Origin of the sequence: Bradyrhizobium symbiodeficiens (assembly GCF_002266465.3) — a bacterium.
GTDB lineage: Bacteria > Pseudomonadota > Alphaproteobacteria > Rhizobiales > Xanthobacteraceae > Bradyrhizobium > Bradyrhizobium symbiodeficiens.
In genome coordinates this window covers 3721587-3836929 of sequence record NZ_CP029427.2, presented here as the reverse complement: position 1 = coordinate 3836929, position 115343 = coordinate 3721587, and the positions used below count along the sequence as shown (strand labels likewise).

Below are 115343 nucleotides of genomic sequence, written 5' to 3'. Positions count from 1 at the left end.
GGCCCCGGCACCGGTATCGCGCCGTTCCGCGCCTTCCTGCTCGACCGTAAGGCGACCGGCGCGCCGGGCAAGAACTGGCTGTTTTTCGGCCACCAGCGCAGCGATTGCGACTTCTTCTACCAGGAAGAGCTCAACGCGATGAAGACCTCGGGGCAGTTGACCCGTTTGTCGCTGGCCTGGTCACGCGACGGCGAAAAGAAGTTCTACGTGCAGGACCGCATGCGCGAGGTGGGCCGCGAATTGTGGACCTGGCTCGCCGAAGGCGCGCATCTCTACATCTGCGGCGATGCCAAGCGCATGGCCAAGGATGTCGAGCGTGCGCTGGTCGACATCGTCGCGCAGTTCGGAGCACGTTCGACGGATGAGGCCGTCAGCTTCGTCGCCGAGCTCAAGAAGACCGGCCGCTTCCAGGCTGACGTGTACTAAAGCTGCTTCACTCGACTGTCATCCGCAGGTTCCAGCTACCTCGGATTTGAACGAATAAGATTCTCGGAACCTGTGTCTGGAGAGAATTTACCGCTGCGAGGCGGCCACTTCTGAGGAGGCGCATTGCTATTTCCTCCGGCATCTTGCCTCCCGCCCTGGTTGATCCCTCATAATCCCGCAAATGGGGCGTTGGAGATCGACCATGCGCGAACTATCGGCGGAAGCCAGGCTGCACTTTTACGCGCGTTCGCTCTCGCGACGGACCGCGGCCAGCATGCACCACGTTGGACTCTACAGCGCCTTTGCGGTCATCGCGGCCATCGTGTTCGGCACGCTGTCGGCGCATCCGTTCTAAGATCTTGCTCGGTCTCGTAGGGTGGGCAAAGCGAAGCGTGCCCACCGCCCGTCTCAATCATGCAGAGATCGTGGGCACGGCGCTATGCGCCTTTGCCCACCCCACGGCACCGGGTGTTTATCAGGCGCCGCGCTTGAACGGCGCGACCTCGATCCCCGCATCCTTCAACGCCTGACGCAAGGTCCGCGCGATCTCGACGGCGCCGTGGGTGTCGCCGTGAATACACACCGTGTCCGTGCGCATCTTGATCACCTTGCCGGTCACCGACACCACCGCGCCGTCCTGCACCATGCGCACCACACGGTCGGCGATCGCCTTGGCATCGTGCAGCACCGCACCTAGCTTCTTGCGCGATACGAGGTTGCCGTCGTCCTCATAGGCGCGGTCGGCGAACACCTCGTGCACCATCGGTAGATTGGCGTCCTCGCCGGCTTTCACCAGCTTCGAATTGGCGAGCACGACGAAGATCAGGCTGGGATCGACCGCCCGGATGCCGGCGGCGATGGCTTTCGCGGTCATATCGTCCTCGCAGGCGACGTTCGAGAGCGCGCCATGCGCCTTCACATGGGTGACCTTGTGGCCGGCCGCGGTCGCGATCGCCTGCAGCGCTCCGATCTGGTAGGCGACGAGGTTCTCGATCTCGGACGCCTTCAGACCGGCGATCGGATGCCGGCCGAAACCGTGAAGGTCGCGATATCCGGGGTGGGCGCCGACCGAGACGCCGCGCGCCTTCGCCAGTTCCACCGTCCGGCGCATGATGTCGGGATCGCCGGCATGGAAGCCGCAGGCAACGTTGACCGAGCTCGCCAGCTCGATCATGGCGGCGTCGTTGCCCATCTCCCACGCGCCAAAACCTTCGCCGAGGTCGCAGTTAAGATCGATCGTCTTCATGGGTTGCTCTCCGGTCGTCGTGTCGTTTATGGCTCCGCCGTCACCTGCCAGGTCCCGGCATCCACGGCGCTGACCGCATAGCCCGCGACGTTGGCATCGCTGAGCGCCTCGATGTTGAGCGCGACGCTGTCGGCGGTGCGCAGGCGATCGGGCAGGTTGCGGATCAGTTGCGCGAACTTCTTGGCCTCGTCCTGCGCCTCGGCCACGCTGACCGCCTTGAAACGGAACGCGGTTCCCGCCGAGGTCTGGGCGAGGCGGCCGACATCGGCGGTGATCACCGTTGCGATCTTGGGATAACCGCCGGAGGTGCCGCGGTCCATCATCAACGCGATCGGCGCGCCGTTGCCGGGCACCTGGATGCTGCCATTGACGGTACCGTCGGAGACGATGTTGTGGCCGTGCAGATGCTTGATGGCAGGGCCCTCGAGCCGATAGCCCATGCGATCGGAGGTCGCCGAGATCTTCCACTCGCTGTCCAGGAACAGCGCCTTGTTGGCGTCGTCGAACTCGTCGTCCTGCGGGCCCAGCAGGACGCGGATCGGGCCGCTCACCGGCTTCGGCAACTCGATCCGAAGCTCCGGCGCACCGCTTGCGGCATCGACGCTGAATTCGTCGCCGGCCTGGAGCGGGCGCGGGTAGGGGCTGCCGAGGCCGGCGCGGGCATTGACGGCAAGACTGCCGAACACCGGCTCTCCCTTGATGGTGCCTTCGATCGCGAGATAGGTGAAGGCGCCGCCGCGGGCAAAGCCCAGCGTCAGCGTCTCGCCGTCCTTCAGCGTCACCGAATTGTCCATCGCGACCGGGCTTCCTGCGACGTCCGCATTGCGCGGCGCGCCTGAAATCGCCACACGCACCGCGCCGTCACGCGCGGTGAAGACGGCGCCGAACGGGCCGATCTCGACAGCGGCTGCGAACGGCGCGTTGCCGACCAGCGTATTCGCCGCGGCCAGCGACAGCCGATCCATGGCGCCGCTGACCGTCAGGCCGTAGCGCTGCGCACCGTGGCGTCCGCCGTCCTGCACGGAGCTGGCCGGGCCGATGCTGGCGACGACGAGGCGGCTCATGCGATCACCTGCTCGGCGACGATCTCGCCGGCTTCCGCAGCGCGATCCAGCTCCTCGAACTCCTTGTGGTGGATGGCGAAAAACGTCACGCGATCACCGGGTTCGGTGAGGAAAGTGGGATTGCGGTGGAGCTGATAGGTTCGGACCGGCGTGCGGCCGAGTAGATGCCAGCCGCTCGGGGCGGCCAGGCACTGGATCCCGGCCTGAACGCCGCCGATCGAGATCGTGCCGGCGGGCGTCAGCAGCCGCGGCGACTGCCGGCGCGACATGTGCAGGGATTTGTCGAGGCCGCTGAGATAGGACCAGCCCGGCGTGAATCCGATCATGGCCACCTTGTAGTCGCCGCCCGCATGTCGGGCGACGATGTCGTCCGGCGTGGTGTCGAGCGCCTTGGCGACATCCTCGAGGTCGATGCCATGCTCGCCGCCATAGGCGACGGGAATGCGCCAGCGGCGCGCCTTGGTCACAGGGGGCGGCGGCTGAATGGCGATCGGCAGCAGCTTCTCGCCAAGCGCATCGAAACCGATCTTGCCGGGATCGTAATGCACCAGCAGCGAGCGATAGGTCGGCACAGTCTCGGTGATGCCATCGATGGGGCTCGCTGCAAGCGCCTTGTCCAACGCCAGCACGCGCTGGTTGGCATCGTCGTCGATGGTGCGGCTGAACTCGACCGTGACGGCGCTGTCGCCACTGGGCAGAAGGCGGGGCGGAGGGAGCGGCACGGCCATGAGCTGTCGAAGTTGGGCCTTGAGGGAATTCGCGGGCTCGATCTTGAGTTCCGCCTCGACCCTGCTTCGCGTAAATGCGCCCGCAAGTCCAATAAATTAATGCAGGGGAAGCCGATAAAGCCTTGTTATCGCGTCGCATAACGGCCCACCGGCCCTGCGTAATTGTTAGCCTCTTGGCCCTTGACGCAAGGGCTGCGGCTCGCAAGATGCGCGCGTTGTTTCCCGCATCTCCGGAGCTCGTCTGTTTCCATGTCGCTGTCCCCCGAAGCCCGCAAAATCCTCGCCGGCATCACCACTGCCACCATCACCACGGTCCTGCTGAAGAAGGGCCTGCGCAATGTGTGGATGCGGGGCGCGCGGCCGCTGTGCCCGGGCCTGCCGCGTCTGGTGGGGCCGGCCTTCACGCTGCGCTTCGTGCCCGCGCGCGAGGATCTGGCGACGCCGGAATCCTGGTCGTCGCCGATCTCGACCCGCACCGCGATCGAGGCGATGCCGGAGGGCTGCATTGCCGTGGTCGATGCCATGGGCATCACCGATGCCGGCATCTTCGGCGACATCCTCTGCGCCCGCATGATGAAGCGCGGCGTCACCGCGCTCGTGACCGATGGCGTCGTGCGTGACGTCGAGGGCGTGCTCGGCACCAATCTCCCGGTGTGGTGCGACGGCTATGCCGCGCCGCCCTCCGTGGCCGGCCTGACCTTCGTCGGCTGGGGCGAGCCGATCGGCTGCGGCGGGGTTGCCGTTTTTTCCGAACGACATCGTGGTCGCCGACCAGGACGGCTGCGTGCTGATCCCGCAGGCGATGCTCGACCACGTGCTCAACGAGGGCGTCGAGCAGGAACGCATGGAAGCCTGGATCGTCAACGAGGTGAACAACGGCGCCGTGCTGCCGGGCCTCTATCCCATGAACGCCGAGACCAAGGCGCGCTACGCCGCCAGCAAGAAGTAACGGAAGCGAGGACACCCCATGGAGATCACTGTTGCAGGCACGCGGCCGACCCGCCGCGCGCCCAAGGAAAACTTCACCGGCACCGTGTGGCAGGACCCCGTGATCATGGCGCCCGCGCCGGCACGGCTGAACTGCTCGCGGGTCGCGTTCGAGCCGGGCGCGCGCACCAATTGGCATCACCATCCGCTCGGGCAGACGCTCTATGTCATCTCCGGCGTCGGCCGCGTCCAGACCAAGGGCGGCCCGGTCAGGGAGATTCGCCCTGGCGACACCGTCTGGATTCCGCCGGGTGAGCTGCACTGGCACGGGGCCTCGCCGACCAACGGCATGTGCCACATCGCCATGCAGGAAGCGCTCGATGGCGTCTACTCGACCTGGCTTGAGCCGGTCACGGACGCGGACTACGGGGCGGCGCTGGGCTGACGCCTCGTGTCCCGGTCAAGACGCATCGCCCCAAGGCGATACGTCGCCGATCCGGGAACCAGAATGTTCCAGCAACCAAGAGGGCTGGGTCCCGGCTCTGCGCAGCAACGCTGCGCGTTGCAGTGCGTCCTGAACACGGCAAACTTACATCCTCTCCGCCGTCCACGTGCCCTTGCACATCGGCCCGCGCCAAGTGCCGGAGCCAGAGGTGCCGCTGAGCCGGCCGAAGCCGACGGCGCGCTTGATGCCGGTGCTCAAGGTGACGTTGATGCTGCCGGCATCCGCCACGCGGCCCGACGCCGACACCGCGGCGTTGCTCGAGGCGATCTGGCCGTTGCTGATGCCGATCGAGACCGTTGCACCGTTGCCGCAAGTCTCGCTCGATGACGAGATGCGGACATTCCATGCACCATCGAAATTGGAGGTTGCCGCGCCTGCCTGTGTCAGCGGGAAGGCGACGGCGACAATGGTGGCGAAGAGAGCCTTGCGAAAGCCGTTCATGACACGCCCCTGTGGTTGATCATGCGGGGATCGTGGCACGCGTGCGGAACCGTCGATGTGAGGGCTGTCACGCGCCGACGGGGCTGTGTGAGGTTGCGCACGTCACGATAATGCCGCGACCAAAAGCAAGGGGGCCCGGATCACGGGCCCCCTTGTCTCGGTCAAGATGTCCGGCTCGAACTCAATTCACGCGCGTCCAGGTCTGGCCGCCGCAGAACATGCCGCCGAAGGCGCAGCCCTGCACGCGCAGGCGGTCGGTGCCCTTCAGCGCGATCGTCGAATCGTAGGTCGAGCCGGAGTTCGGATCGAGGATGCGGCCGGACCATTTCTGGTCCTTGCCGGGCTTCATGTTGATCAGGACCTGCTCGCCGTTCTGGTTCGATTTGCTGTCGACCGAATAGCCGCAAAGGTTGTTGCCGCATTGCTCGATGCGGACCTTCCCTTCCTTCTCCTCGGTGAGCCAGACGCCGAGCGGTGAATTGAGATCACGCGTGGGCGCGGCTGCAGGCGCTGGCGGCGCGACGGCGGCGGCCTGAACGGGGGGACGAGCCGGCGCGGGCGGAGGAGGCGGGGCTACAGCCGGAGGTGCCGCAGCCACGGTCGGGGCCGGCGGAGGTGCGGCGGGTGCTGCCTGCTGCTCGACCGGCGCGGGGGCCGGAGGAGGCGCGGGCGGCGGCAAGACGGCGGTCTCGGCCGGCGGATTGCTGGCGGTCGCTGGCGGGGGAGCCGACGGTGGTGCTGCGGCCGCGGGGGCAGGCGCGGGCACCGGTGCGGCGGCGGCCGGCGCGGTGGTCGTCGGGGCGGGGGCCGGAGGCGCAGCCGGCGTTTGCGGCTCGACCGTGGCTTGCTGCGGTGCCTGCTGGCCCGGGGTCGCCTCGTTCTTCTTGGCTTTCTTCGCCTTGCCCTGGCCGGTGTTGTCGTACACGCCCGGGATCTGCACGGTGCCGCGGTCCGGGTCGATGCGGATGGTACGCCCGCCATATTCGAAGGTGTACTGCGCCTGCGCAGCGGTGCTCGCCAAAAGGAATGCGGCCGTGGCCAACAGCTTCCTCATTTCCATCTCCTGAACAGGTGGTCCCCGCGCCGACGCTTACGCGCCGGCCCGACTGCAAAAAGTGATCTAGATCACTGTCGTCCGTATGAGTCGCCGTCCTGCGGTTTCCGGTTCAATAGACCCGGGGCCGGTCCAAAGTTTGGCGGGGGCAAGCGACACGAGGACGCGGCCTGAAGCGCCGTTCCGGCGTGATCGGAGCCACGTTCCAGCTTCTCATGTCACCGTGTTTTCCTTGGCGCGAACCGGCACCGAATTCGCGCAAAAACGCTCTAGTCGAACCAGGCGGCGTAGATCTTCTTGTAGCTGCCGTCCTCCATGGAAATGTGCAGCCACTGGTCGACGAAGGCCTTCAGCGCCATGTCGCGCTGGAGCCAATAGGCCTTCTCGGAGAAGTCGAACGGCTTTTCGGGATGCACCGCGCACAGTACGCCGGCATGCTGCTTCTGCTGGTAGCGCGTCTCGGAGGCGTCCGTCATCATCAGATCGGCGTTGCCCTTGGCGATCTCGTCGAAGATCACGGTATTGTCGGAGAAGACGGTGATCTCTGCATCCCTGACGTTGGCACGCGCGAAACGCTCGTTGGTGCCGCCGGGATTGACGATCACGCGGGTGCCTTTCTTGTCGATGTCCGCGATGCTCTGGTACTTGCCGACGTCGGCGCAGCGGGCGATCGGCGTCTTGCCCTCGCGCATGATCGGCGTCGTGAAGAAGCCTTTCCTTTGCCGGTCGAGCGTGACCGAGACGCCGCCCATGGCGATGTCGAACTGGTCGGCCTCGAAATCCTTCATCAGCTTCGGCCAAGCCGTGGGCACGAACTCGACCTTGACCCCGAGCGCCTTGCCGAGTGCTTCGGCCATGTCGACGTCGAAACCGCTGAATTTCTGCGTCGCCTTGTCCAGATAGGTGAAGGGCTTGTAGTCGCCGGTCATGCCGACCCGCAAGGTGCCGCGCTTGACGATCTCGTCGAGGCGCGAGGGCGCCTGCTGCGCGTGAGCCGAAAGATCTGCCAGCAACGCCACGGCCAACGCCGCCAGGATCCGAACAGCCAATCGAACGATCATCTCTTCTCCACCCCTACGCGAGCTGTCATTGTGCAGCTCTTGAGAGGTGGATTTAGATCAGATGCCAGGCGCTGGCGAGATGGAATTGAGGGGAATTTCGACGTGACGATCTCGATGTACGAAGCCTCTGTCGGCCTCTTCGTCCCGCATTTGCGTAACCTGTCGGGGCTGCTCGACAAGGGCGTGGCCTATGCGGAGACCCGCAAGTTCAATCCGGCGATTCTGCTCGGTATGCGGCTGGCCCCGAACATGTACGATCTGGCGCAGCAGGTCGGCGAGGCCTGCCGGCATGCGGTGGTCGCCCCGGCCTTGCTGGCGGAGCGCGAGCCGGTGGCGCTGCCGGCGCTGGAGCACGACATGGCCGGACTGCAGGCCCGGATCGCAACCTCGATCGAGTTTATCGAAAGCCTGCCGCGCGCGGAGATTAATGCGGCGGCGGAGCGGAATGTCTTCTTCAGGCTGAAGAACGGGACCGAGCTGCCCTTCACCGGGCGAGCGCTGCTGCTGACCTTCAGTGTCCCGCAGTTCTTCTTTCACGTCACGACCGCCTACGACCTGCTGCGGCACGCAGGTGTCGAGCTCGCGAAGAAGGATTATCTCGGCAGGCGGTAGAGCTTACGCTTCGCCCTTGCGCTCGTAGTCGGCGAGCGAGCTGCGGCCGGCGATCTCGCTGCGCAGTTCTTCGAAGCGACGGTGTGCCTCGTCCTCGTGCTCGTCGACGAAGCGCATGGCGGCCTCGCTCGTCATCGGGCCGCTAATCACGGGAACGGATTGCTCGCCGATGGTCTCGTGGACGTAGAACTGGTCGTCATCGCCGCGATGGACCGTCCATTTGAGCCGGATCGCGACCATCGGTCCAGGCCCGACCTTGCTATAGCCGTCGCCGTCGGTGTGCTCCGGCACCAGCGGCTGCTCTTCGATCACCGGATGCTCTTCGACTGACTGATGCTCGTCGACGACCGGATACTCGTCGACGACCTGCTGTTCGTCGGAGTCCATATGCTCGCGCTCTCCGGTGACCACGATCTCGGTCTCGGTCTTGCGAATGACGAGGACGGGCTCGGGGTACTCCAGAATGCTGGCGATGGTCGCCAGCGCGTGGTCGGTCGGGTCGATCTCTGACAAGGGTACATCCTCCAGCTCGACGCGCCAGCCAGTCTGTCCCACTGCCGCCGCGCTTCCGGCACCATTACGCGCGTTTGATTAAGGCTGAGTTGGGGCTCGATCTGCACCAAAATGGGACGCATTCTGGCCGTCCGAAGGCGGGCATATTATTCGCCCGCCGTCGGCTTGTTCAGCCGAGCACATCCTGGTTGATGATGTTCTGCCGGATCGGATCGCCGTCCAGCACACTCAGGATATTGCGCGCGGTCTGTTCGCTCATGCGGCTCACCGCTTCGACGGTGACGCCGGCGACGTGCGGGGCGATGATGACGTTGGGCAGCGCGAACAGCGCGTTGCTGACCGGCGGCGGCTCCACCTCGAACACGTCGATGCCGGCGCCTGCGACCTTGCCGGAGACCAGGGCGTCGTACAGCGCGGCTTCCTTCACGATGCCGCCGCGCGCGGTGTTGATGAGATAGGATTTCGGCTTCATCCGGCCGATCCTGTCAGCATCGAACAGGCCGATCGTTTCCGGCGTCTTCGGGCAGTGGATGGTGACGAAATCGGCGTGAGGCAGCGCGGCATCGAGGTCGGCGACGGGCTCGCAGCCGGCGGCCTTGATCTCGGCGGCCGGCTTGTAGGGATCGTAGACCTGCACGGTCATTTCCATCGCCAGGCACCGCTTGGCGGTACGGGTGCCGATGCGGCCGAAGCCGATGATCAGCACGGTCTTGCCGTAGAGATCGAACGGCAGCATGCCGAGCCGGTCGGCCCATTTGCCGTCCTTGACGCAGGCGTGCAACTCTTGCGCGCGCTTGGCCAGCGTCAGCATCATGAACAGCGCCTGCTCGGCGACCGAGGGCGAGTTGGCGCTGCCCGCGACCATCAGTGGCACCTTGCGGCGGGACAGAGCGGGCACGTCGACGGCGTCGTAGCCGACACCGATGCGGGTGACGACCTTCATATCTTTCGCTGCTTCGAGTTCGGTCTCGCCGAAGGCGGTCGCGCCGAGCGCGACGCCATGAACCGGCGCATGGCTCTTCAGCATGACCTCAAAGTCTTTCGCCGAGATCAGGTTCGGAAACTCGACGAGTTCGATATCGTCCCGCTGGGTGAGAAGGGCGCGTGCCCCTTGCGACAAAGTTTGTGTAACGAAAATCTTCTTCTTGTTGGTCGCCATCGTCCCCTGCCTGCGCGAGTTTCTTGGACCGGCGTCACAACACGACGCCGGTCGCCTCGTTTAGCAGGTGCATGTTATTGAGGTCCATCGCCAAACGCATGGGTGCCCCGTCCTTGGCGCCGGCATTGGGATCGACGCGGCCACAGACCGGCGTGCCCTCGAGGCCGAAATAGACCAGCGTCTCCATGCCCATCGGCTCGGTGACGTCGAGCACGGTGTCGAAGGTCTCAACGCCCGGTCCGAGATGCGCGTGCGCCTCGGTGAGATGCTCGGGGCGGAGGCCGAGCAGCAGCTTGTCGGTGCGCGGCAGCGAATTGTAACGCGCCGCGCGGGCCGGCGGGAGCGCAAAGGCGATGCGGTCGGTGAGGCGGATCTGAAGCGTGCCGCCGAGATCCTCGAGCCGGCACGGCAGGAAGTTCATCGCAGGCGAGCCGATGAAGCCGGCGACGAAGCGCGTCGCCGGCCTGTGGTAGAGCTCGTTCGGCGTGCCGATCTGCTCGATGCGCCCCTTGTTCATCACCACGACGCGGTCGGCCAGCGTCATCGCCTCGACCTGGTCGTGGGTGACGTAGACCGTGGTGGTGCGGACCTTCTGGTGCACCTTCTTGATCTCGATCCGCATCTGCACGCGCAGCTTGGCGTCGAGATTGGACAGCGGCTCGTCGAACAGAAAGACTTTCGGATTGCGCACGATGGCCCGGCCCATCGCGACGCGCTGGCGCTGGCCACCGGAGAGCTGCTTCGGCTTGCGGTCGATCAGGTCGGTGATGTCGAGCAGGCGGGCGGCTTCCGTCACGCGCGCCTTGATCTCGGCCTTGGGGTAGTGCTTGAGCCGGAGCCCGAACGACATGTTCTCGGCGACCGTCATGTGCGGATAGAGCGCGTAATTCTGGAACACCATCGCGATGTCGCGGTCTTTCGGCGGCACGTCATTGACGACGTCGCCGCCGATCATGATGTCGCCGTCGGTGATGTCCTCGAGGCCTGCGATCATCCGCAGCGTCGTCGACTTGCCGCAGCCGGAGGGACCGACCAGCACGATGAACTCGTGGTCGGCGATATCCAGGTCGATGCCGCGCACGGCTTCGACGTCGTCGTAACGCTTAACCACTTTCCGCAAAGCAACGTCAGCCATCGAACTTCAGCTCCTGGTCATCAACCCTTTGTCGCACCGGCGGTCAGGCCGGCAATGTAATAGTCCATCAGGAAGGCGTAGATGATGAGCGGCGGCGCCGCGCCGAGCAGCGCGCCGGTCATGATCTGTCCCCAGTTGAAGACGTCGCCCTTGATCAGCGTGGTAATGATGCCGACCGGCAGCACGAGTTGATCCGTGGAGGTCGTGAACACGAGCGGATAGAGGAATTGCGCCCAGGACACGGTAAAGGCGAAGATGGTCGCGGCGATCAGTCCCGGCAGCGCCACCGGAATGAAGATCCGGGTCAGCGTCTGGAACCAGGACGCCCCATCGATGATCGCGGCCTCGTCGAGCTCCTTGGGGATCGATGCGAAGTATCCGATCATGATCCAGGTGCAGAACGGGACCGTCAGCGTCGGATAGATGAAGAGCAGCACGTACCAGCGGTTGATGAGCTGGATGCCGGTCCAGTCGCCGAACTGGGCGAACACCTTGAACAGCGGAATGAACAACAGGCTGTCCGGAATCAGGTAGGTCAGGAACACGCCGGTCGCCAGCGTGGCCGACCCCCAGAACCGCATCCGCGCGAGGGCAAATGCCGCGGGCACGCTGATCAGCATCGTGATGGTGACCACGAAAATCGAAACCAGCGCGGAATTCAAGAAGAACCGCAGGAACTGGTTTGACGTCAGCAGGCCGACATAGTTCTCGAGAGTCGGGTGGAAAACCCACCATGGATTGGTCGCCGCCGAGATTTCAGCGCTGCTCTTGAGAGAGGTGATCAGCATGTAAATGGGCGGCAGCAGCGAGAAGATCGCAAACAGCGTCAGAAAGAAGTACGACCATCGCAGCGCCCATTTGCGGTCGCGGCTCATGCTTCCCAACTTGACGCTGCGCCTCGGCGCGGCCTTGTCTATCGTGACTGAGCTCATCAGGCTTCATTCCCGCGCTTGTTGACGTCCCGCAGGATGAATATCGCTGCGACCGCCAGGATCGGCACCATGAACAGGGAGACGCTTGCGCCAAGCGGAATATCGCTTCCTTCGATGCCGATCCGGAAAGCCCAGGTCGCAAAGATATGGGTGTGGTCGAGAGGGCCGCCGGCGGTCAGGATTCTCACGATGTCGAAATTGGCGAAGGTCACGATCAGCGAGAACAGCGTCGTGATCGCTATGATGTTGCGCATCATCGGCAGCGTCACGTACCAGATGCGCTGCCACCAATTGGCTCCGTCGATCGCTGCGGCTTCATAGAGTTGCTCCGGCACCGATTTCAGCGAAGCCAGATACATGATCATGAAGAACGGTGCGCCGTACCAGACATTGACCAGGATCACGGAAAAGCGCGCCCAGTCGGCATCGCCCGTCCACGGGATCGGCCCGATCCCGAAAAACGACAGCGTATAGTTGAACGCGCTGTAGGAGGGATCGAACAGCCACAGCCATGCGAGCGTGCTCATCGCGGGCGGAATGACCCAGGGCACCAGCAGCATGCCGCGCCATTTGCGCTGACCTTTGGCCGGAATGTTATGGACGAAGTGGGCGACGATGAACCCGATCAGCGCTTTGAACAAAACGGCGGTGATGGCGAAGATGCAGGATTGCTTGACGACAAGCCAGAACGTGTCGCGCTTGAACAGGAACTCGAAGTTGCCGAAACCGACGAATCTTTGCATCGACTTGTTGAGGGTCGCCAGATGCAGCGAATAGAACGCAGGATAAAGCACCAGAAGTGCAATGAGGATGATCAGCGGCAACGTCATCAGGAACGCCGCGGTGGATTTGCGTTTGAGTGCCTTTTTCAAACCGGAGCGTTTTCGCACCGGTTGCGCTGCGCCGACCGTGTTCGGCTGCAATGCGACATCCGCCATGATGCATTTTCCTTGCGCGATTTGGTCGATCAACCCGACTCTTGGAAGGTGCGAGAACCGAAGCTGCCGGCTCTCGCCAAGTGAGTGAGACGGAGGACTCGCCGCGGACGGCTTCATGCCGTTGCGGCGAGCCTGTCCGGCTTAGCTCCGCATGAAGCCTTCACACTCGCCTTCGGCCCAGGCGAGCGTCTTTTCCATCGCTTCGCCCTGATGATACCGAAGGCACATCTTGGTGAGCGTGGCTTGCGCGTAGATCTGCTGTGCGATCTTCGGCGGCGCGGGAGAGGCCGCAATCGACAACGTCTGATGCTTGTAGGGATTTGGATAGTGAAAGAGCGTCCCTTTCGGCGGACCCTCTTCCTGCCAAACCTTCAGCGTTGTGAGCTTCTCATAAGCGGGCAAATCGTAGCCTCCGCTGGCGTTGACCATCTTTTCGATGGCTGCCGGCTTCGACAACGCGATGAGCAGACTCTTCGCTGCCTCCTTGTTCTTGGAGAAGTTCCAGATGCTCCAGAAATAGGGCAGGTAGGGTGCAAAGCGCCCCTTCGGCCCTTTCGGGAATCCGTGCGTCCAGCATTGCTCCGCAACCTGCGGCGCGTCGCGTTTGGCGACCGCCCAGGCGCTCGGCGGATTCATGATCATCGCACCTCGGCCGGAGACCAGCCATTTATTGTTGGATGCGTCGTCCCAGGCTGCGACATCGGGCGGCAGGAAGCCGATCAGCTTCTTGTAGAAGTCGAGCGCCTGACGAACCGCATCGGTCTTGACGGTGAGATTGCCCTTGGCGTCCACGAGCTGGGCGCCGAACGAAAGGAAAATCGCGCCCGCCGTATCGACGTTGTCGGTGGTCTCGCCGAGGCCGATACCGAACGGGACGCCGGCCTTGTGACAGGCTTCGGCAGCTTTCAGGAATGTTTCGAGCGTCCAGTCATCCGCTTTCGGTTCAGAGCCGGCCGGATACATCGCCTGCACGTCGATGCCGGCGTGCTTCTTCATCAAATCGATGCGGGAGCAGGGCCCCTTGATTTGACTACCGACGCAGGCCGGGACGCCGAGCCATTTGCTCCCGGACATGCCCAGATATTTGACCGTGCCGTTCACCTCGCCGTTCTCCGCGATGATCGGCCCCATGATGTCGGCAACGTTCTCCAACTGGTCGGCATTGGAATGGGCCCACCACGTCGGCATCGCGAAAATATCATGACCTGACTTTGCCTGCGCTTCCGCGGCGATGGTCAGCAGGTTCTTGTTGCCCTGGCTTGGGATGTAGTCGATGGAGACTTCGACCTTCTCCTTGGCGGCCCATTCATTGACCAGATCGGTCGAGGCCTTGTTGGCGCCTGGCACCCAATGGTCCCAGAAGCCGATCGAGAGCTTGCCGGCGGCGCTAGCGCCCCGGACGTAAGGCGCTGTCACCAGCGCCGCGGAGGACAGTGCAGTGGCAGCCACAAATTGACGTCGCGTCAGTTTCTTGCGTGACATCTCGTTTCCTCGCCTGGGTGTTTGTTGTTGGAGTTTCCTCTGAGACTTCTTTTCAAGTTTCTTGTGGTTGGATTTTCTTATTGACGCCGTCGGCCCAGGTGAACAAGTCACGCAGGCCGCAGCAAATTGGTAGCGCGATCAGATCATGATTGATCGCGTCTGTCGAGAAAGCCGAACGGCTCACGCCTAGAACTTACGTTGTGTGCTGGATCGCGGGAGCGCTGAGCGGCCCGTCAGTTGCGATCGCTTGTTTTTTGCAACGCACACGTTTGCATGAACCGGTCTGGAACGATCGGTGCGCAATTACGCCGCAGTTTCGAATAAGCCTGCATAACCGCTTCGCGCGAAAGCGTTTTCGGGCGTGGACAGCGCTCGGCTGCGTCTGGACCGCGAAGGGACGGAAACGATAGTGTCGCACTTGGCGGGTGACCTCGCCCCAACAGGCCAATCAGATCGACGATGGAGACGAGAATGATCAACCCGGCGCCGTCAGCGCGGCTCCACTTGCGGCGATGGCTCGCGCTGGGGGCCGTGCTTACGCTGCTGCTCGGTGCGGCCGCAGTGGCCCATGCTCAAGGCTTGGTCAAAGGCGTTCAGGACGGCGCTGCGGCCGGAAACAAGGCAGCAGGTCCGGTCGGTGGCGTGCTCGGCGGTGCAATCGGCGGCGTGGTCGGCGTCTTCACCGGCGTGCTCGGCGTCGGCAACAATGGCAATCAGGCCCCGGCCGCCAAGGATGCCGGCAAGGATGCCAAGCAGCAGGGCGCGGCCAAGGACAAGGATGCCAAAGACAAGGATGCAAAGGGCGCCAAAGCGGGCAAGGGCGCCAAGGCGAGCAAGGAGGCCAAGAACGCACCTAATCAAGGCAAGGACAATAAGGACGTCACGGTCCTCACCCAGCCCGGCGCGCCGCAGCAGAGCGCGGAACAGATCGTCGCCAACAGCGATTCCTATATCGAGCGGATCAAGACCCAGCTGAACCTCACGGCTGATCAGGAGAAGCACTGGTACGGCTTCTCCAGCGCAATGCACTACCTGGGACATAATGGTGCGGAGCGGCTCAACTTGCGGGTTGCGCGCGCCAAGCGGGATCCACCCGACGACATCATCGAGCAGATGCGCAACGAGGCGCAGTTCCTGATCGATCGCGCCGCCGATCAGCGCAATGTCGCCGACGCCGCCGAGCCGCTGTTTTCGAGCCTCGATGACAAGCAGAAGCAGGTCTTCATTCAGGAGATGGTGCGGCTGAGCCACGAGCGAGGATTGGATTGATCCAGTTGAATCGGATCGGGCGGGCGCGAATTAACGGGGCCCGCACGAATTCGTGAATCTTCTCCGTAATTGAGTTATGATCAACTCTGGAATCTGACTGCGGGGTTGATATGGCGGACGGACTCTCCGTTTTCCTGGTCGAAGACGAGGCGTTGATCCGGATGATGATGGCCGACATGGTGGTGGAACTCGGCCACCACGTCGTCGCGGAAGCGGACAATGTCCGGGACGCGAGCGCGTTCGCCATGACCGCGCAATACGATATGGCCATCCTCGACATCAATCTGATGGGCGTCTACGTCGATCCCGTCGCCGACCTGATCGAACGGCGTGGAAAGCCGTTCATGTTCGCCACGGGGTACGGTCCGGAATTGTTGCCGTCCTTGCTCCGGCGCAGGCCGATCCTGCGCAAGCCGATCGCAATGGATCAGCTCAAGGCGATGATCGATTCCTTGTTTCCGGGAGCCTCGGTCAAAGCGCCGCACTGAGCGACGGCGAAGACGCCGCACTGGTGACGGCGAAGACACCGCACTCGTGACGGCGAAGACGCCGCACTCGTGACGGCGAAGACGCCGCACTGAGATAGTCCAACGAAAATGGCCGCCCGTCAGGGGCGGCCATTTGGCGACGGAATTTGTCGCGGTCTCACATCAGGCCGGCGCTGAGGTCAATGCCGTACGCCATCAGGCCGAACGAGGCGACCAGGCCCGTGCAGCAGAATAGCAAAATGGTCTTGAAGAACGATTCGGCGAAACGCGTTTCGACGACGGCCGGCATCGCGGCGATCGAAATCATGCTCATGTTCATTGCCCCCTTGTTGACCCTGAATTGCATCAGGTGGGGGAACGCTAGAGCAGGGAGTTTGACAGCGGATTGCGAGGCATCCTTAACGAAATCCGAATTGGATCCCGCGTTCTCGGGCCGGATTGCAAGTCTCAGTTGCGGCCGTTCTTCAGCACGGTGGCGATGGTGTGGGCCGTCATCGCCGCGCGGTCCGAAGCGCGCTGGGCGGCCAGCCGGTCTCGCGCCTTTTCCTCGATCAGAAGGTCGATCAGGGCCAACCGCTTGTCTTCGTCATCCGCCTGGCTCAGCAGGCGGTGATAGCGGTGATAGTCGAAACCAAAATCCTGCTTACGCATGTCACGCCCCCGCAACTACGCCACACACACGGCAGGATTGTTTCTCATCCGGAACACGCAGGCAAGCACGTTCATGCCTGGAACCGCGCGTGCGCCGCAATCAGCTGTGCATGACTGCAGCCGTGAGCGGGAAGGACAACCCCAACTTCAATTCGGGTTGGAGTCGGCGAACATTTTCAGGCCGACGAAGCTCGCATCCGGCTTGATCACGAGCCTGGTCGGGATATTGCGCAGATAATCCTGGAAGCGTCCCTTGGCTTCGAAGCGCGCCCGGAACGCGGAGGCGAGAAGGAACTCGGGAAAGCGCGGCACGATACCGCCGGCGACATAGACACCGCCGCGCGCGCCGAACGTCACCGCGAGATTGCCGGCGACCGAGCCAAGGATGGCGCAAAACATCTCCAGCGCCGCGCGGCTAACGAAACAACTGCCCTCCAGCGCCGCCTTGGTGATGGCGGCAGCCTCGCGATGCGGCACCTGAGCGCCGTCGACTTCGGCCAGGGCTTCGTAGAGGTTTTGCAGTCCTGAACCCGAGAGTGCGCCACGCTCGATGGAGACGTGGCCGAGGCGCCGGCGCAAGCACGCGATCACACGTTCCTCGCGCTCGTCCTCCGCCGGAAGGGTCGCGTGTCCGGCTTCGGTAACGACCGCCAGCCGCGCGCCATGGCGCTCGACCAGGCAGGAGACGCCAAAGCCGGTTCCGGGTCCGACCACCAGGAGCGGCTCTCCGGGCAGGCCATCGCCTCCGCCGAGCGGGATCAGATCGGCGAGCTGCAGGGCGGGCAGGGACCAGGCCACCACCTCGAAATCGTTCAGCACATGGACGCTGTCGAAGCCGAGAGCCGGCTGCAACTCGTTGCCGTCGATGACCCAGGGGCTGTTGGTCATGACGCAGCGGTTGTTGGTGACGGGACCCGCCACGGCCAGCACGGCTCGTTGCGGCGGCTCGCCGCCTGACCGGCGCGCCAGAACGTCGGCGATGGCTTCCCGGACGGTCGGGAAGTCGGCGACCTTGACGTAATCGATCGGCCCGGCCTGATCGACGTTGCTCAGGTCGCCCTGGCCGAATTCGCTTCGGATCAGCGCGAAGCGCGCATTGGTGCCGCCGATATCGGCGAGAAGAATCTGTCCTGTCTTGCCGATATTCATGACCTCGTGGCTGCCGCCGCCTTGTGGCCCGGCAACCCTGTCCTCCACATCTTCGACCCGCTCCGCGCAGTCGCGGACAGTGCGAGAATCCGCCCTTGGGTGCGCCTAGTCAACACGGACGAGGCCAAACCGTTGCATCCTGGCGGCCGTCCGGTGACCAATTCGCGCGGGGCGTTACACGGCGCTGGCGGTTGCGAAGCCGCCCGGGAAGGCCGACACTAAGGAGACCTGTACCGGCGCCGGCGCGCCGGGCACATCGAATGAGCCCGACGATGCAGATTTCCGACCGCGACGTGCTGCTGGTGATCGACGTGCAGAACGATTTCTGCACCGGCGGTGCGCTCGCCGTTCCCGGCGGCGAGAAGGTGGTCCCCGCCGTGAACCGGATCGCCCAAAAATTCGCCAATGTGGTGCTGACCCAGGACTGGCATCCGCGCGACCACGTCTCGTTTGCGCCGAATCATGCGGGCAAGCAGCCGTTCGAGACCATCGATCTCGACTGCGGCACCCAGGTACTCTGGCCGGCGCATTGTGTGCAGGGTAGCTCGGGCGCGGAGTTCCATCGCGATCTCGATGTGGTCAGGGCAAACCTCGTGGTGCGCAAGGGCTTTCGCCGTGGCATCGATTCCTATTCGGCGCTGTTCGAGAACGACAAGCGGACGCCGACCGGCCTGCTTGGATATCTGCGCGAACGCGAGCTGAAGACCGTGTTCGTCGCCGGCCTCGCGCTCGACTTCTGCGTCCGCTTCTCGGCGGAGGACGCCCGCAAGGCAGGATTCGAGGTCGTCGTCATCGAGGACGCCTGCCGTGGCATCGATCTCGATGGCTCGGTCGCCACGACCCATCGGAGTTTTCGGGACCTCGGCATCTCCATCGTGAGCCTGGAGGCGTTCCTGTGACGATCGTGAGATGGCCATGGTGAGCAAACAGAGCGGTGCAAAGGGGTCCGTCCCTGACGACCCGCTGCTGTGGCCGTTTGCAGCCGCGCGCCTCGCCATGGACAGCTGCTTCTGGTGGCTGGAGCGCGGTCCGGCGGAGCAGGACGAGAGCACCTTGTCCTGGACGACCCCGAGCACCGTGGCGCTCGAACTGCCGACGATGCGCTTGCGCGATTGCTCGCAGACGCGGTCCGGCCAGCCGGCGCTGGTCTGTGCGCCCTATGCGCTGCATCGGGCACTGATCGCCGATTTTGCTCCCGGTCACAGCGTGGTGCAGTCACTGCAGACCGGCGGTATCGACCGGGTCTATCTCACCGATTGGCGTTCAGCGACGCCGGATATGCGCTATTTCTCGATCGACAGCTATCTCGCCGATCTCAACGTCGCCATCGACGAGATCGGCGCGCCGGTCGATCTGATCGGCCTGTGCCAGGGTGGCTGGCTGTCGCTGCTTTATGCGGCGCGCTTTCCGGCCAAGGTGCGGCGGCTGGTGCTGGTCGGCGCTCCCGTGGATTTGTCGATCGAGTCCTCGTTGTGCCGGCTCACCCGCAACGCGCCCGAGATGGTCTACGACCAGCTCGTCGCACGCGGCGGCGGCAATGTCCGCGGCGAGGAGATGCTCCACTTCTGGTCCAAGGCGCCGAACCGCGACGACATCATAACGGCATTGCAGAGAGATCTGTCGGACGCGGAGGGGGCGGCGCTGCTCGCGCGTTTCGAGCGCTGGAACGCCGAGACGCTCGATCTGCCGGGCAAGTATTATCTGGAGATCGTCCACCGGATTTTCCGGGAAAACCAGATCGCCGGCAGCAGTTTCGTTGCTCTTGGCCGCACGGTCGATCCGAAGGACGTCAAGGCGCCGGTCTTCCTGCTGGCCGGGCTCGACGACGAGGTCGTGCCGGCTGCGCAGGCGCTCGCCACCGCGGCTCTCCTCGGCACGCCGCCGGCTTTCATCGCGGCGGCGTCCGAGCCGAGCAATCACCTCGGCCTGTTCATGGGTGCGCGCACCCACGCGCACGCCTGGCCGCGGATTGCAGAATGGCTGCGCGGCGATTTGTCCGGCGTGCTGGCCCGCAGCGCCTGAGCCAAAGGCACAGGGCAGACCACCGCGCAAATCCGTTATGCATGACGGCGGATGGCCTGCACGGGACGGGGGCGATGGGCTACATATGGTCCGGAGCTGACGGCTTCGGCAGCGAAGATATCAAGGGTACTGCGCTCGATGACTTTCCACTCGATCTACGCCCACGGATTTGCGCGCGTGGCGGCCTGTGTCACCACGTCCCATGTCGCCGATCCCTCGGCCAACGCGAAGGCTGTGTTGGCGGCGGCCAGTGCCTGCCATGAGCAGTCGGTAGCGGTCGCCGTGTTTCCCGAGCTGTGCCTGTCCGGCTATGCGATCGAGGATCTGGTCAAGCAGGATCCGCTGCTCGATGCGGTCGAGCGCGGCCTCGTAGGCCTCGTCGAGGCCTCCGCGGGATTGATGCCGGTCCTGATCGTCGGCGCTCCGCTGCGCTTTGGCCATCGCATCTACAACTGCGCCGTCGTCATTCATCGCGGCAACATTCTCGGCGTGGTACCGAAGTCTTACCTGCCGACCTACCGCGAGTTCTACGAGGGCCGGCATTTCGCCTCCGGCGCCGGCGTGGCCGGAGAGACGATTACATTCGGCGGGTTGCACGCGCCGTTCGGCGTCGACCTCCTGTTCTCGGCCGAGGATGTTCCGGGTCTCACCATCGGTGTCGAGATCTGCGAGGACATGTGGATCCCGGTGACGCCGTCTGCCGAGCTCGCGCTTGCGGGCGCCAGCGTGCTGGTCAATCTCTCGGGCAGCCCGATTACGATCGGCCGGGCGCGATCGCGTGCGTTGCTGTGCCAATCGACATCGGCGCGTTGCCTTGCGGCGTACGTCTATTCCGCCGCCGGCGCCGGGGAATCGACCACGGATCTCGCCTGGGATGGCCAGACCTCGATCTATGAGAACGGCGTGCTGCTGGCCGAGGGCGAGCGCTTCCGCCAGGGCGGCCAGATCACCACTGCCGACGTCGATCTGGACTTGCTCAGGCAGGAACGTGCCTCGATGGGGACGTTCGACGACAACCGACGCCAGCGCGAGGCGTTTTTTCCGCAAGGTGACATTCGCGCTGAAGCCGCCGGCTGCCGACATCGGCTTCCTGCGCAAGGTCGAGCGCTTTCCGTTCGTGCCGAGCGACGAAAGCCTGCTCGAGCAGGATTGCTACGAGGCCTACAACATCCAGGTCGCCGGCCTCGTGCAACGCATGCGCGCCACCGGCACCAAGCGCGTCGTGATCGGTGTCTCGGGCGGGCTCGATTCAACCCATGCCTTGATCGTCGCTGCCAAGGCGGTCGACCTGCTTGGCCTGCCGCGCGAGAACATCCTGGCCTACACCATGCCGGGCTTCGCCACCGGCAGCGAGAGCAAGACGCATGCATTGGCGCTGATGCAGGCGTTGCAGACGAGCTGGCAGGAGCTCGACATCCGCACCACCGCGACGCAGATGCTGAAGGACATCGGTCATCCCTTCGGCAAAGGCGAGAAGGTTTACGACGTCACCTTCGAGAACGTGCAGGCCGGCCTGCGCACGGATTATCTGTTCCGGCTCGCCAACCATCACGGCGGCATCGTCATCGGCACCGGCGATCTCTCCGAACTCGCGCTCGGCTGGTGCACCTATGGTGTCGGCGACCAGATGGCACATTACAACGTCAATGCCGGCGTGCCGAAGACGCTGATCCAGCATCTGATCCGCTGGGTCATCGCATCGAAGCAGTTCAGCGGCGACGTCAACCGCACGCTTGGCTCGATCCTGGTTGCCGAAATCTCGCCCGAGCTGGTGCCGGTGGAGCCCGGCCAGAAGCCGCAGAGCACGGAAGCATCCGTCGGCCCGTACGAGCTGCAGGATTTCAATCTGTTCTACACGCTGCGTTTCGGCATGCGGCCGTCCAAGATCGCCTTCATGGCGCAGCACGCGTGGAAGGACGTCGCCAAGGGCGAATGGCCGCCGGCATTCCCGAATGACCGGCGCAAGGCCTATGATCTCAAGGATATCCGCCGCTGGCTCGAAGTGTTCCTGCGCCGCTTCTTCGCCTTCAGCCAGTTCAAGCGCTCGGCGATGCCGAACGGGCCAAAAGTCTCGGCGGGCGGCTCGCTGTCGCCCCGCGGCGACTGGCGCGCGCCTTCGGATTCGAGCGCGGTGGCCTGGCTCGAGGATCTCGAGCGGAACGTGCCGAACTGATCGGGGCGGATTGTTGGGGAGATGATCGGATGTCGGCCGGGGATGAGGCGAAAGCGGCGGAGGCCAGGGTCGTCAACGGCCTCTACATCTTCGACATCGAAATGCGCGACGGCAAGCGCGGGCAGGCCAGGGGCGTGGTCGTGCTCTGCGACGGACGCATCATGGGCGGCGACAGCTATTTCTACTACACCGGCACCTACACCTTCCGGAACGGCAAGTGGCGTGGCGACTTGATCGTCAACCAGCACACCGAAGCAGTCGGCCGAACGCTGGCGTTCGGTGGCAGGGAGGTCACCTGCGGTTTCTCGGGTGACTATTCCGCCGGCGGCGCCGAGGTCGAAGGCATGGCGCTGGTCGGCAAGACCAGCGTGACGTTCACGGCAAGACTGACGCTAAAAGATGCAATGTGAGCGGGGCTTCAGGGGCCGCTCTCTTCAAACGACAACGCGCCGCCCGGATGCCCCAACCGGACGGCGCGTTGCTGCGTTCAATCTCAGAAAGCTTCGAGGTCCGGAGTGCCTAGGAGTCCGGACCTCGTCACCTTGCCCCAGCCTTCAATCCCCCGCCCCATGCGGTCCCCCAACCCCATGTAGCGCGATCAGAGGGTGATGCCCTTGGAAGTGGCCGCCGATCGATGCACGCGATGTACGTGACATCGCGATAGGATTCCATTCCGGATCACTACGGACACAGATACCGCTTGCGCTGTGTCCGTTCGGCATCGGCGCCGTGATCGCGACGGCACGAAACGGGAGCGCGCCAGGAGATGTCCACATCTCTTCACACTGCGGAACCCGCATTTCACCGGCCTGTCATTGAACTGGTCTAGCGCTGCTCCCGTCATCGCTGACGATCAAGGAGCAAACCATGTCGAAGCCGGTGCTGGGCGCAGCATTGTCCATCAAATCCATCCCCGCGCATCGCGACTGGCTTCTCGATCGGCAGCGCGATCTCGAGATCCAGGATTTCTTCCGCGCCGATCTTCTCGACGGCGACTGGCGCAGCACTGCCGGCGAGATCAAGCAGATGCTCTCCGGTCATACCGGCCGGCTCGGCATCCACGGTCCGTTCTGGGGCTTCAAGATCGACAGCCACGATCCCATGATCCGCCAGGCCGTGACCAAGCGCCTGATCCAGGGCCTTGATGCCGCCGAATTCCTCGGCGCGACGCAGATGGTGATCCATTCGCCGTTCACGACCTGGGACCACAACAATCTCGATCTCTATCCTGACAATCGCGGCAATATCGTCGAGCGCGTCAAGGCGACGCTCGCAGAGGTGATCGCGCGCGCCGAGACGATCGGCTGCGAAATCGTCATCGAAAACATCGAGGACAAGGATCCGCGTGACCGGGTGCGCCTCGCCAAGGCGCTCGAAAGCGCCAAGGTCCGCGTCTCGCTCGACACCGGACATGCCAACTATGCCCACATCTCCACCGCCGCGCCGCCGGTCGACTATTACGTCGAGACCGCTGGCGACATGCTCACGCATGTGCATCTGCAGGACACCGACGGCTTTGCCGACCGGCACTGGGCGCCCGGCGAAGGCAACATTCCCTGGGTCGCCGTATTCCGTGCTCTCGGGCGGCTGAATTCCAACCCGCGGCTGATCCTCGAACTCCGCAACCACGATGACGTCCGCGCCGGTGCTGCCCATCTCGCAGCGCTCGGTCTCGCCGAATAACCGCATCATCTGAGGCTACCGCCATGAGCAAATTCACCCGTCGCACCATCCTGAAAACCGGCGGCGCTGCCGCAGGCACGCTGCTGCTGCCGCGCTTTGCCGTCGCGCAGGGCGACAACCGTCCGTCAGTGACGATCGCCGTGCAGAAGGTGACGAACGCGAACGTGCTCGACGTGCTGCGCGAGCAGTCCAACGTCGGCGAGCGCGTGTTCTTCTCCTCGATCTGGGAAGGCCTGATCTCCAAGAACTGGCGCGGCAATTTGGAAGCCGTGCCGGGCCTTGCCACCGAATGGCGCCGCATCGACGACCAGACCGTCGAGGTGAAGCTGCGCCAGGGCGTCAAGTTCCACAACGGCGACGAACTGACCGCAGAGGACGTCGTCTTCACCTTCAGCCGAGAGCGCATGTTCGGCGAGACCGAGGCCAAGAGCCGCTCGACCATCCAGGCCTTCGAGAAGATCCCGACGCCGCGGCCGGGCAAGGAATTGCCGCCTGATGTCCCCGCGGTCGCACGCCGGATCTGGCCGGACCTCGTGCGCGTCGATGCCGTCGATAAATACACCGTGCGTTTCTACAACGCGACGCCCGACGTCACCATTGAGGGCCGCCTGTCGCGCTACGGCTCCGACATCATGAACCGCCGCGCCTGGGACGAATCGGCGAGCTATCTCGACTGGGCGCGCAAGCCCGTGACGACCGGGCCCTACAGGGTCGTCGAGCTCAAGCCCGACGTGTCGCTGACGCTTGAAGCGCATGACGAATATTGGGGCGGCCGGCCGCCGCTCAAGCGCATCCGTTTCCTCGAAGTGCCCGAAGTCGCAAGCCGGATCAACGGCCTCTTGTCGGGCGAGTACCAGTTCGCCTGCGACATCCCGCCGGACCAGATCGCCGGCATCGAGAAAAACGCGGCGTTCGAAGTGCAGGGCGGCACTATCCTCAATCACCGCCTGACCGTGTTCGACAAGAACCACGCCCAGCTCGCCAATCCCTTGGTGCGCCGCGCCTTCACCCACGCGATCGACCGCCAGGCCATCGTCGACAGCCTGTGGGCCGGCCGCACCCGCGTGCCGAAGGGCCTTCAATGGGAGTTCTACGGCGACATGTTCAACGCCGACTGGAGCGTGCCGGCCTATGATCCCAAGCTCGCGCAGGATCTGTTGAAGCAGGCCAATTACAAGGGCGATCCGATTCCCTATCGCCTGCTCAACAATTACTACACCAACCAGGTCGCGACCGCGCAGGTGCTGGTCGAGATGTGGAAGTCGGTCGGCCTCAACGTCCAGATCGAGACCAAGGAGAACTGGTCGCAGATCATGGAGCGCGCTCCCACCCGCGCCGTGCGCGACTGGTCGAACTCGGCCGCCTTCAACGATCCCGTCTCCTCGCTGGTCGCCCAGCACGGCCCCAACGGCCAGCAGCAGCAGATCGGCGAATGGACCAATGTCGAGCTGAATAAGCTCTCCGAATTCCTGGAGACTTCGACCGACCGGCCCGCGCGCAAGAAGGCGTTCCGCCGCATGCTGGAGATCGCCGAGCGCGAGGATCCCGCCTACACGGTGCTGCACCAGAACGCGACCTTCACGGCAAAGCCGAAATCGATCAAGTGGAAGGCATCGCCGGCCTTCGCGATGGATTTCCGAGCCGGCAATTTCGAGGCGTGAGCGTGGCACCGCTGGTCAACATCGAGGGCCTCAGCGTCGCCTTCAACGGCGTACCGGTCCTGCGCGGCGTCGATCTCGCTCTCGGCAAGGGCGAGGCGCTCGGCCTCGTCGGCGAGTCCGGATCGGGCAAGTCAGTGACGTGGCTTGCCGCGCTCGGGCTGCTGCCGCGGCACGCCAAGGTCACGGGTTCGGTGCGGCTCGACGGACGCGAGATCCTGGGCGCGCCGGCTTCCGAGCTCGACCAGGTCAGGGGCGGGCGCGTCGCCATGATCTTTCAGGATCCGGCGAGCGCGCTCAACCCGGTGCTGACCATCCGCAAGCAGCTCTGCGAAGCGCTGGCGCTGCATCGGGATCTCCAAGGCAACGCCGTGAAGGCGGAAGCGCGGCGGCTGCTCGATCTCGTCGGCATTCCCGACGCTGGCCGGCGGCTGGAGGCCTATCCGCATGAATTCTCCGGAGGCCAGGTCCAGCGCATCATGATCGCGATGGCGCTCGCCGGAAATCCCGACGTTCTGATCGCGGACGAACCGACTACCGCACTCGACGCCACCATTCAGGCGCAGATTTTGGAGCTGCTGTCGTCGATCCGCCGCGAGTTTGCGATGGCGATGGTGCTGATCAGCCACGATCTCGGCGTCGTCGCTGAAAATTGCGACCGCGTCGCTGTGATGTATGCCGGCCGCATCGTCGAGCAGGCCCCGGCCAATCAGCTGTTCGCCGATCCCGTGCATCCCTATGCGCAGGGCCTGATCGGCGCGCTGCCGCCGCTCGATGGCCCCCGCCGCCGTCTCACTGCCATCCCGGGAACGGTGCCCGATCCCGCGATGATGCCTGATGGCTGCGCCTTCGCGCCGCGTTGCGCGCTGGCATCTGATCCCTGTGGTCTCGGCGCGCCGACCCTGGCACCGATCGCGAGCGATCGTGTCGTCGCCTGCATCCGCGCCGAGGCCTCGCGCCACGCGCTGCTCGGGATCGCCGCCGAATGAGTCCGCCGCTCGTCGAGGTCTCCGAAATCTCCCGCAGTTATTCGATGCGTTCCGGCATGTTCGGCCGAGCTGCGGCCGTGCATGCTGTCGACGGCGTGTCGCTGATCATTCCCAAAGGCCAGACGCTGGGCCTCGTCGGCGAGTCCGGCTCGGGCAAGTCGACAACCGGCCGCATCGTCCTCGGCCTCGAGCCGCCCGACAGCGGCGAGGTGCGGTTCGACGGCAAGCCGATGGCTGTGCCGACAACGGCCGCATGGCGTGCGCAACGCGCGCGCATGCAGATGATCTTCCAGGATCCGCTGGGCGCGCTGGACCGGCGTTTGCCGGTCGCGACGCAGATCCGCGAACCTCTGGACATCCACAATCTTGGCACACCCGCCGATCGCGAGGACCGCGTGCGCGAATTGCTGCGTGCGGTCGAGCTGACGCCGGCGCATGGCGCGCGTTATCCGGGCGCGCTGTCCGGCGGCCAGCGCCAGCGTATCGTGCTGGCGCGGGCGCTCGCCACACGACCGGATTTCCTGGTCTGCGACGAGCCGGTCAGCGCGCTCGACGTCTCGATCCAGGCCCAGGTGGTGAACCTGCTCTGCGATCTCCAGGCGCAGCTGGGGCTGACGCTGCTGTTCATCAGCCACGATCTGCGCGTCGTCAGGCAGATCAGCAATGTCGTCGCGGTGATGTATCTCGGCCGCATCGTCGAGATCGGCAGCGCGGACGATCTGTTCGCGCGGCCCGAACATCCTTATACGCAAGCGCTGGTCTCGGCTTCGCCCGCGCCGGGCCGCCGCAGCGCAGGCCGCATCGTGCTGGCGGGCGATCCGCCGAATCCGGCCGCGCGCCCACAAGGCTGTGCCTTCCATCCGCGCTGCCCGCGCGCCATCGCGCGCTGTGCGCGCGAGGTGCCGGCGTTGTCGACCGTCGGCGGAAACAGGCAGGTCGCCTGTCATCTCGTCACCGGCGCCGAGACGCGGGACGCCGCGTGATGGGACGCTATCTCGCCATTCGCTTCGGCCGCGCCGCGCTCACCATCGTGCTCGTCGTCACCTTCGCCTTCGTCGTGCTTCGACTCTCCGGCGATCCCGCGTTGATGATCTTGGGACCCGAGGCGCCGCCCGAGGTGCTCGCGGCGTTCCGAAAGGCCTGGGGCCTCGATGACCCCATCTGGTTTCAGTATCTGGATTACTTCGGCGCCATCGCCAAGGGCGAGCTCGGCCGCTCCATGCGCGACGGACGGCCCGCGATCGAGCTGGTGCTGGAGCGCATCCCGGCGACCCTGGCGCTGACGCTGCCGGCATTCTTCTTCAAGGTCGTGCTCGGCATCCCCGCCGGCATCTACGCCGCGCTGCATCGCGGATCGGCCATCGACCGCGCCGTGATGATGACCGCGGTCGCCGGCTTCACCGTCCCGAGTTTTGTCCTCGCGCTGCTCCTGGTGCTGGTTTTCGCCGTGCAACTCGGCTGGCTGCCGTCGGGCGGACAGGACAGCTGGCGTCACGCGATCCTGCCCATCGTGACGCTGAGCCTCGGCGGCGCCGCGGTGCTGGCGCGCTTCACCCGCAGCGCGATGCTGGAGGTGCTGGGCCAGCCCTATATCCGCACGGCGTCCGCCAAGGGCGTGCCGTGGCGCAAGGTGGTGACCTCGCACGCGCTGCCGAACGCGGCGATCCCGACCGTCACCATTCTCGGTTTCATGGTGGGCACGCTGATCGCGGGCGCGGTGGTGGTCGAGAGCGTGTTTTCCTGGCCGGGAGTAGGGCGGCTGCTGGTCGTCGCCGTCGCCAACCGCGATCTTGCCGTCGTGCAATGCATCCTGCTGCTGGTCGCAATGACGATGGTCACCTCCAATTTGGTGGTCGATTTCCTCTACGGCTTCCTCGATCCGCGCCTGCGCGCCAAAGGAGCGCACGCATGACCGACGCCACGCTGAAGGACACCATCACCCGCCGCCGCATCAGTCTCCCGGCGATTCCGGTGTCAGTCGCCCTTGCGGTGACCTGGATCGTCGCCATGCTGGTGATCGCAGCCTTCGCCGAGAAGATCGCACCCTATGGCTACACCCAGCTCGACCTGCGCAACCGGCTCTCGACGCCCGGCAATGTCGCGCACTGGCTCGGCACCGACGAACTCGGTCGCGACGTGCTGTCGCGGCTGCTGGTCTCGATCCGCATCTCGCTCCTGATCGCCTTCGGCGCGACCGCGATCTCGGCGATCGTCGGCACCACGCTCGGCTTCCTCGCCGCGCATTTTCGCGGCGCCGTGGAGCAATTCGTGCTGATGCTGACCGACTTCCAGGCCAGCATGCCGTTCCTGATCATGGCGCTCGCCGTGCTCGCCTTCTTCGGCAATTCGCTGCCGCTGCTGATCGGACTGATGGGCATGTTCGGCTGGGAACGCTACGCCCGCATCGCCCGCGGCCTTGCCATCTCCGCCAATGCGCAGGGCTACGCCGCCGCGGTCCGCCAATTAGGGGCGACGCCGCCCCGGATTTACCTGCGCCACATCCTGCCCAACATCGCCTCGACCCTGATCGTCTCGACCACGCTGGTTTTTCCCGAGGTGATCCTGATGGAGTCAGGTCTGTCCTTCCTCGGCCTCGGCGTGCAGCCGCCGATGACCAGCCTCGGCAATATGGTCGGCTACGGCCGCGAGTACCTGACCCGGGCGCCCTGGATCATGCTGGCGCCGGCGGCCACCATCGTCGTGACCACGCTGGCGGTGTCCGTGATCGGCGACTGGCTGCGAGACCGGCTCGATCCGACCCTGCAATAGGCCGAAGTTGAGCTCCCGTAGCCCGGATGGAGCGCAGCGAAATCCGGGGCCGGTCTTGCAGCGGTTCGCGCTTACCCGGATTGCGCTGCGCTCCATCCGGGCTACGAAAAGCTACGAACAGCCCGCGCCGGGAGCAGGGGAGCCCTGTCCGGCCCAAGTTCCCGTTGCGCCGGGGCAGCCCGTGCGCTATCCGGCCACAAAGGCCTGAGGCGGCATCACATTTTCCCGCCCGGCCGGTCAAACCGAGGACGGAAACCGCCATGCCAGCCTATCGCTCCCGCACCACCACCCACGGCCGCAACATGGCCGGTGCCCGCGGCCTCTGGCGCGCGACCGGCATGAAGGACGGCGATTTCGGCAAGCCGATCATCGCGGTCGTCAACTCCTTCACCCAGTTCGTGCCCGGCCACGTCCATCTGAAAGACCTCGGCCAGCTCGTCGCGCGCGAGATCGAGCAGGCGGGGGGCGTCGCCAAGGAATTCAACACCATCGCGGTGGATGACGGTATCGCGATGGGCCATGACGGCATGCTCTACAGCTTGCCTTCGCGCGAGCTGATCGCCGACAGCGTCGAGTACATGGTCAATGCGCATTGCGCCGACGGCATGGTTTGCATCTCCAATTGCGACAAGATCACGCCCGGCATGCTGATGGCGGCACTGCGGCTCAACATTCCCGCCGTGTTCGTCTCGGGCGGTCCGATGGAGGCCGGCAAGGTCACGCTGGCCGGCAAGACCAAGGCGGTCGACCTCATCGACGCCATGGTGGCCGCCGCCGACTCCAAGGTCAGCGACGAAGATGTGAAGGTGATCGAGCGCTCGGCATGCCCGACCTGCGGTTCCTGCTCGGGCATGTTCACCGCCAACTCCATGAACTGCCTGACCGAGGCGCTTGGACTGGCGCTGCCCGGCAACGGCACGGTGGTCGCGACCCATGCCGATCGCAAGCGGCTGTTCGTCGAAGCCGGCCACACCATCGTCGATATTGTGCGCCGCCATTACGAGCAGGACGATGCATCCGTGCTGCCGCGCAACGTCGCCAACTTCAAGGCGTTCGAGAACGCGATGACGCTCGACATCGCCATGGGTGGCTCGACCAACACCGTGTTGCATCTGCTGGCGGCGGCGCATGAAGGCGAGGTCAAGTTCACCATGAAGGACATCGACCGCCTGTCCCGCCGCGTGCCCGTGCTGTGCAAGGTCGCACCATCAGTCGCCGACGTGCATGTCGAGGACGTGCATCGTGCCGGCGGCATCATGGGCATTCTGGGCGAACTCGATCGTGCCGGCCTGATCGACACTTCGGTCTCGACCGTGCATGCGCCGACCATGAAGGACGCCCTCGATCGCTGGGACATCAAGCGCTCCAGGAGCGAGTCCGTGCGCACCTTCTTCCGCGCGTCGCCCGGCGGCATCCCCACGCAAGTCGCGTTCAGCCAGGAGCGCCGTTACAACGAGCTCGACACCGATCGCGAAAAGGGCGTGGTCCGCAATCTCGAGCACGCCTTCAGCAAGGACGGCGGCCTTGCCGTGCTCTACGGCAACCTCGCGCAGGACGGCTGCATCGTGAAGACCGCAGGCGTCGACGCTTCGATCCTGACGTTCTCCGGCCCCGCGCGCGTGTTCGAAAGCCAGGACGCCGCCGTTGAAGGCATCCTCGGCGGCAAGGTCACAGCCGGCGAAATCGTGGTCATCATCTACGAAGGCCCGCGCGGCGGCCCCGGCATGCAGGAGATGCTGTATCCGACCAGCTACCTGAAATCGATGGGCCTCGGCAAAGCCTGTGCGCTCGTCACCGATGGGCGCTTCTCCGGCGGCTCCTCGGGCCTGTCGATCGGCCATCTGTCGCCGGAAGCGGCCGAAGGCGGCAACATCGGCTTGGTGCGGACCGGCGATCGTATCGCGATCGACATCCCGAACCGCAGCATCACGCTCGAGGTCTCCGACGAGGAGCTCGCCAAGCGTCGCGCCGCGGAGGAGGCGAAGGGCGATGCCGCCTGGCAGGCTGTGGGCCGCAAGCGCAACGTCTCGACCGCGCTGCAGGCCTATGCCGCGCTCACCACCAGCGCCGCGCGCGGTGCGGTGCGCGAGGTGAAGCGTCGCTCTAACTGAGCGCTGCATCACTCGCGCCTCGCGCGCATGGTCAACAAGTTCTGAACGGCCGGCGAAAGCCGGCCTTTCGTATTAAGGATGCCTCGACGAACTTCAGCAGCCCAAAATTTTGCGGCGTATGATGCGGCCACCTTCGCAAATCCATTTCGGGCAACTGGGGCGCTGCATAATGTCTCGTACTCTCGCCGTTGTTTTCTCCACCGCCGTCGCCGTGATGTCCATGACAAGCGCGGCCTCCGCCGGCTGCTACAATTGCTACGCACCGCCGCCGTGCCAGACCTGCTACCAGCAGCAATACGTGCAGCCGCAATACCGCACGGTCGACGAGACCGTGATGGTGTCGCCGGGCGCAACCGTCGCGCACCGCACGCCGGCGCAGTACCGCACCGTGATGGTGCCGCAGACCGTGATGGTCGCGCCGCCGTCCGTCCAGTACCAGCGCATCCCGCCGCAATACGCCACCCGCCAGCGCGTCGAGATGGTCTCGCCGGGGTATTCGTATTACGCGCCGGTTCAGATGGGCTGCGCGAGCTGCGGCTACTGAGCGGACATCGTCAGAAACGGATTTGACGCGGCGCCCTCAAGGGGCGCCGCGTTTTGTTTTGCACGACTTACGGAATCGCCACCCTGTTCGACACGACTATGCGGCGCCGCAACCGGTCGATGAGGGTGATGTAAACCGCCCTTGGCCGCTGGGTGACGGGAACCGAGAAAAAGAGCTGCGAGAGATTGGCCGGTTCGGCGAGGTCGCAGAATCCGTAGAGCCTCTGGCCTCTGGCGTTGTAGATGTCGACCCAAGTGCGAGACACAGAGGGAGTGAGCCCACACGGCGGCAGCTTTGGCGAATCTGCGAACAAGGCGGGCGAATAATCGCTCCAGTTGACCACCTTCAGCCCGACGATGAGCGTGGGTCCAAAAACCAACTGCCCGTTAAATTGGAGGACCGGACGCGGAAACGACTGCGCCAGTGCGGGTGTCGCAAATCCAGCCAAAAGCGCAACGGCCAACACAATTCGCTTCAGCCTCATATTGATCCTCCGTCGAAGGCGCCAGCCAACGCTAGCGACGACCGGCGGAAGTCGATTGATCCTGGTCAACCAGTAGGCACGTTCGGTTTGGCGGCGAAGCGACGATCCGATGGGGCGCCAAGGCCAAACTTCGCGTTGCCTTCCAGGACGGCCTGCGTTAAGCGACAGCCATTCTGGGCTTGGAAGGGTGGCCGAGTGGTTTAAGGCACCGGTCTTGAAATTCAGGAACGGCCGTCCCGGCACATACCGCGGGATGCCGTTACGGCCTTAGATCGTAGGGCTTTCCGCAATCACGAGGCGCTTTCGTCTCCGTCTATCCTGCGCCGTCCCAACCAGTTGGGTAGCAAATCCGGTAGCAACGGCCTTCGCCCAGCTAAAATGCGGGAGCGGCTCATGACCGCTATCGATATTGCCGGGTGGCTCCTGTTGGCCATCGTCCTCGTGGCGACGCTGAGCTTTAGTAAAGATCGGGCCGACTAGGTGTTCGTCCACACCCACGACAAGCAGGAACTCGCGCTTCAGGAACGTATGGCGTCAATCGCGTGGGCAATCAGGATTGCAACGCTGAGCGCGATTACGATTACTAGCAGCCAAGTGATCACGTTCGTCTCCAGCCGTGGAGTTGAACGCGTTCAACCGCGCACAGTCAAAAACAACCGGCCGAAAAACCTAATTCGGTGCTGGGCTGAGGATTCGTGGCAACTCTTGCGTCCACAGTCGGCCCTATCGGCGGAAAGCCAGTAGGAGAAGAACACCAACAATGCACGCTGCGAGTGCGAGTAAGACAATACTCACGGCACCCCCCGAATCGTTAGGGACTTGCATGGGAACCTACATCATCCGCGAGCGGGCCCAAGCTCCCTCGGAACAAACCCGAGGCCCAGAAGGCAATTTATCCAGACGATTGCACCCGATCCCGTTCGCATACGTATTCAACCGCGCTAGCCGCGCTTCAAAATGAACTTCGGGACCAAATTGCTGCGCAAAAATGTCGTCTGACGAAAAACACCGAGGTGTGTTGTAATTGATTTCTCAGGGAAAAGCCGCAGCGTGGTTCCAGCCCCACTGCGGCATTCCCGACAACTTGAAATCAGGCGGTCCTTAAATCGCGTCGGTGTTCTCACAGTAGAACACCCTGAATCCGGATAATTACCGGACCAGGGTTTCTACGCATTGTTGCTTTCGGGAAAACAGGCAGCGCTCGCTTTCCAGCCCCCAATGCTCCCGGCAGCCGATCCAATTGCGGATTAGAGCGCCGGGAGTGCTCGGCCCGCCGCCTTAAACCGGCAGCCCATTAACCCCGAAGTAGGAGGCCGAGTTTTCCGCTACACGCTTCACCGATGGGACATACCTTTCCAGCGCACTCGCAATTTGGACCGCGCCTGCGCCTGCGCGCGAAAGGGCGAGTAAGATTTGCACCTTTGCATCGGTCCATTCTTTGGGTTTGTCGTTTCTCTTCATCGCTGCAATGCTTTATTGAATTAATCAGACTGGTCTCGAAAAGGAAGAAAGCCCGCCATGCGCCTTAGCTAGCGGGCTTCCAGCCGAAAAGTCGCAGTGAGTTCACCATTGCGACCGAGGAATATGAATGGAACTAGGTTTACACTTTGTTAGCGGCGGCTGCGTAGCGTGTTTATTGGGACGGGGGACATACGCGGCCTTGTGCTCGGGGTGAGAGCCCGCCAGCTAGCCAGCCCCGGCGGCGCTCTCCCTCAGTACACATGGTTCAGATTAATAACTAATTGCTTTGTAAATTAGATTATATTGCCGTTGCTCAAATGCCCGGTATGGTGCCTCCACCGGGGCTGGCTACATAGTTTACTTAGATTATTTCACCCGGCTTTTTTGACCGCGCTGGGTCGCAGCAGTCCCCTGCTGCGACCTACGCTCGCTGGGAAGCGCCCATGGATTTTTCTAGCAACGATCGCGACACGCTTCGCATCGTGAGTGCTTTCAAAGAGATCAAGAGCCGAGGCACGCGTCGCGCGCTCGTGATGCTCCTTGAGGAGCTGGCTCAAAAGGATGGTGTAGCGTCAAACTCCGACCGGAAAGGCCGCTAGCAGCCATGTGGTGGTGGTTGGCTGCAGTCGTTCTGCTACTCGTTTTAGGCTCGGGCGCACTGATTTACTCGGTGTTCGCTGCTCTGCCCGAGGATGATCGGTTGCTTTCTTTCGACGAGTGAAAGCGTGCCGGAGGCGATTAGCGAGATTGGATCGCGCAGGCAAATCCTGCTGTCGATCGCGTCAAGCACAAATCGATTGAACTCGGGATTTGCACGACGATATCGATAGAACACAGATGGGTGGATCAGTATCAATGTCTGGTCGTAAGGTCTGCCTCCTGGTGCAAGGCCGTGAATGATCTGATTTATCGTCGCTCCGTTTCGCAAGGCGATTGAGGCTCTCTCAATCTGACCGGGCTCAAGAACGCCAGCCTCAGCATTGCTGCGCCGATCGCGAAGCCGACATCTCCTGCACCTGTAGCCATACCTGAAGTAGACATAGGCGCGGTCCATCGAGTGGCCATGCTTGCAAAACTTCCTGTATAGCTTGGGAGATTTTAGGACGTCGGCAGCTTTGGCGGTTGCCGTCGCCAGGCGCATCGCAGTAGCAGCCCACCATGGATGAAGTTCGCAATGCTTCTTGAAGCGCTGTGGGTAACGATTGCGGGGCCGCATCTCTTGTCGCCCGACGTGATCTTTTGCAGCGTGTCCCAGCAGTTAGCCTCCGGATAAATTCGTCAGCAAGCTCTGGCGTCGTGCCCGGAGGCACGTTCATCCACTTCCGTCTGACCGCACGACGCTCCTCATGCGATCGATATGCTTGGACACGGGACATCCTCGCCTCCACAGCGCGCAGATTTGCGCCGCTCGAGGAAGCGCCTGAGTCGCGCCAGCAAAGGGGCAGTGGCGCGACACTCCACAGCTAAATGCGAGAACGTGTGGTGCAGTTTGGCTTGCTCTCCCGCTTCGGTTCCGATTGAATGTCAGGGCCCAGGGGAGCATCATCAGTGGCAGGCGCAATTATCCTAGCCGGCGTCGTTCCAGCGCTAGATTTCCCCTCTCAAGATTATGAGAAAATAGCTCACTTGCTCGTCTCTAGAGCTAGTGACGTTGCCCATTCGCATTTTGTCAGCGCATGGAGTGCGCTTCCTAACCGGCATCTGGCGCTCACTAAATGCGATCACTCATTCACTACATCGCTTGCCACCGATGGAGCCGGACCTGCTTTTCCGAAACGATACGAGCAAGAACGCGATTTGTTCGGATTTGCAAGCAGCGCCTTCTCCGCTTTCGAATGCTTCCACTACGCTATGTTCGCAATTGGCGCGTGCCTGAAGCCGTCCTCGTTTCCGCTAGCGAAACCCAGCGACGAGAGAAACATCAGCTTTGACTCTACTCGCAAAGCCTACAGCAGCGCATTTCCTGGGGATGCAATTCTAAACTGGTTCGCGCGCTACAAAACCAATGCTCACGCGACCGACATCATAGTCTTGCGCAACTTCCTCACTCACCGCGGAATTCCACCTCGGCATCATTGGGTAGGCGACCCTAATCATGGACGGCAGTGATGGGGCGCGTTGGCTTGAAAATCGATGGTATTTTGACATCGTCACTTCGGGTCGGCGTGAGCTCCTTGCTGTCTGATGGTCTCTCGACGTTGCTCGACTTCATCCAGCGCTCTGGCTCAACCGCTAGTACCGACAACAATTGAACCCTGCTGCTCGCCTGTCCTGCTTCTAAAGCTGGCTCCATTTACCCTACCGCTCAAGCTTAATTTCGGACTTCGGTTGCACTGATAGCAACACAGGGTACGGTTGGATTCACCGGACATTGCCCCCGATTACCCCGCCCGGGCCTACCCCAACGAAGCCGGTGAGCCATCATATTCGGCTCGCCGGCTTTGGCTCTTAAAAGCAGAGCAGTGCGCAAGAAGGACGGATCGAGGCAAGCGCCGCGCGGTTGTGTTGCTTGTCGAGGAGACAGCACAGAAAGAGGAAGATCCGGCCGAGCCGCTGAAGAGACTCATCTAACAGCTATCGAGCAGAACCCGACCAACCATTTCAAATTCGCCATAACACACCCGCGCGCGCGGATTGCCAAAATGAGTTTTGACAAGTTGAGCGATGCCAGCCTTCTGCATCTCTACGAGAACATCAGGCAGCAGGTCGAGGCCGACATCAACAACGATAGATACCATTTCCTAGGTGAAGCGGCCAAACAGCGAGCCGAGGAAATCCGCTGCGAGATTGATCGCCGGGATCTCTTTGCGTCGCCAATCAACTGGCCAGGCCGGTCGAAGTAGTCAATTCCGTCAGAGACCGTTTGCGGACCCCAAGTCCAAAATCTAGTTTCCAGGTTCCGCATTTTTTTTCGACCTGAGAGCAACCAAATGAGCCACTCGGCGTCTTTCGAGAGAGAGAGGGCGATTTCATGTGGCTACCCTTTTTTTCAAAGCCCGCGCGACTGTCGGAAGAAGAAATTCGTAAGACTATGGACGAGCTTCGGAACTTGCGCCTTGAGGTCGCGGTGACTGAACTCGAGACTGAACTTCGACGCTCTAACGTGCGAGTGCTACGCCCGAGGGGGATCAACGGGTCCCGACCTTACCCGTCCCGAACCTTCGGCCAAACGCATCGGTAAGTTAGTGACGTCGCTCAACCGACCGGTAATTGGGTTCCCAACGATCACAATGGCGAATGAATTTAAGCCTGGTGAGAGCACGCGAACAGGCGAGGACGGGTTGCGTCACGCGGAGGCGGTGAACATTGAGCAGAGGCGCAGAAACGGTCGCCGCTGGCATGTCCAGATCATTTGGGCCGTCGCAGTCGCCGTAGCAATGCTAGGATGGATCAGCGCGATCGGCTGGGTAGTCTGGAAGATGGTGCAATGGCTCTTTGGATAAAAACAAACGCCGGCTTTAGAACCAAATCTGCGCTAGCTTGACGGCCGCGCAGATGATCATTCCCCATAGCGCAATGTTGATCTGTATCGTTCTGGCCATGAACCACCTGATGGGATCAACTTGGTGAATACGTGTGCTTTGACGATGGCAAGACAATGTCAACGATTCGCTAAAGTTCCACCTCTGGACGCTTGACGATCTTTAAGCTGCCGAAGTCGGGGGAGGGTCCGCGCTTTGAAGGTCGGTGGGATAACAGGCCCGAAGCGCTAGATGTCGACATATTCGATTCGACGGACGAGGAGAGCCAGAAAATTAAAGCTCAGAAAGAGGCGGATACTCAGGTCACCACACCAAACGATTGATAGGAGGGTCGTATGAAATCGATATCGCATTGCCAAGGCTCGGCACAATCTTCCGCGGCACTGCGCATTTCGTGGTTCATCGCGTTCTGCCAGTAGAGGGGGGTGGAACCTGGAAGTTCGGCGGTGGGCCGGTTGACGTGACCAAGCAAGCCGCCATAAACAAGCAAACCGACGACGTTGGGTAGCGAAGCGGTAGCAGAGTCCACAAAACGTTCTCTGCAACGCGACGAAAAGCTAAACAATTTCAAGGCTTGGAAGGGTGGCCGAGTGGTTTAAGGCACCGGTCTTGAAAACCGGCGTGCCCGCAAGGGTACCGTGGGTTCGAATCCCACCCCTTCCGCCAGTATATTGTTCTCCACTGTTCGCAGTCGTTCGAACATTGCAAGGAAACTTATATCATCTGCGAGCAGCAAGTTCCTCGGGGCAAACCCGAGGCCCACAAGGCATTCGTTCATCCTCGCAGCACGAGCCCCAAATCCCGTGCAACACGTCTTACTGACGCTAGATATCTCTCCAGCACACTGGCGATCTCTGCCGGCCGGGCGCCTTGGCTCGTCATTTTAACCAGCAATCGCATTTCGGCTTCTGTCCACTGCCGGGGCTTATCGTTTCTCATTATTGAGCAGCCTCCGATTAATGTCAGTCGTAAAATTAACAGGAAAGCCCGAAAAGGCCGTCGCAGTCATCCATCGCCAGATTTAAATTATATTAATCGGAAACGAGGAAATTGGGCTGGGACGGGCCGTGGGGGACATACGCGGCTCTGCTCAGAGGTGAGGCCCGCCAGCACAGCCAGCCCCGGCGGGCCTCCCTCACACGTTAAATACGATTTCAAAGTGTGACTTAGATTACATTGTGCGTCGGCACGGGTGCGGTATGTTGCCGCTCACCGGGGCTGGCTACATATTTCACTTAGATCGTTTCCACCCGGATATTTTGACAATGAGGCCGCAGCAGGGGAACTGCTGCGGCCTTCGTCGTTTGGCGCCACGGCCAGGCCATCCTTCGAGATTTTCCGATATCAACCACGTACGTTAAGCAGCCGAATTAGTTTTGATCGCTTGCTAAAATAAACAGTTTGCCGGCACGCAAGTTTGCGTTCTAAAAAACGCTGCCGGGGCTGGCTCATAGTTCACTTAGATTTTTCACCCGGATTTTTTCGACAATGAGGCCGCAGCAGTCCCCCTGCTGCGGCTGTCGGTCCGGAGTCGCAAATGACTTTTTCCGAGAATGATCGCGAAGTGATGTGCTTGGTGAATGCCTTTAAAGAGATCAAGAGCCGTGGAAAGCGCCGAGCCCTGTTGATGCTCGTTGAAGAGCTGGCGCAGAACGATAGTCCTCTTTCGCCAAACAAAAATCCCGCCGACCTTACGAGCCGGCGGGAGTTGAGACTTGGAGATTAAGCGACCGGGCTTCGATCGCCGCTGAGAGCCTTGCTACGCAGTTGGGCTTTACCGTGGCAGGCGCTGGGCTCGGATCAGTCCCGCGCTTCACGGCCTCAGTCCTAGTGCTAAAGGCCCGCCAGCGTGAACCGGCGGACCTTGATCGTTAGAAGTGATGGAGCGGGAAGTTCGGCGGCGGGTGATCTCCGAGCCCGCGGATCGTGTGGCCCGCCATTGCGAGGCGTAAGCTTACCCGGAAGCAAAACCGGCCGAGTAGCAGACGGGCCAGCCTCATTCACCGTCGCTCTTGAAGCGAGAGTAATAGAGCTTTTTCAGATCCTCGATCATGTTGTTGGTGTGTATCACGGCGAAAACCAATTCGTCGGGATACTGGCGCTTGTCGGTGCGACAACCTAGCCGATAATGGGCCGTTTACATTCGATCTAAATTCATTTACCTAATTACCCCATTTTAAATTTAGATCCATTTCTTAAATGGAGTGGTCGATGCGTCGCATTTCAGTAGGCATCGTTGATCATCATCCGATTACGTTGGAAGCGATTGTCGGCGTCATTGGCCGCAACACCAATTTGGAGGTGCTGGGCACCGGAGCGGCCGTCTCGGATGTTCTCCAGCTCGCGACTCGTTGCCGGCCGGACGTCTTGATTATTGAAGTCGGTATGCCCGGCAACGCCTTTGAGGCGATCACCAACGTAATCGGCAGCGTGCCTACTGTGAAGGTTGTGGCCTTCACATTTGCGGCCGGGGTTGCAACTGCGATCCGAGCGCTGGACGCAGGCGCCGTTGGATTTGTCTTGAAGGCAGCTCAGTCCAGTGAGCTGATCGAGGCCATCGAAGCTGTCGCACGGGGTGAAAACTACATCACCCGGAGCTTTGCCAGCCAGGTCATCGCGGGATTGCGGGACGAAACGCTTCGGCGCAAGGCTGCAGCCATCATCAACCTTAGCATCCGTGAAGAGCAGATAGTCCGGCTTTTGGTACGCGGCAGTACGAACAAGGAAATTGCGGCGCGCCTTAAGCTGAGCGACAAAACCGTAAAACACTATATGACGATCCTCATGCAGAAGATGAATGCCCGCAATCGGCTTGAGGTTGTTGTCGCCGCCCAGAGGATGCAAGCTTCCAACTTCGGCGGGCACGCGCTGAATTGAGCGCATCGACGTCGACATCGACATCGACGGCGCTGGCGATCAACGTAGGAATGGCCCCAATGATCAAGCAGGAATACGACTCAACAAATCGAATTGGCTCAACGAGAGAGCATTTGTTTTGGGCACGTGAGTTCATCCAGCTCGCCAAAACCCAAGCGCGAAATAAGGGCGTTTCCGACCAGATTCTCGCGCAAGCCATGTTAGTTCATGCATGGATGCTGTTCACGGGGCAGAACGAAGAAGCGTCGAGAAGATCCGTCAGTACCCTCTTTGCGTCGAGCATGGCCAAGAGTTTGGCAGCAGACTCATTGGCCCAGAGCAACTCAAAGCCGATGGACTCTTAGATGGCAGGCGGCGACGCTGCTTGGTAGCAGCTGAAATATTCCCGCGAGCGCGGTTAGGATAACCTGCGCTGTGACCAAGTTCGAAGATCCGACTTCAGGACCTTGTACCGCAAGGTAGCGATGCGCATCGAAGGCGCTCGATCTGACCTTCCCCCCACAGTCTGACTCCGAATTTGCAGGGAATGCTCGTCCTGACATTTGCCCGGGAAAGTATTGCCGCTCCGCGGCACATGCGCACACCTCAACGATATGAGATGAGTTCCCCTGCCAAGGCTTAGTCGCAGGAGCAACTGTGCCGCTGAAGGTTTTCAAACTCTCCTCTAAACAGGCTGTGGCGCCAGCCCCGCCTTTTCGGACCAAAGTCTGAAGATCATTCCGACCTTTGTCTCAAAGACGGTCGGACCTTCCTCCGTTCCGCAAACGGCTTGCAAGCCTCAAAAGGTGCTCCAGAGTTCACGGTTGCGCCTTTAGGACACCTCGTTCCTTTGGGTGGCCTCCGTGCCCAACAACGGGAGCGCGTCATGGTTTCCTATATCAAGAGCGATCTGGAATTCATCCTCGAGCAGATCAAGATCTCTGAGGCGCACGCGAGCGGTCAGCCGCTGTTTGGCGTTGGTGGGCTTGTGCCGGCTTACAACCTCTCTCTAGGTCTTCGTACTGTCGACGGCACCTACAACAATCTGCTGCCCGGGCAGGAGCAGTGGGGCGCGGCTGACATCCCGTTCCCCGAAGGGCTTGGTACGGACTTCCGGCCCGCGAGCGGTACGCCGTTGGACTTCGACGGGCCGGGAGGAATGCCCCCGATTCCGACTCAGTCGACTTACGCGCCCTCCAACGATCCGAATTCCTTTGTCGTCGATGGCAGCATCCGCACGATCTCCAACCTCATCGTCGACCAGACGTTGAACAATCCAGCGGCGATCGTGACCGCGCTTGAGCGCGCCGGTTCGGCAGATCCGTTTGCGGACCTGGTGATTGTCCAGAACGCAGCCGAACTGATCATCACGACAACCGCTGCGGCCACCGCTGCACAGGCTGCCGAGCTTGCCGCCGAAGCAGCTGTCGCCGCGGCAACCGCAAATCAGGTTGCGGCGCAGGCCGCCTATGACGCTGCACTTGCGAACAATGGCGCGGCTGTCGCGGCACTGGCCGCTACGTCCGACGATGCGGCGGCGGCCGCGGATGCTGCGACAGAAGCGGCCGCGATTGCGCTGTTCCTCGGTGGAACCATCAGCGCCGCGGACATCGTCTCGGTCGATGCAGCGGTCGCGGCGGCGCTCGCCGCTTCCAACGCTGCCGCCGCAGTGGTGACTGAGCTATCTGTGGGCCATGTCGAATTCGGCGACGCGCAGGCGGTCCAGACGAACGCGCTGGCATTGCATACGCAGTTGGTCGCGATTAAGGGAGCGTTGGTCGAAGCTCAATCTGCAGGACCGCATTTTGCGGCGATCGCTGCTGCGGCGACGTTGGCGGATGATAATGTAGCGCCTGCCGAGAGTCTCACTGCCGATCTGAATGCGTTGGTTGATCCGGACGCGGTCGCGGAAGCTCTTGCCGCTCTGACCGCCGCCAACGACGCGCTGGCGACGGCAGTCGTGAACGAGGCGACAGCCGAAGACGCCAGCGATGCGGCAGACGCGGCGGCAGCGGCAGCCATCGCGGGATTGGGAACAACCCTGGCTGGTTTCGGTATCGAGTTCGATGGCGAGAACATCAGCCTGCCTAACATTGCGCCGGACGGCGGCCTGTCGGCATCGTTCAACTCGTGGTTCACCCTGTTCGGCCAGTTCTTCGACCACGGTCTCGACCTGGTGGGGAAGGGCGGCAGCGGTACCGTCTACATTCCCCTGCAGCCGGACGATCCGCTCTATGTGCCGGGCAGCCAAACCAACTTCATGGTGCTGACGCGCGCTACCGTTACGCCTGGAGCCGATGGCATCATGGGCACGGCTGACGATGTCAGACCCATCAACACGACGACATCGTTTGTCGACCAGAACCAGACCTACACCTCTCATTCCTCGCACCAGGTGTTCCTGCGGCAATACGTGCTGAACGCGGATGGCGAGCCGGTCGCAACCGGCAGGCTGATCGAAGGCGCCAACGGCGGCATGGCGACCTGGGGTGAACTCAAGGTCCAGGCCCGGGATATGCTGGGAATCATCCTGACCGACTCAGACGTTGGCAATGTGCCCCTGCTGAGAACCGATCAGTACGGCAACTTCATCCCCAGCGCGAACGGCACGCCGCAGATCATCACTGGCATCGGTGCCGACGGGATTCCCAACACGGCGGATGATATCGTCGTTTCTGGAACACCCGCCGCTCCTATTGCGCTCCCTCCGACGACCATTCGCATCGGCCACGCCTTCCTGGCTGACATCGCTCACGATGCCGTGCCGACCGGCCTCGCCGATGGTGACATCGAGATCGGGCTGGGCAATCCAGGCAACGAACCGGCAGATCCCGGTGCATATGACAACGAACTGCTCGACGCGCACTTCATCGCCGGCGACGGCCGCGTCAACGAGAACATCGGCCTGACCGCGGTCCATCATGTTTTCCACGCCGAGCACAACCGGTTGGTCGAGCACACCAAGGCGGTCATTCTGGCCACCGGCGACAACGCGTTCATCCAGGAATGGCTGGTGCCCGGTGCCGTCATCGGCGATGGCGTCAGTGATTTGGAATGGAACGGGGAACGCCTGTTCCAGGCTGCCAAGTTCGGCACCGAGATGCAGTACCAGCATCTCGTGTTCGAGGAATTCGCGCGAAAGATCCAGCCGCAGATCAATCCGTTCGTCGTTCCCGACGGCTACGACGTCACGATCAATCCGTCGATCGTCGCCGAGTTCGCCCACGTGGTCTATCGCTTCGGTCACTCGATGCTGACCGAGACGATCGACCGGTTCGATCCGTCGTTCAACGCCGGGCATATCGGCCTGATCGAGGGCTTTCTCAATCCATTCGAGTTCGACGAGGTCGGCGGTACCGCACACGGCGTCACCGACGAAGTCGCGGCCGGCGCGATCATCCGGGGTATGACCCGGCAGGTCGGTAACGAAATCGACGAGTTCGTAACCAGTGCGCTCCGCAACAATTTGCTCGGCCTGCCGCTCGATCTCGCCACCATCAATCTGGCGCGCGGCCGCGATACCGGCGTGCCGTCGCTCAACGCCGCGCGGCGTGAGTTCTTCGAGGTGACCAATAGCGCGGCCGAGCTCAAGCCCTACGAGAGCTGGGTCGAGTTCGCCGCCAACCTCAAGCACGAAGCGTCGATCATCAACTTCATCGCGGCGTACGGAAACCACGCGCTTATCACCGGTCAGACAACCATCGACGGCAAGCGCGACGCGGCGCTGACCATCATCACCGGGCAATCGGTCGGCGGCCTGTTGGTGCCAGAGGATGCCGAGGACTTCCTCAACGGCGTCGGCGCCTACGGGGCGGGCAACGCCCTGGGCGGCCTGGAGAATGTCGATCTTTGGATCGGCGGCCTGGCCGAGAAGATCCTGCCGTTCGGCGGCATGCTGGGTTCGACCTTCAACTTCGTTTTCGAGGTGTCGCTGGAGCAGCTTCAGAACGGCGACCGCTTCTACTATCTGCAGCGGCTCGATGGCCTGCATCTGTTCGGCGAAATGGAGGCGAATTCCTTCGCCGCCATGATCATGCGCAACACCGACGCCACCCATCTGCCGTCGGACGTGTTCTCGGTCCCCGGCCTGATCCTCGAGATCGACCGCACCAAGCAGTACAATCCGGGATTGGGTGAGACGGCCGGTGCGGATGGCATCCTGGCCGACGATCCGCTGACTGTGGGGATCGATGAGAGCGCCGACAATCTCGGCAACGATCCGGTCGGCGGCGGAATCCTCACCCCGCTGGTCATCCGCAACAACCCGGCCACGCCGGGCGCGGACACCAACTACCTGCGCTACACGGGCGGCGAGCACGTCGTGCTCGGCGGCACTGCCGGGAACGACATCCTGATCGCCAGCGAAGGCGACGACACGCTCCACGGCGATGCCGGTAACGACTTCCTCGAAGGGGGCGCCGGCAACGACGTTCACAATGGCGGCGACGGCGACGACATCATCAAGGATCTCGGCGGCGACGATAACATCAAGGGCGGCGCCGGCAACGACGTCATCAACTCGGGACCGGGGCTGGATCTCGTCCTCGGCGGTGCCGGCAAGGACTTCGTCTTCCTGGGCAACGACGCCGGCGGCGAGGTGTTCGGCGGTGAAGGCGACGACTTCATCTACGGCAATAAGAACGCCGAGCGCCTTCTGGGCAATGAGGGCAATGACTGGATCGAGACCGGCACCTTCGACGGCGCGCCGGGCGACAACTTCGACGAACTCTTCGCGCGCGACGGCGTCGTCGGACACGACGTGTTCCTGGGCGATGGCGGCTTCGACGAGTTCATCGCCGAGGGCGGCGACGACGTCATGGTTGGCAGTCCCGGTCGCGGAAAGCTGGCCGGTATGTCGGGCTGGGACTGGGTGACGTACAAGGACAACGCCTTCGGCGTCGACGCAGACCTGACGCGCGGTATCGTGTTCGATGAGTTCCCGAACCCGCCGGTGAACGGCACGCTCGACGCCTACGAGTCGGTCGAAGGTGTATCGGGCTCGAGGTTCAACGATATCCTGACCGGCGCCGATACCCTGGCCGCGGATCGTCTGCCGTCGGCTCTCGGCGGCTCGGAAGGCTACACCGGCAGCGCCGTCACGGCCGAGAGCCTCGCGCTCATCAACGGCCTGGCCGCCGTCCTCGGCACCGGCGTTACGTCCTACTCCGCGGGCGACATCATTCTCGGCGGCGACGGCAGCGACCGGATCACGGGCCGCGCCGGCGATGACATCATCGACGGCGACAAGTGGCTGAATGTCCGGATCAGTGTCCGTCAGAACTTGGACGGAACCGGCCCTGAAATCGACTCGCACAACAGCATGACGACACTCGCGGCCGCCATGTTTGCCGGCACGTACAATCCGGGTCAGCTCGTGATCGTGCGCGAGATCCTGGCTACGGGCGACGCGGTCGTTGATACCGATACCGCGGTATTCGCTGGCGCTGCCAGCGAATACATCTTCGCCGGCAATGCCGACGGCAGCATACAGGTGACACACACCATCGAGGATGGCGACGGATCCGACAAGCTCCGCGGCATCGAGCGCGTGGAGTTCGCTGGCGGTGAGTCGTTCAATATCATCATGGGAACGCCGGGCAACGATCCGGCGCTGAATGGCACCAATCCCGGCGCCCCGGTGGGCAACGACGGCAACGACCTGATCGTTGGGCTCGGCGGAAACGACGTCCTCAATGGTCTGGGTGGCAACGATATCCTGATTGGTGGAGACGGGACCGACACGCTCAACGGCGGGGACGGCAACGATGCGCTCGACGGCGGCCTCGGTAACGATGCGCTCAACGGCGGCCTCGGCAACGATACCTATAACGTCCGTCTGGGCGACGGAAACGACACGATCACCGAACTCGACAACGGCGGATCGGTCGATCGGCTCGTGATCCAGACGGGCAGCACAGAGGACCTGCCGGTCGCGCTCACGACGCTGAATGCCGCAGACAATGATACTGGCACCGCCAACGGCGACCTTGTTGTCGCCGCGAACGGACAGACGGTGACCGCCATCAACCATTTTGACGGCGGCAATGCGCAGCGGGGCATCGAGAGGATCAACTTCACCGGCGCCACCTACAATGGTTATCTGCTCGGTTTCGAGGACTATATCGTCAACCGTGCCGATCCGACCGGTTTCGGCCGCACCATCAATCTTGCGGCATCGACGGCCAACAACTTCATCGCCGGCGAGAACGGTACCGATGACGAGATCACCGGCGGCAGCGGAAACGACCTGATCTTCGGTGGTACCGGAGACAACGAACTGCAAGGCGGAGCTGGTGAAGACCTTCTGGTCGGCGGCTCGGGAGCCGGCGATGGCGACCTTCTCGACGGCGGGCTCGATGCTGACGTGATGGTCGGCCTGAACGGCAACGACACTTACGTCGTTGACGACATTGCCGACGTGGTGGTTGAAGCCTTGAACCAGGGCATCGACACGATCGAAACCGAAATGGCCGTGTTGTCGATCGAAGCGATCGTCAACCTGGAGAACCTGGAATACACAGGCATCGACGCCGATCCGTTCGTCGGTACCGGTAACGATCTCAACAACGTTATCACCGGCGGCGACCTCGCCGACACCCTGAGCGGGCTCCTGGGCAACGACACGCTGAATGGCGGGCTCGGCGCCGACACCCTGCTCGGCGGCGACGGCAACGATCAGCTGAACGGCGGCGACGATAACGATACGCTGAACGGCGGCATCGGCACTGATACGCTCAATGGCGGCGCCGGGGCCGACACCATGGCAGGCGGCGCCGACAACGACATCTACGTCGTTGACGATGCCGGCGACGTGGTCAACGAGATCGCCGCGGGCTCTGGAGGAATCGATCGGGTTGACTCGTCCATCGGCTACACTCTGGGCACCAACGTCGAGAACCTGAACCTGACTGGAGGCAACACAATCAACGGAACCGGCAATGCTCTCGACAACGCGATCGTCGGAAACAACGCTGCCAATCAATTGTTCGGTGGCGGCGGCATCGACGTCTTGACGGGCAACGCTGGCAACGACCTGCTGGATGGCGGTACCGGCAACGACACCCTGTCCGGTGGCGACAACAACGACGTGATGATAGGTGGCGAAGGCAACGACGTCATCGATGTCGGCACCGGCTTCAATACGATCGTCTACAACTCGAGCGGCTTCGGTAACGACACCATCAGCAGCTTCGATGCAGACGGGGGCACCGCGGCCAACCAGGACAAGATCGATCTCTCGGGTCTTGGCGTCACGGCAGCCAACTTTGCCACCCGTGTCTTCGAGAGCGCGTCCGGTGGCAACACCGTGCTCACGATCAGGGAGGGTGGTGCGGCCTCGCCGATCCAGGGCACGATCACGGTCAATGCCGTCGGCAATGCCTCCATCGACATCAACGACTTTACCCTGGCAACGACGCCAGCCTCGACGATCACCGGCACGGCGGGCAACAACATCCCGCTAAACGGCACGGCCAATGCCGATACGATCAATGCCCTTGCCGGCAACGATTTGGTCAATGCCGGTGGTGGAAACGACATCGTGAATGGCGGTACCGGCAATGACACCGTGAATGGCGATGATGGTGACGACACATTCAACTGGAACGCCAACACCGCGACCGCGACGTCGCTGATCAACTCCGATGGTCGCGATATCGTCAACGGTGGAGCTGAAGGTGCTCTGGGCGATACCTTCGTGATCACCGGCAACGCCGCCGTCGCGGAGACCTATCGCATCTACACCCGTGCCGCCTGGGATGCACTGCCGGGCAACATCGGCGCCAGCCTCAATGCGGCCACGGAGATTGTCGTCACGCGCGGCGCGAATACCGATTTTGCCAACTCGGTCATCGCCGAGTTGCGCGAGATCGAGGAGATACGTATCAACAACTCAGAACCCGTCGGCAGCGGCAGCGCAGGCGGCGACACGATCCAGGTGATCGGCGACTTCTCCGGCACCAGCCTGCGCCTCAACACCATTACCATCGATGGTGAGCAAGGTGACGACACGATCGATATTTCGGCTCTGACGTCGGCTCATCGCATCGTGTTCAGGTCCAACGGCGGCAACGACACCATCATCGGCGCCTTGCAGGCCGAGGACGTGATCGAGCTTCCCGAAGGATCGGATATCTCGACCTACGAGCTCGTGGAGAACGACAACGGCACCAAGACGATCTCGAACGGAATCCATTCGGTTACCTTCACGGGCGTCGTTCCGCCGCAGTTCTTGACGGATGAGCCTGGCGGCAGCGACGATAGCGAGACGCCGCCGGACGACAGCGACGATGAAGAAACCGCAGTGGACGGTGTGGTTCGAACTGGAACGGCGCAGTCGGACATGCTGGTCGGAACGGCGGGCGATGACAATATCGTTGCATTCGCCGGAAGCGACATTGCCATTGGCGATGCCGGGGCCGACGCGATCGCCCTGGGCGAAGATGCAGACTTCGCCAACGGTGGCGCGGGGAGGGACGTGATCTTTGCCGGAACAGGCGATGACCACGTGTTTGCCGGTGCGGACGCCGATATCGTCTACGGCGATGCCGGGGCCGATCGGCTCTTCGGCGATGAGGGCAATGATATGATCACCGCCGGCGCAGGCGACGATACCGTCTTCGGCGGCGCCGGGAATGATCTCATCATAGCGGAGATCGGTGACGGCAACGACACGTACTTCGGCGACGAAGGTACTGGGGACGGCGGGATCGACACGCTCGACATGTCTGCGTCGACTGCGGCGGTCACCGTCAACCTGGGCTCCGGCCCGCTGATGAACGGCAGCACGTCGAGCATTCAGACCGGCAACGACACGATCTGGGGCATCGAGAATGTCAACACCGGCTCCGGCGACGACACCATCACGGCGAGCAACTCGGCCAACGTGCTGAATGGCGGCGCAGGTGACGATACCTTCAAGTTCCAGACCACCTTCGCTGCGGATGGCGACACGATCCATGGGTTCGAGCCCGGCGATCGCATCGATCTGAGCGGCATCGACGCGGACACTGGTACGGCAACTGATCAGGCCTTCACTCTCGTGAGCGGGGCCGCTCAGACGGCGGCAGGCCAATTGGCCGTCCGCCACGAGACGCGGGCCGATGGCGAGTTCACCGTCCTGCAAGGAAACGTCGACGGAGACGAGGCCGCCGAATTCACGATTGAAATAGAAGGCCATCACACCCTGACGAATGCCAACGTCAATCTCTAGGCTCAGTACGATGGAGGCGATTGAAAAATCGCCTCCATCGTGTCCCTTTCTCTCTGAAGCGAGCGTTGGAGTCCAATGGCCAAGTCCAAAGAGTTGACGCCGGCAAAGCGCCGCAATCTTGAGGAGTTGACGCGTGGCTTCCGCGGCATAGCCCTGTTTCTGTTCTTGATTTCGGGAATGATCAACGTGTTGGCCCTGACCGGCTCGTTGTACATGATGCAGATCTACGATCGGGCCCTGACCAGCGGCAGCATTCCGACTCTTGTCGTTCTGTCCAGCTTGGCCATCGGACTTTACCTCTTTCAAGGCGGCTTCGACGTCGTTCGTTCGCAGGTGCTGGTGCGTGTCGGCGCGAGGCTGGACAAGAAGATCGCTCCGCTGGCTCACCGTGTGGCGATCGACATGCCTCGTTTCGGCTTCTCGACGTCCGAGGCGCTCGAGCGTGGCCGGGACGTTGATACGGTCCGCGGCTTCCTCGGCAGCCAAGGACCTGCGGCGCTGTTCGACTTGCCGTGGATGCCGATCTATCTGGTGTTCATCTATCTCCTTCACCCGCTCCTGGGCGCGCTGACGTTCGCGGGAGCATTCATACTTACGGTGCTCACCGTCGTCAGCGAGATTATGACCAAGCATCTGAGCGTCTCTGCTCGGAAGGCCGCAATGGTCCGCAACACCATCGCAGATTCCAACGCACGCAATGCGGACGTTATCAAGGCGATGGGGTTTGCGAACCGCGCGGTCAATCGCTTCCACGCGGCTAATGGCGAGCATCTGGAGCTGCAGACCAGGACGAATGACATTACCGGCACGTTTGCCGCAGTATCGCGGGTGCTGCGCATGCTGCTGCAGTCCGCCGTGCTTGGATTGGGTGCCTACCTCACGATCAAGGGTGAACTCTCGGCCGGCGCGATTATCGCATGCTCGGTAGCCTCCGCTCGCGCCCTGGCGCCGGTGGATCTGGCGATCGGCAACTGGAAGGCGTTCATCGCGGCGCGGATGGCCTTTCAACGGCTTCGCGACACTGTCGTGGCACTTGCCGATGTCGACCAGCCGATGAAGCTGCCGGCGCCGAGCAAGCGTCTCAGCGTGGACAAGGCCACAGTCGCCGTCCCCGGATCCGGACAGGTCATCCTGAGCGACATCAGCTTTGAACTCGAGGCGGGCCAGGCGCTCGGCATCATCGGACCGAGCGCCGGTGGCAAGACCACCATGGTGCGCGCCCTTACCGGCATCTGGCCGCTGCTGCGCGGCAGTGTTCGCCTGGACGGCGCCGATCTCGGCCAATGGCGCGAGGACGATATCGGTCGTCACGTCGGCTACCTCCCTCAAGAAATCAGCCTGATGGATGCGACGATTGAAGAGAACATCTGCCGCTTCGAGCCGGAGCCGGACTATCAAAAAGTGGTCGAGGCGGCCAGGGCGGCCGGCGTTCACGAGATGATCGTGAAGATGCCGGAAGGGTATCGGACGCAGCTTGGCCCCCAGGGTGCGGCATTGTCCGCCGGTCAACGCCAGCGCGTGGCGTTGGCGCGGGCGCTCTATGGCAACCCTTTCGTTGTGATCATGGACGAGCCCAATTCGAATCTTGACGGCGAGGGCGAGGCGGCCCTGACCAGGGCGATCGAAGGCATCAGAGGCCGGGGGGGCATCACGATCGTAATCGCCCATCGGCCCAGTGCGCTCGTGGCCGTGGATATGGTTGCCATCGTCCAGAACGGCCGCATGACGGCGTTCGGCAAGAAGAACGACATCATGACACCAGGTCTGCCAGCAAGACCTGCAACCGAAGAACTCCAAGCGCAAGTGAGGAGGCCAGCATGATTACAGTTCAGGCGCTGAAACCGAAGGCGCCGCCATCGCAATCAAGGAAAGAGGACTACGTCGAGAAGGAGCCGGAGAAGAAAGGGATCTTGCCGATCGCTTTCTTGCTGCTTCTGACTGCGTTTGCGACGTACCTGAAGACCTTCCTTCCGACGACAGTGGAAGCGCACGAAGACCGGCAGAACGACAGGGATGACGGTGCCAAAGACGAGAGCGATGGGCCAGCAGAAGAAGCGAGCGTCGCAGACGCAGAAGATGCGACCACAGACAAGGTCGAGCATGCCGGCAAGTCGTCCGACAATGTCGTGCCGATCCGGATCGTACTGCCGCAAGGGATCAGCGAGTTCCTGGCCAATGATTCGCCGGCACTTGACTTCAACGGACTAGAGCGTCCCGTCCAGGTTCGGGTCGACACTGGTCCCTTGGGAGATCCAATTCGGGCAACCAATGATAATCGTCCGCAATCCGCGTCTGTTGATGGAGCAGGTGCTTCGGGTGGCGGTGGTGGCGGCGGAGGCGGTAACGACAAGCCGCGGGGGCCTAACCCCTTCGATCCCACTCCCGACCCAGACCTCGATATCGATCCCCATCGCAATCGCGCGCCCCGGATCAGCGGACCGGTGCATCTGCGCAATGTGATCGGCTGTGAGGCTTTGACGATCTCGCTCCTGGCCTTGCTAAGCGGCGCCAACGATCCGGACGGCGACACTATGAGGATCGTTAATCTCTCGGCAAGTTCCGGCGCTATCACGCAGGCGCAGGACGGAAGCTGGGTGTTCGCCCGCGATGAGGGAATGCTCGGCGAAGTGACGCTGACCTATACCATTACCGATGGATTCGCATCTGTCGTGCAGACCGCTTACTTTAGCGTCATCGAGGCGCCGCCGATCATCGGGACGGCTGCCGACGACAACGTTCTCGGCACGCAGTGCGCCGATCGGATCGACGGTCGAGATGGCGACGACAACATCGACGCCCGCCAGGGCAACGATACGATTGTCGCTGGGTTGGGCGACGACCACATCGTCGCCGGGAGCGGCAACGACATCGTCTATGCGGGGGAAGGCAACGACCTGGTGTTCGCGGGCGCGGGAAACGATCTGGTGTTCGGAGGTGCCGGGTACGACAGTCTGCATGGCGAGGACGGCGACGACACCATCATGGGCGAAGATGGAGACGACGTCATTTCAGGCGGGGGCGGTGCGGACATCCTGATCGGTGGCGCTGGCGACGATATCATTCAGGGCGATGCAGGCAACGACACGCTCGATGGCGGAAGTGGCAATGACAGCCTCGCCGGTGGTGTCGGCGATGACGTGATCATCGCGGCTGGCGGCGATGATTCTCTGTTCGGTGGCGCCGGCAACGACATGCTGGCGGATGGTCTGGGTAGCGACAGGGCGCAGGGCGATGCCGGAGATGACCATTTTCTAGTCGCGGCTGACGCGGCTAATGATACCTACGACGGTGGAACCGGAGAGGACACGCTCGATTATTCGACCGCAACCTTAAGCGTTACGGTCGACGTCGCGGGAGGCACTGCCGACGGTCTCGATGTGGGACACGATTTGATTGCCGCCTTCGAGAAGATCATTACCGGATCCGGCGATGATCATATTGTCGCTGGATCGAACTCCATTTCGATGACCGGGGGTAATGGCGACGACACATTCGAATTCAAGAGAACGGGCGAAGATGACCAGGCGATGACGATCCGCAAGATCACTGACTTCACCGTCGGTGATCGAATAGTAGCTGCGACCTACGAGATCAGTGTCCTCCGAGAGGATGATCTCGACGAAACGATCTCCGATATGTTCGACGACGTCTATCTTTCGACAACTGGAGACCAGAGACCGGTGCGCTTCCGATTTGAAGAGGCAGACAGCAACAAGATGACGTTGGTGGATGTGCGTGATCGACCTGACACGGACGAGTTCTTCACGATCCAGGTCGAGGGGCACCATCAACTTCAGTTCACCGTCGCGGTCAGCTGAGGGAAAGAGGTCCATGAAACATACCGACCCGAGAGAACTTGCTGTGCCGCACAATACCGGCAGCGTCGAGAGATCGTTCCGGCTTTGGCCAAGGATCGTCGGCGGACTTGCCCTTGTGGTTGTATTGGTGATCGGTTGTGGCGGATGGGCGGCGATAGCCAAGCTGGAGGGGGCCATCGTCGCCGGCGGCACCGTCAAAGTCGACGAAAACCTGAAGGAGGTTCAGCATCGGGACGGTGGCATCGTGAAAACGCTGTCGATTCGCCAGGGTGATTTCGTCCGTGAAGGACAGATCCTGGCGACGCTGGACGACGTGCAAATCAAGGCGGAGCTCCTCATCGTCAGGTCGCAGTTGGGCGAAGCCCTGGGTCGTCAGGCGCGTCTGATCGCGGAGCGCGACAATCTGGCTTCGATCGAGTTTCCAGCCGACCTCGGGCGCATTTCGACTGCCTCGCACGTGGTGATGAAAGGTGAAAGCCGACTGTTCGCCGGCAACAAGTTGGGGAGAGATAGCCAGAAGGAGCAGCTCGAGCTCAGCGTCAGCCAAACCCTGGAGGAGATCAGGGGAATGGAAGCGAGGCTTGCTGCCAAAGAACACGAGATCAAATTGGTTGGTGCCGAGCGCGACAAGCTGGACGCGCTGTTCGAGAAGAAGATCGTTGAGTATACCCGGGTCTATTCGGCACATCGCGACTGGGCGCGAATACTGGGAGAACGCGGCGAAATTGCCGCCGGTATTGCCCGGGCCAAGGTCCGCGCCAGCGAAATCAGGGTCCAGATCATCGCTGTCGATCAAAACGCCAGCACGGAGGCGCAACGCGACCTGCGGACCGTAGACGCCCGCATCTCCGAGCTAAGCGAACGAAAGTTGGCGATCGAGGATCGTCTCTCGCGCACCGAAATCCGGTCTCCGGTCTCGGGATACGTCAATGAGCTTTTTGTTCATACGGTCGGCGGCGTTATCACGCCAGCCGCGAAGATCGCGACAATCGTCCCCCAGAATGCAGAACTCAAATTCGAGATCAGGATATCACCGGCCGACATTGACCAGGTGAGGGAAGGGCAGTCCGCCCGCATTCGCCTCAGTGCGTTCAACCGCAACACAACGCCGGAGATGAAGGGATCTGTCGTGATGCTTTCTCCCGCTTCGGCGCGCGATCCCACAAATGGGCAGGAATACTACATTGCATTCGTCAATCTGCTCCCCACCGAGGATGCGATTGCCAAACTTCATGGTCTTAAGCTGGTTCCGGGCATGCCGGCAGAGGTGTTTGTTTCGACCCAGGAAAGGACGGCGGCCTCCTATTTGGTGAAGCCCTTCACTGACCAGATGAATCGCGCTTTCCGGGAGCGCTGATGTTTGGGCGGGAACGAGGAACGGGAGCGAGCGCACCGGAACGGCATCTAAATCGGAAAACTACCTAGGCGAACCTTCGCGCGGGTAACGCTTATTTCTTTTTTCAAGCCCGCTGGGATGCCTCGCGTCCAAGCATGTCGACCCTATCCGCGGGATCGTTGAACGAGGCGCGAAGGATGCACCCAGGGTCGCCCAAGGCGCGCGGCCAGTTAGTGCAGCGAGTTCAAGTCGATTGCGCGGATGAAGGCTTACCTCGAATGGCACATTCCACGGCTTGGCTGGATCCGGGAGGATCGGGTTACCTAAGCTACGGCTGCAGGGGGACCAGTTCTCCGTAGTGTGGACCGTAGATTATCCGCAGAAGACGGTGAAAAGGATCACAACATCAAGGGCGTTGACAGGACACCCCTTCCGCCAGTTGATCCGTCCGGGGGCTGCCGGTCGGGCTTTCCCCGGGCAGGTGACCAGTGAACCAAACCTCAAATCCAGCCGCGCTCGACAAGCTCAAGCTCCGCATTCAGGCGTTGCGCGCGAAGACGATCGCCAATGGCTGCACCGAGGACGAGGCGCTGTCCGCCGCCGCCAAGGTCGCCGAGCTGCTCGATCGCCACGATCTATCGCTCTCCGACGTCGAGCTGCGCGCCTCGCTGTGCGAACGGAGGGTCTATGAGACCTATCGCAAGAAGCGAATTCCGCTGGACGACTGCATCGGGGCGATCGCTCATTTCTGCGATTGTCGGGTCTGGCGCGAGAAGGACGCAGGCGGCGAAAACATCTATGTGTTCTTCGGTCTCGGCGCGGATGTCGAGGTCGCGCATTACCTGGCCGAATTGATCGATGGCGCCGTGCGCGCCGAGCTCGGTCGCTTCAAGACCTCGGTCGACTACAGCAGGTTCCGGCACCAGCAGCGGCATCTCGCCAATGCCTCCTTCGCGCTCGGAATGGTGGCCTCCATCGCGGACCGGCTGGTGGCGATCAAGGCCGGCCGCGATCAGGTCAACGAAGGCACCGGCCGCGGGCTGGTGGTCCTCAAGACCTCGGTGGTCGACGCTGAATTCGACAAGCTCGCCCTCAATCTCAGGAATCAGCGCAGCGGCGGACGGATGGTGTCGATGACGGCCTATGAAGCCGGCGGCGCTGCGGGAGCGTCGCTGGCGATCAATCCGGGCCTTGGCGGCTCGCGGTCAGGGACGACTCCCAAGGGTAACTGACCGCGTGAGCGGCGCGGCTTCGGCTGGAACTGAGAGCATGGCGGTGTCATTCCGGTCGATCAGCAGCCGTCTGCGTGTTGGCCGGTGAGAGGAGGGGGCGTGAACTGCGCTTGGCTCCCAGCCGCCGCCACGCGCGCTCCTGCACCCCCGTCTCTTTTGAATGCAGTATATTTCAGCTCTTCGGACCAGCGCCCTTCAACGCGTCCCACGCGGCCTGGTTCGCCTGATCGAACGCCTTCCGGGATTCCGCGAGCGCGGCGCTCAGAACCGACCAGGATTCGCTGCCGGCCTGCTTCAGCTTCTGCAGACGCGCTTCGGCTTCGGACGCATCGGATTTCATTTGCTTGAGCGCGGCATCGACATCGACGGTGCGGGCTGAGGCCACTTTGCCCGCGGCGTCGCGGAATTTGTCCGCCGCTTCGCGCCAGGCCTTGGCCTGGGCTGCTGCAACGTCCTTGAAGGTGGCCTGTTGCTGCTCGAACTGTTTGCCGGCGCCTTCGAAGTAGGTCTTCACCTGGGCCTCGAATCCGGCCCATTGCTTTTCCAGATCGGCCTTCGCCTCGGTCCAGGCGGCTTCACCTGCTTCCGCCTGGGTCTTGAGCATCGCCTGAAACGCGTCGCGGCGCGTCGTCAGATCGGACAGGAGCCGATCGGTCTTGACCTTGGACTCGGCCTTGGCCTGGCCGGCCTTGACTTCGAACGAGGCCAACGCGGCATCCATTTCGTCGATCCGCTCCTTGGCCCAGTTGAGGTAAAAATGCATGCTGCTCTGTTGTGACATGGCGGTCTCCATCTGCTTGCGTGAAGAGGATCCCAGAGCTTTGGCTGGGTCGTATTGACCTGTCTCAATGACTTCGTCGTCTCCGATGGTTGGCCATCGACTGGAACTCGGCCGTTTCCGGCTTGTTGTTCGCACTCTCGTCCAGCCACGGAGAGCGCTCTTGGAAAGTACGATCATTGGTGAATTCGACACGCGCCGCAATGCCGAGCTTGCGGTTGAGCATGTCGTGCAGGAATGCGGCGTGCCGCGAAGCGACGTCTTTGTCCAGCCAGCGGGCCGTGCGAACACGGCGGGCACGCGTGCGGCAGGTAGCGACGTCAAGGCTGCGCCCGCGCCGGAAGGGCGGGAGAAGCTGGAGGGCGTGATCGAGGTCTCCGTGGATTTTCACGGCGATGCTCCCGAGAAGATTGCAGATGCCTTGAAGGGCGCCGGAGCAAAGACTGTCCGAACCAAGTAACGTCTGTTGGCTCCGGCACTCGCTTTAACTCCATCGCCTCGTCGCGGCGTGGAACCCGTTGAGCGGTCGGCGCGTTTAGCCGCGAATGCGATTGCGAGGTCCACCTGCTTCAGAGTTCATCGACCCTGATACCCGGCGACACCGTCTGGCGGCGCTGCAAGGCGCGGCGCATGGCGGTTTTGAACGATGCTGCCGATTATTTCGCGGCCCTGCGCGAGGCGCTGCTCGAAGCGCAAGATCTCGTCTACATCGTCGGGTGGGATATTCATAGCGAGACCAGGCTCGCCGGAGCGTCCGGGCGGGCAGGGGACGGCTTGCCGGAACAGCTCGGCCCATTCCTGCGCGCACTCGTGCAGCGCCGGCCGGCCTTGCGGATCAACATTCTCGTCTGGGACTTCGTCTCGTTCTACGCCGCCGAAAGGGAGTGGAATTCAGCGGCCAAATTCACCGCCGACACCGACGGCCGCGTCCGATTTGAACTGGATTCCACGCTTCCGTTCGGTTCGGCCCAGCACCAGAAGATCGTCTGCATCGACGGTTCGCTGGCATTCGTCGGCGGGCTGGATCTCACGATCAGGCGCTGGGACACGAGTGAGCATCGCGCCGATCACGACTCGCGCCGCGATCCCGGGGGCAAGCCATACCCGCCGTTTCACGATGTTCAATGCCTGGTCGACGGCGATGCCGCCGCCTCGCTGTTCGAGCTTGCGGAGGAGCGCTGGCGTGCGGCGGGCCAACAGACGGATGACCGGCGCGCGCTGAGCAGCATGCGCTGGCCGTCGAATGCACCGGTCGAGTCCGAGCATATCCCCGTGGGCATCGCCAGGACCGAGGTGGTTTGCCCTGGCGGCTCGACCATCAGGGAGGTCGAACGCTCCATGATTGCGGCGATCCGGTCCGCGACGAGCTTCGTTTACATCGAGAACCAGTTCACCAGCGCCATCAAAATCGCGCATGAGCTGGCGCAGCAGATGCAGCGCGTGCCTTCGCTTCAGGTTATGGTCGTTGCTCCCAAATTGCATTCCTCATGGCTTGAATCCCAGGCCATGCAGAACGGCCGCGGGGCCTTCATCGGCTGCTTCGATGAGGCGGGAGTCGCTGACCGTATTCGCTTCGTCTACCCGGTCTCACGCGACGGTGACAAGGAAGCGGCCGTGATGGTGCACAGCAAGCTCATGATCGTCGACGATCGGATCCTGAGGATCGGTTCGGCCAATCTGAACAACCGGTCGATGGGCGCCGACAGCGAATGCGACCTGATCTTTGAAGCCGCATCCGACGAGCATCGCAAGTTCATCGCCTCGGTTCGCCGTCGCCTGATCGCCCATTTCTGCGGGCTCGACGAACAGACCGTGACGCAAAACGACGATCGTCTCCCAGCCCTCCTGGACGAAATGTCGAGAGCTGATCGCGCGAAGACGCTGCGGGAGCTGGAGGCTTCCGTCCTGACCAGCACGCTGGCCACAATGGTTCAACCGGTGGCTGACCCTGAGCGGCCTCTTCATCTCGAGAGGGCGGCATCTCGCATGTGGAGCACGAAGACCGTCATCGGGATCGTATCGATCGCGGCCGCACTCTTCGGCCTGGCGATGGCCTGGTCGTACACGTCGTTGAGCGGCTTCGCCGACACGGGTCGCATCTCGACCTTGCTGTCCGCCTATTCCCAGTCCATCTGGGGGCCGCCACTCGCGATCGCGGCTTTTGTCGTCGGCGGGCTTGTGCTGTTTCCGGTGCTCGTGCTGATTGCAGCAACTGCCGCCGCGCTTGGGCCATGGCTGGGTTTCGTCACGGCGACCGCCGGCGTGCTGCTCAGCGCCTTCATCCTTTTCGCGATCGGACGGGCCCTCGGACGGCAGCGTCTCCAGCGATTGCTCGGGCGGCGTGCCGCGCGGATCCAGGACCGTGCCGTCGGCAAGGGTGTTCTGGCCGTCGTCGTCATCCGGATGATTCCCATCGCACCGTTCTCTGTGGTGAATGTCGTGGCTGGCGCGAGCACGCTGCCTCTCAGTGACTTCCTGATCGGGACCGCGCTCGGCATGACGCCTGGTATTCTTGCCATGGCGGTTGTCGGAGCCCAGATCGCGGAGTTGGCCACGAATGCATCCTGGAGCAACATCTTGCTGTTTGCGCTGGCGTTCCTGGGCTGGCTCGGCATCTGCGTGGGGGCGCAGTTCGTCGCGACCTGGCTCGCCGGGAGGCGCTGATGCGCTTCATGACCTGGAACGTGCATGGCACCTTCAATCTCAATCCGAAGTTCGACCTGGAGGGGGTCTGCTCCATCCTGAGCAAATGGGCCCCTGATGTCGTCGCGCTTCAGGAGGTGGATTCGCGATCGAGGACTGACGATCCGTTTGCGAAGCTGGCAAGTGTCGTCGGCGATCACCGCGTTCACGCCAAGTCGATTGTCACCGCGGATGGCGACTACGGGCAGATGCTCCTGAGCCGCTTTCCGCTCTCCGCAGTGCCCGAGATTGTCGACGTCTCTTACCGCGAGCGCGAGCCGCGCAGAGCCATTGCCACGAGCCTGCTGACACCGGTTGGCGACGTGCGCGTGGTCGCTACGCATCTCGGCCTGAGCGTCCACGAGCGTTATGCGCAGGCTCAGGCCCTGGTCAGGCTGGTCAAGCCGACAAGGACCATCGTCCTCGGCGATTTCAACGACTGGCTCTGGGTCAAATCCGTGCGGCGCGTGCTCGCGCAGGTCTGCCCGAACCGAACCCGCGTGCGCACCTTCCCGGCGCGCTTGCCCGTTCTACGACTCGATCGGATCTACGCGACGCCCGACGGCCGCTTCGGGAAAGTGTGGACCGACGACGAGGCGAGAGCATTCTCGGACCATTTGCCCGTGATCGCGGAGATTGAGTTTTAGGGCCTTGAGGGCTTACAAAAACGCTTTGTTTTACAACAGCTTCGCTACTGTGCATGGGGTTGTTTTTCGATATTTTGGTGGAGCGGCCTTCGGGCAGGGCGGCTGGGTCCGCCTTGTGGAACCTTTCCGCCGCATCTGCGTTGTCTTCGCATGACTGAAGACCTTTCGTACCGACGCAAACCCCTGACCCCCGAGCAGCGCCAGGCGCGCGATGCGACACGCCGGATCGAGGCGGAAAAAGCCATGCGCGACCATGAAGAGGCGCAGAAGGCGTTTTACGCCAACAAGGAGCGGCTGAGGGCCGAGCGGCTGGCGCGTGAATCCGCGGGGGAAAAGGCCTGATCCAGCCCGGGTCCTGCCGGCAATCTTCCGAAGCGATGTTTTCGAACGATGCCGCCGGCTAATGCCGGTTCTGCATGCGTGTCGCGCTCCAAACCAGCATCAGAGCCTGGACGGCCCCTGTGAACGCGCGGCGGGGCGTTTGCGCCTCAATGGCTTCGGCTGCGATGCGGCAATCTTCGGCGACCTTGAGCAGTCCGCCTCGCGCGAGGTCCATGGTGGATAGAGCGGCCTGCTCCAGGCAGACCCGTTCAAGCCGTCGAAACTCCCGCAGCTCTCTGTTCATGCGTCAGCTCCCGGTATGCCCCAAAACCATGCGGCGCTGAGTCTGCTTAACAATTGGTAAACAGCCTCTACCTAGCCGCGCTGGCTGGCGCCGGGCTGGCGCGGCTCTGCACGCACCGGCGCAGGCGCATCGGCAGGCTTGACGGCGTTTGGCTTCCGCCGGAAGCTTCAACCGATCCCAACCGGCGCGAAGCACGGAGACGTTCGCTCCCAGCAAGTCCGATCCATCAGCGAAACCACAATGGAGCTGACCATGACCACGTTCGACAAGCGCGAGCAGGGCTTCGAGGCCAAATTCGCCCACGACGAGGAATTCATGTTCAAGGCTGCCGCCCGGTCCAACAAGCTGCTCGGGCTCTGGGCCGCAGGCCAGCTCGGGCTCGGCGGCGATGCCGCGGCAAGCTACGCAACCGCGCTGGTGACGGACCATCTGGAGAGCCCGACGATGGACGAGGTGCTGGACAAGGTGTCAGGCGATCTCGCCGCCAAGGGCATCGCGCGTGAGCAGGTCGCGGCCAAGCTTCAGGAATGCCTGCACCAGGCGCTGGCGCAGCTCGAAGGGGACAAGCAATAGGGCCGACGTTGGTGCCTCACCCCGCATGCTTGCGCCCGCCGGAATCGCCGAGCTTGTCGACGTAGGCAATGCCGATCGCCGAGACGACGAAGGTGAGGTGGATCAGCACCTGCCACATCACGCCGGTCTCGGTGTAGCCGGCGCGGTCCAAGCCGAGATTGCCGGCCTCGATGAAGGTGCGCAGCAGCGCGATCGAGGAGATGCCGATGATGGCCATGGCGAGCTTGATCTTGAGCACGCTCGCGTTGACGTGGCCGAGCCATTCCGGCTCGTCGGGATGGCCCTGCAGGTCGAGCCGCGAGACGAATGTCTCGTAGCCGCCGACGATCACCATCACGAGCAGATTGGAGATCATCACGACGTCGATCAGCGCGAGCACGCTCATCATGATCTGCTGCTCGGTAAGGTCGATCGCGTGCCAGGAGAGGTGCCAGAGCTCCTTGAGGAACAGCACGATGTAGACGCATTGCGCCACGATCAGTCCGAGATAGAGCGGCAGTTGCAGCCAGCGCGAGCCGAAGATGATCATCGGCAGCAGGCCCAGGCGCGGCAGGGGCGCGCGGGGTTCGGCACGAGGTTCGGATTGGGGTGAAGGCTCAACCGACATTCAGGCCGCATCCTCGCAAACGAAGCGATCTCGCTTTCCTCTAGCCCGACAACATGGCCGGCGGAAGACGCAGCGCGCGTCTCGCTTTCGTCGGCGCACGCCATTTCGTGCTAGCGTACCGGACGGCCCATCGCGCGACGGCCGGGATCGGAAGGCGGGGAATGACGAGGAGCGGCTTTGGCAGATGGTCCGGCGAGATCGCGCTCGCCGGCCTGATCGTGGTCGGCGTCGGCTCCGCGGAAGTCTCGGCGACACCGCTGACGCCGTTTCGCTACGAGACACAGGCGCAGCGTCATTGCCCGCACGACAAGGTGGTCTGGCTCGATTTCCGCAAAGGCATCTACTACCGCAAGGGGCAGAAGCGATATGGCCAAGGCTTCGACGGCAGCTTCGTCTGCCTGAACGAAGCCCGCGACGGCCTCTATCGCCGCTCCCTGCTGGGCCTGCGCTGAGTGGCGCGTGACGCCGGCTATTTCTGCGCCGGCAGCCTGACCGGCACGTGCGGGGAAATGCTGATGATCCGGGGGCTTCCGTCCGGATAGGTGCGGTCGCCGCGGATCAGAGATTCCAGGACCAGAAAGAATTTCTCGGCAAGCATGTGCGTCACCCCAGTTGGTGATGGCCTCTGGACATGAGTCGAGGCACCGAACGCGGAAATTCGATCAACAGAATGGGAGCGCGACATCGGCGCATGCTGCGCCGCGGTGGAGCCGTGCCGGGGAGGATGAAGCGGCGCTCAGGCGAACGCCAGCGCCACGAGGCTCGAGCAGAGCAGGACCAAACCGCTGGCGGTCAATGCCAGGAAGCCGTCAGATACCAGGTCATGGTTGCGCATGGGACACCTGCCGCTCTCGTCTTTGATACCCGGTCGGATCGATCAAAATTGTCCGAACGCGCGGTCTTGAAAGAGGTGATGCTTGCCTCTCGCGCGAGTGCCCTCAGGCCCTCGTGCGGTAGCCTTCAAACGCATGGGCCAAAAAGATTCCCACGCTTACCAAACCCATCAGTGCCGAAACCGTCTCGATCATCGTTAAATTCCAAATCCCGCCCTTGCATCCGAGAGAACGCGGACGGCCTTGCACAGTCAAAAGAATTCCAGTGAAGCCGGCGACAATGGGGGTGGAGTGAGGATTTGGCGCAACAGAATGTCCAGCCGTGGCACAGAGCAGGCGCCATCGCTCCGTAGAACAACGGAAAAATGCGAACGTCTCGTTTACCATCCCGGCGGGATCGCTGCGCGCTCCCCATTTCCGCCGTGTTCGGGTTGCGTTATCGTTACCGCTTCCGATGCGGTGGTGGGCCGCCTCGGATCAAAGGACCGGACAGCGCTCCCCGTCGCCAAAGCGGGTTGGGTACGCCTCCGGCAAAGTGGTATTTGGGGCGAATGGGGATCCGACGGTCAGATTCGGTTTTGCGGGCCGCACGTGGTGTTGCGGCGGTCGCAACCTGCCTTGCGCTGGCCAATTGCGCCTCGTCCAACAAGTTCGCCAGCCGCGTCGATCCGAAATACGGCGTGTCCTCGAGCCCCCGGGTCGTGGCTTTCGGGGAGCCGGTCCCGAAGGGCGGCGGCACCTACCGCGTCGGCAAGCCCTACGTCGTGGGGGGCAAGACTTACGTTCCGGAGGAGGACGTCAATTACCGCGCCGAGGGCATGGCGTCGTGGTACGGCGACGACTTCCACGGCCGCCTGACCGCCAATGGCGAAGTGTTCGACATGACCTCGCTGACCGCGGCGCATCCGACCCTGCCGATGCCGTCCTATGCGCGGGTGACCAATATCTCGAACGGCAAGTCGCTGATCGTGCGCGTCAACGACCGCGGCCCCTATCACGGCAATCGCCTCATCGATGTCTCGAACAAGGCCGCCGAACTGCTTGAATTCAAAGGCAATGGCGTCGCCAGGGTGCGCGTCGAATATGTCGGCCGGGCGCCGCTCGAAGGCTCCGACGACCGCCAGCTCCTGGCGACCCTGCGCACCGGCGTTCCGGCGCCGTCGCCCTCGATGGTCCGGGTCGCCTCGGCGAAGCCGTTCGTGCCGGAATTGCCGGGATCGAGCCGCGGTGCCATTCGCGGCGACGTGCCGATGCCGGAGGGACGGCCGTATAATCTCGGCACGACTTCCGCCGACATGGCTTCGCTCAATGCGACCTCGGAAATGTCGGCCTCGAGCCGCAGCCGGGGCCGGGCGGTCCACAACGCCCGCGCCGTGTCCTATGAGGAAGACCGCCGCTACGCCGCGGAGAGCGCTCCCGTGTCGGCCGACGGCGCTGCCGAGGCCCGCAGCATCCTGAGCGGCCGCGGGCTCTATTAGGCCGCACTCTCCTTCAAGAATTTCACCAGCGCCGCATTCACCTCGTCGGGCCGTTCCTGCTGGACCCAGTGGCCGGCGCCCTCGATGATCAGCTTTCGCTTCAGGTTGGGCAGCACGCGCTCGAGCTCGTTGACGCGCTTGGCGCCAATCAAGCCGGTAATGACGGCGTCCTTGGAGCCGGCGATGAACAGCGAGGGCTGACGGATCTGCGCATCCTGCCAGGGCGCCGTCAGCTCCCAATTGCGGTCGAGGTTGCGGTACCAGTTCAGCCCGCCGCGAAAGCCGGACTTGCGGAAGCTTTCGGTGAAATAGGCGAGGTCAACTTCGCCGAGCCAGTCGGGCAGCGGCTCATCGGTGGTGGCGTGGCCGAGGAAGCCTTTGCCCTCCTGCACGAACATGGCGGCGCTGGGATCGGCGAGGCCGCGCCCCCCAAGCACGATGCGCATGGTGCGGTCGACGTCGCGTTCCAGCTCGGCCTCGGCGACGCCGGGCGCCTGGAAGTACTGCCAGTAGAAATTGGTGACGCCGCCCTGGCGCAAGAGGTCGAGCGGCTTGCCGCGGCCGCGGAACGGCGGCGGAACGCTCAGGCCTGCCACCGCCGTGAAGATGTCGGGCCGGAACAGCGCCGCGTGCCAGGCGACCGGCGCGCCCCAATCATGGCCGACCACCATCGCCTTGGTCTCACCGAGCGCCCGCACGAGGCCGACGACGTCGCCGACCGTATCGAAGATCGAGTATGCCGCGGCGTCCGGCGGCGCCGAGCTCTGGCCATAGCCGCGCATGTCGGGGGCGACGACATGAAACCCGGCTTCGGCCAGCGCGGGGATCTGGTGGCGCCAGGAATAGGACAGCTCCGGCCAGCCATGGCACAGCACCACCAGCGGACCCCGGCCGGCTTCGCGGATGAAGAGATCGATGCCGTTGGCCTTGATCACGCGGGTGGAAGACATCGCTTTTCCGCCTTGTTTCAGGGGTTTGGTCGAGAAACATAAGACACCACGATAGGGGCGCAGCGAGAATCGTGCAATCTCACGGCAGGCGTCAGCCCTGTGTTGTTCGCACCGGTTCCAACTGTTAGAACGCCGCTCTCAGGGCTTGGCCATGGCATTTCGTCTTTTTTCGTTCCGTCGGACCCGGTTCACCGCCGGAGCGATGGCGCGCGGGATTGTCGCCGCCGCTGTGGCGGCGGGGATCGGCTGGGGCGGGGCTCTCTATGCGGCCAACCAGAGCGTCCAGGGTGCCAAGAAGACGGAGGATGCCGGCTTCGACGGCGATGCTCCGACCGCGATCCTGATCGAGGCCTCCAGCGGCAGCGTGCTGTTCGAGAAGAACGCCGACGAGCTGCGCGCGCCCTCCAGCATGATGAAGCTGATGACGGCCGAGGTCGTCTTCAATGCCATCAAGAAGGGCGACATCAAGCTGACCGACGAATACCGGATCAGCGAGAACGCCTGGCGCAGGGGCGGGGCGCCCTCGGGCGGCTCGACCATGTTCGCGGCCATCAACAGCAAGGTCTCGGTCGACGACCTCCTGCACGGCGCGATCATCCAGAGCGGCAACGACGCCTGCATCGCGCTCGCCGAAGCCATGGCCGGCAACGAGAAAATCTTCGCATCCGACTTCATGACCAAGCGCGCCCGCGAGCTCGGCATGACCAAGTCGACTTTCGGCAACTCCAATGGGCTGCCCGACCCCGGCAACAAGATGACGGTGCGCGAGCTCGGCGTGCTCGCCCGGCACATCATCCTGGACTTTCCGGAGTTCTACAAACTATTCGGCGAGAAGGAGTACACTTGGAACAAGATCCGCCAATTCAATCGCAATCCATTGCTCAATTCGATGGAAGGCGCAGACGGGCTGAAGACCGGCTACACCAAGGAAGGCGGCTACGGCATGGTCGGCTCGGCCGTGCAGAACGGCACGCGGCTGATCGTGGTCGTCAATGGTCTGGAAGACCACGAGGATCGCGCCACCGAAGCCAAAAAGATGCTGGAATGGGGTTTTCGCAACTTCGAGACCCGCACGCTGATCGCGGCCGAGCAGCCCGTCGGCTACGCCAAGGTGTTCGGCGGCGAGAGCCGCTCGGTTAAGCTCGTCGCCAAGACCCCGGTGAAGGTGATGGTGCACAAGAACGGCAGCGACAAGCTGATTGCGCGTATCGTCTATAGCGGCCCGGTGCGGGCGCCGGTCGAGGCCGGCCAGCAGGTCGGCGTGGTCCGGGTCTGGCGCAGCGGCAACATCGCGGTGGAGACGCCGGTCTATGCGGCCGAAGCCATCGGCACCGGCTCAACCGTGCGACGCGCGATCGACGGCGCCAGCGAGCTCGTGATCGGCATGTTCCGCGCAGGCGCCGAGAAGCTCTGATCATGAGTGAGCGCGCGGGACAGCGGCCGTCCGGACGCGGACGCTTCATAACCTTTGAAGGCGGCGAGGGCACGGGCAAGTCGACCCAGATCAAGAAGCTCGCCGACCGCCTCAAGGCGGCAAAGCTGCGGATCCGCGTCACGCGGGAGCCGGGCGGCTCGCCGGGCGCCGAGATCATGCGTCATCTGGTGCTGTCGGGCATGGGCAGGCTGCTCGGCCCCGAGGCGGAGACGCTGCTGTTTGCCGCCGCGCGCGACGACCATGTCCGCACCGTGATCCTGCCCGCGCTCAACCAGGGCACCTGGGTGCTGTGCGACCGCTTCGCCGACTCGACACGGGCCTACCAGGGCAGCCTCGGCCAAGTGCCTGAGAGCCTGATCAACGCGATGCAGCGGGTCACGATCGGCGATCTCAAGCCGGACCTCACCATCGTCCTCGATTTGCCGGTCGAGATCGGCCTGCAGCGCGCCGCCGCGCGCCGCGGCAGCGCCACGCCCGACCGGTTCGAGGGCGAGAAGCTCGGTTTTCACCAGGGCTTGCGCGAGGCCTATCGCAAGATTGCCGCGGACGATCCCGCGCGCTGCGTGCTGATCGACGCCAATTCCGACCCTGACACGGTCGCAGGCCGGGTCTGGACGGTGCTGCGTGACCGTCTCCTTCCCACACCAGCCTCGGTGGTCTCCGCATGAGCCCGCGTCAGACCGAACGTGAAAGCGCCATTCCGCATCCGCGCGAGACATCGAAGCTGTTCGGCCATCGCGAGGCCGAGACCGCGCTGCTGGCGGCCTATCGCAGCGGGCGGATTCCGCACGCCTGGCTGATCGGCGGTCCGCAGGGCATCGGCAAAGCGACGCTGGCCTATCGCATGGCGCGCTTCGTGCTCGCCCACAGCCAGCCGCTGGCGCCCGCCGTGCAGCGCGCCGAAGACCTCGCGATCGATCCTGAGGACGCCGTGGCGCGGCAGGTGGCGGCCGGCTCGCATGGCGGCCTGTTGACGCTGGAGCGTACCGCCAACGATCGCGGCGTGATGCGCACCGTGATCACCGTGGACGAGACGCGCGAGACCATCGGCTTCTTCGGCTCGACTGCCGCGGCCGAAGGCTGGCGCGTCTGCATCGTCGACACCGTCGACGAACTCAATCCGAACGCGGCCAACGCGCTTCTGAAGATTCTCGAGGAGCCGCCGCAGCAATCGCTGTTCCTTCTGGTGAGCCACGCCCCCGCGCGCGTACTCGCCACGATCCAGTCGCGCTGCCGCAAGCTGCGCCTGCGATCGCTCGCCACGAATGACGTGATCGGGGCGGCGGCGGCCGCAGCCGAGCTCGATCCGAACGATCCTGCGCTGCGTGAGGCCGCAGAGGCCTCCGAGGGCAGCGTTGCACGGGCGCTGACGCTGCTCGGCGGCGATGCTCTGAAGCTGCAGCAGCGCACGGCGGCGATGTTGGCGCGACTGCCGCAGGTCGATCCGCGCGAACTGCACACGCTCGGCGATTCGCTTCCCACCAACGACCGCGTCGCGCTCGGCGCCTTCATCGACGGCATCGACCGCTGGATCGCGGAGCGCCTGCATGCGGACGATGCCAATGCCAACCAGAACCTGCCGCGCCTTGCGCGCCTAGCCGAGGTATGGGAAAAGATCGTCCGCGCCGCGCGCGACACCGAAACCTACAATCTGGAGCGCAAGCCCTTGGTTTTCTCGGTGTTCGGCTGGCTGGCGGACGCGACGCGCTGAAGCATGAGCCGGGAAAGTGCGGAGCGGTTTTCCGAAACGATCATGCGCAAGACAACGACCTGACGCAGGTTCGTTTCCCGATTTTTGAGATGCCGACAAAAGGAATTCGTCGTGGCAACGCGAGCTAAGAAAACCGCCAAGGGCAAGAAGAAGGCTGCGAAGAAAGCCGTCAAGAAAGCCGCGAGGAAGGCTGTGAAAGCGCTTGCGCGCAAAGCTGCCAAGACGGGCAAGAAGGCCGCGAAGGCGAAGAAGGCTGCCGCCAGGAAGAGCGTGAAGAAGAGCGCCGCGAAGACGGTAAAGAAGGCCAGCAAGCAGGCCGCCAAGAAGCCGGCCGTCGCCAGGAAGACGGTGAAGAAAGCGGTCAAGAAGCCGGCCAAAGCTCCTGCGAAGAAAGTGGCCAGGAAGGCCAAGGTGACTGCGGCTGCGGTGATCGCCACGCCGACCCCTGTCGCTGCCCCGCGGGAGGCTGTTAAGCCCAAAGTGTCGAAGCCTAAGGTGCAGCCTGCGCCGAAGCCTGTCGCAGCTCTGCAAGTCCGCGCACCCGTTGCCGCACCCGCGCGCGACAACGTCTTCTACATCACGACCGCCATCGCCTATCCCAACGGCGTCCCGCATATCGGCCACGCCTATGAGGCGATCGCGACCGACGTGCTGGCGCGCTTTGCGCGGCTCGACGGCAAGGACGTGTTCTTCCTGACCGGCACCGACGAGCACGGTCAGAAGATGGTGCAGACGGCGGCCGGCGAGGGCATGTCTGCAGCCGACCTCGCAACCCGCAATGCTGGTCGCTTCAAGCAGATGGACGAGCGTCTGAACGTCTCGTTCGACCGTTTCATTCGCACCACCGAGGAGCAGCATCATCGCTCCAGCCAGGAGATCTGGCGGCGCATGGAGGCGAACGGCGACATCTATGCCGACGTCTATGCCGGCTGGTATTCCGTGCGGGACGAGGCCTATTACGCCGAGGACGAGACGCGCTTGAACGATGACGGCGTCCGGCTCGGCCCGCAGGGCACGCCGGTCGAATGGGTCGAGGAGAAGAGCTATTTCTTCCGCCTGTCGGCCTACCAGGACAAGCTGTTGAAACTTTACGCGGACCAGCCCGACTTCATCGGGCCGGATTCCCGCAAGAACGAGGTGGTGAGCTTCGTCAAAGGCGGCCTGCGTGATCTCTCGATCTCGCGCACCACATTCGATTGGGGCGTCAAGGTCCCCGGCGACGAAGAGCACGTGATGTATGTCTGGGTCGACGCGCTGACCAACTACATCACCGGCGTCGGCTTTCCCGACGAGAACGACAAGAACTGGCGCTATTGGCCGGCCGATGTGCACATCATCGGCAAGGACATCATCCGTTTCCACGCGGTGTACTGGCCGGCATTCCTGCTGTCGGCCGGGATTCCGCTGCCGAAGCGGGTCTATGCTCACGGCTTCCTGTTCAGCCGGGGCGAGAAGATGTCGAAGTCGGTCGGCAACGTCGTCGATCCCTTCAACCTCGCCGACCAGTACGGCGTCGACCAGGTGCGCTATTTCTTCCTGCGCGAGGTGCCGTTCGGACAGGACGGCAATTACAACCACGAGGCCATCGTGGCGCGCATCAACGCCGACCTCGCCAACGATCTAGGCAACCTCGCGCAGCGTTCGCTGTCGATGATCGCAAAACAGCTCAGCGGCGTGCTGCCCGAGCCCGGCGAGTTCAGCGACAACGACAAGGCGATTTTGGCGATGGCCGACGGCATGGTCGCCGCGTCCCGCGCGGCCATGGCGACGCAACAGATCCATCACTGGCTCAACGCCGTGTGGGCCGTGGTCGCGGAGGCCAACCGCTATTTCGCGGGCGAGGCGCCGTGGGCGCTCGCCAAGACCGATCCTGTCAGGCAGAAGACGGTGCTCTACGTCACCGCCGAAGTCGTGCGCCAGATCGCGATCCTGGCGCAGCCCGCGATGCCGACCGCCTCGGGATTGCTGCTCGACAGCCTCGGTATTCCCGAGACCGAGCGCACTTTCGCGATGCTCGGTGGGGACAAGCGGATCGCGCCGGGCTCGACGCTGCCGGCGCCGACGCCGGCATTCCCGCGCTACATCGAGCCCGCGGCTTAAACACGACCCGGCGCCCGGGTCCCGGCCTTACGCTTGCCCCGAAGGGCTTGCGTGGGACGCCGGGACCTGCGCAGCCTCTTGCTGACAGGTATTCAGATGGGCACCTAGCCGCGCGACGGACGCCGCGCCCGCGATTCGGCCCGTGTCATTGATCCAGATCAATGCAACTTGAGCGCCGGACTCTGCTTTTCGCACCTAGGCAGGATAGGTGAGAATTGAGTCCACCGGATATCAAGGACGAAGGCGAGTCGCCAAAAAAGCCTGGGAGGTCGCTCAGAGCCGGACTTCGGCAGCGACTGCGTAACCTGAGATCGGGGCAGGGACCCGCTCATCGAGACCGCACAGCGGCCGATTTGCGCGCAAGCGAAGCGAGGTTCAGAGGAGTCCTGGCGGCCAGTCCGGACGCCGTTATCATGATCAGCGCGGCTGGCGTGATCGAATTCGCCAGTGATCGTGTCACCGACATTTTCGGATACGCGCCCGACGAGCTTGTCGGCAGCTCGATCGAGGTGCTGATCCCCGAACGATTTCGCGGCGAACACTCCAATCAGATCAAAGCCTATTTCCGGAAGCCGACCTCCCGAATGATGGGTGGTGGATTGCTGCTGTCTGGGCGTCGTAAGGACACGACGGAATTCCCGGCCGAGATCAGCATCAGTCCGATCATCGTAGCCGACCGGCATGCCGCGATCGCTGCAGTGAGGGACGTTTCCAGCCGCAGAACCCTCGAAGCGCTCCAGCAAGGAGCAGCGGAAGCCTTGCGCGAGAGCGAGGAGCGCCTGAGATATTTCATCAAATACTCGCCCGCCGCGATCGCGATGCTCGATAATGAGCTGCGTTACATCGTCTACAGCGACCGCTGGCTGGTCGACTACGGTCTCATTGGACGCGATCTGCGCGGGCTGTCACATTATGAAGTCTTTCCCGAAATTCCGGAACGCTGGCGCGCGATTCACCGCCGCGCCCTTGCGGGCGAGACACTTCATGCCGACGAGGATTCGTTCACGAGATCCGACGGACGGCTGCAATGGCTGCGCTGGGAGGTACGCCCCTGGTTCGATGCGCTCGGCAACATCGGCGGCGTCGCCTTCCTGACGGAAGACATCACGGACCGCAAGCGGATCGAAGCGCAACTCGCACAGGCGCAGAAGATGGAAGCGATCGGCCAGTTGACTGGCGGCATCGCCCATGACTTTAACAATTTGCTGACTGTCGTCCTCGGCAACGCAGAGGTCCTCAAGGATGAGATCAAGAGCGACGATCTTCGTAAGCTGGTCGAGCCGATCATCGCCGCCGCCGAGCGCGGCGCGAGCCTGACGCAACTCATGCTCGCCTACGCGCGCCGCCAGGCGCTCGAGCCCAGCACGTTCGAGCTGAATGAGGTCGTGACGCACATGAACGCGCTGCTGCGGCGTACCATCGGCGAGAATGTCGAAGTCGAACTTCGACTTGCGAAGCCGTTGTGGAGCGTGACCGCCGATATCCGCCAAACCGAGACTGCCATTCTCAATATCGTCCTCAATGCGCGCGATGCGATGCCGCAGGGTGGCAAGCTGACGATCGAGACGGCCAACGTCGATCTCTCGGACGATTATGCCGCGCACAACTTGGAGGTCAATCCAGGGCAGTACGTCATGATGGCCTTGTCCGACACGGGCAGCGGCATCGCCCCGGAAATGCGTGACCGCATCTTCGAGCCGTTCTTCACGACCAAGCCGGTCGGCAAGGGGACGGGACTCGGACTCAGCATGGTCTACGGCTTCGTCAAGCAGACCGGCGGGCACATCCAGGTCTACAGCGAAGTCGGGCACGGCACGTGCATCAAGATCTATTTGCCGCGTGCCGAAGCCGGCACGACGACCGCTGTCCCGTCTTCACAGGCTCCGGAACCCGCCGCGACCGGCGCTGAATCCATCCTTGTCGTCGAGGACGATCCTCATGTGCGGATGTTTGCCGTCCAGCAATTGCGCCGCCTGGGTTATCGGGTGACGGAGGCCGGCGACGGACCGTCCGCGCTCCTGGAAGTTTCGCGTTCCGGAGCGCCCGATCTGTTGTTCACGGACGTCGTGATGCCTGGCGGCATGACCGGACGTGAACTCGCGGAGCGGATCGGACAGAGCGTCCCAGGCATTCGGGTTCTGTTCACCTCGGGCTATACCGAGAACTCGATCGTCCATCATGGTCGGCTCGATGCCGGGGTGCATCTGCTGCAAAAACCCTACAGGAGCGACAAGCTGGCGCAGAAGGTGCGCGAGGTGCTGGACCTCTGATCCTGACCGCCGACGGCGCTTGGCCGCGCAGGAACCGGCCGGGGCGCGAGATCGGCGGTCCGGTTGACGTCCCCTCACACTACCCCTACCTGTGAGCTGAGGCCCCCGTCGACAGCCATCCAGCACCGTCGAAGGTCGGGACCGCGGACGGCCGACCTCTGGTTTGGAAAGCGACGCTCGATAATGCTTGTCGACAGCCACTGCCATTTGGATTTCCCCGACTTTGCGGAAGATCTCGACGGAATTGTGTCGCGAGCGCGCGCGGCCGGCATCGGCCGCATGGTCACGATCTCGACTCGGGTGCGAAAGCTCGATCAGATTCTGGCCATCGCTGAGCGCTACGACGACGTCTACTGCTCGGTCGGCACTCATCCGCACAATGCGGATGAGGAGGACGGCATTTCGCCGGACGAGCTGGTTGCGTTCACGGAGCACCCCAAGGTCGTCGCGCTCGGCGAAGCCGGGCTCGATTATTTCTACGACGACGGCTCGCCGGAGGCGCAGGCGAGGGGCTTTCGCGCCCACATTGCAGCCGCGCGCGCCACCGGCCTGCCGTTGGTGATCCACACCCGCGAAGCCGACGCGGACTGCGCGCGCATCCTGGAAGAGGAGGCGGCCAAGGGATCGTTTCGCGCCGTGCTGCATTGTTATACGGGCGGGCGCGAATTGGCGCTGAAGGCGGTGTCGCTGGGCCTCTATATCGGCTTCACGGGCATCCTGACCTTCAAGAAATCGGAGACCTTGCGGGCGCTGGCGGCCGAACTTCCATCCGATCGCATCCTGGTCGAAACGGACTCGCCTTATCTTGCGCCCGGCAAATTCCGGGGTAAACGCAACGAGCCCGCTTATGTGGTCGAGGTGGCGAAAGTGCTGGCCGAGACGCGCGGCGTATCGTTTGACGAGATCTCGCGCCAGACCAGCGAAAACTTCTTTCGCCTGTTTTCCAAGGTGAAGGCATAGGACTGGGAGCCGCATGACGCTGACGCTGACGATCCTGGGCTGCGGCTCTTCCGCCGGTGTGCCGCGCCCGGCACTGGGCTGGGGTGCCTGCGATCCCAGCAATCCCAAGAACCGCCGTCGCCGCTGCTCGCTGCTGGTCGAACGGATCTCCGAGCACGGCACCACGCGCATCGTGATCGACACCTCGCCGGACCTGCGCGAGCAATTGCTCGCGACCAATGTCGATCACATCGACGCGGTGTTTCTGACCCATGAGCACGCCGACCAGACCCACGGCATGGATGATCTGCGTTCGGTCGTGATGCACATGCGCCGTCGTATCCCGACCTATTTCAACCAGTCGACGGCCAAGGACATCCTGTCGCGGTTCTCCTATTGCTTCATCTCGCCGGAGGGCAGCGACTATCCGCCGATCCTGACCCGGCATTCGATCGAGGCGGGCGAAAGCCAGACCGTTCTGGGGAAAGGCGGCGCCGTCACGATGACGGCCTTTCTGGTGCAGCACGGCAACATCCCCGCGCTCGGCTACCGCATCGGGGATGCGGCCTACACACCCGATCTCAACGACATCCCGCGCGAGAGCTGGGGTGCGCTGGAAAACCTCGATCTCTGGATCGTCGACGGCCTGCGCTACACCAACCATGTCAGCCATTTCAGCATCAACGACGCGCTGTCCTGGATCGAGCGGTTCAAGCCGAAGCGCGCGGTCATCACCAACATGACGGCCGACGTCGATTACGAGGTCATCCGGCAATCGCTGCCCGCAGGCGTCGTGCCCGCTTTTGACGGGCTGCGGCTGGAGACGCACTGAACCTGCGGTAGAAATTCCGCCGCCGGCAGGCATAGTCCTTGCTTGCATCGGGTGCATCATGTTGATCTAACGTCTGAAAGACAGGCGTTAGGCAAGGGCGGTAGGCAGGATCGGTGACGAGCGATATTGATCGCCGGGTCGGCTGATCGCCTCGTATGAGGATGGGGATTGCGTGGCAGGGGACGACGTAACGACGGGGGGACCGCTGCGCCGCGCGCTGGATCTGCTTTATCTCGGGGCAGGCTACGCCGCCGGGGTCTTCATGGTTGCGATCTTTGCAATCATGATGGCGATGTCGGTCGGACGCCAATTTGCGATCAACATTCCCGCCGGCGACGATTTCGCGTCCTGGTGCATGGCCGCGATGGCTTTCCTCGGCCTTGCACACACCTTCAAGCGCGGAGAGATGATCCGCGTCGGCCTGCTGCTGGAGCGTCTGCACGGGCGAACCAAGCAGATCGCGGAGATCGTGGCGCTCGGTATTGCCACCGCCTTCATCCTCTATTTCACCCGCTACGCGGTGCAGATGACCTACGATTCCTGGCGCTTCAACGATGTGGCGCAGGGCGTCGTCCCGCTTCCGCTCTGGATCCCGCAGCTCGGCTTCGCCGGTGGTCTTGCGATTCTGTCGATCGCCCTCATCGATGAAATGGTCGGGGTCGTCGGCGGCAAGCGGCCGACCTACGAAAAGGGCTCACCGGACGAGACCCCGGAAGAGTTCGTCGAGCGCATTTCGCAGGGCGGCGGAGGTTGACCATGGCCAATCTCGGCATGATCGAGCTGGCGTTCGTCCTGCTCGGCGTCATGATCCTGCTGCTGGGAAGCGGCGTCTGGATCGCTGTCTCGCTCGGCCTCGTCGGTTTCGTGGCGATGGCGCTGACGACCAGCCTGCCGCTCGGCGCCGTGCTCGCGACGACGACCTGGAGCGCCAGTTCGTCATGGACGCTGGCTGCGCTGCCGCTGTTCATCTGGATGGGCGAGATCCTCTTCCGCACCAAATTGTCGGAGGAAATGTTCCGGGGCCTGTCGCCCTGGGTTCAGTGGCTGCCCGGGCGCCTGACCCATGTGAACGTGATCGGTTGCGGCATCTTCGCGGCGGTGTCGGGCTCTTCGGCCGCGACCTGTGCGACCATCGGCAAGATCGCGCTGCCCGAGCTCGACAAGCGCGGCTACGACAAGGGCTTGAGCCTCGGTTCGCTCGCCGGCTCCGGCACGCTCGGCCTTCTGATCCCGCCCTCGATCCCGATGGTGGTCTACGCCGTCACGGCGAACGTCTCCGTGCTCCAAGTGTTCCTCGGCGGCTTCCTGCCGGGCGTGCTCGTGATGGTGCTCTATTCGGGCTACATCATCATCTGGTCGCTGCTCAATCCCAAGAAGGTTCCGCCCCGCGATCCGCCGATGCCATTCCGACAGAAGCTGCAGGAATCGGCGAAGCTCGCGCCCTGTCTGCTGCTGATCATGGCAGTCTTCTTGTCGCTGGTGCTGGGCTTCGCGACAGCCACGGAATGCGCGGCATGGGGTGTTACGGGCGCGCTGCTGCTGGCGTGGTGGAGCGGCACGCTCACGCGCAAGAACCTCCTCGAAAGCATCATGAGCGCGACGCGCCTGACCTGCATGATCATGCTGATCCTGGCAGGCGCGGCCTACACTACGGCTGCGATGGCCTATACGGGCATTCCGGCCGCGCTCGCCACCTGGGTCCAGGGGCAGCAGCTCACGCCAGGCATGCTCGCGCTGTATCTGAGCATCATGTACATCATCCTCGGCTGCCTGATCGACGGCATCTCGATGATCGTCCTGACCGCCGTCATCGTGCTGCCGATGGTCAGGCAGGCCGGTCTCGACCTGGTCTGGTTCGGCGTCTACCTCATCATCCATGTCGAGATGGCGCAGATCACGCCGCCGGTCGGATTCAATCTGTTCGTGCTGCAGAACATGAGTGGACGCGACACGTTCACGGTTGCGCGGGCGGCGTTTCCGTTCTTCGTCCTGCTGCTGGCTGCCGTGTTCATCATCACGGAGTATCCGCAGATCGTGATGTTCCTGCCCAAGCTCGCTTTCCCAGACTGAGCGTATTCAAATCGAAGTGAGGAGAAGTCCGATGATGTCTCGTTTATTCCGCGCGTCCTTGATCGCCGGCGTTATGGCGATTGCGACCCCCGCCTTGGCCCAAACCAAATGGAATCTGCCGGCGGCGTACCCGGCGGACAATCCGCACTCCGAAAACCTGGTCGCCTTCGTCAAGGATGTCGATGCAGCGACGTCCGGCAAGCTCCAGATCACGGTTCATCCCGGCGCCTCGCTGTTCAAGGCGCCGGACATCAAGCGCGCGGTGATGACCGGGCAGGCGCAGATGGGCGAGGTGCTGCTCTCGATCCACGAGAACGAGGATCCGCTGTTCGGCATCGACGTCGTCCCGTTCCTGGCGACCAGCTTCCCGGACGCGATGAAGCTGTATCAGGCCTCCAAGCCCGCGATCGCCAAGAAGCTCGATGCGCAGGGGCTCAAGCTGCTGTTCGTGGTGCCGTGGGCGCCGCAGGGCGTGTACGTCAACAAGCCGCTCGCCACGATCGAAGACATGAAGGGCCTGAAATGGCGGGCCTACAATGTCGGTACCGCGCGTATCGGAGAGCTGGTCGGCGCGCAGTCGGTCACGATCCAGGCCGCGGAATTGCCGCAGGCGCTCGCGACCGGTGTGGTGAATTCCTTCATGTCGTCGGGCGGCACGGGCTACGACGCGAAGGCGTGGGAGTCGCTGAAATATTTCTATGACGTGCAGGCCTGGATTCCCAAGGACTACACCTTCGTCAACAAGGCCGCGTTCGACGCGCTCGACAAGCCGACACAGGAGGCCATTCTCAAGGCGGCGGCAACGGCGGAAACCCGCGGCTGGAAGGCCTGGCAGGACAAGAGCACCTGGTACATCGATCAGCTCAAGGCCAAAGGCATGACCGTCGAGCCGCCGAGCCCGGCGTTGAAGGCGGGCTTCCAGAAGATCGGCGAGCAGCTCACGACCGACTGGCTCAAGAAGGCGGGGGCCGACGGTCAGGCCATCGTCGACGCCTACAAGAAGATGTGAGGACGGAGACATCCTCCGCCCGCCGCTCTCCAGCGTGCGGGCGGAGGAGTTTACGGCATTCCCTCAAGCCGAGATCGCATTCGCCGATCCCACCGCATTACGCAGCAGGAATTTCTGGATCTTGCCCGTGGACGTTTTCGGGATGGGCCCGAACACGACAGCCTTCGGCGTCTTGAAGCCCGACATGTGGCTGCGGCAGAACGCGATGATGTCGGCTTCGCTGGCGGTCGCGCCGTCCTTCAGCTCGACGAAGGCGCAGGGCACTTCACCCCATTTCGGATCGGGCTTTGCCACCACGGCGGCGAACAGCACGGCCGGGTGTTTGTAGAGGATGTCCTCGACCTCGACGGAGGAAATGTTCTCGCCGCCGGAGATGATGATGTCCTTGGAGCGGTCCTTGATGATGACGTAGCCGTGCTCGTCGAGCACGCCGAGGTCGCCGGTGTGAAACCAGCCGCCTTCGAAAGCTTCCTTCGTCGCTTTCTCGTTCTTGAGATAGCCCTTCATCACGATGTTGCCGCGGAACATGACCTCGCCGATGGTCTCGCCGTCGCGCGGCACCTGCCGCATGGTCTGCGGATCGATGACGGTGACGCCTTCCTCGAGCGGGTAGGGCACGCCCTGCCGGCGCTTCATGCGCGCGCGCTCGGCCGGCGGAAGCTCGTCCCAGCCGGGCTGCTCGGCGCAGACGGAGGCGGGGCCGTAGACCTCGGTCAGGCCGTACACGTGGGTCAGCTTGATGCCGATGCTCTCGGCGCCTTCGAGCACGGCGACCGGCGGCGCGGCGCCCGCGATCAGGCCGACGACGCGGCGCGCGGCGTTGCCCTTGGGCGCATCGGGGGCGTTGATCAGCACATTATACACGATCGGCGCGCCGCACATGTGGGTGACGCCGTGTTGCTTGATCAGTTCGAATATCCTGGTCGGCTCGACCTTGCGCAGGCAGACATTGATGCCGGCTGCGGCCGCGATGGTCCAGGGAAAGCACCAGCCGTTGCAATGGAACATCGGCAGCGTCCAGAGATAGACCGGATGCTGGCCGAGTTGGCCTGCGAGGATGTTGCTGACCGCGTTGAGATAGGCGCCGCGATGATGGGTAACGACGCCCTTGGGGTTTCCGGTCGTGCCCGAGGTGTAGCTCAGCGCGATCGCGTCCCATTCGTCGCTCGGCGTGATCGCCGCGAAATCGGGGTCGCCTTGCGCAACCGCCGCCTCATATTCGATCTCGCCGATGCGGCTGCCACCCTTGAACGATGCATCGTCGACATCGACCACCAAAGGCTTCGCGCCCGTCATCTGCGCCAGCGCATCGGTGATCACGCCCGAAAACTCGGGATCGACCAGGATGATCTTCGCGCCGCCATGATCGAGCTGAAACGCGATCGAGGCCGCATCGAGGCGGATGTTGAGCGCGTTGAGCACGGCGCCGGTCATGGGCACGGCAAAATGCGCCTCGTTCATTGCCGGGATGTTCGGCAGCATCGCCGCCACGGTATCGCCGACGCCGATGCCCTTGCGCGCGAGCCAGGACGCAAAGCGCTTGCAGCGCTCATGGGTCTGCGCCCAGCTAAAGCTGCGGCCCTCATAGACCGTGCTGACATGATCGGGATAGACGGCCGCGCTGCGCGCGAGGAAGCTTAAGGGACTGAGCGGAACGTAATTGGCGGGCGTCTTGTCGAGACCGATATGGTACTGGTTTTGCCGCTCACTCATCGACATCCTCCGTCAAACGCCTCAAAGAAATCCGATCGAGATCCAGGGGAAGATCGCGACGATGATCAATCCCACCAGCAGCGCCAGCAGATAGCCCCAGATCGGGCGGATACCCTCGGCCGGATCGACGCGTCCGATGGCGCAAGCCGCATAATAGCCGACGCCGAACGGCGGGGCGAATAGCCCGATACCCATGGCGAGAATGATCACCATGGCGTAGTGCACCTCGTGCACGCCGACGGCCCGGGCGATCGGAAACAGCAACGGCCCGAACAGCACGATCGCCGGGATGCCCTCCAGCACGCTGCCGAGGATGGTGAAGGCCAGGATCGACACCGCGATGAAGGTCGCTGCTCCCCCCGGCAATCCGGTCATGGCCGCGGCCAGCGAGCGCGAGAAGCCTGATTGGGTCAGGCCCCAGGCCATCCCGGTCGCAGTGCCGATGATCAGCAGGATGGCGCCGGACAGCGCGGCGGTCTCGACCAGCATCGGAAACAGCCGCGACCAGTCGAAGCGGCGGTAGACGAGGAGGCCGACCAGGGCACCATAGACGATGCCGATGGTGGAGACCTCGGTCGCCGTCGCGATCCCCTCGACCACGGCATAGCGGATCACGAAGGGCAGGGCGAGCGCGGGCAGGGCGATGACGAAGGTCTTGCCGATCTCGCCGCCCGTGGCGCGGCGGACGTGGCTCATGTCCTCGTGGCGGTAGCGCCACCACACCAGCATGCAGAGCGTGATCGCGAGCACGACGCCGGGCAGGAGGCCGCCGGTGAACAGGGCGGCGATCGAGACGCCGGTGACCGAGCCGATCGTGATCAGCACGAGGCTCGGCGGAATGGTCTCGGTCTGGGCTCCGGTCGCCGCCAGAAGTGCGACGAGATCGCCGGGCTTGGCGCCGCGCTGTTTCATCTCCGGAAACAGCACGGGCGCGACGGCCGCCATGTCGGCGGCCTTGGCGCCGGATATGCCCGAGACCAGGTACATGGCGCCGACCAGCACGTAATGCAGGCCGCCGCGGACATGGCCGAGCAGGCTCGCGAGAAACGCCACCATGGCCCGCGCCATGCCGGTCATCTCGATCAAGAGCCCCAGAAACACGAACAGCGGCACCGAGAGCAGGATGAGATGGCTCATGCCCTCGTCCATCCGACCGACCAGAACCATGACCGGCGTCCGTGTCGTCAGCGCGAGATAGCCGAAGATCGCAAGGCCGAAGCCGAACGCAATGGGAACGCCGGCGAAGACGCAGAAGCCGGCGACGCCGACGAAGAAGATGACGAGGTTGAGATTGCCGAGCGGCCGCAGCGACGGCTCTGCCAGCCAGAACAGGCCGATAATGACGGCAACCGTGGCTATGGCCGCGGCGACCGTCCGCCAATCGGCCGTGCGCAGCAGCCGCAGCAAGGCAAACGCCGCCATCAGGCCGATGCCGACCGGCAGCGCGGCGGCGCGCCACATGTTCGAGATCTGCAGCGCCGGCGTGGTGATGTAGCTTTCTTCATAGGCGTAGTCGCAGGCCGGCCAGACGATCAGGACCAGGAATGCCAGCGCCGCAGAGGTCGCGACCAGATCCAGATAGGCCCGCATGGACGGCTTGGCGCTGGCCACGATCGCGGTCATGCGCATGTGCTCGGAGCGGCGGAACGCAACCGCCGCGCCCAGCATGGCGAGCCACAGGAACAGGATCGAGGCGAGTTCGTCCGACCAGATCAGCGGCCGGTGCAGGCCGTAGCGCGCGACCACGCCGGCAAACAGGATCACGATCTCGGCGACGACCAGGGTCGCCGCCGGGATCTCGACGACGAGACCAAGCACGCGCTCGAGCGAAGCCAGCACGGAAGGTCGGCGAGGGGACTGAAACGCCACCTCGCCCGCCACTGCGGTCACCTCGACCTCGACATGAGCCATGACGGCCCCAACGGGTTACGACAGCTTGCCGACTGCCTTTTCCAGCAGGTCCCAGGCCTGGTCGCCATACTTGCCCTTCCACTCGGCGTAGAAGCCGGCGGTCCGCAGCTTGTCACGGAACGGCGCCACCGTGGGCTGATTGAAGGTCAAGCCCTTGGTCGCGAGCTCCTGCTGCAGGTTGGCATTGAGCTTGGCGGTGTCCTCGCGTTCCTTGACCGCGGCGGCGTTGATGTTCTTGGCAACGATCGTGCGCACGTCCTGCGGCAGCTTTTCCCACGCGCGGCGGTTGGCCAGGAACCAGAAGCCGTCCCACATGTGGTTGGTCAGCGAGCAGTATTTCTGCACCTCGTAGAGCTTGGCGGTCGAAATGATCGCCAGCGGATTCTCCTGGCCCTCGACGATCTTGGTCTGCAGCGCCGAATAGACCTCGCTGAAATTGATCGAGGCGGGCGCCGCGTCGAACGCCTTGAACATCGAGGTCCACAGCGGCGACACCGGCACGCGGATCTTGAAGCCCTTGAGGTCGTCGGGGCCTGTGATCGGCTTGCTCGACGAGGTGGTCTGGCGGAAGCCGTTGTCCCAGATCTTGTCCATGACCTCGAGGCCGGCCTTCTTGATCTCGCCGCGGACATGGGCGCCGAGGTCGCCGTCCATCGCCTTCCACACCGTGTCGTAGTCCGGGAACGCGAAGCCGATGCCGTTGATGGAGGCCGCCGGCACCAGCGTCGACAGGATCAGGCCGGACAGCGTGAAGAATTCGACGCCGCCAGAGCGGATCTGGCTCAGCATGTCGGTGTCGGACCCGAGCTGGTTGTTCGGGAAGATCTGGAGGTCGAACTTGCCGTTGGTCTCGGTCTTGATCGCCGCCGCCATCTCCTTGGCGCGGACGTTCATCGGATGGGTGTCCGGCAGGTTGTTGGCGTACTTGTAGGTGAACTCGGCGCTCTGGGCGCGGGCCACATGGGGCGCACCGATGCCGCCCAGGACCGCGGTCGCGGCGGAGGCTTTGAGAAGCGTGCGGCGGGAAAAGCGCGTTGAAAAGACCATGGGTCTGCTTCCTCGGAAGTTTGTTGTTGTTCTGAGTCGCAAACCTATACGGACGGAAGCCCTGAAGGTCATCTGCGATCTCGCGAGGTCTCGCTTATTGCAGCCGGACAAGGTCACGGCAATATCGGCTTTCGGCGAGATGGACCCTGATGCAAAATCTGAAAAACAACCTCATGCACAGTAGCCGTCAAGCATCGGGGCGGCGTTTGAGGCCCGGACTGAAAATTACGCCCGGGCAAAGGTGCTGTGATAGGAGTTCGGTCTAAATAACTGATCTGATTGTACAAAAAGATATTCCATAATATACCTTATGCGAATTGCGGATATGGGCGTGCAGGTCAGCCAACCAAATCCGCGGCTACCCGGAACCCCGCTCCCGGCCGACAATCCCGGCGCGCTACGACCATCCTGGTCGCGCCTGGATCGACATTTGCATGGGCAGGTTCAACCCGGCCATACTTCCCGAGGGGCCATTGGATAAGAGCCCAGGTCACAAGCTGCCCGATTGGAGCTTTCGCTGACTACGCTGAAGGTTCTTCACACGACAACCTATCGATTCAACGAACATGTGCGCCTGTTGCCGCACCGCCTGATGCTTCGTCCGCGCGAAAGCCGCGAGCTTCGTCTGATATCGAGCAACGTCACGGTGACGCCGCCTGCGGCCTTGACCTGGGCGCACGATGTGTTTGGCAATGCGATCGCGACGGCGACGTTTCAGATGACGGCCTCAAATCTGGTGATCGCCAGCGTCGCGGAGCTTCAGCTCGACGCCGTCGCATGGCCGGTGTTCGATATCGCGGTCTCCGCCATGTCTTACCCATTCCGCTATTCTGACGACGACTGGACCGACCTCGGCGCCCTCGCCCTCCCCCAGTTCTCGGACCCGGCGGGGGTCCTGCGAAATTGGGCACAAATGTTCGTCCGAGGAAGTCGGACTGACACGCTGTCGCTGCTAAAGGACCTCAGCGTCGGCGTTTCCGAAGCTGTCCGGTATCAGAGCCGTGAGGACGAGGGCACCCAAACGCCGGTAGAAACCCTGCATCGCGGCTGGGGGTCATGCCGGGATTTCGCGGTGCTTTTCACGGAAGCAGCACGCATGCTCGGGTTCGGAGCCAGAATCGTCTCCGGCTATCTTTACAATCCAGAACGACGGAGCATCGGGTCGAGCGGTGCGGGATCGACCCACGCGTGGGCGGAGGTCTTCGTACCGGGAGCCGGCTGGATCACATTCGACCCCACCAATCGCAGCCTCGGCGGCTTCAATCTAATCCCGGTCGCGGTCGCGCGCGATATCCGGCAAACCATCCCGGTGTCCGGCAGCTTCGTCGGCAGCACCGGCGCCTTTGCCGGGATGTCCGTAGAAGTTTTTGTCTCGTCTTAGGTCGACCTTCGGCGGATTGCCGGCCGGCTTTCGTTGACGGACCTGTCGATGGCCCAGAAGCAAAGTGCCCCGGCGACGCAGATGATCAGGATCCCGCTGATGAACGAAAGCATGGAAGCGCCCTGTGCTGCCTTGGCAGCGACGCGCGTGCGCGACTGCGTATGAAGGAAAGATCGCCCCTCGCTCGCGCGCCGGGCACTGCTTCGCGAATTTCTCCGATCGGCAAGACCAAGTCGGTCCAATCGATGCGCGCTCACGTTGCGCTAGATCAATTCACGTAAGGCTTCCTGGATCATTATCGCGCATCTTTCCGAAGACGCCGGCTGCAGATCGCCGCGCTACCCGAAAACGCATCTGGAGATGCTGATATGAGCAAATTGTCCAAAACCACGCTTGTTGCGCTCGTTGCCGCCACGACGCCGTGGCTAGTCGCGCCCGTCGCTGCGGCGCCGCTCACTTCCCCGCTGATGCTGCGTGGCGCGGTGGCACCATCGGTAGAGACGGTGCAATATCGCCGCGGCTGGCGCGGCGGCTATCATGGCGGTGCAGGAATTGGAATTGGTGCGGGCATCGCCGGCGCTCTGATCGGCGGAGCGATCATTGGCGCAACGCAACCCTACGGGTATTATGGCTATGGCCCCGGCTACGGACCGGCCTACGTCGCTCCGCCTCCCTATGTTGACGACGCGGTCGGCTATTGCGCACGGCGCTTCAGGTCCTATGACCCGTATTCCGGAACCTATCTCGGCTATGATGGCCTGCGGCATCCCTGCCCGTAACGACGGCAACCTCGGTCTGGGCAGTCTGATATGCTGGTCGGGCTGCCCACAGATATTCGAAGCCGTCGTTGATCCACGTCAATTCGTTCGCGAAAAACAAACCCGCCATAGGCGGGAACGCCTGTCCGCCGCTTCTATTCGTTCTTTGTCCGATCCCGGACGAACAAGAATTGGTGGATTCCATGAAACGCACCCTATTGGCGACGGTCGCAGTCCTCGCACTCGCATCTCCGTTATTCGCGGCTGAGACCGGCAAGACCGTTGGGCAATCGCCCTCGTCGTTTTACCTGGCTCAGGATACCGCGACGATGAAGTGTCAGATCGTCGAGAGCCAGCCTGCTACCGGCAGCAACATGAAGGTCGTCGGCGCCGCCCACACCACAAAGGCTTCGGCAGAAGCGGCTTTGAAAGCCGACAAGGCTTGCGCCAAGTAATCGATCAAGTCACAGCGCGGATACACCTGCAGGTCTATCGCTTCGCGAGAACCGCGAGGCTTTAAGACCTGCCATGGACCTTGAGAGCACTCTACGTTGAGGCTCTTCGTCAGCCGCTGCAACTGGGCAGCCACCAAGCCCACCTGGCGATACGCAGGCCACTGACGCTTGAGATGCTCCAAATTCGAGAGGATACAGTGATGAATATGCAGACAAGGACATCGGCGATTACCGTCGCGCTCTTCGGTGCTGCGATGCTCGGCTCGGTACTCCCTTCGGGAGCAGCTCCGATTTCGCCGAGCACGGCTCTTCCGACACAAGCGGCGGCCTCATCCGAAATGACGGAAGTCTATTACCGGCGCCACTACCGTGGTGGTCGCGTCTACCGGCGCGCTCCCGGCGCCGCCATCGGTCTTGGAATTCTGGGTGCCGCGGCCGGAGTGGCCGCCTATGGGGCTTACGGGCCCTCTTACTACGGCCCGGGCTACTATGCACCAGGCTACTACGGCGGCGGCCCCTATCCCTATCGCCGTCAATACTACGCTCCGTACTGAGGGCACGCTCGACGTTGTCTGGGCCTGGCAATCTCTGTCGCAGCCGCAACGGCTCAGCAACGGCGATGACGCGGTAGTTTGTTCACACTGAAATCTGGAGACACACGATGGACTGGAATCAAATTGAAGGAAACTGGAAGGAGCTCCGAGGCAAAGTGAAGGAGCAGTGGGGCAAGTTGACTGACGACGATCTCACCGCGATCAACGGCAAGCGCGACCAGCTCGAAGGTCGGCTTCAACAGCGATATGGCTTTGCAAAGGATCAGGTTCGCAAGGACATCGACAGTTGGTTCTCTGCCCTCAAGTAAGTTGTCGTCCTTGTTCTCCGGGGGCGTTGCGTGATGCGGCAGCGCGACCCGGTGCATTCTCGACTCACACATCCCCAGGAGGAGAATTCATGCGGAAGACCCTTATGCTCGTCACGACTGCGGTCTTGCTGACCGGCACTGCAATGACTGGATCGGCAGTCGCGCGGGACCGTTCGGACCCCATAGAGCTGACCGCGGGCCAAATCACAGATCAGGCGGCGGCGCGCGCCGCCCAGATGAAGGCTGACCTGCGTCTCACACCGGAGCAGGAGAAGAACTGGTCTGCTTTCGAAACCGCAGCGGTGGATATGTGGAAGAAGCAGACCGAACAACGGATTGCCTGGCGAAATGCCCACGCCAGGCAACGGGGCAGCGTCGATCTCATCGACCAGATGCGCAGCGATGCTGACCAGCAGATCGACGAGGCGAATGCCCGCAAGAAGCTCGCAGACGCCGCCCAACCGCTTTACAGCAGTCTCGACGATCAACAGAAGCGCCGCTTTACGGACGCACTTTTTCGCAGGGATCGCGCTCGCTGAGCTCATTGAAATAAGGCCGCCCGTTGAGGCGGCCTTATCATTGGCGGAGCGCCGCTATGCGCGCGTCACGATTTCGGGGGCGCCTTCTTTTCGAAGGCCGCAGTCACCTCTTCCTTATCGATGCGAGCGCCGGGTTTACCTGGTTGGTTGAGGTTTTGCTCTTCCGTGCCGTCTCCCATCATTCCCTTGTGCTTGTCGGCAGAGGTCTTTTGGGCAGAGGCTGATGGCTTATTTGTCATTGGAAGTACTCCGTGCGCAGACGCGCGGTAACTCAACGAACCCTTCGATCAAGGGTTCCGGATCGCCGCCGGGCTCATCCAGCAACTCCGAAACGAAAGCTGTCCACCGAGGCGGCAATAAACGTTCGCCCACCCAGTAGTGGGATACCGAGCGCGACCGCATCGAACGGTGCATGCGCAAAGAGATAATGTCGGGTGCCGGACATAGTTGATTTGCATCAATCGGGCCTTCTCTTGCGGCTCTAGGCTCATCTTCCAGTTGAATGCGGTGAGACTCTCTCTCACGGGGGCCAATCATGATTGATGAAAAGACGTCAGGCGGTGCGGACCCGCCTTCGGGCGTGATCTTTCAGAATCCGGATCAATGCCTGCCCGCTGCTGAGTTGACGGATCCACGGCTCACCGCAGTTCGATTGCGTAAGGCGCTTGCGAAGAGCGAAGCACTGCTTCTTCAAAAGGACGAATTGATCCACAGACAGCAACTCTTGAAGGCGGAATCCGACCATCGGCTGTTGAACGATCTCCAGATGACCATCAGCCTTCTTTCGCTGCAGAGCCGCAATTCGACCAGCCCTGAAGCGGCCTCACAATTGCTCGCGGCGGCCAATCGCGTCTCGATGATTGCACGCATCCACCATCGCCTTCATTCGCACGAGGGTGTGAGAACAATCGAATTCAGGAAATTCCTCCAGGATCTTGGAGGCGAATTTTCCGCTATGTCGTCGTCTGACGCCTCCACGGAGAAAATCAGGGTCGAAGGCATTGAAATCGATTTGCCCGCCCTCATCGCCATTCCGCTCGGCTTCATCGCCAACGAGTTGATCACAAACGCGGCAAAGTACGGCAAGGGCCGGATTGCCATCTCGTTGGGGCCGGACCCGAAACATGGCTACGCGCTATCGGTCTCCAATGATGGCCCGCCTCTGCCTGAGGGATTCGATCCCGGCGCCAGCAAAGGCCTGGGGATGAGAATTGTTCGATCCTTTACCGACCAGATTGGCGGTGAATTGCAGATCGGCCGTGGTGCCGACGGCCAGGGCGCACGATTTACCGTGCTGTTTTCTGCACCGACTGAAGCAAGCGTTTAGGCGCCGTCACCAAACACCCCGACAAACGACGGCCGCGGGAATCTAGACCGCCAAGACTAAAAGGACCGTCGTCGGCTCTAGCGGATAGGCGGCAACATTTCGGACTGATCCAATAGCGTTTGGAAACACTCGCACGACCGCTTCTCCAGACGCTTGCGGTCCAATATCGTGATCATGCCCCTGCTGTATGAAATGAGACCCTGAGCTTGAATCTTGCTGGCAATTTCAGTCACTGAAGTGCGCCGCACGCCGAGCATCTCAGCCAGAAACTCCTGCGTCAGCCCAATCCTGTCGCCGCCAGCTCTGTCAGCAGACTGTAACAGCCATCGACAGAAACGCGCCTCTATGGGGTGTAACGCATTGCAGGCCGCCGTTACCCGTGCCTGCGACAGCAACACCTCATTGTAGTTGACACAGAGATCCCGAATGACGTCGCTTCTTTGCACGGCTTTCCTAAATCTGGTCGCGGCGATCCTGGTTGCACTCATCGGAAGCTGAACGACGACTCGCACCATCGAGGTGTACAACCCCAATCCGGCCATTGCGCCCACGACGCCTTCGCGCCCCACAGTGGCCGTTTCAATGGCCTTCCCGTCTCGCATCACCGCAAGGAGTGAGAGCATCCCGTCATGTGGGAAAAGCACTTCCGAAATTTCGTCGCCAGGCTCTGAAAGCGTTGCGCCCTGCGGCAGGGACAGGTCTTCCAAATGCGGCACGAGAAGCTCGAAATGTGCACGCGGCAGCGCGGCCAACAACCTGTTGTCCAACGCGCGGCCCTGATTTGAAAGTTTCACTGCGGTTTTCCTGCCCGGTCGGTCGAGCCTCTTTCCGCAGGGGTGAGTGTGACGCTCCGAGTGGGCGTCCAACGGTACCCGCTATATAGGCTTGACCGGGATCGCTTGTCGGTCCGCTACCCGTCATAGGCGTGACGAGGCGGGAACCTTTCCATTGTCAGCGTGAATTGGCCAGCATCTGCGCAGGGTTGCGAGCAATAGGCAAATCGATCTTTATTTGCCAAACCGACATAGCTCGCCCAATCCGCACGCTTGCTTTCTGCGCTGCGCGCCTCCGAGGTTTCTCCGAAAGCTCCCGACTACGGCCTCGGCGCCTTCCTGCAGGTCGGATTTCTCCATTATTCTCTGACATGTCCCCAGCCGATGGATGGGCTTTGAAGCCAATGCCGTGATGACGGTTCTGCAGGCTTCTTCCTGAAACAAGTACTTTCATGATAGCGTGATCATGATGATGCCGCGGGGAAAGTCATCGCGGTGGGTCAAGATCCTGACCGCCCGGGGCCTGCTTGTCTAATCCGGTGATCCGGCTGATGAAACAGGGGGACGCGGACGCATGAAGGCTGACGTTGCATCACCTGCGGCTCCCCAGGCCGTCCCCCCTTCGGCGGAGGCATTTGCGAAGCTGCCGCAGCCCGCAGATCCTCTGCTGCCGATCATGCCGGACGCGACCGCCAGACCTCCTCTCGCGAGCGCGCTCATCAAAGCTGCGCCAGTACACGATTTCAATCTTGCCCGGGACCTGAGCTTGTTCACGCGCGTGCTTCGGCAGGCTGAAGGCGGGCGACGGGTGGTGGCGATTTTCATTGCTTCGACTGTCATCACAATTGCCAACATGTTTGGACAAGTCCAACTCAACGATTGGAACGGCCGGTTCTTCGACGCCGTCGGCCGCAAGGACCTGTCGGGCTTCGTTCACGATCTCCAGACGTTTGTCGTCATCATCGCTATTTTGTTGGCGCTCACGGTCGCAAACACCTTTCTCCAGGAGCGCCTGAAGTTTCGACTGCGGGAGTGGATCACCCGTCACCTCCTGGCCGAGTGGCTCAAGCCGCTGCGCGTCTATCAGCTCGGCTTTGCCGGCGAGTATGGTCACAACCCGGACCAGCGCATCCAGGAGGATACGCGCCTTTTGGGCGACTACACCGCCGACCTCGGCTGCGGCATCGTCTATTCCTTGCTTCAGCTCATAGCTTTCGTCGGGATGCTTTGGACTCTCTCGGCGCAAGTCACTTTCCAGGTCGCGGGCTACGACATCGCCATTCCCGGCTATATGGTCTGGTGTGCGCTCGCTTATGCCTCGATCGGCTCGGCTCTGACCTGGATCGTGGGGCGGCCGCTGATCGCCCTGAACGGCGAGCGATATGCTCGTGAGGCGGAATTCCGCTTTGCACTCGTTCGGGTCAACGAGTCCGGCGAGAGCATCGCACTGCATGGCGGGGAAAATGACGAACGGCGGCATCTCGAGGCCGCGCTCGCGGCTGTCGTGGACACGATGCGGCGGATATCCTCTTCGCTCGCTCACCTGACCTGGATCACATCAGGCATCGGCTGGCTGTCGTTGGTCGTTCCGATCCTGGTGGCAGCACCGGCCTATTTCGGCGGCAACCTGACGCTGGGCGGCCTGATCATGGTGGCGGGCGCGTTCACCCAGGTACAATTGGCGTTGCGATGGTTCGTCGATAATTTCTCACGGCTCGCCGACTGGCGTGCAGCGGTCCACCGGGTCGCGCGGTTTCGCGAGGCCCTCGACAACCTGCCTGCGATCGAACAGGGCGCTGAGGAAATCAAACGCGCGCTGCACCCGGACGGAAATCTTGCTTTCGAGGGGGTGCGGATCCTCCTGCCGGATGGGCATATCGTCATCGATGACGCGACCGTCAGCATCACCCCAGGCGAACGGGTACTGATCGTCGGCGACACCGGAAGAGGAAAATCGACGCTGTTCCGCGCCGTGGCGGGCCTCTGGCCGTGGGGATCCGGGACAATCCTCACGCCTGCGCCCGAGGCCATGGCGTTCCTGCCGCAGCGCCCTTACCTGCCGCTGGGCACGCTCCGAAACGCCCTGAGCTATCCGAGCCCGGCCGACGCCTTCCTTGACGCGGATGTGCGACAAGCCCTGGAGCGGTGCGATCTCGGCGATCTCATTCCCAAGCTCGACAAGACCGAGCGCTGGGACAAGGAACTTTCGCTTGGCGAACAGGAGCGCCTCGCTTTTGCGAGGCTTCTCCTGCACAAGCCTGGGTGGGTCTTTCTCGACGAGGCGACAGCCGCGCTCGACGAAGACAGCCAGCGCCGCGTCATGCGCCTGTTCGATGACGAGTTGAAGCAGACCACCGTGTTGAGCATTGGTCACCGACCGGATCTTGCCGTCTACCACACCCGAACGCTCCAGCTTGTTCATGGACGTGACGGCGACCGGCTCAAGCTCAAACCGCCCCCCGCTCCGCCTCCGCCTCGGCGCTGGCTGCAACGGCTCGACGATTGGCTGCTGACTATCCGAACATGATGACGGGGCGTTTCGAACCACCTTCATCCTTGATTTGAGTCAACTAGTGTCGCGGCGCTGCGAAACTACCGCAGTGGTAGCAGGTCGAGCTGACTCTGCGCCTTCTTGACGGCCGCCGCGAACCAGCTCTGACTCGGCGCCGCCTTGGCGAAGCACGCCGTGAAGGCGGTCATGGCATTGTCTTCGCGGGTCATGTCGCCCCGCGGGTCTTTCTTGTCGACGGGCTTGGCCATCATCTGCTTCCAGACCTTCTCGCAGGTCGGGATCGGGGCCGACTTCACGACGTCCCGCGCCGCGACGAAGAACACTTTCTCGCCCTGGATCGCAACGACGTCGATTTCGTCGGGCGGTCCCTTCAGATCGCCATTGCCGCGCAGGCCCAGCACGGCGACCGCGACGCTCGCGCCCGCCGGCTTGGTGACCGGCAGCTCAGCATATTTGGCGAAGGCGGCGTCCTGGATGGCGTAATAGTAGAAGCGGTCCGACCTGAGCGCGGCACCGATCTCCTGCGGCAGGCCGTCCTCGCGGCGCTCGCGCAGCCAGTGCCTGAGCAACCCGGTCGTCGTCACCACGGCCTGCATCTTGTCGCCGTCGGAAGCGAAGCCGAGCCCGTCGAGATGGCCGAAGCCGGAGTCATCCCTGAAGAGCGTGTCGACGTTGGACTTGCCGTCTCCCGAGAGCCCTTTGATCGTGACCGGACCCATCAGGCCGCGCAACACGCTCGTCAGCTCTTCCAGAGCCGCGTCATGCTGCTTGGAGAGCTCGTCGCTCTCCTTCGCCTTCGAGAACTTTGCGATGTAGCGATCGCGGAGGTCGAGATAAGACTGCTCGGGCGCTGCGGCCTGGACGGGCGCCGCCAGGACGATCAGGCAGAGCAAGGCATAGGATTTCATGGGGATCCGCGGAACTGGGGATATCTCCCATCTTTGTGGCCCTGCGAAACCGGAAGGTTCATCCCGACGACCGTTTCACCGTGCCCTACTCCGCCGGCGTCAGCTGCCGGCTCAGCCGCATCGCAGCGGTCTCGCGCACGCGGACACGGGCACGGCGCTTGCGCCACCAGATCACGACGCCGGTGACCGAGAGCGCGGCCACCACCAGCCCCATGATCGAGATCAGGATGCGGCCGAACAGGCCGACGATACGGCCCGAATGCAGGGGGAACTGCGCCTGGACGAAGATATCGGCGGCGGTGCCGACCCAGGGCAGCCGTTCGCCGATCGGGCGGCCGTCCTCGCTGTCGTAATAGAGCTGGGCCGGGCCGACGCCGCCGGCGCCGTGATCGTCGCCGGGGTGGAAGAAGGCGGCGGCATAGACGCCGTGAGCCGGGCCGTAATTGATCGAGCCGACCGGGATGGTCCAGCCGCGCGCCTTGCCGTCGGCGGCAGCGCGTGCGGCGATGTCCGCGAAGCTGACCTTGGGCTCGATGGGATCGTCGAGATCGCGATAAGGCCGCTGCTCATAGGGTGTCGGCGTGTAGTTCGACACCATCTTCATCAGCGGCGAGAACACCTCGAAATAGAGGTTCAGCGAGAACGCCGTGAAGGCGATGACGAACAACACGCCCCAGGTCCAGAGACTGAAGGCGCGGTGGATGTCGAAATTGATCCGGTAGGCGCTGCCGGAGGTCTTGATGGTCCAGGCCGGCGCCCATCGCGCCCAGAAGCCGCGCTCGAGCTGGCGCGTGACGGCAGGTGCCCGCGCCGCCTTGGCCCGCCGGCGCGACGGCAGCGTCAGATAGAAGCCGACGAAGCAATCGATGGTCCAGATGATCGCGATGACGCCGAGCACGCGCATGCCCCAGCGATCGCTGCCCCAGAACTCCGGAATGTGCATCGTGTAGTGCAGCTTGTAGAGAAACGAGACGAAGTTTTCCCGCGTCACCGGCCACACCGCGCCCCAATAGCGGCGGCCCAGCTCCGCGCCGGTGTTGGGATCGAGGAAGACCTGATTGTAGTCGAGCGCGTAGCGCTTGCCGGTCGCCGGATCGATCCGCGGCATCACGAAGAACCACAGCGAATGGCCCTGCTCCGGCGTCATGAAGAGGTAGACGACACGCGCACGGGGATCGCGTTGCTCGATTGTCCTGGCGAGCTCGATCGAGGGGATCGCCGGGCCTTTGCTCCTGACGTCGAACAGATGGCTGTTGAGGACGTCGTCGAGTTCGTGATCCCAGGAGATGATCGCTCCGGTGATGCCGGAGAAGAACAGGAATCCGGCCGTGAGCAGTCCCGCCCAGCGATGCAGTCTGCCGAATATCGCTCTCATCGTCTTGCACTCACCAGCGGTAAGTTAGCTTGCCGATCGCCTTGCGTCCCTCCGCGTAGAAGCAGCCTGACAGGCTGTAGCAGGCGGCAACATAGCGGGTGTCGGCAAGATTGGTGACGTTCAGCGACAAGCGCCAATTGTCACGGGTGTAGGCGAGCAGTGCGTCGAGCACGGTCGCCGATCCCACCTTGAAGGTATTGGCATCATCGCCCCAGGTCGCGCCGACATAGCGGATGCCGCCGCCGAACTGCAAGCCGGCGAGCAGCCCGTTCTGGAGCGTGTAGTCGCTCCACAACGAGGCGCGGTTGAGCGGCACGGTGACCGGAGCCTTGCCGACATTCACCGGATCCTGCGTGACCATGGCATCGACATAGGCATAGGCGGCACGCAGGTTCCAGCCGTCGGCGAGCGACATCGTGCCTTCAAGCTCGATGCCGCGCGATTTCACCTGCCCGGTTTGCTCGGCGATGTAGAGCGGCGGTGCGTAGGTGACGACGTTATCGCGCGTCAGGTCGAAGGCCGCGAAGGTGAACAGCGCATTCCAGCCGAGCGGCTGGTACTTGACGCCGACCTCGTACTGGACGCCGGTCTCGGGATTGAGCATCTGTCCGGACGCGCCGGTCGCGAGCACCGGCAGGAACGATTCCGAGTAGCTGAAGTAAGGTGCGATGCCGTTGTCGAAATTGTACATCAATGCCGCGCGGCCGGTGAAGGCCGATGCATCTTTCGCGACAGTGGTGTTCGCGAGGCCGCTGTCGACCTGCGTCGTCACGAAATCCTGGCGGCCGCCGAGCTGGAACGACAACCGGCCGAGCTTGATCTGGTCCTGCGCATAGAGGCCCACCTGCGACTGCTTGACCCCGGTATTGTCGCTCATGGCGCCGACAGTCCAGTCGTAGCTGTAGGCCGGGTTGAAGACGTTGATCTCCGGCGCTGACGTCGTGACCGAGAAAGCGGTGTCGCGGAAGGAGGTGTTGCGATAGTCGACGCCGACCAGCGTGGTGTGGCTGAAAATGCCCGTGGTGAACTTGCCCTGGAGCTGATTATCCACCGCGAAGGAATTGATGTAGGAGTTGCTGTAGCTGCCGAAGCGCGCGAGCTGCCCCGCGGCCTCGTCGGTGTAGCCGCCGCCGTAAAACACCTTCTCCTCGTTGTGCTGATAGGCATAGCGCAGGTTCTGCCGGAACGTGATGTTGTCGGTGAAATTGTGCGAGAGCTGGTAGCCCGCGGTTGCGATCTCGGTGTTGAAAGCGTTGAAGCTCGGCACGCCCGCGAAGAACGAGACCGGGATGGTGCGGCCGTTGTTCGGCCACACCGTGCCCGAGGCCGGCAGGAACTGCAGGCCCCACCCTGCCCGGTCGCGCTGGTAATTGGCGAGCAACGTGATGGTGGTGTCCTCGTTCGGCTTGAACGTGACGGCGGGCGCGATGAAGACGCGGTTGTCCTTGGTGAAGTCGACCTGGGTCTCGCCGTCGCGGACGACGCCGGTGAGGCGCCACAGCACCGTGCCGTCCTTGTTGGCGGAGCCGCCCATGTCGAACTGGCCCTGATAGCGGTTGAAGCTGCCGCCGGAGACCGAGACCTCGCCGAACTGCTGCGCCGTCGGCAGCTTGGTCACGTAGTTGAGGATGCCGCCGGTACCGCTGCCGCCGTACATCGCCGATGACGGGCCCTTGAGCACCTCCAGGCGCTCGGCGCCGTAGGGATCGAGGCCGTTGAAGTGCACGTAGTTGCTGGAGGGGATCCGCAGGCCGTCGACGTAGAGACCCGACATGGTGGTGTCGAAGCCGCGGATCTGCAGAGCGCCGAAGCGGGTGTCGGAGCCGCCATTGACGTCGCCGCTGACGCCGGCGGTATAGCGCAGGGCCTCGCCGATCGAGACCGCGCCCTGGTTCCTGACCTGGTCGGTGGTGACGACGGAGACCGACTGCGGGGTTTCGATCAACGGCGTATCGGTCTTGGTTGCCGTGCCGCTTCGCGTCGCAACGAAACCGCGCACCGGACCATTGGCGCGTTCGCCCGTCGCGCCGTTCGACGACGCCGACTGGGTCGGCGTGGCCGGCTGCGCGGGAGAGCGACGATTCGCGCGCGAGGTGCGTGTCGCCGCCCTTCGCGACGAAGCAACCGCCGCAGGGCGGGTGCGCTGAACCGGCGCGTCGACGGTGACGGCGGGAATCTGCGTCTGCGCCTCCACGGAACCAAAGGGAACCACGAGCGAGAATGTACTGACCGCCCCGAGCAGCAGCACCCCAATCTGTCGATGGCGCGTGTCCCCACGCGAAGAAAATTGGAAGTCGGTCACGTCGATCGAGGCCCCACGCACTGCCGGCTTTGCCGGTATCATTTTTGATGACCCGCCCTAACTCAGGCAATTTGCGAGTGCGATAGGAACGCCGTTAGAATTTCTCCAGACCTGTGTGCCGCACGTGCGACGAATGCGCTCACGCGCAATGCGCCGTCGCTTCTTTAGAACTGGAATACTTCCAGACTAACTCGGCAATCTGTTTGAGACGCCGCCGTAGGCGATGGCTGCATCGCGCGATCAGCGTTGCGAGCGAAGCCGAAGGCGCGAGCCGTTGAAGGTTACGCTTCGGCCGCGTGACAACAGGTTGCGGCGGTGCTCTTTTCGCCGGTTACCACGCTGCGGCTATTGCGGTCCGGCGGGATGTCGCCGGCAGCATTGGCCGCGAAGAAGCCGGTCGGCTTCAGCATGAATCCGGCGTATTCGACCGGCATGATCGGAAAGTCCTCGGGCTTGCAGACATGGGTGTGGCCGAAGGAGTGCCACACCACGATGTCGGCATTCTCGATGTTGCGGTTCTGCGCGGCGTAACGCGGCAGGCCGTCGCCGCCGGCATGGACGTTCGGATAATCGCCGCTGGCGTATTTCTCGGCGGGATCGAATGCAGTCACCCAGACATGCTTGGTTGCAAAGCCGCCGCGCCTGCGCACATAGCTGCCCTCCTGCGCCAACATCAAGGGGCTTGGATTGACCACGAGCTTGTAGGCCGGCGCGCCGCCGACCGAATTGGTCTCGTTGGGATTATTGATCTTCCAGAACCGGCCGGTCTCGCCGTTGGCGACCGCCGCGGCGTCACGCTCGCGCGACAGCACGCGCGTCGTGGTGTCGAAGACGTTGCCGTGCGGATTGTCGTCGCCCCAGGGCCGCGGCACGAACTCGTGCTCCGTCACCGTGTTGCCGCCGCCGTCGAGATCCATGTGCAGGCGCACGTTGAAGAAGTGCTGGTGCGTTGGGCCGCCGAGATTGTCGTCGACCATGCCGCCCCATTTGTAGGTCTTGCCTGACGGCACGGCGGCGGTCTGGATGATGCCGGTGAGTTTTGTCTCCAGCTGGATCGTGCCGTCCTGGTATAGATACCAGTAGAAACCGTAATCGTAATTGCCGACAGTCGCGAAGAACGAGATCACGAGCCGCCGGGATCTGCGGACCTCAAACAGGCCGTTGCGGAATTCGTAGTGCTTCCAGGCAATTCCGTAGTCTTCTTCGTGCATGCAGATGGCGTTCTGCATGACGAAGGGCTCGCCCTTGCTGTCGGCGGCCGGCACGTCGAAATAGTGGATGTTGCCAAGGCAGTCGCAGCCGAGCTCAAGCGCATTGGCGAGCATGCCGAGGCCGTACTCGCCGGCATCGAACGCCGACTTCCAGAAATGGTTCGCGGTCGGGTCCGCGTAAGGAACCACCATCTCGGTGACGCTGGCACGATGGATCAGCGACCGCTTGCGCGCGCCGTCCTGGTAGGCAAGCTGATGCAGCACGAGGCCCTCGCGCGGCGTGAAGCCGACGCGAAAGCTCCATTTCTGCCAATCCACTTTCCAGCCATCGACCTTGAAGCTTGCACCCTCGGGCTGCTCGATATGCAGCGGCTTGATGTCGGTGCGCGGATTGGTGACTTCATGCGCGCCGTAGTTCCGCTTCTTGCGCGGGATCGGCACGATCGGATCTGCGTCCGTGAGATCGATCACCTTACCGGCGATCAGGTCGACGACGGCCACCACGCCCTCGATCGGGTGGGCGTAGCCGTTGTCCTGCAGATGCTCGCGGAAAAAGCTGACGGCGCGCACGATGCGGGCGCCGCGCTCGTACTCGAAATCGAAGAAGCCCGAGGAGAACGGATCGACCTGTACCAGCTCGATGTCCTTGTCGGTCAACCCGCGCCGAACCATCGCCGCGCGCCAGCCGGGATCGGCCTTCACCACGGCCTCACACTTGAAGAATTCCTCCAGCATCACCGGCGGCTGCCCATAAGGCGCCTCGCGGTTCGGAATGACCTTGCGGCCGACGATCTCACTGCGGCCGAGATCGACGATGTGCTCGATCGCCTCGCCCGTGGTGATGTCCAGGGTCAGCGCGAAGGCGCGGCGCCCTGCTGCGCCCGCAGCCAGCTCCTGCCTGGTCGGCTCCTCCAGCCGCACCGTCGGGAAGCGGCAGTTTTCCGGCGAGGCCGCAGCGGCGCGCACCAGCGTGCAGGCGGCCGCGATCTCCTCGGCTGTCAGCGGATCGAGCGGATGCGGCGTCGCGGTCTGCGCGGGGGATTTGGCTTTGACGGTATCGAGCATGGTGATGTCCAGAGGTCAGCGCGGGGCAAGATGCGCGGTGATGGCGCGGAAGGCGGCGAGCCAGCGATGGTCGAGCGGAATGTCCATCGCCTTCGGCTGGGTCGCGAGCTTAACGATGACGGTGTCGGTGGCCGCGTCGATGTAGAGCCACTGGCCGTGGATGCCGATCCCGGCCAGATCGTTACGTGAGGGATCGATCGTGTACCATTTGCTGCGGTAGCGGGCGCCCGGGAAGATGTCGGCGAGATCGCCGTCCGTCCAGGCTTGCGGATCGCCGTTCTCGTGGATGTCGTCGATCCACCAGCCCGGCACCACCTGCCGCCCCTCGACCACGCCGCGGTTGCGGATCATCTCGCCGAAGCGCAACAGGTCGCGCGCGGTCACTGAGAGCCCGCCGGCGATGCGGCCCATGCCGTGGCCGTCAAGCGTCATGGAGCCGTCTTCCTCGGCACCCAGCGGCTGCCAGAGATAGTCCGACAGGATGCGCGGATAAGGCATGCCGCAGGCACGCTCATAGACCCAGCCGAGCACCTCGGTATTGGTCGAGACGTAGTGGAACACCTTGCCGTGCGGCTTGCCGGTGCCGCGCAGCGTGGTGAGATAGGCGCGTTGATGGCCGGGCTCGACGCCGGGCGGCGGCACGTCCCAGCCCGAGGAGAAGCGATAGCGCGCGACATCGCCCGCGGGGTCCTCGTAGTCTTCCTCGAACTTGATCGCGACCGCCATATCGAGGACGTTGCGCACGGTGCAGCTGCCATAGACCGAGCTCTCCAGCTCCGGCACGTAGCGCACCACCCTCGCCTCCGGATCGAGCAGCCCACGCGCGGCCAGCACGCCGCCGAGCGTGCCCGCGACCGACTTGCTGATCGAGCAGATCAGATGCGGCGTGATCGCGCTCATGCCGTCGCCGTACCATTCGTGGATCAGCGTGCCCCGCTGCATGACCAGCAGCGCATCGCCAAAGGTCTCGCGCAGCGTCGCCTCGATCGTGGTCGGCTTGCCGTCGGGTGCTGTGAAGCCGAGCTTCTGAAGCTCGTGCGGCGCGCTCGGTATCGGCGTCGGATGCGCGGAGCGGCGGACCTCGGCGGTCGGCAGCACTTCGCGGGTGTGGGTAAAGCCCCAGCGGATCGCCGGAAAGCTGCGCCAGTTGGCGCGCGTCACCTGGGCCTCGGGCGCGGGCGGACTGCCGCGCATGACATCGGTCGGTCGCATCTCGATCCTCCGCGAAGCGCCACCCCGACTGCGATGTCGGAACGGCAGGACGCAAGCCTGCACCGCGGCGTCGTCAGGCGTTATCGAGATCCGGCAATATTTTGCTGGACTCGAGCGTCGGGCGTGCCAGTCTGGGCGCTATTCCCTCTGGTTTGGGCTGATCATTTTCCACGTATCGTCATGATCTTGAGCGCAACTCCTCCGATTCAGGACTCGGCTGCCAGCCTGCTTCAGGTGAGCAGCACGGATGTCGACGAACACTGCGGCGGCCTCGGCCGCTGGCGGCTGAGCTACGATCAGATCAGCGCTGGCGCTTTCCGGGGCAGCTTCACGCAACTCTCCCTGCCCCACCTGGAGGTGTTCCGCGAGATCACCAGCCAGCAGGTCCGCCAGTACGGCCAGCTCGGTGCCGACAGTTTTGGCATCGGCCTGCCCTGGCACGGGGATGGCGAGGTCAATTGCAACGGCGCCAGCGTGGCCGGCGCCCAGGTCATCGCCTGCGTCGACGCAGAGGTCGACATGTGCACACCGAAGGCGTTCGAGCTGCGCGGCGTCGTCGCCAGCGCGGCCCTGATCGAGGAGCTGGCCGCCCGCCTCGACATCGCGCTGCCGCGCGCCGTCTGGCATCAGCTGAGGGTCATCGAAATGGCGGAGGCGCCGGTCTTGCGGCTGCGCGCCCATCTTGCCGCGATCTACGAGACCGTCTCCGCCGCCCCCAAACGGTTCGACGATCCCGTGGCGCGGCAGGCGCTGGAAGACGCGCTCCTCGTCGAGATCATGGACATGCTGCCGACGGCGCGCACCAGCGATCCCGGCCGCAGCGCGGCTGCACGGAGGCGAACCGTCGATCGCGCCCGCGAGTTGATGCATGGCAGCGGCGATCGCTCGCTCTCGCTGCTGGAGGTCTGCAAGGCGGTTGGCGCCAGCCCGCGCAAGCTCGGCTATTGCTTCAAGGAGGTCTTGGGCACGAGCCCGATGCACTACTGGCGGGCGATGCGGCTGAACCGCGTGCGCCGTGACCTCAAGCGCGCCGGCGGCATCGAGACGTCGATCTACGACATCGCCGTGCAGCACGGCTTCTGGCACTTCAGCCAATTCTCGCTCGACTACAAGCGCCACTTCTCCGAAAAGCCCTCGGAGACGCTGCGGCGCGCCAGGCTGGCCGCCTGACGCGCTCGTTCGCCTTGTCAATGGGCTGGCATAATCTACCGCCCCTTGAAGCGCGGCTTGCGGCGGCCCAGGAACGCATCGACTCCCTCTTTGTGATCCTCGCTGAGGCTGGCGAGCGCGAACTGGTCGACGTCCATGTGGCTGGCGAGATCGTCCAGCGCATGCGCGAGCCGGTTGACGGTCAGCTTCGTCATCGCTACCGAGAGCGGCGGCTGCGCGGCGACCTTGCGGGCGAGCTCCATGGCGGCATCGAAGGCATGGCCGGGATCGACGACCTCCTCCACAAGACGCCACTCGTGGGCCTCGTCCGCCGAGATGCGCTGGTCGGCCAGGATGACCGCCTGCTTGGTGCGGGCGGGTCCCATCAGATGCAGCATGCGCGGATGCTCTGCCAGCTCATGTTCATGCCGAGCCCGATTTCAGGCACGCGCAGATGCGCATCGCGGCCCATGATCCGGAAGTCGAGCGCGACGGCGAGGGCCACCCCGCCGCCGACGCAAAAGCCCTCGATCGCCGCGATCGTGATCTGCTCCATCTCCTGCCAGGCGTGCGTCAGACGCGGCCCGAGCTTGAGGTGCCGCCGCAGGGTGCCGAGATCCATCTCCTTGCGCGAGCGCCCTTCGGTATCCTTGAGATCGAAGCCGGCGCTGAATGCGCCCGAGCTGCCGGTCAATACGACGACCGACGTCGCGGAATCGTCCTCGAAGCTGCGCGCCGCCGCGGTGAGCTGCCGCAACGCCTCGGGCGACAGGGCATTGATGCCGTCGCCTCGATCGAAACGCACCACCGCAATCCGGCCCTCGGGCCCGAGGCCCTTTTCGATCTTCACGTAGTCCGTCAACGAAATCTCCCCTCTGCTTTGCGGCAATGCTAGCCTACATCCGGCCTCACGAATACGGGACCCGGTTGCGCCGCAGCGCATACTCGACAGGCCCGGGCCATTGCGCTTATCTTCGCCACCATGAGCCATGATCACGACCACCATCACCACCACGATCACGACCATTCCGAGCTGTCGGAGACCGAGCTGCGCGTGCGCGCGCTCGAGACAATCCTGACCGAAAAAGGCTATGTCGAGCCAGCCGCGCTCGACGCCATCATCCAGGCCTATGAGACCAAAATCGGCCCGCATAACGGCGCCCGCGTCGTTGCCAAGGCCTGGACCGATCCGGCGTTCAAGCAGGCGCTGCTGGAGGATGGCTCCAAGGCGATCGGCACGCTCGGCCATGTCAGCCGCGTCGGCGACCATCTCGTCGTGGTCGCGAACACGCCGCAGCGCCACAACATGGTCGTGTGCACGCTGTGCTCCTGCTACCCCTGGGAAATGCTGGGGCTGCCGCCGGTCTGGTACAAGGCCGCGCCCTACCGCTCCCGTGCCGTGAAGGACCCGCGCGGCGTCCTCGCCGATTTCGAAGTCACTCTGCCGAAGGATGTGGAAATCCGGGTGTGGGACTCCACGGCAGAGACCCGCTTTCTGGTGCTGCCGATGCGCCCCGCAGGCACCGAGGGGTGGAGCGAGGAGCAGCTCGCCGAACTCGTCACGCGCGATTCCATGATCGGCACCGGATTCCCGCGACAGCCGGGGGCGCCGTCATGAACGGCGTGCACGACATGGGCGGCATGGACGGGTTCGGCAAGGTTGAGCCGGAGCCGGACGAGCCGATGTTTCATGCGCATTGGGAAGAGCGTGTGCTGGCGATGGTGCGCGCGATGGGCGCGGCCGGTGCTTTCAACATCGACACCTCGCGCTTCTATCGCGAGACGCTGCCGCCGGAGGTTTATCTCTCGAGCTCCTATTACAAGAAATGGTTTCTCGGTCTCGAGGAGATGCTGATCGAGAAGGGCTACCTCTCCCGCGAAGAGGTCGCCGCCGGCCATGCGATGCAGCCGGCAAAGGCGCTCAAGCACGGCAAATTCGATCTCACCCAGGTCGAGCGCGTCATGGTGCGCGGCAAGTTCGGCCGCACGGCGCCTGCGCCCGCCAGGTTCAACATCGGCGATCGCGTGCGCGCCAGGAACATCCATCCGGCCACGCACACGCGGCTGCCGCGCTATGTCCGCGGCCATGTCGGCGTGGTCGAGCTGAACCATGGCTGCCACGTGTTTCCGGACACGGCGGCGATGGAGCGCGGCGAACATCCGCAATGGCTCTACACGGTCGTGTTCGAAGGCCGCGATCTCTGGGGCGAGGACGGTGATCCCACCCTGAAGGTCTCGATCGACGCCTTTGAGCCTTATCTGGATCCGGCGTGATGAGCAGTGCGGCAGCGGCGGTCGCGACGGCGGCCATTCCAAGCATTCCCCGCGATGACGACGGCCCGGTGTTCCGCGCACCCTGGGAGGCGCATGCCTTCGCGATGGCCTTGACGCTGCACGAACGCGGCGTGTTCACCTGGCCGGAATGGGCGGCCGCCCTGGCCGCCGAGATCAAGCGCGCACAGGCCGCCGGCGATCCCGATACGGGCGAGACCTATTATCTGCACTGGCTCGCGACGCTGGAGGGCTTGGTTGCGCGCAAGGGTGTTGCGTCGACGGAGACGCTGCATCGCTATCGCGATGCCTGGGACCACGCGGCCGATCGCACCCCGCACGGCAAGCCGATCGAGCTCAGGCCGGAGGATTTTGGGTAGGTCGCGCTGCACTCGTGCCCCGGAAAGCTGCAACGCGCAAGCGCCGCGTCCGGGCACGCGAGAAATGCGTGGCTCCTATCGCCCCGCCACGAACTCCCGCCATCCCTTCGCCCGCAGGCTGCATGCCGGGCACTCGCCGCAGCCATAGCCCCACTCGTGCTGCGCGCCGCGTTCGCCGAGATAGCAGGTGTGGGAGTGCTCGCGGATCAGGTCGACCAGCCCCTCGCCGCCGAGATCCTGCGCGAGCTGCCACGTCGCGGCCTTGTCGATCCACATCAGCGGCGTATGCAGCTCGAATTTTCTGGCCATGCCGAGCGAGAGCGCGGCCTGCATGGCGCGGATGGTCTCGTCGCGGCAATCGGGATAGCCGGAATAGTCGGTCTCGCACATGCCGCCGACGATATGCGTGATGCCGCGCCGGTAGGCCAGCGCCGCGGCGAAGGTCAGGAACACCAGATTGCGGCCGGGCACAAAGGTATTCGGCAGGCCGTCGGCGCCCATTGCGATCGCGACGTCGCGCGTCAGCGCGGTCTCGGACACCGCCGCCAGCGTCGGGATCGACAGCGTATGGCTCTCACCGAGTTTTGCCGCCCAATCCGCACGCAGGCCCTTGATGCCGTCGAACAGCCGCTCACGGCAGGTGAGCTCGATGGCGTGGCGCTGCCCGTAGTCGAACCCCAGCGTCTCCACGCGCGCAAAACGGTTCAGCGCCCAGGCAAGGCAGGTGGTGGAATCCTGGCCGCCGGAGAACAGCACCAGAGCGGTTTGTGATGAAAATGCGTCACTCATGGCCCGCGCTTTAGCACTGCGGGCGCTCCTCGCCAATTGGCGGCCATTCGTTGGAAATCCGCCCGTTCCGCGCGCCCGCGCTGGGAACGGCGGCCCGCTTTTGGCATAAGGCTTTGGACCCAGGAGACCGTCCCGCAATGACCCCTTCCCACGACATTTCTCGCCTGATCGAGATCATGGCGGCGCTGCGCACGCCGGTGACCGGCTGCCCCTGGGACCTCGAGCAGGATTTTGCGACGATCGCGCCCTACACGATCGAGGAGGCCTATGAGGTGGTCGACGCCATCGACCGTGGCGATCTCGATGATCTCAAGGACGAGCTCGGCGACCTCCTGCTCCAGGTGGTGTTCCACGCCCAGATGGCGTCCGAGCAGAACGCTTTCGCGTTCGGGGACGTCGTCGAGGCCATCACGCGAAAAATGATCCGCCGACATCCCCACGTCTTCGCCGACAAGGACGGCAATCTGGCCTCGCATCACGTCAAGGAAGTCTGGGACCGCATCAAGGCCGAGGAGAAAGCCGAGCGCGCCGCGCGCCGGCCGCCGGAGGAAGTACCCGCGCACAAATCTCTGCTCTCGGGCGTGAAAGCCGGCCAACCCGCGTTGACGCGCGCCATGGAGCTGCAGCGCAAGGCCTCCACCGTCGGCTTCGACTGGAACGACCCGCGCGCGGTCCTGGCAAAGATCCGCGAGGAAGCCGACGAGATCGAGGCCGCGCTCGACCACAACGACAGCGAGGGGCTTGCGGAAGAGACCGGCGACCTGATGTTCGCCCTGGTCAATCTCGCCCGCCATGTTGACGCCGATCCGGAAGCCGCGTTGCGCGCGACCAATGCGAAATTCGAGCGGCGCTTCGCCTATATCGAACGGGCGCTTGAGGCGCAGGGCCGGACGCTGGAGCAGGCGTCGCTGGCTGAGATGGATGCGCTGTGGAATGCTGCGAAGACGGCTACCTGATACGAGGATACCCAGTGGACATTATCGCACCCTCGGGATCAAGCCACGCGCGGCACCGCGTCGAACCTCGACACAACGATATCCCGCTTGGTCTCGTCCACCCTCACGGTCATATCAAAACGGCCGTCGTGCAGCTCTTTCGCGAGCACCTCGGCGTTGCGATGCAGCCAGCTGATGCCGGCGCCATCGGCGGCGTCGATCGAGAGGTCGAGCGTGGTTCGCTTGGCCGCCAGCCGCTCCTCGATCGCGGCGAGCAAAGCGTCGACGCCCTCGCCTGACACGGCGGACACGAGCATCGCGGGATGATCCTCCGGCCTGCGCGCGGCGATGTTCAAAAGCTCTTCGCGCTGCTCGGAATCGTAGCGGTCGATCTTGTTCCAGACCTCGATGATGCGGCCTGAGTCATCGGGGTTGATGCCGAGCTGGCGCAGCACGGCGTCGACGTCGCTCTGCTGGGCCTCGGCATCTTCATGGGATATGTCGCGCACATGCAGGATGACGTCGGCTTCGAGCACCTCCTCCAGCGTGGCGCGGGAAGGCGGCGACGAGCTGGGTCGGCAGGTTGGAGATGAAGCCGACGGTGTCCGACAGCATAGCCTTGCCGCCATGCGGCAGGTTGAGGGCGCGCAAGGTCGGATCGAGTGTCGCGAAAAGCATATCCGCCGCCTGCACGTCGGCGCGGGTCAGGCGGTTGAACAGCGTCGACTTGCCAGCATTGGTGTAGCCGACCAGCGCGACGACGCGATACGGCACCCGCTGGCGGCCGGCACGATGCAGTCGCCGCGTCGCCTGCACCTTCTTCAGCTCGCTTTCGAGCTTGGAAATGCGCTCCTGGATCAGGCGTCGGTCCGCTTCGATCTGCGTCTCGCCGGGACCGCCCATGAAGCCGAAGCCGCCGCGCTGGCGCTCCAGATGGGTCCATGAGCGCACCAGGCGCGAGCGCTGATAGTTGAGATGCGCCAATTCGACCTGGAGCGAACCTTCCTTGGTCTTGGCGCGGCGGCCGAAGATTTCCAGAATCAGCCCGGTGCGGTCGAGCACCTTGGCTTGCAACTCCTTCTCGAGATTGCGCTGCTGGATCGGTGCCAGCGCGCAATCCATCACCACGAGCTCGACATCGAGGCTCTTGGCCAGCGCGGCGATCTCTTCGACCTTGCCCTTGCCGATGTAGGTCGCGGGGCGGATCTGGTTGATCGGCGCGATGATCGCGTCTGCAACGACGAGATCGATCGCGCGCGCGAGGCCGGCGGCTTCATCGAGCCGGGCTTCGGCATTGCGTTGGATATGACTCTCCGATTGCGCTTCGGCACCGCCTGCGCGCACCCGCAAATAGGGGCCGATGACAAGCACCCGCCCCGTCTGCTTAGCCCCTGCCGACCGCGGACGGTCGGCATCCCCGTCGAAATTCCGGGGTTCCAATCAGATCACTCTCAAGCCGGCTGATCCTCGCCACCTTCGAACAACTGGATCGGCGCACCCGGCATGATGGTCGAGATCGCATGCTTGTAGACGAGCTGCGAATGACCGTCGCGCCGAAGCAGCAAACAGAAATTGTCGAACCAGGTCACGATGCCCTGGAGCTTCACTCCGTTGACCAGAAAGATCGTCAGTGGCGTCTTGGTTTTGCGAACGTGGTTGAGGAAGGTGTCCTGCAGGTTTTGTGCGCGGTCTGCCGCCATTGTTTTTTTCTCGCTTTGAGTTTCTTTTTATTGCGCCGGTTGCGGCCCTCTTTGTGACGTTCGGGGCCTCTCCCGGTTGCCGTTCCTCATGAGATCCCCCTCGGAAGGAACAGCTGTGCGATTAGAGGACAGGTGGACTTATTAGGCAAGCCGCTTCAAGCGGCAGCCGGCGCCGTACTGCCCCGAAAAACTACGGAATTCGATCAATTTCCTCGCTTTACGCATAAGGTGACGTCGCGGCGTTAGAATCTTGTTTTTAACGGCGTTTTCCCAACGCGAACCGGTGCCCTGCGTGGTACGAAAACGGGTCAGCCGACACCGAGTGCTTTCAACTTTCGATGCAGCGCCGACCGTTCCATGCCAACGAACTCGGCTGTGCGAGAAATATTTCCTGAAAAACGGCTGATCTGTGCAATCAAATAGTCGCGTTCGAACACTTCGCGGGCCTCGCGCAGCGGCAGGCCCATGATGTGCTCGCCATTGTTGCTGGTCGGCATCGCCGGCACCATCGAGCCGACATCCTGCGGCAACATGTCAGCGGTGATAATGACCTCGGGTCCGCCCGCAGCCAGAATCATGACTCTCTCAACGTTGTTGCGGAGCTGGCGCACATTGCCCGGCCAGACGTGCGATTGCAGCACCGCCATCGCGTCCTGCCCGATCTGCCGCTTGGGCAGGCCGCTGCCGGCGGAGATCTGCTCCATGAAATAATCGATCAATTCCGGGATGTCCTCGCGCCGCTCCGACAGCGCAGGCACGCGGATCGGCACCACCGAGAGCCGATGATAGAGGTCCTCGCGGAAATGGCCGGCTGCGATCTCCTCTTCGAGATTGCGCGCGGTCGAGGAGATGATGCGGACGTCGACCTGCATCTTGGCGGTGCCGCCGACGCGCTGGAACGACTGCTCCACCAGCACGCGCAGGATCTTGTTCTGGGTTTCGCGCGGCATGTCCGCGATCTCGTCGATGAACAGCGTGCCGCCATGGGCTTCCTCGAGCGCGCCGGGCTTGCGCGCCTGCTCGCCGTTGGACTGTTCCACGCCGAACAGCTCGTGCTCCATGCGGTCGGGCGTGATCGCGGCTGCGTTGATGACGACGAAGGGACCGTCGGCACGTCCGGAGGCCGTATGCAGCGTGCGCGCCGTCAATTCCTTGCCGGCGCCGGCGGGACCGACGATCAGGATGCGGCTGTTGGCCTTGGCGGCGCGCTCGATGGTCTGGCGCAGTTGGTTCATGCTGGGCGAGCGGCCGACGAGCGAGCTGGCGCTCGGCGCCAGCTGCTTCAGCTCCTTGACCTCGCGCTTCAGCCGCGAGTTCTCCAGCGCTCTGGTGGCGACCAGGATCAGCCGGTCGGCCTTGAACGGCTTTTCGATGAAGTCGTAGGCGCCGCGCTTGATCGCGGCGACGGCGGTCTCGATGTTGCCGTGGCCGGAGATCATCACGACCGGCAGGTCGGCATTATCCTTCTTGACCTGCTCCAGCAACTGCAAGCCGTCGAGCTTCGAGCCCTGCAGCCAGATGTCGAGAAACACCAGATGCGGCCTGCGGTTGCCGATTTCAGCCAGCGCGGAGTCGCTGTCGCGTGCGGTCCGCGTGACGAAACCCTCGTCCTCGAGAATGCCCGCAACGAGATCGCGAATATCGGCTTCGTCATCGACAATCAGAATTTCACTAGCCATGGGTCGCGCCTGTCTTGTCAGCTGCCTGTTGAGGCTTCGATTTTCGTTGAATCATTGGTCTTTTCAGCGGCCTCTTTGGTTTCGGCCGCCGGCTTATTTGTTTCCTGCGCCAGGTCCTTGACAGGAGCGCCGGCCTGCCCGCCGGTTGCGTCCTTGACCGCGGCCGCCGGGGCCTGTTCGGCTCCCACCGGGGCCTGCTCGGCTCCCTCGGCCTTCGCGGGTAGGCCCGAGATCGCAAAGCGCATCCGCATCCAGGCGCCGCGCTGGCCCGCGCGGAAGTCGGAAGCATCCTTCAACTCGATGCGCCCGCCATGGTCTTCCAACACGCGGCCGACGATGGCAAGGCCGAGGCCGGTGCCCTTGGCGCGCGTCGTCACGTAGGGCTCGAGCAGCCGCGAGCGCGCGACCTTGGGCAGGCCGATACCGTTGTCGATGACGTCGATCAGCACGTCCTCGCCCTGGCGCGACACCACGACGTCGATGCGGCCTTTGCCGAGCTCCTCGGGCGGGACCTGCTCGATCGCCTCGGTGGCGTTCTTGACGATGTTGGTGACCGCCTGCGAGATCAGCCGCCGGTCGAACTGGGCGCGAAGCGGATCGTCTTTGAACTCGACCTCGATATCGATCTCGGGATGGGCGACCTTCATCAGGAACACCGCCTGCCGCACCGCGTCGGCGACGTCCTCGCCCTCCATCACCGGTTTCGGCATCCGTGCAAAGCGCGAGAACTCGTCGACCATGCGGCGGATGTCGTCGACTTGGCGCACGATGGTGTCGGTGCACTGCTCGAATATCTGCTTGTCCTTGGCCTCGGTGATGTCCTTCCCGAACTTGCGGCGGATGCGCTCGGCCGAGAGCTGGATCGGCGTCAGCGGGTTCTTGATCTCGTGCGCGATGCGCCGCGCCACGTCGCCCCAGGCCGAGGTGCGCTGCGCCGAGACCAACTCGGTGATGTCGTCGAGCGTGATGATGTAACTGTCGTGCGGCTGGTTCTTCTCGGCGCTGACGCGGACCGAGAGATTGCGCTCGGTGCCGTCGCGGGTGATCGTGATCTGGCCCTGCACCAGACGCTGGCTCCCTTCCCGCGCCGCGGTCATCGTCTCGTCGAGCTCTGGCAACACGTCGGAGAGCGGATGACCGAGCGTCTCCGCCTCGGAGTGCCCGATCAGCTTCTCCGCCGAGCGGTTCAAAATGCCGACGCTGCCTGATGTATCGACGCCGATGATGCCCGCGCTTGCGGAAGACAGCACCGCTTCGATGAAGCGGCGGCGGCTGTCGATGAGGTCGCTGGCGTTGACGAGTTCATCACGCTGGCTGCGCAACTCCTGCGTCATCTTGTTGAAGGTCTCTCCCAGTTGGGCGAGATCGCCTTCCGACTGCTGCACGGGCACCTGGACATTAAGGTCGCCGGTCGAGACCGTGTGGGCCGCGTTCATCAGCCGCCGGATCGGCGAGACCAACGAATTGGCGAAGTTGAGGCCGATCAGCACCGAGGCCATCAGGATGGTCAGCGCGATCACGGCGAACATCAGCGCGAAGGCCACCTGGATACCGAGCCGGCGCGACTCGATCTGGGCGTATTCGGCGACGCTGACCTCGGTCTGCTTGACCTGATTGACGACATTCGGATCGAGGGGGCGGGCGACATAGAGGAAGGTGTCGCTGAAGGCGCGCAGCCGGATCACCGCGGCCACGTAGCTCGCATCGGGAAGGATCGCGATCTCGGGCTCGGATTCGTTGACGTTGCTGAGGAAGTCCGGCGCGGGCGGCGAATAGGCGAGCCGCATCCCGGTGTCGGCGGATTCCAGGATGTTGGTGTTCTTGTCGATGATCATCGCGCCCGGCAGGTTGCGCGAAGCGGCGCTGGCGCTCAGCATCTCCCGGAACGAGCGGCGATCCTGGTCGTAGAGTGGCCGGGCATGCGCGATGTCGTTGGCCATGCCGAGAATGTCGCCACGGATCAGCTGCGCATGGTCCTGCATATAGGCCCGCGCGATCGTCAGCGAATTCTGGATCACCTCCTTGGTCGGGCCGGAGAACAACCGGTCGAGGCCGCGTTCGATGGTGACGTTGGCGACCACGGCGACCAGCACCGCCGGCAGCACCGCCACGATCGAGAACAGGCTGACGATCTGGACATGGAGCCGCGCCGCCGCCCTGCCCCGCCGCCGCGCCAGGATCAGCTGCCAGAGCTCGCGGATGATGATGCCGACCAGCAGCAGGATCGTGGCCGCGTTGGTCAGGTAGATCGAGCGGACCACCGCCGGCGTCGGGTCGATTGTGGTCAGGCCGGTCAGGACCAGGAAGGTCAGGAAGGCCGAGAGCAGCGCGAGCACCACGGCAAAGGGCGCCAGCCAGCGCCGCGCCGACCAACGCCGGGGCTCTTCCGCTGGTGCCGTGTCAAAGTGTGCGGCCGAGGTGTCTGCGCTGGTCATTCCGGCAATGGCGATGCTGAAAACGGGTCCGCGATGGGCGGACACTGATGTATTCGTACCACATTGTTGCCGAATTGCGACAATTCCGCGGCGCCTCCGCCGCGACGGACCGGCGCATCCACAGGGCAATGCCGGATCAGCGGGAACAGACTCGGGCCGTTCCGGCTTGATCCGGCATGGACAGGATCTTTCTCGCGATAATGACTTCCGCTGTGCTGCTACTGATCGTGGCCTCTGACCTGCTGGTCAACGGCCCGGGTCTCCAGGAGCCGGCTGACTTGGCCATGCTGCCGACATCAGCCCGCCTGGTCAGATAGGAGCGGCGATGCGCTTTGCGTATCAAAAAGGCGAGATCGTCCTCTTTCAGTGGAACGTTCAGGCCCGATACCGACTTCTGCTCACCGCGTCAGCCACAACGGCCAGCGCGATCCGGACAGGCTCGGCTCCGCTCTGGTAGGGGGAGCCGAGCCACCGTCCGCGCAAGCGTGATTAGCGTTCGTCGCGGAAGAGCTATCCCCCGCTCCGATACACCTGGATGTCGAGGTCCCGGATCTTCTTGCGCAGCGTGTTGCGGTTGAGGCCGAGCAGGTCTGCGGCGCGGATCTGGTTACCGCGGGTGGCGGCGAGCGCGGCCGTGAGCAGCGGCACCTCGATCTCCTTGAGGATGCGGTGATAGAGGCCCGGCGGCGGCACGCCGTTCGGGAAACCCTGGAAGTGCGAGGACAGATAGGCCTCCACGGCGCCGCCGAGATTGTCGACGCCCTGCTGCACGGCTGCACCCGGGCTGACCGAGGGCGGCGCGAGCTCGCCGTCGATGACGGAGGCCGTGATCACATCCTGCGGATAGAGCGCAGCGAGCCGCCGGGCGAGGTTTTCCAGTTCGCGCACGTTGCCCGGCCAGCGATGCTGCTTCAGCCGCTCCAGCGCCAGCACGTCGAGCTTCTTGGGCGGCAGGCCGTCCTTCTCGGCCAGCGCGAAGAAGTGACGGATGAGATCGGGCAGGTCCTCGATGCGTTCGCGCAGCGGCGGCAGCCGCAGCGGCACCACGTTGAGGCGGAAGAACAGGTCTTCCCGGAACAGCCCCTGCTGGATCAGGACGCGCAGATCCTTGTTGGAGGCCGCGACGATGCGCACGTCGGTCTTGATCGGGGTGCGGCCGCCGACGGTGGTGTATTCGCCCTGCTGCAGCACGCGTAAGAGACGGGTCTGTGCCTCCATCGGCATGTCGCCGATTTCGTCGAGGAATAGCGTGCCGCCCTCGGCCTGTTCGAACCGGCCGGAGGCGCGGGTGTTGGCGCCGGTAAAGGCGCCGCGCTCATGGCCGAACAGCTCGGATTCGATGAGGTCGCGCGGGATCGCCGCCATGTTGACCGCGACGAACGGGCCGTTGCGGCGCTTGCCGTAATCGTGCAGCGCGCGCGCCACCAGCTCCTTGCCAGTGCCGGACTCGCCGGTGATCATCACGGTGAGATCGGTCTGCATCAGCCGCGCCAGCACGCGGTAGATTTCCTGCATCGCCGGCGAGCGGCCGACCAGCGGGATCGCCTCCATCTCGGCGTCCTCGTCCGGCGTCGAGACCCGCTCCTTCGGCTCGGCCAGCGCGCGGCCGACGATGGCGATCAGCTCCTTGAGGTCGAACGGCTTCGGCAGATATTCGTAAGCCCCGCGCTCGGAGGCGCGGATCGCCGTCATGAAGGTGTTTTGCGCGCTCATGACGATGACGGGCAAATTCGGCCGCATCTTCTTGATCCGCGGCAAGAGGTCGAAGGCGTTTTCATCCGGCATCACCACGTCGGTGATGACGAGATCGCCCTCCCCTTGGCTGACCCAGCGCCATAGCGTCGCGGCATTGCCGGTCAGCCTGACTTCATACCCGGCGCGGGAAAGTGCCTGGTTGAGAACCGTGCGGATGGCGGTGTCGTCATCAGCTACGAGAATGCTACCTGCGGGCATCGTTGATCCTCATTTTGCCCCCTGAGATGCAGCCGACGACTTCCCGGCAGAGCCGTCGTGACTGCCGTGATCGGCATGTTTCACCGATGTGGAATACATCGGCATCAGCACGCGGAAGGTGGTTTTGCGCGGCTGAGATTCGCATTCGATGATGCCCCCGTGATCGCCGATGATCTTGGCGACCAGTGCGAGACCGAGGCCAGAGCCGGTCTGCTTGGTGGTCACGAAGGGATCGAACAGGTTGGGCAGAAGATCGTCCGGTACGCCTGGTCCATTGTCCCTCACGCAGAATTCGAGCGGCAGGGAGACCCGGGATTTTTGACCGGGGACCGACAGGCGCACGCCGGGGCGGAACGCGGTGGTGAGCTGGATCTCGCCGTCGGGAACGTCGATCAGCGCTTCGGCGGCGTTCTTCACGAGATTGAGGAACACCTGGATCAACTGGTCCTGGTTCGCCAGCACCGGCGGCAGCGAGGGATCGTAGTCCTCGATGAAGCGGATGTTGCGGGCAAAGCCGGACTGAGCCAGCCGCTTGACGTGGTCGAGCACCGAATGGATGTTGACGGGGCCGCGCAACACGGGGCGCTCGTCGCCGAACACCTCCATGCGGTCGACCAGCGTCACGATGCGGTCGGCCTCGTCGCAGATCAGGCGCGTCAGCATGCGGTCCTCGGACGAGGCCTGCTGCTCGAGAAGCTGCGCCGCGCCGCGGATGCCCGAGAGCGGATTCTTGATCTCGTGCGCCAGCATCGCAGCCAGCGCGATCACCGAGCGCGCCGCGCTGCGATGGGTGAGCTGGCGGTCCATCTTGTCGGCGATGGAGCGCTCCTGCAGCATCACCACGATATGGCCGGGCCGCTCGGTCAGCGGCGCGACGTGAAGATCGACCTGGCGGTCGCCGCCCATGCGCGGGGTGCCGAGATCGACCTTGTATTCGTTGACCGGCGCGTTCGACGAGCGCACCTGGTCGATCAGCGCCAGCAAGGGACTGCCGAACGGCACCAGCTCTTTCAGCGACTGCCGCTTCAAAAACTGTGTCGAAATGTCGAAGAAGGCTTCGGTCGCGATGTTGGCGGCGACGATCTTCCCGTCCGGCCCGATCATGAGCACGGGATTGGGCAAGGCATCCAGGATCGCGTCGCTGTCGGACGGAACCGGCCGACGATGTTCAGCAGCTGAGCTCATGCAGCAGCGCTCCATGCGAAGTCGTCGAATGCGTCTTGCAGTAATTGGTGGACGCGGCCCGGATCCTCGGAGGTGAGGATTGTGTGCCGCCAGGATTTCAGCTTCTCGGCCGGCGCGCGGCTCGCCTGCGCTGCGACGTCGAGGGCCCAGCCGAGATGCTTGCGGGCATGCCTGAGACCGATGCGCAGACCATAGAGCGCGCAGACGCCCTCATAGAGCGTGCGGACATAATGAAGCTGCGTGTCCAGCGAGGGCACAGCCTCCTCGGCCCCGCCCTTCAGGCGGCGGCCGATCTGGCCGGGCAGCCAGGGCTGGCCGTTTGCGCCACGGCCGATCATCACGGCGTCGGCGCCGGAAGCCTCGAGCGCCGCGAGCGCCTTCTCGTAAGTCGTGATGTCGCCATTGACGACGAGCGGAATCGAGACCGCCTCGCGCACGGCACGGATCGCATCCCAATCGGCCTCGCCCTTGTAGAACTGGCTGCGGGTGCGGCCGTGGACCGTAACGAGCTTGACGCCGGCGGCTTCCGCGCGCCGTGCCAGCTCCGGCGCGTTGCGGGTCTGGTCGTCCCAGCCGAGCCGCATCTTCAGCGTCACCGGCACCTTCACCGCCTCGATGGTGGCATCGATCAGGCTGACGGCGTGGTCGAGGTCGCGCATCAAGGCCGAGCCGGACTGGCCGCCGGTGACGTGGCGGGCCGGACAGCCCATGTTGATGTCGATGATATCGGCGCCCTCGGCCTCGGCGATCCGGGCGCCCTCGCCCATCCAATGGGTCTCGCAGCCGGCGAGCTGGACCACGTGCGGGCCGATGCCGGTGGCTTCGCAGCGCAACCGGGACATCCGGTGACCATTGGCGAGTTCATCGCTGGCGGTCATTTCCGAGACGACGAGACCGGCCCCAAGCTCGGCGGCCAGCCGGCGGACGGGCGAGTCCGTCACTCCCGACATCGGCGCCAGGAAGACCGGGGTGACGACATCAATATCGCCTATTTTCAACGGCTTAGAGCCGAATACTGCCGAACCGGTCACAGGGGTCTCGTCGACTGGGCAGGGGCCTCATCGCGCCTGCCATGATCTATCTTGCGCACAATTCTTGTGCAGTCAAGCGTCATGCCTACAGTTTAGACAATTCTGCAAATCTTTCAAGTGCAGTGCAGCAAAATGCTGTCTCCTACAATCCGGGGAAACCCCCTTTTTTTGCGGGCCTGCCGTGCTAGAGGCATGCGGCAGTCACCCCACTCCCCGACTCTTTCCATCACCGACTGAGTATTTGAGTCCTATGGCGAAATCACAACGCACCGCAGTCGTCCTCGTCGCAGCCGGACGGGGATTGCGCGCCGGCGCCGGCGGGCCGAAGCAATATCGCGAGATCGGCGGCGTCCCCGTGATCTACCGCGCGATGGAAGCCTTCAGCCGCCATCCTGACGTGTTCGCGGTACAGCCGGTGGTGAACCCCGATGACAGCGCCATGTTCACGGCGGCAGTCGCAGGATTGAAGCACGAGGCGCCGACCAGTGGCGGCGCTACCCGCCAGGCTTCGGTGCTCGCCGGTCTCGAAGCGCTGGCCGCGCACAAGCCGGACGTCGTCCTAATTCACGACGCCGCGCGTCCCTTCGTCTCGGAAGGCCTGATCTCGCGCGCGATCGAAGCCGCAGGCCGCACCGGTGCGGCGATCCCCGTCGTCGCCGTCACCGACACGATCAAGATCACCGGTGCGGGCGGCGATGTCGAGGGCACGCCTGAGCGGGCTTCCTTGCGCATCGCGCAGACGCCGCAATCCTTTCGTTTCGACGTCATTCTCGAGGCGCATCGTCGTGCCGCAAAAGACGGCCGCAGCGATTTCACCGACGATGCCGCGATTGCCGAATGGGCGGGATTGACGGTTGCAACCTTTGAAGGCGATGTTGCCAACATGAAGCTCACCACCCCCGAGGATTTCGTGCGCGAGGAAGCGCGCCTGGCCGCCCAGCTCGGCGACATCAGGACCGGCACCGGCTACGACGTCCACGCCTTCGGCGAAGGCGACCATCTCATGCTCTGCGGCGTGCGCGTGCCGCACACAAGGGGTTTTCTCGCCCATTCCGACGGCGATGTCGGCCTCCATGCGCTGGTCGACGCCATCCTCGGCGCGCTCGCCGACGGCGACATCGGCTCGCACTTTCCGCCGAGCGACGCGAAGTGGAAGGGCGCCTCCTCCGACCAGTTCCTGAAATACGCCATCGAGCGCGTCACGGCGCGCGGCGGCCGCATCGCCAATCTCGAGGTCACCATGATCTGCGAGCGGCCGAAGATCGGCCCGTTGCGCGACACCATGCGCGCGCGCATCGCCGAGATCTCCGGCGTCGACATCTCGCGCGTCGCGGTGA

The 115343-nt window shown here is 63.3% G+C and carries 96 protein-coding genes, 1 tRNA gene and 4 pseudogenes (2 of these 101 cut by a window edge); 60 read left to right on the top strand and 41 right to left on the bottom strand.

Going from position 1 to position 115343, the window contains the following annotated elements; all coding sequences use genetic code 11:
* Positions 1-426, top strand: partial view of a sulfite reductase subunit alpha gene (locus CIT39_RS17705; RefSeq protein WP_094973957.1) — the 3' portion only. It extends 1179 nt beyond the left edge of the window; 426 of the gene's 1605 nt are visible here — the last part of the coding sequence; its start codon lies beyond the left edge, outside the window; it ends in the stop codon at positions 424-426.
* A 202-nt stretch (positions 427-628) separates the two neighbouring features.
* Positions 629-781 carry a hypothetical protein gene (locus tag CIT39_RS17700; RefSeq protein WP_162848658.1) on the top strand — a complete coding sequence of 51 codons (153 nt, stop codon included), beginning with the start codon at positions 629-631 and terminating at the stop codon, positions 779-781.
* Positions 782-901: 120 nt separating this feature from the next.
* On the opposite strand, the gene CIT39_RS17695 is transcribed toward CIT39_RS17700, so the two are convergent.
* From CIT39_RS17695 to pxpB, 3 genes are read right to left on the bottom strand one after another with little or no spacing between them, the layout of a single operon-like run.
* Complete coding sequence (locus tag CIT39_RS17695; protein WP_094973955.1) at positions 902-1672, bottom strand: LamB/YcsF family protein; 771 nt, start codon at positions 1670-1672, stop codon at positions 902-904.
* A gap of 26 nt (positions 1673-1698) precedes the next feature.
* Positions 1699-2736 (bottom strand): 5-oxoprolinase subunit C family protein, encoded by a 1038-nt coding sequence (locus CIT39_RS17690; protein WP_094973954.1) that lies wholly within the window; start codon positions 2734-2736, stop codon positions 1699-1701.
* Positions 2733-3464: a 5-oxoprolinase subunit PxpB gene (pxpB, locus tag CIT39_RS17685; RefSeq protein ID WP_094973953.1), complete on the bottom strand. Its 732-nt coding sequence runs from the start codon at positions 3462-3464 to the stop codon at positions 2733-2735. The genes CIT39_RS17690 and pxpB overlap by 4 nt, the downstream gene beginning before the upstream one ends.
* A gap of 249 nt (positions 3465-3713) precedes the next feature.
* Here pxpB and CIT39_RS17680 point away from each other — a divergent pair.
* Together CIT39_RS17680 and CIT39_RS17675 are read left to right on the top strand one after the other, a co-directional pair.
* Positions 3714-4413: pseudogene (locus CIT39_RS17680) on the top strand (ribonuclease activity regulator RraA).
* An 18-nt stretch (positions 4414-4431) separates the two neighbouring features.
* A complete protein-coding gene (locus CIT39_RS17675) occupies positions 4432-4836 on the top strand; it encodes a (R)-mandelonitrile lyase (RefSeq protein WP_094973951.1) in 405 nt (134 codons plus the stop codon).
* 144 nt (positions 4837-4980) lie between these two features.
* Here CIT39_RS17675 and CIT39_RS17670 read toward each other — a convergent pair whose 3' ends face one another.
* The 3 genes from CIT39_RS17670 to CIT39_RS17660 form a co-directional block, all read right to left on the bottom strand.
* The gene (locus CIT39_RS17670) at positions 4981-5337 is read right to left on the bottom strand and encodes a hypothetical protein (RefSeq protein WP_094973950.1); all 357 of its coding nucleotides are present in this window, start codon (positions 5335-5337) and stop codon (positions 4981-4983) included.
* A 181-nt stretch (positions 5338-5518) separates the two neighbouring features.
* The gene (locus CIT39_RS17665; RefSeq protein WP_094974059.1) at positions 5519-6391 is read right to left on the bottom strand and encodes a DUF2147 domain-containing protein; all 873 of its coding nucleotides are present in this window, start codon (positions 6389-6391) and stop codon (positions 5519-5521) included.
* 269 nt (positions 6392-6660) lie between these two features.
* On the bottom strand, positions 6661-7452 hold the full coding sequence (locus CIT39_RS17660) for a transporter substrate-binding domain-containing protein (RefSeq protein ID WP_162308551.1): 792 nt from the start codon (positions 7450-7452) through the stop codon (positions 6661-6663).
* A gap of 114 nt (positions 7453-7566) precedes the next feature.
* On the opposite strand from CIT39_RS17660, the gene CIT39_RS17655 reads away from it, so the two are divergent.
* Positions 7567-8064, top strand: a complete 498-nt coding sequence (locus tag CIT39_RS17655; RefSeq protein WP_162308901.1) for a DUF1993 domain-containing protein — start codon at positions 7567-7569, stop codon at positions 8062-8064.
* 3 nt (positions 8065-8067) lie between these two features.
* Here the strand turns inward: CIT39_RS17655 and CIT39_RS17650 are convergent, their stop codons facing one another.
* The 6 genes from CIT39_RS17650 to CIT39_RS17625 all read right to left on the bottom strand — a co-directional run bounded on the left by CIT39_RS17650 (position 8068) and on the right by CIT39_RS17625 (position 14223).
* On the bottom strand, positions 8068-8577 hold the full coding sequence (locus tag CIT39_RS17650) for a hypothetical protein (protein ID WP_162308550.1): 510 nt from the start codon (positions 8575-8577) through the stop codon (positions 8068-8070).
* 169 nt (positions 8578-8746) lie between these two features.
* Positions 8747-9736, bottom strand: a complete 990-nt coding sequence (locus CIT39_RS17645; RefSeq protein ID WP_094973947.1) for a hydroxyacid dehydrogenase — start codon at positions 9734-9736, stop codon at positions 8747-8749.
* Between the two features lie 34 nt (positions 9737-9770).
* The gene (locus tag CIT39_RS17640) at positions 9771-10871 is read right to left on the bottom strand and encodes an ABC transporter ATP-binding protein (RefSeq protein WP_094973946.1); all 1101 of its coding nucleotides are present in this window, start codon (positions 10869-10871) and stop codon (positions 9771-9773) included.
* A 20-nt stretch (positions 10872-10891) separates the two neighbouring features.
* A complete protein-coding gene (locus CIT39_RS17635; RefSeq protein ID WP_094973945.1) occupies positions 10892-11803 on the bottom strand; it encodes a carbohydrate ABC transporter permease in 912 nt (303 codons plus the stop codon).
* Positions 11803-12741: a carbohydrate ABC transporter permease gene (locus tag CIT39_RS17630; protein ID WP_094974057.1), complete on the bottom strand. Its 939-nt coding sequence runs from the start codon at positions 12739-12741 to the stop codon at positions 11803-11805. Before CIT39_RS17630 ends, CIT39_RS17635 begins: the two co-directional genes overlap by 1 nt.
* Before the next feature lie 141 nt (positions 12742-12882).
* Complete coding sequence (locus CIT39_RS17625; protein ID WP_094973944.1) at positions 12883-14223, bottom strand: ABC transporter substrate-binding protein; 1341 nt, start codon at positions 14221-14223, stop codon at positions 12883-12885.
* A gap of 471 nt (positions 14224-14694) precedes the next feature.
* Between CIT39_RS17625 and CIT39_RS17620 the strand changes: the two genes are divergently transcribed.
* Positions 14695-15492 carry a Spy/CpxP family protein refolding chaperone gene (locus tag CIT39_RS17620; protein WP_094973943.1) on the top strand — a complete coding sequence of 266 codons (798 nt, stop codon included), beginning with the start codon at positions 14695-14697 and terminating at the stop codon, positions 15490-15492.
* Between the two features lie 110 nt (positions 15493-15602).
* The gene (locus tag CIT39_RS17615) at positions 15603-15980 is read left to right on the top strand and encodes a response regulator (protein WP_094973942.1); all 378 of its coding nucleotides are present in this window, start codon (positions 15603-15605) and stop codon (positions 15978-15980) included.
* Positions 15981-16137: 157 nt separating this feature from the next.
* On the opposite strand, the gene CIT39_RS17610 is transcribed toward CIT39_RS17615, so the two are convergent.
* From CIT39_RS17610 to glk, 3 genes are all read right to left on the bottom strand, one after another.
* On the bottom strand, positions 16138-16293 hold the full coding sequence (locus tag CIT39_RS17610; protein ID WP_162848657.1) for a hypothetical protein: 156 nt from the start codon (positions 16291-16293) through the stop codon (positions 16138-16140).
* A gap of 134 nt (positions 16294-16427) precedes the next feature.
* Positions 16428-16631: a hypothetical protein gene (locus tag CIT39_RS17605; RefSeq protein ID WP_094973941.1), complete on the bottom strand. Its 204-nt coding sequence runs from the start codon at positions 16629-16631 to the stop codon at positions 16428-16430.
* 147 nt (positions 16632-16778) lie between these two features.
* Complete coding sequence (gene glk, locus CIT39_RS17600; RefSeq protein ID WP_094973940.1) at positions 16779-17780, bottom strand: glucokinase; 1002 nt, start codon at positions 17778-17780, stop codon at positions 16779-16781.
* A 260-nt stretch (positions 17781-18040) separates the two neighbouring features.
* Between glk and pncA the strand changes: the two genes are divergently transcribed.
* The 12 genes and pseudogenes from pncA to CIT39_RS17540 all read left to right on the top strand — a co-directional run bounded on the left by pncA (position 18041) and on the right by CIT39_RS17540 (position 31729).
* Positions 18041-18679, top strand: coding sequence for a bifunctional nicotinamidase/pyrazinamidase (gene pncA / locus CIT39_RS17595; protein WP_094973939.1), 639 nt, complete (start codon positions 18041-18043; stop codon positions 18677-18679).
* Positions 18680-18689: 10 nt separating this feature from the next.
* The gene (locus CIT39_RS17590; RefSeq protein ID WP_094973938.1) at positions 18690-19802 is read left to right on the top strand and encodes an alpha/beta fold hydrolase; all 1113 of its coding nucleotides are present in this window, start codon (positions 18690-18692) and stop codon (positions 19800-19802) included.
* 138 nt (positions 19803-19940) lie between these two features.
* A pseudogene (locus CIT39_RS17585) lies at positions 19941-21975 on the top strand (NAD(+) synthase).
* 29 nt (positions 21976-22004) lie between these two features.
* On the top strand, positions 22005-22385 hold the full coding sequence (locus CIT39_RS17580; RefSeq protein WP_162308549.1) for a GrlR family regulatory protein: 381 nt from the start codon (positions 22005-22007) through the stop codon (positions 22383-22385).
* A gap of 457 nt (positions 22386-22842) precedes the next feature.
* The gene (locus CIT39_RS17575) at positions 22843-23658 is read left to right on the top strand and encodes a sugar phosphate isomerase/epimerase family protein (RefSeq protein WP_094973935.1); all 816 of its coding nucleotides are present in this window, start codon (positions 22843-22845) and stop codon (positions 23656-23658) included.
* A 23-nt stretch (positions 23659-23681) separates the two neighbouring features.
* On the top strand, positions 23682-25319 hold the full coding sequence (locus CIT39_RS17570) for an ABC transporter substrate-binding protein (RefSeq protein WP_094973934.1): 1638 nt from the start codon (positions 23682-23684) through the stop codon (positions 25317-25319).
* A gap of 2 nt (positions 25320-25321) precedes the next feature.
* Entirely contained in the window at positions 25322-26305 is a 984-nt protein-coding gene (locus tag CIT39_RS17565; protein WP_094973933.1) for an ABC transporter ATP-binding protein, read from the top strand.
* Positions 26302-27288 (top strand): ABC transporter ATP-binding protein, encoded by a 987-nt coding sequence (locus tag CIT39_RS17560; protein WP_094973932.1) that lies wholly within the window; start codon positions 26302-26304, stop codon positions 27286-27288. The genes CIT39_RS17565 and CIT39_RS17560 overlap by 4 nt, the downstream gene beginning before the upstream one ends.
* Entirely contained in the window at positions 27288-28217 is a 930-nt protein-coding gene (locus CIT39_RS17555) for an ABC transporter permease (RefSeq protein ID WP_162308548.1), read from the top strand. The genes CIT39_RS17560 and CIT39_RS17555 overlap by 1 nt, the downstream gene beginning before the upstream one ends.
* Positions 28214-29074 carry an ABC transporter permease gene (locus CIT39_RS17550; protein ID WP_094973930.1) on the top strand — a complete coding sequence of 287 codons (861 nt, stop codon included), beginning with the start codon at positions 28214-28216 and terminating at the stop codon, positions 29072-29074. Before CIT39_RS17555 ends, CIT39_RS17550 begins: the two co-directional genes overlap by 4 nt.
* Positions 29075-29334: 260 nt before the next feature.
* Positions 29335-31185 (top strand): dihydroxy-acid dehydratase, encoded by a 1851-nt coding sequence (gene ilvD / locus CIT39_RS17545; RefSeq protein ID WP_094973929.1) that lies wholly within the window; start codon positions 29335-29337, stop codon positions 31183-31185.
* 220 nt (positions 31186-31405) lie between these two features.
* Positions 31406-31729, top strand: a complete 324-nt coding sequence (locus tag CIT39_RS17540; protein WP_094974056.1) for a hypothetical protein — start codon at positions 31406-31408, stop codon at positions 31727-31729.
* Between the two features lie 67 nt (positions 31730-31796).
* Here the strand turns inward: CIT39_RS17540 and CIT39_RS17535 are convergent, their stop codons facing one another.
* Positions 31797-32213, bottom strand: a complete 417-nt coding sequence (locus CIT39_RS17535) for a hypothetical protein (RefSeq protein ID WP_094973928.1) — start codon at positions 32211-32213, stop codon at positions 31797-31799.
* A gap of 4103 nt (positions 32214-36316) precedes the next feature.
* Between CIT39_RS17535 and CIT39_RS17530 the strand changes: the two genes are divergently transcribed.
* Positions 36317-36517 carry a hypothetical protein gene (locus CIT39_RS17530; protein WP_094973925.1) on the top strand — a complete coding sequence of 67 codons (201 nt, stop codon included), beginning with the start codon at positions 36317-36319 and terminating at the stop codon, positions 36515-36517.
* Positions 36518-37454: 937 nt separating this feature from the next.
* On the opposite strand, the gene CIT39_RS17525 is transcribed toward CIT39_RS17530, so the two are convergent.
* Positions 37455-37685: a hypothetical protein gene (locus CIT39_RS17525; protein ID WP_148667318.1), complete on the bottom strand. Its 231-nt coding sequence runs from the start codon at positions 37683-37685 to the stop codon at positions 37455-37457.
* Positions 37686-37732: 47 nt separating this feature from the next.
* Between CIT39_RS17525 and CIT39_RS17520 the strand changes: the two genes are divergently transcribed.
* From CIT39_RS17520 to CIT39_RS17480, 9 genes are all read left to right on the top strand, one after another.
* Positions 37733-37822 (top strand) — tRNA-Ser (locus CIT39_RS17520).
* 871 nt (positions 37823-38693) lie between these two features.
* Positions 38694-38882, top strand: a complete 189-nt coding sequence (locus CIT39_RS17515) for a hypothetical protein (protein ID WP_162308316.1) — start codon at positions 38694-38696, stop codon at positions 38880-38882.
* A gap of 485 nt (positions 38883-39367) precedes the next feature.
* Positions 39368-40033, top strand: a complete 666-nt coding sequence (locus tag CIT39_RS17510) for a LuxR C-terminal-related transcriptional regulator (protein ID WP_094974055.1) — start codon at positions 39368-39370, stop codon at positions 40031-40033.
* Between the two features lie 59 nt (positions 40034-40092).
* Positions 40093-40377 carry a hypothetical protein gene (locus CIT39_RS17505; RefSeq protein WP_094973923.1) on the top strand — a complete coding sequence of 95 codons (285 nt, stop codon included), beginning with the start codon at positions 40093-40095 and terminating at the stop codon, positions 40375-40377.
* A gap of 521 nt (positions 40378-40898) precedes the next feature.
* A complete protein-coding gene (locus CIT39_RS17500) occupies positions 40899-49223 on the top strand; it encodes a peroxidase family protein (protein WP_094973922.1) in 8325 nt (2774 codons plus the stop codon).
* A 75-nt stretch (positions 49224-49298) separates the two neighbouring features.
* Positions 49299-51044 (top strand): type I secretion system permease/ATPase, encoded by a 1746-nt coding sequence (locus tag CIT39_RS17495; protein ID WP_094973921.1) that lies wholly within the window; start codon positions 49299-49301, stop codon positions 51042-51044.
* Entirely contained in the window at positions 51041-53041 is a 2001-nt protein-coding gene (locus tag CIT39_RS17490) for a calcium-binding protein (RefSeq protein WP_094973920.1), read from the top strand. Before CIT39_RS17495 ends, CIT39_RS17490 begins: the two co-directional genes overlap by 4 nt.
* 13 nt (positions 53042-53054) lie before the next feature.
* Positions 53055-54398, top strand: a complete 1344-nt coding sequence (locus CIT39_RS17485; protein WP_094973919.1) for an HlyD family type I secretion periplasmic adaptor subunit — start codon at positions 53055-53057, stop codon at positions 54396-54398.
* Positions 54399-54865: 467 nt separating this feature from the next.
* A complete protein-coding gene (locus tag CIT39_RS17480) occupies positions 54866-55609 on the top strand; it encodes a DUF7168 domain-containing protein (RefSeq protein ID WP_094973918.1) in 744 nt (247 codons plus the stop codon).
* Positions 55610-55781: 172 nt separating this feature from the next.
* Here CIT39_RS17480 and CIT39_RS17475 read toward each other — a convergent pair whose 3' ends face one another.
* Positions 55782-56567 carry a sll1863 family stress response protein gene (locus CIT39_RS17475; protein ID WP_334272973.1) on the bottom strand — a complete coding sequence of 262 codons (786 nt, stop codon included), beginning with the start codon at positions 56565-56567 and terminating at the stop codon, positions 55782-55784.
* On the opposite strand from CIT39_RS17475, the gene CIT39_RS17470 reads away from it, so the two are divergent.
* The 4 genes from CIT39_RS17470 to CIT39_RS17455 all read left to right on the top strand — a co-directional run bounded on the left by CIT39_RS17470 (position 56551) and on the right by CIT39_RS17455 (position 60058).
* A complete protein-coding gene (locus CIT39_RS17470) occupies positions 56551-56847 on the top strand; it encodes a hypothetical protein (RefSeq protein ID WP_094973917.1) in 297 nt (98 codons plus the stop codon). The two genes, CIT39_RS17475 and CIT39_RS17470, sit on opposite strands and share 17 nt — an antisense overlap.
* Positions 56848-57017: 170 nt before the next feature.
* Positions 57018-59051: a VTT domain-containing protein gene (locus CIT39_RS17465; protein ID WP_094973916.1), complete on the top strand. Its 2034-nt coding sequence runs from the start codon at positions 57018-57020 to the stop codon at positions 59049-59051.
* Positions 59051-59716, top strand: a complete 666-nt coding sequence (locus CIT39_RS17460) for an endonuclease/exonuclease/phosphatase family protein (RefSeq protein ID WP_094973915.1) — start codon at positions 59051-59053, stop codon at positions 59714-59716. The genes CIT39_RS17465 and CIT39_RS17460 overlap by 1 nt, the downstream gene beginning before the upstream one ends.
* 150 nt (positions 59717-59866) lie before the next feature.
* The gene (locus CIT39_RS17455; protein WP_094973914.1) at positions 59867-60058 is read left to right on the top strand and encodes a hypothetical protein; all 192 of its coding nucleotides are present in this window, start codon (positions 59867-59869) and stop codon (positions 60056-60058) included.
* Positions 60059-60116: 58 nt separating this feature from the next.
* Here CIT39_RS17455 and CIT39_RS17450 read toward each other — a convergent pair whose 3' ends face one another.
* On the bottom strand, positions 60117-60341 hold the full coding sequence (locus CIT39_RS17450; protein WP_094973913.1) for a hypothetical protein: 225 nt from the start codon (positions 60339-60341) through the stop codon (positions 60117-60119).
* A 252-nt stretch (positions 60342-60593) separates the two neighbouring features.
* On the opposite strand from CIT39_RS17450, the gene CIT39_RS17445 reads away from it, so the two are divergent.
* Entirely contained in the window at positions 60594-60914 is a 321-nt protein-coding gene (locus CIT39_RS17445; protein WP_162848656.1) for a DUF1476 domain-containing protein, read from the top strand.
* Between the two features lie 16 nt (positions 60915-60930).
* On the opposite strand, the gene CIT39_RS17440 is transcribed toward CIT39_RS17445, so the two are convergent.
* Positions 60931-61521 carry a TIGR00645 family protein gene (locus CIT39_RS17440; RefSeq protein ID WP_094973911.1) on the bottom strand — a complete coding sequence of 197 codons (591 nt, stop codon included), beginning with the start codon at positions 61519-61521 and terminating at the stop codon, positions 60931-60933.
* A 161-nt stretch (positions 61522-61682) separates the two neighbouring features.
* Between CIT39_RS17440 and CIT39_RS17435 the strand changes: the two genes are divergently transcribed.
* Positions 61683-61973, top strand: a complete 291-nt coding sequence (locus CIT39_RS17435; RefSeq protein WP_094973910.1) for a hypothetical protein — start codon at positions 61683-61685, stop codon at positions 61971-61973.
* 17 nt (positions 61974-61990) lie between these two features.
* Here the strand turns inward: CIT39_RS17435 and CIT39_RS17430 are convergent, their stop codons facing one another.
* Positions 61991-62119 (bottom strand): hypothetical protein, encoded by a 129-nt coding sequence (locus tag CIT39_RS17430; RefSeq protein ID WP_256471477.1) that lies wholly within the window; start codon positions 62117-62119, stop codon positions 61991-61993.
* A 786-nt stretch (positions 62120-62905) separates the two neighbouring features.
* Here CIT39_RS17430 and CIT39_RS17425 point away from each other — a divergent pair.
* Positions 62906-63832, top strand: a complete 927-nt coding sequence (locus CIT39_RS17425) for a septal ring lytic transglycosylase RlpA family protein (RefSeq protein WP_094973909.1) — start codon at positions 62906-62908, stop codon at positions 63830-63832.
* Here the strand turns inward: CIT39_RS17425 and CIT39_RS17420 are convergent.
* Positions 63829-64782: an alpha/beta fold hydrolase gene (locus CIT39_RS17420; protein ID WP_094973908.1), complete on the bottom strand. Its 954-nt coding sequence runs from the start codon at positions 64780-64782 to the stop codon at positions 63829-63831. The two genes, CIT39_RS17425 and CIT39_RS17420, sit on opposite strands and share 4 nt — an antisense overlap.
* A gap of 151 nt (positions 64783-64933) precedes the next feature.
* Here CIT39_RS17420 and CIT39_RS17415 point away from each other — a divergent pair, with 151 nt between their 5' ends.
* From CIT39_RS17415 to CIT39_RS17370, 10 genes are all read left to right on the top strand, one after another.
* Positions 64934-66196 (top strand): D-alanyl-D-alanine carboxypeptidase family protein, encoded by a 1263-nt coding sequence (locus CIT39_RS17415; protein ID WP_162308547.1) that lies wholly within the window; start codon positions 64934-64936, stop codon positions 66194-66196.
* Between the two features lie 2 nt (positions 66197-66198).
* Positions 66199-66885 (top strand): dTMP kinase, encoded by a 687-nt coding sequence (gene tmk / locus CIT39_RS17410; protein ID WP_094973906.1) that lies wholly within the window; start codon positions 66199-66201, stop codon positions 66883-66885.
* The gene (locus CIT39_RS17405; RefSeq protein ID WP_094973905.1) at positions 66882-67928 is read left to right on the top strand and encodes a DNA polymerase III subunit delta'; all 1047 of its coding nucleotides are present in this window, start codon (positions 66882-66884) and stop codon (positions 67926-67928) included. The genes tmk and CIT39_RS17405 overlap by 4 nt, the downstream gene beginning before the upstream one ends.
* Before the next feature lie 111 nt (positions 67929-68039).
* Positions 68040-70028, top strand: a complete 1989-nt coding sequence (gene metG / locus CIT39_RS17400) for a methionine--tRNA ligase (RefSeq protein WP_094973904.1) — start codon at positions 68040-68042, stop codon at positions 70026-70028.
* A 413-nt stretch (positions 70029-70441) separates the two neighbouring features.
* On the top strand, positions 70442-72298 hold the full coding sequence (locus CIT39_RS17395) for a hybrid sensor histidine kinase/response regulator (RefSeq protein WP_244607601.1): 1857 nt from the start codon (positions 70442-70444) through the stop codon (positions 72296-72298).
* A gap of 183 nt (positions 72299-72481) precedes the next feature.
* Positions 72482-73258 carry a TatD family hydrolase gene (locus tag CIT39_RS17390; RefSeq protein WP_094973902.1) on the top strand — a complete coding sequence of 259 codons (777 nt, stop codon included), beginning with the start codon at positions 72482-72484 and terminating at the stop codon, positions 73256-73258.
* A gap of 13 nt (positions 73259-73271) precedes the next feature.
* Complete coding sequence (locus CIT39_RS17385) at positions 73272-74069, top strand: MBL fold metallo-hydrolase (protein WP_094973901.1); 798 nt, start codon at positions 73272-73274, stop codon at positions 74067-74069.
* A 205-nt stretch (positions 74070-74274) separates the two neighbouring features.
* Positions 74275-74823 (top strand): TRAP transporter small permease, encoded by a 549-nt coding sequence (locus CIT39_RS17380; RefSeq protein WP_181955171.1) that lies wholly within the window; start codon positions 74275-74277, stop codon positions 74821-74823.
* A 2-nt stretch (positions 74824-74825) separates the two neighbouring features.
* Positions 74826-76139: a TRAP transporter large permease gene (locus CIT39_RS17375; RefSeq protein ID WP_094973899.1), complete on the top strand. Its 1314-nt coding sequence runs from the start codon at positions 74826-74828 to the stop codon at positions 76137-76139.
* 31 nt (positions 76140-76170) lie between these two features.
* A complete protein-coding gene (locus CIT39_RS17370) occupies positions 76171-77148 on the top strand; it encodes a TRAP transporter substrate-binding protein (protein ID WP_094973898.1) in 978 nt (325 codons plus the stop codon).
* A gap of 63 nt (positions 77149-77211) precedes the next feature.
* Here the strand turns inward: CIT39_RS17370 and CIT39_RS17365 are convergent, their stop codons facing one another.
* Genes CIT39_RS17365 through CIT39_RS17355 form a run of 3 tightly spaced genes read right to left on the bottom strand, consistent with a single transcriptional unit; the run spans position 77212 to position 81819 of the window.
* Positions 77212-78861 (bottom strand): acyl-CoA synthetase, encoded by a 1650-nt coding sequence (locus tag CIT39_RS17365; protein WP_162308545.1) that lies wholly within the window; start codon positions 78859-78861, stop codon positions 77212-77214.
* A 21-nt stretch (positions 78862-78882) separates the two neighbouring features.
* A complete protein-coding gene (locus tag CIT39_RS17360) occupies positions 78883-80772 on the bottom strand; it encodes a TRAP transporter large permease (RefSeq protein WP_094973896.1) in 1890 nt (629 codons plus the stop codon).
* A gap of 15 nt (positions 80773-80787) precedes the next feature.
* Positions 80788-81819, bottom strand: a complete 1032-nt coding sequence (locus tag CIT39_RS17355; protein ID WP_094973895.1) for a TRAP transporter substrate-binding protein — start codon at positions 81817-81819, stop codon at positions 80788-80790.
* Between the two features lie 517 nt (positions 81820-82336).
* Between CIT39_RS17355 and CIT39_RS17350 the strand changes: the two genes are divergently transcribed.
* The 6 genes from CIT39_RS17350 (at position 82337) to CIT39_RS17325 (ending at position 85814) form a co-directional block, all read left to right on the top strand.
* Positions 82337-83200 (top strand): transglutaminase family protein, encoded by an 864-nt coding sequence (locus tag CIT39_RS17350; RefSeq protein ID WP_094974054.1) that lies wholly within the window; start codon positions 82337-82339, stop codon positions 83198-83200.
* 368 nt (positions 83201-83568) lie between these two features.
* Positions 83569-83979, top strand: coding sequence for a BA14K family protein (locus tag CIT39_RS17345; protein ID WP_094973894.1), 411 nt, complete (start codon positions 83569-83571; stop codon positions 83977-83979).
* Positions 83980-84047: 68 nt separating this feature from the next.
* Positions 84048-84413, top strand: a complete 366-nt coding sequence (locus CIT39_RS17340; RefSeq protein ID WP_244607600.1) for a hypothetical protein — start codon at positions 84048-84050, stop codon at positions 84411-84413.
* Positions 84414-84613: 200 nt separating this feature from the next.
* Positions 84614-84967, top strand: a complete 354-nt coding sequence (locus tag CIT39_RS17335) for a hypothetical protein (protein WP_244607599.1) — start codon at positions 84614-84616, stop codon at positions 84965-84967.
* Positions 84968-85074: 107 nt separating this feature from the next.
* A complete protein-coding gene (locus CIT39_RS17330; RefSeq protein ID WP_094973892.1) occupies positions 85075-85275 on the top strand; it encodes a CsbD family protein in 201 nt (66 codons plus the stop codon).
* Positions 85276-85364: 89 nt separating this feature from the next.
* Positions 85365-85814, top strand: coding sequence for a Spy/CpxP family protein refolding chaperone (locus tag CIT39_RS17325; protein WP_094973891.1), 450 nt, complete (start codon positions 85365-85367; stop codon positions 85812-85814).
* A gap of 65 nt (positions 85815-85879) precedes the next feature.
* Here the strand turns inward: CIT39_RS17325 and CIT39_RS17320 are convergent, their stop codons facing one another.
* Positions 85880-86053 (bottom strand): hypothetical protein, encoded by a 174-nt coding sequence (locus CIT39_RS17320; RefSeq protein ID WP_162848655.1) that lies wholly within the window; start codon positions 86051-86053, stop codon positions 85880-85882.
* A gap of 296 nt (positions 86054-86349) precedes the next feature.
* On the opposite strand from CIT39_RS17320, the gene CIT39_RS17315 reads away from it, so the two are divergent.
* Positions 86350-87141, top strand: a complete 792-nt coding sequence (locus tag CIT39_RS17315; RefSeq protein WP_094973890.1) for a sensor histidine kinase — start codon at positions 86350-86352, stop codon at positions 87139-87141.
* Between the two features lie 77 nt (positions 87142-87218).
* Here the strand turns inward: CIT39_RS17315 and CIT39_RS17310 are convergent, their stop codons facing one another.
* Positions 87219-87935 (bottom strand): Crp/Fnr family transcriptional regulator, encoded by a 717-nt coding sequence (locus CIT39_RS17310; protein WP_202975556.1) that lies wholly within the window; start codon positions 87933-87935, stop codon positions 87219-87221.
* A gap of 553 nt (positions 87936-88488) precedes the next feature.
* Between CIT39_RS17310 and CIT39_RS17305 the strand changes: the two genes are divergently transcribed.
* On the top strand, positions 88489-90441 hold the full coding sequence (locus tag CIT39_RS17305) for an ABC transporter ATP-binding protein/permease (RefSeq protein WP_109853903.1): 1953 nt from the start codon (positions 88489-88491) through the stop codon (positions 90439-90441).
* 65 nt (positions 90442-90506) lie between these two features.
* On the opposite strand, the gene CIT39_RS17300 is transcribed toward CIT39_RS17305, so the two are convergent.
* The 5 genes from CIT39_RS17300 to CIT39_RS17280 all read right to left on the bottom strand — a co-directional run bounded on the left by CIT39_RS17300 (position 90507) and on the right by CIT39_RS17280 (position 98499).
* Positions 90507-91334 (bottom strand): hypothetical protein, encoded by an 828-nt coding sequence (locus tag CIT39_RS17300; protein ID WP_094974171.1) that lies wholly within the window; start codon positions 91332-91334, stop codon positions 90507-90509.
* An 85-nt stretch (positions 91335-91419) separates the two neighbouring features.
* Positions 91420-92709: a siderophore utilization protein FsrB gene (fsrB, locus tag CIT39_RS17295; protein WP_094974172.1), complete on the bottom strand. Its 1290-nt coding sequence runs from the start codon at positions 92707-92709 to the stop codon at positions 91420-91422.
* A gap of 10 nt (positions 92710-92719) precedes the next feature.
* Positions 92720-94708, bottom strand: coding sequence for a TonB-dependent siderophore receptor (locus tag CIT39_RS17290; RefSeq protein WP_162308900.1), 1989 nt, complete (start codon positions 94706-94708; stop codon positions 92720-92722).
* A 584-nt stretch (positions 94709-95292) separates the two neighbouring features.
* A complete protein-coding gene (locus tag CIT39_RS17285) occupies positions 95293-97287 on the bottom strand; it encodes a primary-amine oxidase (RefSeq protein WP_094974173.1) in 1995 nt (664 codons plus the stop codon).
* A 15-nt stretch (positions 97288-97302) separates the two neighbouring features.
* The gene (locus CIT39_RS17280) at positions 97303-98499 is read right to left on the bottom strand and encodes a serine hydrolase domain-containing protein (protein WP_094974174.1); all 1197 of its coding nucleotides are present in this window, start codon (positions 98497-98499) and stop codon (positions 97303-97305) included.
* A 180-nt stretch (positions 98500-98679) separates the two neighbouring features.
* Between CIT39_RS17280 and CIT39_RS17275 the strand changes: the two genes are divergently transcribed.
* Positions 98680-99669 (top strand): helix-turn-helix domain-containing protein, encoded by a 990-nt coding sequence (locus tag CIT39_RS17275; RefSeq protein WP_094974175.1) that lies wholly within the window; start codon positions 98680-98682, stop codon positions 99667-99669.
* 35 nt (positions 99670-99704) lie between these two features.
* Here CIT39_RS17275 and CIT39_RS17270 read toward each other — a convergent pair.
* Positions 99705-100510: pseudogene (locus CIT39_RS17270) on the bottom strand (enoyl-CoA hydratase/isomerase family protein).
* Between the two features lie 120 nt (positions 100511-100630).
* Between CIT39_RS17270 and nthA the strand changes: the two are divergent.
* Genes nthA through CIT39_RS17255 form a run of 3 tightly spaced genes read left to right on the top strand, consistent with a single transcriptional unit; the run spans position 100631 to position 102299 of the window.
* Complete coding sequence (nthA, locus tag CIT39_RS17265; protein ID WP_094974177.1) at positions 100631-101266, top strand: nitrile hydratase subunit alpha; 636 nt, start codon at positions 100631-100633, stop codon at positions 101264-101266.
* The gene (gene nthB, locus CIT39_RS17260) at positions 101263-101922 is read left to right on the top strand and encodes a nitrile hydratase subunit beta (RefSeq protein WP_094974178.1); all 660 of its coding nucleotides are present in this window, start codon (positions 101263-101265) and stop codon (positions 101920-101922) included. Before nthA ends, nthB begins: the two co-directional genes overlap by 4 nt.
* Positions 101922-102299 (top strand): nitrile hydratase accessory protein, encoded by a 378-nt coding sequence (locus CIT39_RS17255; RefSeq protein ID WP_162308544.1) that lies wholly within the window; start codon positions 101922-101924, stop codon positions 102297-102299. Before nthB ends, CIT39_RS17255 begins: the two co-directional genes overlap by 1 nt.
* A 75-nt stretch (positions 102300-102374) precedes the next feature.
* Here the strand turns inward: CIT39_RS17255 and queC are convergent, their stop codons facing one another.
* The gene (queC, locus tag CIT39_RS17250; RefSeq protein ID WP_094974180.1) at positions 102375-103088 is read right to left on the bottom strand and encodes a 7-cyano-7-deazaguanine synthase QueC; all 714 of its coding nucleotides are present in this window, start codon (positions 103086-103088) and stop codon (positions 102375-102377) included.
* A gap of 137 nt (positions 103089-103225) precedes the next feature.
* Between queC and mazG the strand changes: the two genes are divergently transcribed.
* Positions 103226-104044, top strand: a complete 819-nt coding sequence (gene mazG, locus CIT39_RS17245; RefSeq protein WP_094974181.1) for a nucleoside triphosphate pyrophosphohydrolase — start codon at positions 103226-103228, stop codon at positions 104042-104044.
* 38 nt (positions 104045-104082) lie between these two features.
* On the opposite strand, the pseudogene hflX reads toward mazG, so the two are convergent.
* The 7 genes and pseudogenes from hflX to dusB form a co-directional block, all read right to left on the bottom strand.
* A pseudogene (hflX, locus tag CIT39_RS17240) lies at positions 104083-105463 on the bottom strand (GTPase HflX).
* Between the two features lie 11 nt (positions 105464-105474).
* A complete protein-coding gene (gene hfq / locus CIT39_RS17235; protein WP_007591126.1) occupies positions 105475-105723 on the bottom strand; it encodes an RNA chaperone Hfq in 249 nt (82 codons plus the stop codon).
* A gap of 308 nt (positions 105724-106031) precedes the next feature.
* Entirely contained in the window at positions 106032-107402 is a 1371-nt protein-coding gene (gene ntrX / locus CIT39_RS17230) for a nitrogen assimilation response regulator NtrX (protein WP_094974183.1), read from the bottom strand.
* A 17-nt stretch (positions 107403-107419) separates the two neighbouring features.
* A complete protein-coding gene (locus CIT39_RS17225; RefSeq protein ID WP_094974184.1) occupies positions 107420-109837 on the bottom strand; it encodes a sensor histidine kinase in 2418 nt (805 codons plus the stop codon).
* A 510-nt stretch (positions 109838-110347) separates the two neighbouring features.
* Positions 110348-111790: a nitrogen regulation protein NR(I) gene (ntrC, locus tag CIT39_RS17220; protein ID WP_028144677.1), complete on the bottom strand. Its 1443-nt coding sequence runs from the start codon at positions 111788-111790 to the stop codon at positions 110348-110350.
* Between the two features lie 9 nt (positions 111791-111799).
* Positions 111800-112975: a two-component system sensor histidine kinase NtrB gene (locus tag CIT39_RS17215; RefSeq protein ID WP_094974255.1), complete on the bottom strand. Its 1176-nt coding sequence runs from the start codon at positions 112973-112975 to the stop codon at positions 111800-111802.
* Entirely contained in the window at positions 112972-113973 is a 1002-nt protein-coding gene (dusB, locus tag CIT39_RS17210; RefSeq protein ID WP_094974185.1) for a tRNA dihydrouridine synthase DusB, read from the bottom strand. The genes CIT39_RS17215 and dusB overlap by 4 nt, the downstream gene beginning before the upstream one ends.
* A gap of 283 nt (positions 113974-114256) precedes the next feature.
* Between dusB and CIT39_RS17205 the strand changes: the two genes are divergently transcribed.
* Positions 114257-115343 carry the 5' portion of a bifunctional 2-C-methyl-D-erythritol 4-phosphate cytidylyltransferase/2-C-methyl-D-erythritol 2,4-cyclodiphosphate synthase gene (locus CIT39_RS17205; protein WP_094974186.1) on the top strand. 95 nt of this gene lie beyond the right edge of the window, so 1087 of the gene's 1182 nt are visible here — the first part of the coding sequence; the start codon lies at positions 114257-114259; its stop codon lies beyond the right edge, outside the window.

Excerpts from the sequence above, each read along its gene's own strand:
- CIT39_RS17700 (WP_162848658.1), top strand. The coding sequence starts at position 629 with ATGCGCGAACTATCGGCGGAAGCCAGGCTGCACTTTTACGCGCGTTCG.
- CIT39_RS17695 (WP_094973955.1), bottom strand. The coding sequence starts at position 1,672 with ATGAAGACGATCGATCTTAACTGCGACCTCGGCGAAGGTTTTGGCGCG.
- CIT39_RS17690 (WP_094973954.1), bottom strand. The coding sequence starts at position 2,736 with ATGAGCCGCCTCGTCGTCGCCAGCATCGGCCCGGCCAGCTCCGTGCAG.
- pxpB (WP_094973953.1), bottom strand. The coding sequence starts at position 3,464 with ATGGCCGTGCCGCTCCCTCCGCCCCGCCTTCTGCCCAGTGGCGACAGC.
- CIT39_RS17675 (WP_094973951.1), top strand. The coding sequence starts at position 4,432 with ATGGAGATCACTGTTGCAGGCACGCGGCCGACCCGCCGCGCGCCCAAG.
- CIT39_RS17670 (WP_094973950.1), bottom strand. The coding sequence starts at position 5,337 with ATGAACGGCTTTCGCAAGGCTCTCTTCGCCACCATTGTCGCCGTCGCC.
- CIT39_RS17665 (WP_094974059.1), bottom strand. The coding sequence starts at position 6,391 with ATGAGGAAGCTGTTGGCCACGGCCGCATTCCTTTTGGCGAGCACCGCT.
- CIT39_RS17660 (WP_162308551.1), bottom strand. The coding sequence starts at position 7,452 with ATGATCGTTCGATTGGCTGTTCGGATCCTGGCGGCGTTGGCCGTGGCG.
- CIT39_RS17655 (WP_162308901.1), top strand. The coding sequence starts at position 7,567 with ATGTACGAAGCCTCTGTCGGCCTCTTCGTCCCGCATTTGCGTAACCTG.
- CIT39_RS17645 (WP_094973947.1), bottom strand. The coding sequence starts at position 9,736 with ATGGCGACCAACAAGAAGAAGATTTTCGTTACACAAACTTTGTCGCAA.
- CIT39_RS17640 (WP_094973946.1), bottom strand. The coding sequence starts at position 10,871 with ATGGCTGACGTTGCTTTGCGGAAAGTGGTTAAGCGTTACGACGACGTC.
- CIT39_RS17635 (WP_094973945.1), bottom strand. The coding sequence starts at position 11,803 with ATGAGCTCAGTCACGATAGACAAGGCCGCGCCGAGGCGCAGCGTCAAG.
- CIT39_RS17630 (WP_094974057.1), bottom strand. The coding sequence starts at position 12,741 with ATGGCGGATGTCGCATTGCAGCCGAACACGGTCGGCGCAGCGCAACCG.
- CIT39_RS17625 (WP_094973944.1), bottom strand. The coding sequence starts at position 14,223 with ATGTCACGCAAGAAACTGACGCGACGTCAATTTGTGGCTGCCACTGCA.
- CIT39_RS17620 (WP_094973943.1), top strand. The coding sequence starts at position 14,695 with ATGATCAACCCGGCGCCGTCAGCGCGGCTCCACTTGCGGCGATGGCTC.
- CIT39_RS17615 (WP_094973942.1), top strand. The coding sequence starts at position 15,603 with ATGGCGGACGGACTCTCCGTTTTCCTGGTCGAAGACGAGGCGTTGATC.
- CIT39_RS17610 (WP_162848657.1), bottom strand. The coding sequence starts at position 16,293 with ATGAGCATGATTTCGATCGCCGCGATGCCGGCCGTCGTCGAAACGCGT.
- CIT39_RS17605 (WP_094973941.1), bottom strand. The coding sequence starts at position 16,631 with ATGCGTAAGCAGGATTTTGGTTTCGACTATCACCGCTATCACCGCCTG.
- glk (WP_094973940.1), bottom strand. The coding sequence starts at position 17,780 with ATGAATATCGGCAAGACAGGACAGATTCTTCTCGCCGATATCGGCGGC.
- pncA (WP_094973939.1), top strand. The coding sequence starts at position 18,041 with ATGAGCCCGACGATGCAGATTTCCGACCGCGACGTGCTGCTGGTGATC.
- CIT39_RS17590 (WP_094973938.1), top strand. The coding sequence starts at position 18,690 with ATGGCCATGGTGAGCAAACAGAGCGGTGCAAAGGGGTCCGTCCCTGAC.
- CIT39_RS17580 (WP_162308549.1), top strand. The coding sequence starts at position 22,005 with ATGTCGGCCGGGGATGAGGCGAAAGCGGCGGAGGCCAGGGTCGTCAAC.
- CIT39_RS17575 (WP_094973935.1), top strand. The coding sequence starts at position 22,843 with ATGTCGAAGCCGGTGCTGGGCGCAGCATTGTCCATCAAATCCATCCCC.
- CIT39_RS17570 (WP_094973934.1), top strand. The coding sequence starts at position 23,682 with ATGAGCAAATTCACCCGTCGCACCATCCTGAAAACCGGCGGCGCTGCC.
- CIT39_RS17560 (WP_094973932.1), top strand. The coding sequence starts at position 26,302 with ATGAGTCCGCCGCTCGTCGAGGTCTCCGAAATCTCCCGCAGTTATTCG.
- CIT39_RS17555 (WP_162308548.1), top strand. The coding sequence starts at position 27,288 with ATGGGACGCTATCTCGCCATTCGCTTCGGCCGCGCCGCGCTCACCATC.
- CIT39_RS17550 (WP_094973930.1), top strand. The coding sequence starts at position 28,214 with ATGACCGACGCCACGCTGAAGGACACCATCACCCGCCGCCGCATCAGT.
- ilvD (WP_094973929.1), top strand. The coding sequence starts at position 29,335 with ATGCCAGCCTATCGCTCCCGCACCACCACCCACGGCCGCAACATGGCC.
- CIT39_RS17540 (WP_094974056.1), top strand. The coding sequence starts at position 31,406 with ATGACAAGCGCGGCCTCCGCCGGCTGCTACAATTGCTACGCACCGCCG.
- CIT39_RS17535 (WP_094973928.1), bottom strand. The coding sequence starts at position 32,213 with ATGAGGCTGAAGCGAATTGTGTTGGCCGTTGCGCTTTTGGCTGGATTT.
- CIT39_RS17530 (WP_094973925.1), top strand. The coding sequence starts at position 36,317 with ATGAGTTTTGACAAGTTGAGCGATGCCAGCCTTCTGCATCTCTACGAG.
- CIT39_RS17515 (WP_162308316.1), top strand. The coding sequence starts at position 38,694 with ATGACTTTTTCCGAGAATGATCGCGAAGTGATGTGCTTGGTGAATGCC.
- CIT39_RS17510 (WP_094974055.1), top strand. The coding sequence starts at position 39,368 with ATGCGTCGCATTTCAGTAGGCATCGTTGATCATCATCCGATTACGTTG.
- CIT39_RS17505 (WP_094973923.1), top strand. The coding sequence starts at position 40,093 with ATGATCAAGCAGGAATACGACTCAACAAATCGAATTGGCTCAACGAGA.
- CIT39_RS17500 (WP_094973922.1), top strand. The coding sequence starts at position 40,899 with ATGGTTTCCTATATCAAGAGCGATCTGGAATTCATCCTCGAGCAGATC.
- CIT39_RS17495 (WP_094973921.1), top strand. The coding sequence starts at position 49,299 with ATGGCCAAGTCCAAAGAGTTGACGCCGGCAAAGCGCCGCAATCTTGAG.
- CIT39_RS17490 (WP_094973920.1), top strand. The coding sequence starts at position 51,041 with ATGATTACAGTTCAGGCGCTGAAACCGAAGGCGCCGCCATCGCAATCA.
- CIT39_RS17485 (WP_094973919.1), top strand. The coding sequence starts at position 53,055 with ATGAAACATACCGACCCGAGAGAACTTGCTGTGCCGCACAATACCGGC.
- CIT39_RS17475 (WP_334272973.1), bottom strand. The coding sequence starts at position 56,567 with ATGATCGTACTTTCCAAGAGCGCTCTCCGTGGCTGGACGAGAGTGCGA.
- CIT39_RS17465 (WP_094973916.1), top strand. The coding sequence starts at position 57,018 with ATGGCGGTTTTGAACGATGCTGCCGATTATTTCGCGGCCCTGCGCGAG.
- CIT39_RS17460 (WP_094973915.1), top strand. The coding sequence starts at position 59,051 with ATGCGCTTCATGACCTGGAACGTGCATGGCACCTTCAATCTCAATCCG.
- CIT39_RS17455 (WP_094973914.1), top strand. The coding sequence starts at position 59,867 with ATGACTGAAGACCTTTCGTACCGACGCAAACCCCTGACCCCCGAGCAG.
- CIT39_RS17450 (WP_094973913.1), bottom strand. The coding sequence starts at position 60,341 with ATGAACAGAGAGCTGCGGGAGTTTCGACGGCTTGAACGGGTCTGCCTG.
- CIT39_RS17445 (WP_162848656.1), top strand. The coding sequence starts at position 60,594 with ATGACCACGTTCGACAAGCGCGAGCAGGGCTTCGAGGCCAAATTCGCC.
- CIT39_RS17440 (WP_094973911.1), bottom strand. The coding sequence starts at position 61,521 with ATGTCGGTTGAGCCTTCACCCCAATCCGAACCTCGTGCCGAACCCCGC.
- CIT39_RS17435 (WP_094973910.1), top strand. The coding sequence starts at position 61,683 with ATGACGAGGAGCGGCTTTGGCAGATGGTCCGGCGAGATCGCGCTCGCC.
- CIT39_RS17430 (WP_256471477.1), bottom strand. The coding sequence starts at position 62,119 with ATGCTTGCCGAGAAATTCTTTCTGGTCCTGGAATCTCTGATCCGCGGC.
- CIT39_RS17425 (WP_094973909.1), top strand. The coding sequence starts at position 62,906 with ATGGGGATCCGACGGTCAGATTCGGTTTTGCGGGCCGCACGTGGTGTT.
- CIT39_RS17420 (WP_094973908.1), bottom strand. The coding sequence starts at position 64,782 with ATGTCTTCCACCCGCGTGATCAAGGCCAACGGCATCGATCTCTTCATC.
- CIT39_RS17415 (WP_162308547.1), top strand. The coding sequence starts at position 64,934 with ATGGCATTTCGTCTTTTTTCGTTCCGTCGGACCCGGTTCACCGCCGGA.
- tmk (WP_094973906.1), top strand. The coding sequence starts at position 66,199 with ATGAGTGAGCGCGCGGGACAGCGGCCGTCCGGACGCGGACGCTTCATA.
- CIT39_RS17405 (WP_094973905.1), top strand. The coding sequence starts at position 66,882 with ATGAGCCCGCGTCAGACCGAACGTGAAAGCGCCATTCCGCATCCGCGC.
- CIT39_RS17395 (WP_244607601.1), top strand. The coding sequence starts at position 70,442 with ATGATCAGCGCGGCTGGCGTGATCGAATTCGCCAGTGATCGTGTCACC.
- CIT39_RS17390 (WP_094973902.1), top strand. The coding sequence starts at position 72,482 with ATGCTTGTCGACAGCCACTGCCATTTGGATTTCCCCGACTTTGCGGAA.
- CIT39_RS17385 (WP_094973901.1), top strand. The coding sequence starts at position 73,272 with ATGACGCTGACGCTGACGATCCTGGGCTGCGGCTCTTCCGCCGGTGTG.
- CIT39_RS17375 (WP_094973899.1), top strand. The coding sequence starts at position 74,826 with ATGGCCAATCTCGGCATGATCGAGCTGGCGTTCGTCCTGCTCGGCGTC.
- CIT39_RS17370 (WP_094973898.1), top strand. The coding sequence starts at position 76,171 with ATGATGTCTCGTTTATTCCGCGCGTCCTTGATCGCCGGCGTTATGGCG.
- CIT39_RS17365 (WP_162308545.1), bottom strand. The coding sequence starts at position 78,861 with ATGAGTGAGCGGCAAAACCAGTACCATATCGGTCTCGACAAGACGCCC.
- CIT39_RS17360 (WP_094973896.1), bottom strand. The coding sequence starts at position 80,772 with ATGGCTCATGTCGAGGTCGAGGTGACCGCAGTGGCGGGCGAGGTGGCG.
- CIT39_RS17355 (WP_094973895.1), bottom strand. The coding sequence starts at position 81,819 with ATGGTCTTTTCAACGCGCTTTTCCCGCCGCACGCTTCTCAAAGCCTCC.
- CIT39_RS17345 (WP_094973894.1), top strand. The coding sequence starts at position 83,569 with ATGAGCAAATTGTCCAAAACCACGCTTGTTGCGCTCGTTGCCGCCACG.
- CIT39_RS17335 (WP_244607599.1), top strand. The coding sequence starts at position 84,614 with ATGAATATGCAGACAAGGACATCGGCGATTACCGTCGCGCTCTTCGGT.
- CIT39_RS17330 (WP_094973892.1), top strand. The coding sequence starts at position 85,075 with ATGGACTGGAATCAAATTGAAGGAAACTGGAAGGAGCTCCGAGGCAAA.
- CIT39_RS17325 (WP_094973891.1), top strand. The coding sequence starts at position 85,365 with ATGCGGAAGACCCTTATGCTCGTCACGACTGCGGTCTTGCTGACCGGC.
- CIT39_RS17320 (WP_162848655.1), bottom strand. The coding sequence starts at position 86,053 with ATGACAAATAAGCCATCAGCCTCTGCCCAAAAGACCTCTGCCGACAAG.
- CIT39_RS17315 (WP_094973890.1), top strand. The coding sequence starts at position 86,350 with ATGATTGATGAAAAGACGTCAGGCGGTGCGGACCCGCCTTCGGGCGTG.
- CIT39_RS17305 (WP_109853903.1), top strand. The coding sequence starts at position 88,489 with ATGAAGGCTGACGTTGCATCACCTGCGGCTCCCCAGGCCGTCCCCCCT.
- CIT39_RS17300 (WP_094974171.1), bottom strand. The coding sequence starts at position 91,334 with ATGAAATCCTATGCCTTGCTCTGCCTGATCGTCCTGGCGGCGCCCGTC.
- fsrB (WP_094974172.1), bottom strand. The coding sequence starts at position 92,709 with ATGAGAGCGATATTCGGCAGACTGCATCGCTGGGCGGGACTGCTCACG.
- CIT39_RS17285 (WP_094974173.1), bottom strand. The coding sequence starts at position 97,287 with ATGCTCGATACCGTCAAAGCCAAATCCCCCGCGCAGACCGCGACGCCG.
- CIT39_RS17280 (WP_094974174.1), bottom strand. The coding sequence starts at position 98,499 with ATGCGACCGACCGATGTCATGCGCGGCAGTCCGCCCGCGCCCGAGGCC.
- CIT39_RS17275 (WP_094974175.1), top strand. The coding sequence starts at position 98,680 with ATGATCTTGAGCGCAACTCCTCCGATTCAGGACTCGGCTGCCAGCCTG.
- nthA (WP_094974177.1), top strand. The coding sequence starts at position 100,631 with ATGAGCCATGATCACGACCACCATCACCACCACGATCACGACCATTCC.
- nthB (WP_094974178.1), top strand. The coding sequence starts at position 101,263 with ATGAACGGCGTGCACGACATGGGCGGCATGGACGGGTTCGGCAAGGTT.
- CIT39_RS17255 (WP_162308544.1), top strand. The coding sequence starts at position 101,922 with ATGAGCAGTGCGGCAGCGGCGGTCGCGACGGCGGCCATTCCAAGCATT.
- queC (WP_094974180.1), bottom strand. The coding sequence starts at position 103,088 with ATGAGTGACGCATTTTCATCACAAACCGCTCTGGTGCTGTTCTCCGGC.
- mazG (WP_094974181.1), top strand. The coding sequence starts at position 103,226 with ATGACCCCTTCCCACGACATTTCTCGCCTGATCGAGATCATGGCGGCG.
- hfq (WP_007591126.1), bottom strand. The coding sequence starts at position 105,723 with ATGGCGGCAGACCGCGCACAAAACCTGCAGGACACCTTCCTCAACCAC.
- ntrX (WP_094974183.1), bottom strand. The coding sequence starts at position 107,402 with ATGGCTAGTGAAATTCTGATTGTCGATGACGAAGCCGATATTCGCGAT.
- CIT39_RS17225 (WP_094974184.1), bottom strand. The coding sequence starts at position 109,837 with ATGACCAGCGCAGACACCTCGGCCGCACACTTTGACACGGCACCAGCG.
- ntrC (WP_028144677.1), bottom strand. The coding sequence starts at position 111,790 with ATGCCCGCAGGTAGCATTCTCGTAGCTGATGACGACACCGCCATCCGC.
- CIT39_RS17215 (WP_094974255.1), bottom strand. The coding sequence starts at position 112,975 with ATGAGCTCAGCTGCTGAACATCGTCGGCCGGTTCCGTCCGACAGCGAC.